Annotated in this window: 109 protein-coding genes and 1 tRNA gene (1 of these 110 running past the window's edge); 56 read left to right on the top strand and 54 right to left on the bottom strand. The window is 71.3% G+C overall.

Translation table 11 applies throughout. The features are described from left to right. From BLR02_RS00535 to hrpB, 3 genes are all read right to left on the bottom strand, one after another. A protein-coding gene (locus BLR02_RS00535) for a winged helix-turn-helix domain-containing protein (protein ID WP_090560447.1) crosses the window boundary here: on the bottom strand, nt 1–430 show its 5' portion. Its footprint begins 251 nt before the window's first position; the window shows 430 of its 681 coding nt (coding positions 1–430); its start codon is at nt 428–430; its stop codon lies off the left edge, out of view. Nucleotides 431–553: 123 nt separating this feature from the next. Continuing rightward, complete coding sequence (locus tag BLR02_RS00530; RefSeq protein WP_090659469.1) at nt 554–1630, bottom strand: trypsin-like peptidase domain-containing protein; 1077 nt, start codon at nt 1628–1630, stop codon at nt 554–556. Between the two features lie 97 nt (nt 1631–1727). Continuing rightward, nucleotides 1728–4202 carry an ATP-dependent helicase HrpB gene (gene hrpB / locus BLR02_RS00525; RefSeq protein WP_090659466.1) on the bottom strand — a complete coding sequence of 825 codons (2475 nt, stop codon included), beginning with the start codon at nt 4200–4202 and terminating at the stop codon, nt 1728–1730. A 306-nt stretch (nt 4203–4508) separates the two neighbouring features. Between hrpB and BLR02_RS00520 the strand changes: the two genes are divergently transcribed. The 14 genes from BLR02_RS00520 to BLR02_RS00455 all read left to right on the top strand — a co-directional run bounded on the left by BLR02_RS00520 (nt 4509) and on the right by BLR02_RS00455 (nt 18042). Further along, nucleotides 4509–4757, top strand: a complete 249-nt coding sequence (locus tag BLR02_RS00520; protein ID WP_090560444.1) for a hypothetical protein — start codon at nt 4509–4511, stop codon at nt 4755–4757. A gap of 59 nt (nt 4758–4816) precedes the next feature. Then, nucleotides 4817–5155 carry a hypothetical protein gene (locus BLR02_RS00515; protein WP_090659463.1) on the top strand — a complete coding sequence of 113 codons (339 nt, stop codon included), beginning with the start codon at nt 4817–4819 and terminating at the stop codon, nt 5153–5155. Between the two features lie 163 nt (nt 5156–5318). Continuing rightward, nucleotides 5319–7370 (top strand): protein-disulfide reductase DsbD family protein, encoded by a 2052-nt coding sequence (locus tag BLR02_RS00510; protein ID WP_090661458.1) that lies wholly within the window; start codon nt 5319–5321, stop codon nt 7368–7370. 83 nt (nt 7371–7453) lie between these two features. Continuing rightward, nucleotides 7454–8044, top strand: a complete 591-nt coding sequence (locus BLR02_RS00505; protein WP_218127831.1) for a PadR family transcriptional regulator — start codon at nt 7454–7456, stop codon at nt 8042–8044. 5 nt (nt 8045–8049) lie between these two features. Then, the gene (locus tag BLR02_RS00500) at nt 8050–8343 is read left to right on the top strand and encodes a DUF2218 domain-containing protein (RefSeq protein WP_090560440.1); all 294 of its coding nucleotides are present in this window, start codon (nt 8050–8052) and stop codon (nt 8341–8343) included. A 76-nt stretch (nt 8344–8419) separates the two neighbouring features. After that, nucleotides 8420–9331 carry a lysophospholipid acyltransferase family protein gene (locus tag BLR02_RS00495; protein WP_090659457.1) on the top strand — a complete coding sequence of 304 codons (912 nt, stop codon included), beginning with the start codon at nt 8420–8422 and terminating at the stop codon, nt 9329–9331. Nucleotides 9332–9579: 248 nt separating this feature from the next. Further along, nucleotides 9580–10983 (top strand): tRNA (N6-isopentenyl adenosine(37)-C2)-methylthiotransferase MiaB, encoded by a 1404-nt coding sequence (gene miaB, locus BLR02_RS00490; protein ID WP_090661454.1) that lies wholly within the window; start codon nt 9580–9582, stop codon nt 10981–10983. A gap of 92 nt (nt 10984–11075) precedes the next feature. Further along, nucleotides 11076–12065 (top strand): PhoH family protein, encoded by a 990-nt coding sequence (locus BLR02_RS00485; RefSeq protein ID WP_245704628.1) that lies wholly within the window; start codon nt 11076–11078, stop codon nt 12063–12065. Nucleotides 12066–12114: 49 nt separating this feature from the next. Further along, nucleotides 12115–12585 carry an rRNA maturation RNase YbeY gene (gene ybeY / locus BLR02_RS00480; RefSeq protein WP_090659455.1) on the top strand — a complete coding sequence of 157 codons (471 nt, stop codon included), beginning with the start codon at nt 12115–12117 and terminating at the stop codon, nt 12583–12585. Further along, nucleotides 12582–13493, top strand: a complete 912-nt coding sequence (locus BLR02_RS00475) for a hemolysin family protein (RefSeq protein WP_090560437.1) — start codon at nt 12582–12584, stop codon at nt 13491–13493. The genes ybeY and BLR02_RS00475 overlap by 4 nt, the downstream gene beginning before the upstream one ends. A 16-nt stretch (nt 13494–13509) precedes the next feature. Beyond that, nucleotides 13510–13950: a hypothetical protein gene (locus BLR02_RS00470; protein WP_090560436.1), complete on the top strand. Its 441-nt coding sequence runs from the start codon at nt 13510–13512 to the stop codon at nt 13948–13950. A gap of 136 nt (nt 13951–14086) precedes the next feature. Beyond that, nucleotides 14087–15610 (top strand): ATPase domain-containing protein, encoded by a 1524-nt coding sequence (locus BLR02_RS00465; RefSeq protein WP_090661451.1) that lies wholly within the window; start codon nt 14087–14089, stop codon nt 15608–15610. After that, nucleotides 15591–17273: an ATP-binding protein gene (locus tag BLR02_RS00460; RefSeq protein WP_090560435.1), complete on the top strand. Its 1683-nt coding sequence runs from the start codon at nt 15591–15593 to the stop codon at nt 17271–17273. The genes BLR02_RS00465 and BLR02_RS00460 overlap by 20 nt, the downstream gene beginning before the upstream one ends. A 31-nt stretch (nt 17274–17304) precedes the next feature. Further along, entirely contained in the window at nt 17305–18042 is a 738-nt protein-coding gene (locus BLR02_RS00455; RefSeq protein WP_090659452.1) for an endonuclease III domain-containing protein, read from the top strand. Here the strand turns inward: BLR02_RS00455 and BLR02_RS00450 are convergent. The 6 genes from BLR02_RS00450 to radA form a co-directional block, all read right to left on the bottom strand. Next, nucleotides 17963–18940 (bottom strand): NAD(P)H-dependent glycerol-3-phosphate dehydrogenase, encoded by a 978-nt coding sequence (locus BLR02_RS00450; RefSeq protein ID WP_090659449.1) that lies wholly within the window; start codon nt 18938–18940, stop codon nt 17963–17965. The two genes, BLR02_RS00455 and BLR02_RS00450, sit on opposite strands and share 80 nt — an antisense overlap. Nucleotides 18941–18944: 4 nt before the next feature. Continuing rightward, nucleotides 18945–19772, bottom strand: coding sequence for a 23S rRNA (adenine(2030)-N(6))-methyltransferase RlmJ (locus BLR02_RS00445; protein WP_090659446.1), 828 nt, complete (start codon nt 19770–19772; stop codon nt 18945–18947). Then, nucleotides 19769–20482, bottom strand: a complete 714-nt coding sequence (locus tag BLR02_RS00440; protein WP_090560431.1) for an SDR family NAD(P)-dependent oxidoreductase — start codon at nt 20480–20482, stop codon at nt 19769–19771. Before BLR02_RS00440 ends, BLR02_RS00445 begins: the two co-directional genes overlap by 4 nt. After that, nucleotides 20482–21963, bottom strand: a complete 1482-nt coding sequence (gene purF / locus BLR02_RS00435) for an amidophosphoribosyltransferase (RefSeq protein WP_090560430.1) — start codon at nt 21961–21963, stop codon at nt 20482–20484. Before purF ends, BLR02_RS00440 begins: the two co-directional genes overlap by 1 nt. 10 nt (nt 21964–21973) lie before the next feature. Further along, on the bottom strand, nt 21974–22534 hold the full coding sequence (locus BLR02_RS00430; RefSeq protein WP_090560429.1) for a CvpA family protein: 561 nt from the start codon (nt 22532–22534) through the stop codon (nt 21974–21976). A 129-nt stretch (nt 22535–22663) separates the two neighbouring features. Next, nucleotides 22664–24076 (bottom strand): DNA repair protein RadA, encoded by a 1413-nt coding sequence (radA, locus tag BLR02_RS00425; protein ID WP_176849308.1) that lies wholly within the window; start codon nt 24074–24076, stop codon nt 22664–22666. A gap of 95 nt (nt 24077–24171) precedes the next feature. Here radA and BLR02_RS00420 point away from each other — a divergent pair, with 95 nt between their 5' ends. Continuing rightward, nucleotides 24172–24744 (top strand): tyrosine phosphatase family protein, encoded by a 573-nt coding sequence (locus tag BLR02_RS00420; protein ID WP_090659440.1) that lies wholly within the window; start codon nt 24172–24174, stop codon nt 24742–24744. Nucleotides 24745–24747: 3 nt separating this feature from the next. Here the strand turns inward: BLR02_RS00420 and BLR02_RS00415 are convergent, their stop codons facing one another. Continuing rightward, nucleotides 24748–25356: a response regulator transcription factor gene (locus BLR02_RS00415; protein WP_090659437.1), complete on the bottom strand. Its 609-nt coding sequence runs from the start codon at nt 25354–25356 to the stop codon at nt 24748–24750. Then, nucleotides 25353–27632, bottom strand: coding sequence for an ATP-binding protein (locus BLR02_RS00410; RefSeq protein ID WP_090659434.1), 2280 nt, complete (start codon nt 27630–27632; stop codon nt 25353–25355). The genes BLR02_RS00415 and BLR02_RS00410 overlap by 4 nt, the downstream gene beginning before the upstream one ends. Before the next feature lie 107 nt (nt 27633–27739). Between BLR02_RS00410 and BLR02_RS00405 the strand changes: the two genes are divergently transcribed. Continuing rightward, complete coding sequence (locus BLR02_RS00405) at nt 27740–27967, top strand: hypothetical protein (protein ID WP_090659431.1); 228 nt, start codon at nt 27740–27742, stop codon at nt 27965–27967. Between the two features lie 29 nt (nt 27968–27996). Here BLR02_RS00405 and fzlA read toward each other — a convergent pair whose 3' ends face one another. Further along, nucleotides 27997–28665 carry an FtsZ-binding protein FzlA gene (gene fzlA / locus BLR02_RS00400; RefSeq protein WP_090659428.1) on the bottom strand — a complete coding sequence of 223 codons (669 nt, stop codon included), beginning with the start codon at nt 28663–28665 and terminating at the stop codon, nt 27997–27999. A gap of 113 nt (nt 28666–28778) precedes the next feature. On the opposite strand from fzlA, the gene BLR02_RS00395 reads away from it, so the two are divergent. Next, entirely contained in the window at nt 28779–29456 is a 678-nt protein-coding gene (locus tag BLR02_RS00395; RefSeq protein WP_090659424.1) for a hypothetical protein, read from the top strand. A 59-nt stretch (nt 29457–29515) separates the two neighbouring features. On the opposite strand, the gene gltB is transcribed toward BLR02_RS00395, so the two are convergent. The 3 genes from gltB to BLR02_RS00380 all read right to left on the bottom strand — a co-directional run bounded on the left by gltB (nt 29516) and on the right by BLR02_RS00380 (nt 36671). Continuing rightward, a complete protein-coding gene (gene gltB, locus BLR02_RS00390; protein ID WP_090659421.1) occupies nt 29516–34048 on the bottom strand; it encodes a glutamate synthase large subunit in 4533 nt (1510 codons plus the stop codon). Between the two features lie 5 nt (nt 34049–34053). After that, on the bottom strand, nt 34054–35496 hold the full coding sequence (locus tag BLR02_RS00385) for an NAD(P)-dependent oxidoreductase (protein ID WP_090659418.1): 1443 nt from the start codon (nt 35494–35496) through the stop codon (nt 34054–34056). A gap of 215 nt (nt 35497–35711) precedes the next feature. Beyond that, the gene (locus BLR02_RS00380) at nt 35712–36671 is read right to left on the bottom strand and encodes a complex I NDUFA9 subunit family protein (protein ID WP_090560419.1); all 960 of its coding nucleotides are present in this window, start codon (nt 36669–36671) and stop codon (nt 35712–35714) included. Nucleotides 36672–36845: 174 nt separating this feature from the next. On the opposite strand from BLR02_RS00380, the gene BLR02_RS00375 reads away from it, so the two are divergent. The 7 genes from BLR02_RS00375 (at nt 36846) to hpf (ending at nt 42558) form a co-directional block, all read left to right on the top strand. Next, nucleotides 36846–36932, top strand: a tRNA-Leu gene (locus BLR02_RS00375). Between the two features lie 92 nt (nt 36933–37024). Beyond that, the gene (locus tag BLR02_RS00370; RefSeq protein WP_090661448.1) at nt 37025–37648 is read left to right on the top strand and encodes a ribonuclease D; all 624 of its coding nucleotides are present in this window, start codon (nt 37025–37027) and stop codon (nt 37646–37648) included. Nucleotides 37649–37832: 184 nt separating this feature from the next. Beyond that, nucleotides 37833–38528, top strand: coding sequence for an LPS export ABC transporter periplasmic protein LptC (lptC, locus tag BLR02_RS00365; RefSeq protein ID WP_245704565.1), 696 nt, complete (start codon nt 37833–37835; stop codon nt 38526–38528). Then, nucleotides 38525–39556: an LptA/OstA family protein gene (locus BLR02_RS00360; protein ID WP_090560418.1), complete on the top strand. Its 1032-nt coding sequence runs from the start codon at nt 38525–38527 to the stop codon at nt 39554–39556. Before lptC ends, BLR02_RS00360 begins: the two co-directional genes overlap by 4 nt. Then, entirely contained in the window at nt 39553–40335 is a 783-nt protein-coding gene (gene lptB / locus BLR02_RS00355; RefSeq protein WP_090560417.1) for an LPS export ABC transporter ATP-binding protein, read from the top strand. The genes BLR02_RS00360 and lptB overlap by 4 nt, the downstream gene beginning before the upstream one ends. Before the next feature lie 50 nt (nt 40336–40385). After that, nucleotides 40386–41870, top strand: coding sequence for an RNA polymerase factor sigma-54 (gene rpoN, locus BLR02_RS00350; RefSeq protein ID WP_090659415.1), 1485 nt, complete (start codon nt 40386–40388; stop codon nt 41868–41870). Nucleotides 41871–41946: 76 nt separating this feature from the next. Beyond that, nucleotides 41947–42558 (top strand): ribosome hibernation-promoting factor, HPF/YfiA family, encoded by a 612-nt coding sequence (hpf, locus tag BLR02_RS00345; RefSeq protein WP_090560415.1) that lies wholly within the window; start codon nt 41947–41949, stop codon nt 42556–42558. A 20-nt stretch (nt 42559–42578) separates the two neighbouring features. Here hpf and BLR02_RS00340 read toward each other — a convergent pair whose 3' ends face one another. The 4 genes from BLR02_RS00340 to BLR02_RS00325 are packed head-to-tail and all read right to left on the bottom strand — an operon-like array spanning nt 42579 to nt 46969. Beyond that, on the bottom strand, nt 42579–44180 hold the full coding sequence (locus BLR02_RS00340) for an acyl-CoA synthetase (protein WP_218127830.1): 1602 nt from the start codon (nt 44178–44180) through the stop codon (nt 42579–42581). 60 nt (nt 44181–44240) lie between these two features. After that, a complete protein-coding gene (locus tag BLR02_RS00335; protein WP_090659412.1) occupies nt 44241–44999 on the bottom strand; it encodes an alpha/beta fold hydrolase in 759 nt (252 codons plus the stop codon). Between the two features lie 13 nt (nt 45000–45012). Further along, the gene (locus BLR02_RS00330) at nt 45013–45915 is read right to left on the bottom strand and encodes a DMT family transporter (protein ID WP_245704564.1); all 903 of its coding nucleotides are present in this window, start codon (nt 45913–45915) and stop codon (nt 45013–45015) included. 46 nt (nt 45916–45961) lie between these two features. After that, on the bottom strand, nt 45962–46969 hold the full coding sequence (locus tag BLR02_RS00325; RefSeq protein WP_090659409.1) for an NAD(P)H-quinone oxidoreductase: 1008 nt from the start codon (nt 46967–46969) through the stop codon (nt 45962–45964). A gap of 138 nt (nt 46970–47107) precedes the next feature. On the opposite strand from BLR02_RS00325, the gene BLR02_RS00320 reads away from it, so the two are divergent. Continuing rightward, the gene (locus BLR02_RS00320; protein ID WP_245704563.1) at nt 47108–48343 is read left to right on the top strand and encodes an ABC transporter substrate-binding protein; all 1236 of its coding nucleotides are present in this window, start codon (nt 47108–47110) and stop codon (nt 48341–48343) included. Here the strand turns inward: BLR02_RS00320 and BLR02_RS00315 are convergent. The 6 genes from BLR02_RS00315 to BLR02_RS00290 form a co-directional block, all read right to left on the bottom strand. Continuing rightward, nucleotides 48340–49308, bottom strand: coding sequence for a Bug family tripartite tricarboxylate transporter substrate binding protein (locus tag BLR02_RS00315; protein WP_090659403.1), 969 nt, complete (start codon nt 49306–49308; stop codon nt 48340–48342). The genes BLR02_RS00320 and BLR02_RS00315 overlap by 4 nt on opposite strands. A gap of 56 nt (nt 49309–49364) precedes the next feature. After that, nucleotides 49365–50429, bottom strand: coding sequence for a sn-glycerol-3-phosphate ABC transporter ATP-binding protein UgpC (gene ugpC, locus BLR02_RS00310; protein ID WP_090659400.1), 1065 nt, complete (start codon nt 50427–50429; stop codon nt 49365–49367). Continuing rightward, nucleotides 50429–51262 carry a sn-glycerol-3-phosphate ABC transporter permease UgpE gene (gene ugpE / locus BLR02_RS00305; RefSeq protein ID WP_090659397.1) on the bottom strand — a complete coding sequence of 278 codons (834 nt, stop codon included), beginning with the start codon at nt 51260–51262 and terminating at the stop codon, nt 50429–50431. Before ugpE ends, ugpC begins: the two co-directional genes overlap by 1 nt. Then, entirely contained in the window at nt 51262–52140 is an 879-nt protein-coding gene (gene ugpA, locus BLR02_RS00300) for a sn-glycerol-3-phosphate ABC transporter permease UgpA (RefSeq protein WP_245704562.1), read from the bottom strand. The genes ugpE and ugpA overlap by 1 nt, the downstream gene beginning before the upstream one ends. Nucleotides 52141–52153: 13 nt before the next feature. After that, nucleotides 52154–53503, bottom strand: a complete 1350-nt coding sequence (gene ugpB, locus BLR02_RS00295; RefSeq protein WP_090659394.1) for a sn-glycerol-3-phosphate ABC transporter substrate-binding protein UgpB — start codon at nt 53501–53503, stop codon at nt 52154–52156. A 116-nt stretch (nt 53504–53619) separates the two neighbouring features. Then, complete coding sequence (locus BLR02_RS00290) at nt 53620–54783, bottom strand: diaminopropionate ammonia-lyase (RefSeq protein ID WP_090659391.1); 1164 nt, start codon at nt 54781–54783, stop codon at nt 53620–53622. Nucleotides 54784–54882: 99 nt separating this feature from the next. Here BLR02_RS00290 and denD point away from each other — a divergent pair, with 99 nt between their 5' ends. Together denD and BLR02_RS00280 are read left to right on the top strand one after the other, a co-directional pair. Continuing rightward, nucleotides 54883–55869: a D-erythronate dehydrogenase gene (denD, locus tag BLR02_RS00285; protein ID WP_090659388.1), complete on the top strand. Its 987-nt coding sequence runs from the start codon at nt 54883–54885 to the stop codon at nt 55867–55869. Nucleotides 55870–55873: 4 nt separating this feature from the next. Next, a complete protein-coding gene (locus tag BLR02_RS00280; protein ID WP_090560404.1) occupies nt 55874–56266 on the top strand; it encodes a RidA family protein in 393 nt (130 codons plus the stop codon). A gap of 51 nt (nt 56267–56317) precedes the next feature. On the opposite strand, the gene BLR02_RS00275 is transcribed toward BLR02_RS00280, so the two are convergent. Then, nucleotides 56318–56761 (bottom strand): acyl-CoA thioesterase, encoded by a 444-nt coding sequence (locus tag BLR02_RS00275; RefSeq protein ID WP_090560403.1) that lies wholly within the window; start codon nt 56759–56761, stop codon nt 56318–56320. A 186-nt stretch (nt 56762–56947) separates the two neighbouring features. On the opposite strand from BLR02_RS00275, the gene BLR02_RS00270 reads away from it, so the two are divergent. From BLR02_RS00270 to BLR02_RS00260, 3 genes are all read left to right on the top strand, one after another. Then, nucleotides 56948–57700, top strand: coding sequence for a GntR family transcriptional regulator (locus tag BLR02_RS00270; RefSeq protein ID WP_143018000.1), 753 nt, complete (start codon nt 56948–56950; stop codon nt 57698–57700). A 70-nt stretch (nt 57701–57770) separates the two neighbouring features. After that, entirely contained in the window at nt 57771–59342 is a 1572-nt protein-coding gene (locus BLR02_RS00265) for a gamma-glutamyltransferase (RefSeq protein ID WP_090659382.1), read from the top strand. Nucleotides 59343–59459: 117 nt separating this feature from the next. Further along, complete coding sequence (locus tag BLR02_RS00260) at nt 59460–60446, top strand: Bug family tripartite tricarboxylate transporter substrate binding protein (protein WP_090659379.1); 987 nt, start codon at nt 59460–59462, stop codon at nt 60444–60446. Here the strand turns inward: BLR02_RS00260 and BLR02_RS00255 are convergent, their stop codons facing one another. Then, nucleotides 60447–61346 carry a polysaccharide deacetylase family protein gene (locus BLR02_RS00255; protein ID WP_090659373.1) on the bottom strand — a complete coding sequence of 300 codons (900 nt, stop codon included), beginning with the start codon at nt 61344–61346 and terminating at the stop codon, nt 60447–60449. An 81-nt stretch (nt 61347–61427) separates the two neighbouring features. Between BLR02_RS00255 and rutA the strand changes: the two genes are divergently transcribed. The 7 genes from rutA (at nt 61428) to BLR02_RS00220 (ending at nt 69849) form a co-directional block, all read left to right on the top strand. Next, nucleotides 61428–62507 (top strand): pyrimidine utilization protein A, encoded by a 1080-nt coding sequence (rutA, locus tag BLR02_RS00250; protein WP_090659370.1) that lies wholly within the window; start codon nt 61428–61430, stop codon nt 62505–62507. 57 nt (nt 62508–62564) lie between these two features. Next, nucleotides 62565–63959, top strand: coding sequence for an amidase (locus BLR02_RS00245; RefSeq protein WP_090659367.1), 1395 nt, complete (start codon nt 62565–62567; stop codon nt 63957–63959). Nucleotides 63960–63995: 36 nt separating this feature from the next. Continuing rightward, nucleotides 63996–64880 carry a fumarylacetoacetate hydrolase family protein gene (locus BLR02_RS00240; RefSeq protein ID WP_090659363.1) on the top strand — a complete coding sequence of 295 codons (885 nt, stop codon included), beginning with the start codon at nt 63996–63998 and terminating at the stop codon, nt 64878–64880. Continuing rightward, nucleotides 64877–65851: a tripartite tricarboxylate transporter substrate binding protein gene (locus tag BLR02_RS00235; RefSeq protein ID WP_090659360.1), complete on the top strand. Its 975-nt coding sequence runs from the start codon at nt 64877–64879 to the stop codon at nt 65849–65851. The genes BLR02_RS00240 and BLR02_RS00235 overlap by 4 nt, the downstream gene beginning before the upstream one ends. 67 nt (nt 65852–65918) lie before the next feature. Continuing rightward, nucleotides 65919–67106: a M20 family metallopeptidase gene (locus tag BLR02_RS00230; protein ID WP_090659357.1), complete on the top strand. Its 1188-nt coding sequence runs from the start codon at nt 65919–65921 to the stop codon at nt 67104–67106. A 72-nt stretch (nt 67107–67178) separates the two neighbouring features. Next, the gene (locus BLR02_RS00225; RefSeq protein ID WP_090659354.1) at nt 67179–67601 is read left to right on the top strand and encodes a tellurite resistance TerB family protein; all 423 of its coding nucleotides are present in this window, start codon (nt 67179–67181) and stop codon (nt 67599–67601) included. Between the two features lie 76 nt (nt 67602–67677). Beyond that, nucleotides 67678–69849 carry a malate synthase G gene (locus BLR02_RS00220; RefSeq protein ID WP_090659351.1) on the top strand — a complete coding sequence of 724 codons (2172 nt, stop codon included), beginning with the start codon at nt 67678–67680 and terminating at the stop codon, nt 69847–69849. Here the strand turns inward: BLR02_RS00220 and BLR02_RS00215 are convergent. The 4 genes from BLR02_RS00215 to BLR02_RS00200 are packed head-to-tail and all read right to left on the bottom strand — an operon-like array spanning nt 69846 to nt 74317. Further along, on the bottom strand, nt 69846–70754 hold the full coding sequence (locus tag BLR02_RS00215) for a DMT family transporter (RefSeq protein WP_245704561.1): 909 nt from the start codon (nt 70752–70754) through the stop codon (nt 69846–69848). The genes BLR02_RS00220 and BLR02_RS00215 overlap by 4 nt on opposite strands. A 10-nt stretch (nt 70755–70764) precedes the next feature. After that, complete coding sequence (locus tag BLR02_RS00210) at nt 70765–72009, bottom strand: M20/M25/M40 family metallo-hydrolase (protein WP_090659348.1); 1245 nt, start codon at nt 72007–72009, stop codon at nt 70765–70767. Continuing rightward, nucleotides 72006–73271: a flavin monoamine oxidase family protein gene (locus BLR02_RS00205; protein WP_176849307.1), complete on the bottom strand. Its 1266-nt coding sequence runs from the start codon at nt 73269–73271 to the stop codon at nt 72006–72008. The genes BLR02_RS00210 and BLR02_RS00205 overlap by 4 nt, the downstream gene beginning before the upstream one ends. Further along, on the bottom strand, nt 73271–74317 hold the full coding sequence (locus BLR02_RS00200; RefSeq protein ID WP_090659342.1) for an MBL fold metallo-hydrolase: 1047 nt from the start codon (nt 74315–74317) through the stop codon (nt 73271–73273). The genes BLR02_RS00205 and BLR02_RS00200 overlap by 1 nt, the downstream gene beginning before the upstream one ends. 108 nt (nt 74318–74425) lie before the next feature. On the opposite strand from BLR02_RS00200, the gene BLR02_RS00195 reads away from it, so the two are divergent. Next, nucleotides 74426–74680: a hypothetical protein gene (locus BLR02_RS00195; protein ID WP_218127829.1), complete on the top strand. Its 255-nt coding sequence runs from the start codon at nt 74426–74428 to the stop codon at nt 74678–74680. Nucleotides 74681–74690: 10 nt separating this feature from the next. Here the strand turns inward: BLR02_RS00195 and BLR02_RS00190 are convergent, their stop codons facing one another. Together BLR02_RS00190 and BLR02_RS00185 are read right to left on the bottom strand one after the other, a co-directional pair. After that, nucleotides 74691–75587: a hydroxymethylglutaryl-CoA lyase gene (locus BLR02_RS00190; RefSeq protein WP_090659339.1), complete on the bottom strand. Its 897-nt coding sequence runs from the start codon at nt 75585–75587 to the stop codon at nt 74691–74693. Then, complete coding sequence (locus BLR02_RS00185) at nt 75584–76771, bottom strand: CaiB/BaiF CoA transferase family protein (protein WP_090659336.1); 1188 nt, start codon at nt 76769–76771, stop codon at nt 75584–75586. Before BLR02_RS00185 ends, BLR02_RS00190 begins: the two co-directional genes overlap by 4 nt. 274 nt (nt 76772–77045) lie before the next feature. On the opposite strand from BLR02_RS00185, the gene BLR02_RS00180 reads away from it, so the two are divergent. Beyond that, the gene (locus BLR02_RS00180) at nt 77046–77237 is read left to right on the top strand and encodes a hypothetical protein (RefSeq protein WP_090560385.1); all 192 of its coding nucleotides are present in this window, start codon (nt 77046–77048) and stop codon (nt 77235–77237) included. Then, nucleotides 77234–78628: an amidase gene (locus BLR02_RS00175; RefSeq protein WP_090659332.1), complete on the top strand. Its 1395-nt coding sequence runs from the start codon at nt 77234–77236 to the stop codon at nt 78626–78628. Before BLR02_RS00180 ends, BLR02_RS00175 begins: the two co-directional genes overlap by 4 nt. Here BLR02_RS00175 and BLR02_RS00170 read toward each other — a convergent pair. After that, on the bottom strand, nt 78625–79419 hold the full coding sequence (locus tag BLR02_RS00170) for an SDR family NAD(P)-dependent oxidoreductase (protein ID WP_090659329.1): 795 nt from the start codon (nt 79417–79419) through the stop codon (nt 78625–78627). The two genes, BLR02_RS00175 and BLR02_RS00170, sit on opposite strands and share 4 nt — an antisense overlap. A gap of 302 nt (nt 79420–79721) precedes the next feature. Between BLR02_RS00170 and BLR02_RS28350 the strand changes: the two genes are divergently transcribed. Genes BLR02_RS28350 through BLR02_RS00150 form a run of 5 tightly spaced genes read left to right on the top strand, consistent with a single transcriptional unit; the run spans nt 79722 to nt 84420 of the window. Then, nucleotides 79722–80024, top strand: coding sequence for a hypothetical protein (locus BLR02_RS28350; RefSeq protein ID WP_245704560.1), 303 nt, complete (start codon nt 79722–79724; stop codon nt 80022–80024). After that, the gene (locus BLR02_RS00165; protein WP_176849305.1) at nt 80021–80833 is read left to right on the top strand and encodes an ABC transporter permease; all 813 of its coding nucleotides are present in this window, start codon (nt 80021–80023) and stop codon (nt 80831–80833) included. Before BLR02_RS28350 ends, BLR02_RS00165 begins: the two co-directional genes overlap by 4 nt. A gap of 3 nt (nt 80834–80836) precedes the next feature. Further along, complete coding sequence (locus tag BLR02_RS00160; protein ID WP_090659323.1) at nt 80837–81484, top strand: ABC transporter ATP-binding protein; 648 nt, start codon at nt 80837–80839, stop codon at nt 81482–81484. After that, complete coding sequence (locus BLR02_RS00155; protein ID WP_090560380.1) at nt 81441–82646, top strand: hypothetical protein; 1206 nt, start codon at nt 81441–81443, stop codon at nt 82644–82646. The genes BLR02_RS00160 and BLR02_RS00155 overlap by 44 nt, the downstream gene beginning before the upstream one ends. Then, entirely contained in the window at nt 82636–84420 is a 1785-nt protein-coding gene (locus tag BLR02_RS00150) for a polysaccharide biosynthesis/export family protein (RefSeq protein WP_090659319.1), read from the top strand. Before BLR02_RS00155 ends, BLR02_RS00150 begins: the two co-directional genes overlap by 11 nt. Before the next feature lie 61 nt (nt 84421–84481). Here BLR02_RS00150 and BLR02_RS00145 read toward each other — a convergent pair whose 3' ends face one another. Both BLR02_RS00145 and BLR02_RS29195 read right to left on the bottom strand, forming a co-directional pair. After that, the gene (locus tag BLR02_RS00145) at nt 84482–86713 is read right to left on the bottom strand and encodes a glycosyltransferase family 4 protein (protein ID WP_090659316.1); all 2232 of its coding nucleotides are present in this window, start codon (nt 86711–86713) and stop codon (nt 84482–84484) included. An 86-nt stretch (nt 86714–86799) separates the two neighbouring features. Then, nucleotides 86800–86940: a hypothetical protein gene (locus tag BLR02_RS29195; protein WP_176849304.1), complete on the bottom strand. Its 141-nt coding sequence runs from the start codon at nt 86938–86940 to the stop codon at nt 86800–86802. 187 nt (nt 86941–87127) lie between these two features. Between BLR02_RS29195 and BLR02_RS00140 the strand changes: the two genes are divergently transcribed. Together BLR02_RS00140 and BLR02_RS00135 are read left to right on the top strand one after the other, a co-directional pair. Beyond that, complete coding sequence (locus BLR02_RS00140; RefSeq protein ID WP_090659313.1) at nt 87128–88510, top strand: glycosyltransferase family 4 protein; 1383 nt, start codon at nt 87128–87130, stop codon at nt 88508–88510. A gap of 155 nt (nt 88511–88665) precedes the next feature. Continuing rightward, a complete protein-coding gene (locus BLR02_RS00135) occupies nt 88666–89115 on the top strand; it encodes a response regulator (protein ID WP_090560376.1) in 450 nt (149 codons plus the stop codon). Between the two features lie 42 nt (nt 89116–89157). Here the strand turns inward: BLR02_RS00135 and BLR02_RS00130 are convergent, their stop codons facing one another. Next, entirely contained in the window at nt 89158–90327 is a 1170-nt protein-coding gene (locus tag BLR02_RS00130) for an E22 family MetX-like putative esterase (protein WP_090659310.1), read from the bottom strand. A gap of 182 nt (nt 90328–90509) precedes the next feature. Here BLR02_RS00130 and BLR02_RS00125 point away from each other — a divergent pair, with 182 nt between their 5' ends. Continuing rightward, nucleotides 90510–92627 carry a sodium-translocating pyrophosphatase gene (locus BLR02_RS00125; RefSeq protein WP_090560374.1) on the top strand — a complete coding sequence of 706 codons (2118 nt, stop codon included), beginning with the start codon at nt 90510–90512 and terminating at the stop codon, nt 92625–92627. Between the two features lie 42 nt (nt 92628–92669). Here BLR02_RS00125 and BLR02_RS00120 read toward each other — a convergent pair whose 3' ends face one another. From BLR02_RS00120 to def, 13 genes are all read right to left on the bottom strand, one after another. Beyond that, nucleotides 92670–92888, bottom strand: coding sequence for a hypothetical protein (locus BLR02_RS00120; RefSeq protein WP_176849302.1), 219 nt, complete (start codon nt 92886–92888; stop codon nt 92670–92672). Between the two features lie 133 nt (nt 92889–93021). After that, on the bottom strand, nt 93022–93192 hold the full coding sequence (locus tag BLR02_RS29190; protein WP_176849301.1) for a hypothetical protein: 171 nt from the start codon (nt 93190–93192) through the stop codon (nt 93022–93024). Between the two features lie 44 nt (nt 93193–93236). Next, complete coding sequence (locus BLR02_RS00115) at nt 93237–93449, bottom strand: hypothetical protein (RefSeq protein ID WP_090560373.1); 213 nt, start codon at nt 93447–93449, stop codon at nt 93237–93239. A 53-nt stretch (nt 93450–93502) separates the two neighbouring features. Then, on the bottom strand, nt 93503–93709 hold the full coding sequence (locus tag BLR02_RS00110; RefSeq protein WP_043337870.1) for a cold-shock protein: 207 nt from the start codon (nt 93707–93709) through the stop codon (nt 93503–93505). 176 nt (nt 93710–93885) lie between these two features. Next, nucleotides 93886–94401, bottom strand: a complete 516-nt coding sequence (locus tag BLR02_RS00105) for a GNAT family N-acetyltransferase (RefSeq protein ID WP_090661432.1) — start codon at nt 94399–94401, stop codon at nt 93886–93888. Between the two features lie 59 nt (nt 94402–94460). Further along, nucleotides 94461–96386 carry an RNA polymerase sigma factor RpoD gene (rpoD, locus tag BLR02_RS00100; RefSeq protein ID WP_090560372.1) on the bottom strand — a complete coding sequence of 642 codons (1926 nt, stop codon included), beginning with the start codon at nt 96384–96386 and terminating at the stop codon, nt 94461–94463. A gap of 65 nt (nt 96387–96451) precedes the next feature. After that, complete coding sequence (dnaG, locus tag BLR02_RS00095; RefSeq protein WP_090659306.1) at nt 96452–98329, bottom strand: DNA primase; 1878 nt, start codon at nt 98327–98329, stop codon at nt 96452–96454. Between the two features lie 16 nt (nt 98330–98345). Continuing rightward, nucleotides 98346–98840, bottom strand: coding sequence for a bacterioferritin (bfr, locus tag BLR02_RS00090; protein ID WP_090560370.1), 495 nt, complete (start codon nt 98838–98840; stop codon nt 98346–98348). An 86-nt stretch (nt 98841–98926) separates the two neighbouring features. Next, nucleotides 98927–99115 (bottom strand): (2Fe-2S)-binding protein, encoded by a 189-nt coding sequence (locus tag BLR02_RS00085; protein ID WP_090560369.1) that lies wholly within the window; start codon nt 99113–99115, stop codon nt 98927–98929. A gap of 11 nt (nt 99116–99126) precedes the next feature. Next, nucleotides 99127–100167, bottom strand: coding sequence for an extracellular solute-binding protein (locus tag BLR02_RS00080; RefSeq protein WP_090659303.1), 1041 nt, complete (start codon nt 100165–100167; stop codon nt 99127–99129). A 139-nt stretch (nt 100168–100306) separates the two neighbouring features. Continuing rightward, a complete protein-coding gene (locus BLR02_RS00075) occupies nt 100307–101095 on the bottom strand; it encodes an HpcH/HpaI aldolase family protein (RefSeq protein ID WP_245704559.1) in 789 nt (262 codons plus the stop codon). A 72-nt stretch (nt 101096–101167) separates the two neighbouring features. Beyond that, entirely contained in the window at nt 101168–101749 is a 582-nt protein-coding gene (locus BLR02_RS00070; RefSeq protein WP_090659299.1) for a COQ9 family protein, read from the bottom strand. Then, a complete protein-coding gene (gene def, locus BLR02_RS00065) occupies nt 101746–102249 on the bottom strand; it encodes a peptide deformylase (RefSeq protein ID WP_090560366.1) in 504 nt (167 codons plus the stop codon). The genes BLR02_RS00070 and def overlap by 4 nt, the downstream gene beginning before the upstream one ends. A 215-nt stretch (nt 102250–102464) precedes the next feature. Here def and rpsU point away from each other — a divergent pair, with 215 nt between their 5' ends. The 5 genes from rpsU (at nt 102465) to BLR02_RS00040 (ending at nt 106230) form a co-directional block, all read left to right on the top strand. Beyond that, complete coding sequence (rpsU, locus tag BLR02_RS00060) at nt 102465–102668, top strand: 30S ribosomal protein S21 (RefSeq protein ID WP_007006360.1); 204 nt, start codon at nt 102465–102467, stop codon at nt 102666–102668. 90 nt (nt 102669–102758) lie between these two features. Further along, complete coding sequence (locus BLR02_RS00055) at nt 102759–103388, top strand: glutathione S-transferase family protein (protein ID WP_218127828.1); 630 nt, start codon at nt 102759–102761, stop codon at nt 103386–103388. Nucleotides 103389–103416: 28 nt separating this feature from the next. After that, a complete protein-coding gene (locus BLR02_RS00050; RefSeq protein WP_090659296.1) occupies nt 103417–104289 on the top strand; it encodes an MBL fold metallo-hydrolase in 873 nt (290 codons plus the stop codon). Between the two features lie 6 nt (nt 104290–104295). Further along, nucleotides 104296–104844: a carboxymuconolactone decarboxylase family protein gene (locus BLR02_RS00045; protein WP_090659293.1), complete on the top strand. Its 549-nt coding sequence runs from the start codon at nt 104296–104298 to the stop codon at nt 104842–104844. A 192-nt stretch (nt 104845–105036) separates the two neighbouring features. Further along, complete coding sequence (locus BLR02_RS00040) at nt 105037–106230, top strand: pyridoxal-phosphate-dependent aminotransferase family protein (RefSeq protein ID WP_090659289.1); 1194 nt, start codon at nt 105037–105039, stop codon at nt 106228–106230. Between the two features lie 59 nt (nt 106231–106289). On the opposite strand, the gene BLR02_RS00035 is transcribed toward BLR02_RS00040, so the two are convergent. Both BLR02_RS00035 and BLR02_RS00030 read right to left on the bottom strand, forming a co-directional pair. Continuing rightward, on the bottom strand, nt 106290–107387 hold the full coding sequence (locus tag BLR02_RS00035) for a mandelate racemase/muconate lactonizing enzyme family protein (protein ID WP_090659286.1): 1098 nt from the start codon (nt 107385–107387) through the stop codon (nt 106290–106292). After that, nucleotides 107384–108607 (bottom strand): MFS transporter, encoded by a 1224-nt coding sequence (locus BLR02_RS00030; protein ID WP_176849300.1) that lies wholly within the window; start codon nt 108605–108607, stop codon nt 107384–107386. Before BLR02_RS00030 ends, BLR02_RS00035 begins: the two co-directional genes overlap by 4 nt. Nucleotides 108608–108896: 289 nt before the next feature. Between BLR02_RS00030 and BLR02_RS00025 the strand changes: the two genes are divergently transcribed. Then, nucleotides 108897–109889: an ATP-grasp fold amidoligase family protein gene (locus tag BLR02_RS00025; RefSeq protein WP_090659280.1), complete on the top strand. Its 993-nt coding sequence runs from the start codon at nt 108897–108899 to the stop codon at nt 109887–109889. A 49-nt stretch (nt 109890–109938) separates the two neighbouring features. On the opposite strand, the gene BLR02_RS00020 is transcribed toward BLR02_RS00025, so the two are convergent. After that, nucleotides 109939–110346: a cupin domain-containing protein gene (locus BLR02_RS00020; protein WP_245704558.1), complete on the bottom strand. Its 408-nt coding sequence runs from the start codon at nt 110344–110346 to the stop codon at nt 109939–109941. 32 nt (nt 110347–110378) lie between these two features. After that, nucleotides 110379–111107, bottom strand: a complete 729-nt coding sequence (gloB, locus tag BLR02_RS00015; RefSeq protein WP_090659275.1) for a hydroxyacylglutathione hydrolase — start codon at nt 111105–111107, stop codon at nt 110379–110381. Nucleotides 111108–111169: 62 nt separating this feature from the next. Here gloB and BLR02_RS00010 point away from each other — a divergent pair, with 62 nt between their 5' ends. Beyond that, nucleotides 111170–111895 carry a class I SAM-dependent methyltransferase gene (locus BLR02_RS00010; protein ID WP_090560358.1) on the top strand — a complete coding sequence of 242 codons (726 nt, stop codon included), beginning with the start codon at nt 111170–111172 and terminating at the stop codon, nt 111893–111895. A 97-nt stretch (nt 111896–111992) separates the two neighbouring features. After that, a partial coding sequence (locus tag BLR02_RS00005; protein WP_143017997.1) for a transposase occupies nt 111993–112232 on the top strand: 240 nt, incomplete at its 3' end.

Below are 112232 nucleotides of genomic sequence, written 5' to 3'. Positions count from 1 at the left end.
TCACGGTGCGGGACAGCAGGTCGAGTTCCAGATCGGCGACGCGCAGCTTGGTGGCCGGGGCATCGACCGAGGGGCGGCGGCCAAGCGCCTCGACGCGGGCCAGCAGCTCGGCGAAGGCGAAGGGCTTGGTCAGGTAGTCGTCGCCGCCGGCCTTGAGGCCCTTCACCCGCTCATCCACCGCCGAGAGGGCGGAGAGGAAGAGGACCGGCGTGCGGTTGCCCTGGCTGCGCAGCGTCTCGACCAGCCGGACGCCGTCGACGCCGCCGGGCAGCATGCGGTCCAGCACCAGCATGTCGAACTGCTCCGAGGCGGCGAGGAAGAGCCCGTCACGGCCATTGGTTGCGTGCTCGACGGTGTGGCCGGCCTCCTGCAGCCCCTTCTTCACGAAGCGGGCGACCTCGGCATCGTCCTCGACCAGCAGAATGCGCATGGCGGCGGGTGTCCTTGTGGGAGCCGGAGCTTAGACCAGACCCGGCCCGGTTTACATTATACGAGCAACATCATTTGCCCGCTTAAACAACAAGCTAGGCAATGTCCCGCAGCCGGCGGGCCTTCAGCCCTGGCCGGGCCGGCGGCCGACCTGGACGGGCATCTCGCGCTCCCGCCCCTCGCGCAGCACGGTGAGGCGGATGGTCTGGCCCGGCGCCACGGCGGCCACGGTGCGGACCAGGGCGCGGGAGGTCTCGACCCGGTCGCCATTGATGGCCACGACAACATCGCCCTGGCGCAGCCCGGCGCGGCCGGCCGGGCTGGTGCGCTCGACGCCGGCGATGAGCACGCCACGGCGGGCCGGGCGGCCATCCTCCGGCACCAGGTCCTGCACCGAGACGCCGAGCCAGCCGCGCTCCACCCGCCCGTCGCGGCGGAGCTGCTCGATCACCGGCCGGGCGAGGTCGGAGGGGGTGGCGAAGCCGATGCCGGCGGAGGCGCCGGAGGGCGAGTAGATGGCGGTGTTGATGCCGATCACCTCGCCCGCCGCGTTGAAGAGCGGGCCGCCGGAATTGCCGGGGTTGATGGCCGCGTCGGTCTGGATGAAGTCGTCGAAGGGGCCGGCGCCGATCTCCCGCCCGCGGGCGGAGACGATGCCGGAGGTGACGGTGCCGCCGAGGCCGAAGGGGTTGCCCGCCGCCAGCACCCAGGAGCCGACGCGGGTGGTGCCCGAGGCCCCCCAGGAGACGGCGGCGAGCGGCTGGGGCGGCTCCACCTTCAGCAGGGCGAGATCGGTCAGCTCGTCCGAGCCGACGATGCGGGCGGTGAGCTCGGTGCCGTCCTGCAGGGCGACGATGACGCGGGTGGCGTTGCCGATGACATGGTTGTTGGTGACGATATAGCCCGCCGGATCGATGACGAAGCCGGAGCCGGCGCCCGCGACTTCCTGCCGGCGGTTGCGCAGCCGGTCGCGGAAATAGCGCTCGAGCGGCGTGCCGCGCAGCTCGGGCGGCAGCTGGGCCACGGTGGTCTCGCCGGTGACGGCGATGTTCACCACGGCTGGCAGGACGCGCTCGGCCAGGTCGGCGAAGTCGGGCAGCAGGCCGCGCTGGGCGCTGGCCGGCCAGGGGGCGGTGGCGCAGCCGGACAGCAGGGCAGCGGCGGCGAGGCCGGCATGGCGGCGCGTCAGCAAGGCGGGCATCGGGGGCGAAATCCTTGGGGGATGGGGCAGGACTCGGTGCAGCCCCGATTCTGGGAAGATGGATGCGATCCTTCAACCTCCGGCGGCAAGGCGGCGGCTATCCGCCGCGTCCGGGGCGCGGTGGGTCGGCCGCGGCGCCGGCCGGATCCTCGGGCCAGTTATGCTTCGGGTAGCGGCCACGCATCTCCTTCCGTACCTCCAGCCAGCCGCCGCGCCAGAAGCCGGCGAGGTCGCCGGTGACGGCGATGGGGCGGCCGGCGGGCGAGAGCAGCGCGACCTGGAGGGGGACGCGGCCTTCGGCGAGCGGCGGCAGCCCGGTCAGGCCGTAGAGGTATTGCGGACGGGCCTCGAGCGTCGGGGTCTCGCCGGTATAGTCGATGGCGGCGCTGCGGCCGGCGGGCAGCGGCAGCCGCGCGGGCAGCGCGGCATCGAGGCGCTGGCGGCGCTCCCAGGGCAGGCCCGCCAGCAGCATGTCGGGCAGGTTCAGCCCGGCGAGGTCGGCGAGGCGGGAGCGGCCCTGGAGATAGGGTGCCAGCCAGTCCTGCACGGTGGCGGCGAGGGCCGCGTCGGAGAGGTCGGGCCAGGCATCGCCCTCGACCGCGCGCATCCAGCGCAGCCGGGCCTGGAGCTGGCGGGCGGCCGGGCTCCAGGGCAGGTCGCGCAGACCACGCTCCGCCACCGCCCCGGCCAGGGCGGCGGCGACGAGCGCGGGGTCCGGGTTGGGCAGCGGCTGCTCCTCCAGCACCAGCGGGCCGAAGCGAAGGCGGCGGCGGGCGAGGACGGCGCCGGCGCGGGCATCGAAGGCCGCCCCCTCCTCGCGACGGAAGCGGTCGGGGAAGCGCCCCTCCAGCACCGCGCGGTCGAGCGGGGCGGCCATGCGGATGCGGGCCTCGGTGCCCTGCAATTCCAGGTCGGCGACCGCGAGCAGCGGGGATTTCGCCAGGGGGTCGGTCGAGGCCAGGCGGGCACCCTGGCCCGAGGCGAGGCGGAAGGCGCCGGCCATGACGCCGCGCATGGCGGCGATGCGGTCGGGGAAGCCGGCGGCGAGCAGCGCACCCGGATCGCCCTCGGGCAGCGCGCTGCCATGCAGGCCGAGGCGGCGGCGATGCAGCGCCCCGGCGCGGCGGATGCGGTGGATGGTCGCGCGATCGGCATTCGGGTGGTCGGCGCCATGCAGCAGGTCGAGGCGCAGGGTGATGTCGCTCGGCACCTCCTTGCCACGGATCGGGTCGCGCTCCTCCAGCAGCGCGGCGAGGTCGGCGGCGAGCGCCCCCTCCCCCTCCCCCTCGGCGGCAGCCAGCATCCGGGCGAGGCGGGGATGGGTGCCGAGGCGTGCCATGCGGCGGCCGGTCGGGGTGATGCGGCCCTCGCCATCCAGCGCGTCGAGGTCGCGGAGCAGGGCGCGGGCGGCGGCCATCGCCCCGGCGGGAGGCGGGTCGAGCCAGGCGAGCTCGGCCGGGTCGGCGCCCCAGGCGGCGAGGTCGAGGGCGAGGCCGGAGAGCTCCTCCTCCAGGATGGCCGGGCGGTCCTGCGGGGCAAGGCCGCGATGCAGCGCCTCCGACCAGAGGCGGATGGCGACACCCGGCGCGGTGCGGCCGGCGCGGCCGGCGCGCTGCTCGGCGGCGGCCTTGCTGATGCGGATGGTGACGAGGCGGGCGAGGCCGGTCGCCGGGTCGAGGCGCGGCGCCCGGCGGAAGCCGCCATCGACGACGATGCGGACGCCGGGGACGGTGAGCGAGGTCTCGGCGATGGAGGTGGCGAGGACGACCTTGCGGCGGGGGCCGGGCGTCAGGGCGCGGTCCTGCTCGGCGGGCGGCATCTCGCCATGCAGGGGGAGCACATCGGCATCCACGCCGGAGAGGCGTTCCTGCGTGCGGCGGATCTCGCCCCAGCCGGGGAGGAAGGCGAGGACGTCGCCGGGATGCTCGCGCAGCGCCGTCCGGATGGCGCCCGCCATCGCCTCCGGCAGGTCGCGCGCGTCGGCGAGGTCGCGCGGGCGGTGCTCGACGGCGACCGGCCAGGCGCGGCCGAGGCTCTCGATCCGGGGCGCATCGCCCATCAGCCCGGCGAAGGCACCACCGTCGAGCGTCGCCGACATCGCCAGCAGCCGCAGCTCCGGGCGGAGGCCGCGCTGGAGGTCGAGGCAGAGGGCGAGCGCCAGGTCGGTATCGAGGTTGCGCTCATGCGCCTCGTCGAACAGCACGCCGGCAACGCCCTCGAGCCCGGGGTCGGATTGCAGGCGGCGGACCAGCAGGCCTTCCGTCACGACCTCGATGCGGGTCGCGGCCGATACGGCGCGGTCGAGCCGGGTCGAGAGGCCGATGGTGCCGCCGGGGGCGGCCTCGCCCAGCAGCTCGGCCATGCGGCGGGCGGCGGCGCGGGCGGCGACGCGGCGCGGCTCGAGCACCAGCAGCTTGCCGCCCCCGGCCCAGGGCTCGTCGCGCAGGATAAGGGGCACGAGCGTGGTCTTGCCGGCGCCGGGCGGGGCGATGAGCAGGGCGTTCGATCCGGCGCGGAGGGCGGCCGTCAGCGCCGGCAGCGCCTCGGCGACGGGGAGGTCGAGGGGAAGCATGGCAGGGGGATAGGGCAAAGCGCCCGGTTTGACACCGTCGCGCGACAATTCACCGGCCCGCGACATGCGGCTGCGACAGGAGGGCGCGAGAACACCTCACCTTTTCGCGCCAGAAGGACCCACGCCGATGACCCTGCCCCGAGTTGCCGTGCGGTGCCGTTCCGGCCTCCCGGCCATGGCCCGGCTGGGTGGCCGGAGCTGATTGAGGCACTTGCAAGACATGACACGCGGGGGTTGCAAAAACCCCTTGCTCGCGCTGCCGTGATCTGTATACCGTATGCCATCGCGCAAATGTGAGGACTGGCCATGCAGACCAAGCTCCCAACCGCCAAGCCACGGCGCCTGCCCGCCGCCACCGCCGACGCCGCCGATAGCCGTCGCCGCTCGCTGAGCGCGATGATCGCCCATAAGCGCCGCTGCCGCGAGGCCGGGGCGCCGGACAGCGCCACCATCGGCCAGATGGTCAATGCCTTCCTCGCCGCCGGCGGCGCCATCACCGCCTGCCCCCCCGCCTATGTCCTGCCGGTGCAGAACGGCGCCGGACGCCAGGGCTGACCTTCAGGGTCGGCCCTATCCCGGGCCGGCTTGCCATCTGCCGACGGATACCGCCCCCCATGTCCGAGATCATCGTCTTCCCCCTCGCCCGCCCCGCCGCCCGGAGCACCGAGGATGTCGTCAAGCTGGCGGACCGGCTGCACAAGATCGAGCGCAGCGAGAGCGGAGACGAGGCGATCATGGACCTGCTGGTGGATGCCGAGCTGGCCGCGCTGGACGCGCTGGCCGCCGCACCCGCCGGCACCCATGCGGATGTGACGCTGAAGCTCGCCACCCTGCTGCGCCGCGTGGAGGCCGAAGGCGAAGGGCTGCTGCCGGATGGCGAGATGGCACTGCTGCGGGGCGCGCTGCGCGACATGCGCCGGCTGGCACGGCGGCTGGAAGCGGCGCGGGCCTGAGAGCTTCCCCGCCACGGGCCTTCCGCGGCGGGGTTGGATTTGAGCGAGGTTTTTCAGCGTGATCCGGGGGCCAGGGCCGCGATGCGTCCCTGGCCCTCTATCTTTGAGGCGCCGCGGGTTTTTGGGGTTGCGGTTCGCGCCGGGCGTCCCGTTCTATCGCGCCATGCGAGTGTTCATTGCCCTGTTGATGCTGCTGCCCCTGCTGGCGGCCCCTGCCCGGTCGGCGGAGAGCGATGCCGTGCGCTCGCCCCGCGCGACCGTGACGCTGGTGGCGGACCGGGTGGCGGTGGCGCCGGGCGAGGCCTTCCATCTTGGCCTGCGGCTGCGCCTGGCGCCGGGCTGGCATACCTATTGGCGCAATGCCGGCGATGCAGGCGCCGCGCCGGAGATCGACCTCACCCTGCCCGAGGGCGCGAGCGCCGGGGGGATCGACTGGCCGGCGCCGCGGCGCATCGCCACCGGCCCGCTGATCAGCTTCGGCTATGAGGACGAGGTGCTGCTGCCGCTGCGGGCCCGGGCGCCGGTGACGGCGGGGCCGGAGGGCCTCGTCATCGAGGCGGAGGCGCGCTGGCTGGTCTGCGCCGATCTCTGCATCCCGGAGGAGGGACGGTTCCGGCTCACCCTGCCGCTGGCTCCGGCGGGCCGGGCCGATGGGGCGCTCGCCGCACTCTTCACCACGGCCGAGGCGGCGCTGCCGCGCCCCTCGCCCTGGGCCGCGCGGGCGGCACTGGCCGGGGCGCGGGGGAGCCTGACGCTGGAGGGCGAGGGCCTCTCGGCGGCTGCGGTGCGGGAGGCGGTGTTCTTCCCCGAGGAGTCCGGGCTGATCGAGAATGCGGCGCCGCAGCCGCTGCGGGCGCGGGATGGCGCGCTGACCCTCGCCCTGGCGCGGCCCGAGGGCGCCCCGGTGCCCGCCGCGCTCGGCGGCGTCGTGGTGCTGGTCGATGCCGCGGGCGTGCGCTCGGCCTATGCCGTCGCGGCGCCGGTCGGGGGCGTGCCGGAGACGGTCTCCACCCTGCCGCTCTGGCAGGTGCTGGGCTCGGCGCTGCTGGGCGGGCTGCTGCTGAACCTCATGCCCTGCGTCTTCCCCATCCTGGCGATGAAGGCGATGGCGCTGGCCCGGCTGTCCGGCGCCGCGCGGGGCGCGGTGCGGGCGCATGCGGCAAGCTACACGGCGGGCGTGCTGCTGAGCTTCCTCGCCCTGGCCGGGCTGCTGATCGGGCTGCGGGGCGCGGGGGTCGCCGCCGGCTGGGGCTTCCAGTTCACCGCGCCCGTCTTCGTCGCCGGCCTCGCCTGGCTGATGCTGGCGGTGGGGCTGAACCTCTCCGGCGTCTATGCGGTCGGCGGGCCGGCAGGGGCCGGGGCGGGGCTGGCGGCGCGGGGCGGGCATGCGGGCAGCTTCTTCACCGGGGCGCTCGCGGTGCTGGTGGCGACGCCCTGCACGGCGCCCTTCATGGCGGCGGCGATCGGCGCCGCGCTCGCCCTGCCGCCCGCCGAGACGCTGCTGGTCTTCGCCGCGCTCGGGCTCGGGCTGGCGGCGCCCTATGCGGTGCTCGGCCTCTTCCCTGGCCTGGCCGGGCGGCTGCCGCGGCCGGGCGGCTGGATGGAGGCGCTGCGGCAGGGCCTGGCCTTCCCGATGTATGGCGCGGCGGCCTGGCTGGCCTGGGTGCTGACGCAGCAGGCCGGGCCGGACGGGCTGCTGGTGCTGCTGGTAGGCGCGGTGCTGATCGGCTTCGCCGCCTGGGCGCTCGGCCTGGCGCAGCGCGGCGGTGGCCGGGTGGGACGGGTGCTGGCCGGTGCGGCGATGATCGGTGCGCTAGCCCTGCTGCCCGGCCTGGCAACGGCGCCGCCGGCGGCGGCGGGCACGGAGGCCTCGGCGGAGGCTTGGTCGGCGGCGCGGGTCGCGGCGCTGCAGGCGGAGGGGCGGCCGGTCTTCGTCAACCTCACCGCCGCCTGGTGCATCACCTGCAAGGTCAATGAGCGGCTGGTGCTGCGAAGCGGCGCGGTGCAGGCCGCCTTCGCCGGGCGGAACCTGGCCTACCTCACCGGCGACTGGACGCAGGGGGATGCGACGATCGGCGCCCTGCTGCGCGAGCATGGGCGGGAGGGCGTGCCGCTCTACCTCGTCTATCCCGCCGGCGGCGGGGCGCCGCAGGTGCTGCCGCAGGTACTGACCGAGGGCATCGTGCTGCGGGCCGTCGAGGCCGCGGCCGGCTGAACCATCGCTGACGGGGCTTGTTCAAGACTGTGTTTCGACATATCTAAGTTTTCGATATGTCGAAACACAGTCGGAGTTTGCCCATGAAATCCCCTTTCAGCGACCGCCATGGCTGGCGCGGCCCCTGCGGCCATCGCCACGCACGGGGCGAGTTCGGGCCGCATGGCGGCCGGCACCATGGCGAGGGGCACCGGCACGGCCGGCCGGGCGGCGGGCGGGGCCACCGGCTGCTCGAGCATGGGGACCTGCGCCTGCTGGTGCTGGCGCTGATCGCCGAGGCGCCGCGCCATGGCTACGACATCATCAAGGCGATCGAGGAGCGCGCGGGCGGCGCCTATACGCCGAGCCCGGGCGTGGTCTACCCGACCCTCACCCTACTGGAGGAGATCGGCCATATCGCCATCAGCAGCGAGGCGGGGCCGCGCAAGCTCTATGCCATCACGCCCGAAGGCCAGGCCTGGCTGGATGCCAACCAGCCGGCCGCCTCGGCGATCCTGGCGCGGCTGTCGGAGCATGGGGCGGAGGGCGGGCTCTCGCCGCAGATCCTGCGCGCCATGGAGAACCTGAAGCTCGCGCTCCGGCTGCGGTTGCGGCGCGGCCGGCTGGAGCAGGCGGAGGTCGCGGCCATCGCCGCCGCGATCGATGCCGCCGCCGTCGCGGTCGAGCAGGCCTGACGCCGATGGCACGGTCCGAAGCCCGCGTGGCGATCGAGAGCCCGGCGCGCTATCTCGGCCAGCTCTGCAAGCATTTCGCCCATCGCCTGCCGGTGACGCAGGAGCCGGGGCATGGCGCCATCGCCTTTCCCATGGGGCTGTGCCTGCTGGAGGCGGAGGGCGGCGTGCTGCTGCTGCGCGCCGAGGCCGAGGATGCGGCGGCGCTGGAGCAGGTGCAGGAGGTGGTGTCGCGGCACCTGATGCGCTTCAGCTTCCGCACGCCGCCGGAGATTGCCTGGGTGGCGCTCGGCGCGGCCTGACGCCCGGCGGATATCATCGAGCCGTCGCGGCGGCGACATTGCGGCGTCACGGAACGCAGGCTATCCGCTGCCTCTTATGGAAGCCGTGGCCCGCGACCCGATCGACGCCCTTCGCCCCCGCCGCCTGCGGCGGAAGAAGCCCCTGCGGTTCAAGAGCGGCCTGCCCGGTGGGCGGCTCTTCGACGTCTTCGACGAGAGGCCGCTGGGCGGGCGCATCCGGGCGGTCCGGCGGATCGTCTCGGTGCTGCTCTGGACGCTGGTCTCGATCCCCGTCCAGGCGGTGCTGATCGCGCTGCCGGGGCGGGGCAAGGTGGTCTTCGCCCGGGTCTACCACGCAGGGCTCTGCTGGCTGATCGGGCTGCGCGTGCAGGTGGTCGGCAAGCCGGCCGAGGCGGGGCCGGTGCTGTTCCTCGCCAACCACTCCTCCTGGCTCGATGTCCTGGTGCTCGGCGCCGTGCTGGAAGGCTGCTTTGTCTCCAAGGCCGAGGTCGGCACCTGGCCGCTGATCCGCACCGTGGCGCGGCTCGGCCGCACCGTCTTCGTCAGCCGCAGCCGCGGGCGGACGAGCAGCGAAGCGGGGGCGATGAGGGCGAGGCTGGCGGCCGGCGACAGCCTGATCCTCTTCCCCGAGGGCACCAGCAGCGACGGCGCGCGGGTCCTGCCCTTCCGCAGCTCGTTCCTGGCGACCGCCGGGGCAGCGCGGCAGGTGCAGCCGGTCTCCCTCGTCTATGACCGGCTGGGCGGGCTGCCGGCCTGCCGGCGGGACCGGCCGCTTTTCGCCTGGTATGGCGACATGGAGATCGGCAGCCATTTCTGGCGCCTGGCCCGCCGCAGCGGCGCGCGGGCGACGGTGGTGCTGCACGAGCCCTTCAGCCCCGACGCCCTGCCGGACCGCAAGGCGATGGCCGCGGCGAGCTGGGCCACCGTCTCGGCCGGCGCCGCGCAGCTGCGGCAGAACCGCCCGGCGGCGCCGCTGGCCACGGTTTGAAGTACCGGCGACCGGCCATGGCGCCCGGCGGCCCCGCGCCGCCCGGCAAGCGACTGTGACCACGGCGCGCTTGACCCCGGCGCCCGGCAAGCCCGACCCTTGGCCCATCATGCGATTCTCGCCCTTCCCCGGGGCGATGCCCCGGCCCCTCGCCGCTTGACCGCGGCACCCCGCCTGCGCATTTGCGCAAGCAGCCCCGGCGCCATGGCGCCGATGGGGTGGCTTTTGCGGTGGGGTTGGGGCTCGGCATGACAGCAAATGGTGCAGCGACACGGCGGCGGCTCTTCCTCCGCACCTGGGGCTGCCAGATGAACGTGTATGACAGCGGCCGCATGGCGGATGTGCTGGCCCCGCTCGGCTATGCGCCGGTGGATGCGCCCGAGGGCGCCGACATGGTCATCCTCAACACCTGCCATATCCGCGAGAAGGCCAGCGAGAAGCTGTTCTCCGAGCTTGGCCGGCTGCGCGAGATGAAGCGGGAGCGGGAGGCGGCCGGCGCCGGGATGGTGCTGGCGGTTGCCGGCTGCGTCGCCCAGGCGGAGGGGGCGGAGATCACCCGCCGCGCCCCCTGGGTCGATATCGTGCTCGGGCCGCAGACCTATCACCGGCTGCCGGAGATGGTGGCGCGGGCCAGCCGCGCGGCCGGTGCGGTCATCGAGACCGAGATGCCGGTCGAGCAGAAATTCGACCACCTGCCCGAAGGCGCGGCCAGCCAGGGCATCACCGCCTTCCTCACCGTGCAGGAAGGCTGCGACAAATTCTGCTCCTTCTGCGTCGTGCCCTATACGCGCGGCGCCGAGTATTCCCGCCCCGCGGCGGCGGTGCTGGCCGAGGCGCGGCGGCTGGTCGCGGCCGGGGCGCGGGAGATCACGCTGCTCGGGCAGAACGTGAACGCCTATCACGGCGAGGGGCCGGGCGGCCGGGTCTGGGGGCTCGGGCGGCTGCTGCGGGCACTGGCCGAGATCCCCGACCTGCTGCGGCTGCGCTACACCACGAGCCACCCCCGCGACATGGATGAGGACCTCATCGCCGCGCACCGGGACGTGCCGGCGCTGATGCCCTACCTCCATCTGCCGGTGCAGTCGGGCAGCGACCGGGTGCTGGCGGCGATGAACCGCGGGCACACGGCCGCCGAATTCCTGGCGGTGGTCGAGCGGCTGCGGGAGGCGCGGCCGGACCTCGCCTTGTCCTCCGACTTCATCACCGGGCATCCGGGCGAGACGGCGGCGGATTTCGCGCAGACCATGGCGCTGGTCGAGCGGGTCGGCTTCGCCGGCGCCTACAGCTTCAAGTATTCGCCCCGGCCCGGGACGCCGGCCGCGGGCGCCCCCCTCCAGGTGCCGGAGGCGGAGAAGGATGCCCGCCTCCAGGCGCTGCAGGCGCTGCTGCGGGAGCAGCAGGAGGCGTTCAACCGCTCCCGCATCGGGCTCACCATGCCGGTGCTGCTCACCGGGCCGGGCCGGCATCCGGGCCAGGTCGCGGGACGCTCGCCCTGGCTGCAGCCGGTGCACCTCCTGGGCCCGGCCGCGCTGATCGGGCGGGAGGTGCCCGTCCGCATCCTCGCCGCCCATCCGAATTCCCTCTCCGGCCTGCTTCTGGCCGAAGACGCCCCATCCCCAAGCCTGCGTGCAGAGGAGCCCGCCCCCGCTTGAACACCGCCCCCATCGTCTTCCGCGCCGGGGAGGCCCGCGGCCCGCGGCCTGCCTCCCTTCCCCCCACCTCGCCGGAGCAGCGGAGCGTCACGCTGCAATTCGACGATAACGCGTTGCTCCCCCTTCTCTACGGGGAACACGACCGCCATCTGGCCCGGATCGAGCAGCGATTGGGTGTCCGGCTCGGCTCGCGCGGGAATCGGCTGACCATCGCCGGTGGTGCGGCGCGGACCGAGGTGGCGGAAGTGGCGTTGCGTGCCCTGTGGCGGCGGCTCGAGAAGGGCCAGCCGGTCGGGACCGCTGAAGTGGAGGCAGCCTTGCGTATGGCCGAAGGGGATGCGGAGGGCGACCCGCGCCTGCCGCTGCAGGACCGGCCGGAGATTCGCACCCGCAAGGGAGCCATCGCGCCGCGCACGCCGGCCCAGGCAGGCTATATCGACCTGCTGGCGCGCCAGGAGATGGTCTTCGGCATCGGCCCGGCCGGCACCGGCAAGACCTACCTGGCCGTGGCCCAGGGCGTGGCGCTGCTGCAGGCCGGACGGGTGGACCGGATCGTGCTCAGCCGTCCGGCGGTGGAGGCGGGGGAGCGGCTCGGCTTCCTGCCGGGCGACCTGAAGGAGAAGGTGGACCCCTATCTCCGCCCGCTCTATGACGCGCTGCATGACATGCTGCCGGCGGAACAGGTGGCGCGCCGCATCACCTCGGGCGAGATCGAGATCGCGCCCCTGGCCTTCATGCGCGGCCGCACCCTGGCGCATTGCTACGCCATCCTCGACGAGGCGCAGAACACCACGCCGGCGCAGATCAAGATGTTCCTGACCCGCATGGGCGAAGGGACGCGGATGGTGATCACCGGCGACCCGACCCAGGTCGATCTGCCGAGCGGTCAAAGAAGCGGGCTGATCGACGCGCTGAACATCCTCGACGGGGTGGACGGCATCGGGGTAGCCCGCTTCGACGAACGCGACGTGGTGCGGCACCCCTTGGTGGCGCGGATCGTCGCGGCTTACGGGCGGGCCGACGGGCAGGCAGGACAGCCTGGCCGGGGGCCGAAGAAGGAACGCGATGGAACCGGACAGTAGTCGTCCCGAAGACGAGACCCTGGAGGATCCCCTCCAATCAGCTTTCGGGATGCAGGACAGGGCCGCACCGGTGGTGCAGGTCGATGTCGTGGTGGAGGACCCGGCCTGGCGCCGGTTCCTGCCACGGGCCGAGGCGCTGGCGCGGCGTGCCGTCGCCGCCGCCCTGGCGGAGAGCGGGGCCGAGGGCCTCGTCACCGTGCTGCTGGCCGATGACCGCATGCTGCGCCGGCTGAACGGCGAGCATCGCGGCAAGGACAAGCCGACCAATGTGCTGAGTTTCCCGGCCGGCGCGCCGGGCCATCTCGGCGACATCGCCCTCGCCCTCGGCGTGGTGCGGCGCGAGGCGGAGGCGGGCGGCAAGGCGCTGGCCGCGCATTTCGCCCATCTCGTCGCCCATGGCGCGCTGCACCTCATCGGCCATGACCACCTGGCCGCCGGCGAGGCGCGACGGATGGAGCGGGCCGAGGCGCGGGCCATGCACCGGATGCGGCTGCCGAATCCCTGGAGGAATGCGGCATGAGCGCCTCCAACGGGAATGGCCAGCAGGGGCGCGACGGCCTGCTCTGGCGGCTGCAGGGGCTGCTGCGGCGGCGCGAGGCGGAGAGCGTCCGCGACCGCATGGAGGAGCTGATCGAGGAGCCGCACCTGCCCCAGGGCGTGACGGAACCCGGCCAGCGCGGCACCGACCTCGATGCGCAGGAACGGGCGCTGCTCGGCAACGTGCTGAAGCTACGCGACAAGACCGCGGGCGACGTGATGCTGCCGCGGGCCGACATCATGGCGATGCCGGAGGACTACACGCTGGAACAGGCCATCAAGCTCATCCAGCGGGACGGGCACAGCCGCTACCCGGTCTTCCGCAAGCAGCTCGACGACATCGTCGGCATGGTCCACATCAAGGACGTCTTCGCCAGCGTCGGCAACGATGCGTCCTTCGACATGAAGGCCATCCTGCGGAAGCCGCTCTTCGTGGTGCCGAGCGTCCCCGTGCTCGACCTGCTGCTGCAGATGCGCCAGGCGCGGATCCACATGGCCCTCGTCGTCGACGAGTATGGCGGCATCGACGGGCTGGTGACGATCGAGGACCTGGTCGAGACCATCGTCGGCGACATCGCCGACGAGCATGACGAGCCCGGCCCGCCGCAGCTGGTGGAGAAGCCCGATGGCACGATCGAGCTGGATGCGCGGACGCCGGTCGAGGTCTTCGAGGCGAAGCTCGGCCCCGTGCTGACCGATGAGGAGCGCGCCTCCGACATCGATACGATGGGTGGCCTCGTCTTCACCCTGGCCGGCCGGGTTCCGGCCAAGGGCGAGCTGGTCTCGCATTCCTCGGGCCTCGAATTCCGCGTGCTCGAGGCCGATCCGCGGCGCATCCGGCGGCTGCGGGTCCGCCGGCCCGGCGCGCAGCAGAAGCAGGCGGCGGAGTAGCACGGAGGGCGGTGCGATGGCGTTCAAGGGCAAGCCGCCGGGGACCGGGTCGGGCGAGATGTCCCGCACCAGCAAGGCGTTGCGGCCAAACATCGCGCTGACCGAGCAGGAGGCGCGCAAGGCCCGCGCGCTCCGCCGCCAGGGCGAGGCGCCGCCTGCCATCGCCGCCAAGCTCGGCCTGCCGCTCGAGGAGGTGGAGAAGGCGCTGCTGCAGATGCGGAGCCCCCGGCCGGAGACGACCCGGGGCACGCTGAACGTGACGCTCGCCGCGCATCGCTTCGTCATGAGCGAGCGGCAGGGCGACGAGCCGCTGTGGCAGACCATGGACCGGCTGCTCGACGAGCTGATCCGCCGCCGGGCGGATGCGGCGAAGCGCGCGGCGGCCCGGCGTGGCGGCCAACCGGTGGATGACTGGCTGCCGGGGCTGGAAGGCCCCGGGCTCGACCGCTCGGGCTGAAGGACTCTTTCGCTGCGGAACCGCTTCCTCGCCCGGGCGTTCCCGTTCAGCGCCCAGGGCGCCGTTGCCGGCCCCCGCCGGCCGCGCGTGATCGGCTGCCTCCCCTTCGGGCGATGAGCCGGATTTGGTGGAGCGGATGACCGATCAGCCTGACAGTGCCGATCCCATGGAGGTTGATCCGCCGCGGGTCTCGACCGGCAGCGCCGGGCTCGACGATATCCTCGGCGGCGGCCTGGATGCCAATCGCCTCTATCTCTGCGAAGGCCGGCCCGGTGCTGGCAAGACCACCCTGGCCATCCAGTTCCTGCTCGAGGGCGTCAGGCAGGGCGAGCGGGTGCTCTATATCACCCTCTCCGAGACCGAGCGCGAATTGCGGCTGGTGGCCAAGCGCCATAGCTGGTCGCTCGACGCCGTCACCGTCTTCGAGCTGGTGCCGCCGGAGGCGAGCCTCGACCCGAACCGGGAGCTGACCGTCTTCCACCCCGCCGAGATCGAGCTGAGCGAGACGACCCAACTCGTCTTCGACCAGGTGCAGGCGCTCGAGCCGGCGCGCATCGTCTTCGACAGCCTGTCGGAGCTGCGGCTGCTGGCGCAGAACTCGCTGCGTTACCGCCGGCAGATCCTGGCGCTGAAGCATTTCTTCACCGGGCGCGATTGCACCGTGCTGATGCTCGACGACATGTCCTCGCAGGCGGACGACCTGCAGCTGCATTCCATCGCCCATGGCGTGGTGACGCTGGAGCAGGTGGCGGTCGATTATGGCGGCGAGCGGCGGCGGCTGCGGGTGCTGAAGATGCGCGGCATGCCCTTCCGCGGCGGCTACCACGACTTCACCATCCGCCGCGGCGGGCTCGAGATCTACCCCCGGCTGATCGCGGCGGAGCACCGTGGGCCGGTGGCGACGGGCGTGGTCAGCGGCGGCCAGCCGGCGCTCGACGCCATGCTCGGCGGCGGGCTCGAGCGGGGGACGAGCGTGCTGCTGCTCGGTCCCGCCGGCGTCGGCAAATCCTCGCTGACGCTGATCTATGCGCTCGCCGCCGCGTCGCGCGGCGAGCATGCGGTGATCTATGCCTTCGACGAGAGCCGGGCCACAGTCCTCGCCCGCGCCACGGCACTGGCGCTGCCGCTGGAGGCGGCGATGCGGGATGGCCTCGTCCGCGTCCAGCAGATCGACCCGGCGGAGCTCTCGCCCGGCGAATTCATCCATCTGGTCCGCACCGCGGTGGAGCAGGACCATGCGCGTGTCATCATCATCGACAGCCTCAACGGCTATCTCAGCGCCATGCCGGATGAGCGCTTCCTGATCCTGCAGATGCATGAGCTGCTGAGCTACCTGAATCAGAGCGGCGTGCTGACGATGCTGGTGCTGGCGCAGCATGGGCTGACCGGCCCGACGCAGACACCGATCGACCTGAGCTATCTCAGCGACTCGGTGCTCATGCTGCGCTACTTCGAATTCGAGGGCACGGTCCGGCGCGCGCTCTCGGTGGCGAAGAAGCGGAGCGGCGCCCATGAGCACTCGATCCGCGAATTCCGCCTGGGGCGGGGCGGCGTCGCCATCGGGCCGCCGCTGCGCGACTTCAGCGGGATCCTCACCGGCACGCCGCTCTACAGCGGCACCAGCGCACCGCTGCTCGACGATGAATCAAGTCCTCGCTGACGTCGCCGCCCCGCGCGTGCTGGTGCTGGCGCCCACCGGGCGGGACGGCACCGCCTCGGCGGACCTGCTGCGGCGGGCAGCGCTCGCCGCCGAGGCCTGCCCCGGCCTGGATGCCCTGCTCGCCGGGCTGGAGCGCGGGGCGGATGCGGTCTTCGTCGCCGAGGAGGCGCTGATCGGCCAGCCGATCGAGCCGTTGCTCGACTGGGTGGAGCGGCAGCCACCCTGGTCCGACATGCCCTTCGTCATCCTCACCAGCCACCGGCAGACGCCGCCGGTCGTCGCCTGGCGCTCGCGCCTCGTCCCGGCGCTGCGGAACGTGTCGCTGCTCGAGCGCCCGGTGCAGGCCATCACCCTCACCAGCACCATGCAGGCGGCGGTCCGTGCCCGGCGGCGGCAATACGAGGTGCGGGCGCATCTCGCCGAGCGCGAGCAGGCGGCGCGCGGGCTCGAGGCGCTGGTCGCTGCCCGCACGCAGGAGCTGGAGGCGGCCAACGCGGCGCTCCGGGCACAGATCGCCGAGCGCGAGCGGATCGAGGAATCGCTGCGCCACGCCCAGAAGATCGAGGCGATCGGCCAGCTCACCGGCGGCGTCGCGCATGACTTCAACAACCTGCTGATGGTGATCTCGGGCGGCCTCGACATGCTTGGGCGGCAGCGGGACCCGCAGCGGCGGAAGGTGCTGATGGATGGCATGCGCCAGGCGGCGAGCCGCGGCGCCGGGCTGACGCGGCAGCTGCTCGCCTTCTCCCGCCGCCAGCCGCTGAAGGCCGAGCCGGTCGATCTCCGCCGCCAGATCGGCGGCATGCGCGAATTGCTGGACCGCAGCCTGCGCGGCGATGTCCATGTGTCGCTCGATTTCGCCGAGGGGCTCTGGCCGGTGGAGGTCGATCCCGGCGAGCTGGAGCTCGTGATGCTCAACCTCGCGGTCAATGCGCGGGATGCGATGCCGGCGGGTGGCACCATCGCCATCCGCGGCGTGAACCGGCCGGCCTTCGATGCCGAGGGGCTGCGCGGCGATTTCGTCGAGCTGTCGGTCGCCGATACCGGCACCGGGATGACGCCGGAGGTGCAGGCCCGCATCTTCGAGCCCTTCTTCACCACCAAGGATATCGGCAAGGGCTCCGGCCTCGGCTTGCCGCAGGTCTATGGCTTCGCCCAGCAATCCGGCGGCACGGTGCGTGTCGAGACCGAGATCGGGCGGGGCACGTGCATCCGCCTGCTGCTGCCGCGCTCCACCCGCGTGCCGACGGCGCTGGAGCGGCATCTGCTGGATCTGCAGGCGGCGCGGCCCACCCATGAACGCCTCGGCCATGTGCTGCTGGTCGAGGATGACGACGAGGTGGCGGCGCTGGTCGGGCAGATGCTGGCCGAGTTGGGCTTCGAGGCGACTCGGGCGGCGAGTGCCGCGGCCGCGCTCGGGGCGCTGGCCGATGGGCGCGACATCGACATCGTCTTCTCCGATGTTATGATGCCGGGCGGGATGAACGGGGTCGATCTGGCGCGCGAGGTGAAGCGGCGCCAGCCCAACCTGCCGGTGGTGCTGACCACCGCCTATTCCGAGGCCGCGAAGCAGCATGCCGAGGCGGAGGGGATCGCCGTGCTCCCCAAGCCCTACCGGCTGGAGGAGCTGGCGTCGACGATGCGGATGGCGCTCGGACGGTAGCACCTGCCGGCCCCGGCCGCGTTGGGGCCGCATGGATGACACCGGCAAGGCCCCCTTCGATATCGATCTCGTCTTCCGCCTGCTGCGGGAGGCGGTGGCGAAGCTGCCCAAGGCGGCGATGTTCGAGCTGCGGGACCGCGGCCATGGAACGCCCTTCGAGCAGCTCGTCGCGGCCCTGATCTCGGCCCGCACCCGGGACGAGGTGAGCCTGCCCGTCTCCGAGCGGCTCTTCGCCGTGGCGCGGACGCCGGAGGCGATGGCGGCGCTGGACGAGGCGCGGCTCATCGGGCTGCTGCATGGCGCCACCTTCCCGGAACCCAAGGCACGGGACATCCTCGCCCTCTCCCGCCATATCGCCGCGGCGGGCGCGGTGCCGGACACGCTCGAGGGGCTGATGGCGCTGCGCGGCGTCGGGCCGAAGATCGCGGCGCTGACGCTCGGCATCGGCTTCGGCAAGGCCGCGATATCGGTCGACATCCATGTGCACCGCATCGTCAACCGCTGGGGCTATGTCGCGGCGGCGACGCCGGAGCGGACGATGCGGGCGCTCGAGGCGGTGCTGCCCGAGCGCTACTGGATCGAGATCAACGAGCGCCTGGTACCCTTCGGCAAGGCGATCTGCACCGGCGAGCGGCCGCGCTGCGGGGGCTGCCTGCTGGTTCGGCAATGCCGGCAGGTGGGGGTGGTGCCTACTCGTCCCGGCGCGGACGGGCCAGCAGCCGCGCCATCGCCTCGGCGACCGTCGCCTCGCCGGCCAGCAGCGCGGTGACGGCGGCGCAGACCGGCAGCTCGACACCGGCGGCGGTGGCACGGGCCAGCAAGGCAGGCGCGGTGGCGGCGCCCTCGGCGACGCTGGTCTTGCCCGCCAGCGCCTCGGCCAGGGTCTGGCCACGGCCGAGGGCAAGGCCGAGGGCGGTGTTGCGGCTGGAGGGGCCGGTCGCCGTCAGGAGCAGGTCGCCGAGGCCGGAGAGGCCGGCGGCGGTCTCCGCCCGCCCGCCAAGGGCGGTGACGAGGCGGGAAAGCTCGGCGAGGCCACGGGTGATGAGGGCGGCGCGGGCATTCTCGCCCAGCCCCGCGCCGATCACCGCGCCGGCGGCGATGGCGATGACATTCTTCGCCGCCCCGCCGACCTGGACGCCGAGCGGGTCGTCGCTGCCATAGAGGCGGAAGCCGGGCGTGGCGAGATGCGCGGCCGCGGATTCGCGCAGCGCGGGGTCGCGGCTGGCGAGCACGGCGGCGGTGGGCAGCCCGGCCGCGACCTCATGGGCGAAATTCGGCCCGGAGAGGATCGCCGCCGGATGGGAGGGGCGGATCTCCTCCAGCAATTCGAGCGGCAGGCGGAGGCTGCCCTGCTCCACTCCCTTGGCGGCGAGGATGAGCGGCGGCAGCGCCTCGGGCAACCGGGCCAGCAGCGGGCGGATATGCTGGGTCGGCACGGCCAGCAGGGCGAAGTCCGCCCCTTCCAGCGCGCCGGCATCCGCGGTGACGGCGATGGCGGGATCGAGCGGCGTGCCGGGCAGGTGGCGGGTGTTCTCGCGTGCTGCCTGCATGGCGGCGGCACGGCCCGGATCGCGCGCCCAGAGCACCACCGCGCAGCCCGCCCGCGCCGCCTGCAAGGCGAGCGCCGTGCCCCAGGCGCCGGCGCCGATGATGGCAATGCGCGGCACCGCCCTATTCCCCGGTGACGCGGGTAACGGCCCAGCCCTCGCCCGGCTCACCCTGGCCGAGGCGGTCCAGCAGCGCTGGGAGGATGGCGGCGGCCTGGTCCTCGAAATGCCAGGGCGGGTTGGCGATGAGCAGGCCGCAGCCGTTCAACCGCTGCGGATCGGTTGGCTCGCGCAGCCAGAGCTCGGCGGCGATGAGGTCGCGGGTACCGGAGTCCTGCAGCGCGGTGTGGAAGGCGCGGACCGGGGCGCGGTGCTTGATCGGGTACCAGCAGGCCTGGATGGCGGCGCGGAAGCGATGGGAGACGAGGGCGATGCCGGCGGCCATGCGATCGAACTCCCCCTCCTGCTCGAAGGGCGGGTCGACCAGGACGAGGCCGCGCCGTTCCGGAAATGGCGTGAGGGCCCGCAGCGCCTCCCACCCGTCCCGCCGGTGGATGGAGACCTGCGCGTCCCGCCGGAAATGGGCACGGAGGGCGGCATGGTCCTCGGGGTGCAGCTCGCAGGCGGCCAGATGGTCCTGCGGCCGCAGCAGGGCACGGGTCAGGGCCGGTGAGCCGGGGTAGCGCGCCGGGGCGCCGGCGGCGCGGACCAGGTCGAGATAGTCGGCCAGCGGGCCATCCTCGATATCGAGCAGGCGCAGGATGCCGCGCTCGGCCTCGCCGGTGCGCCCGGCTTCCGGCGCCGCGAGGTCATAGGTGCCGATGCCCGCATGGGTGTCGAGCACGCGGAAGGGCGCCGGCTTCGCGGCCAGCGCCCGCAGCAGGGCGACCAACAGGGCGTGCTTCATGCAATCGGCGAAATTGCCGGCATGGAAGGCGTGGCGGTAATTCACGCCCGCAGCGCGACGGTGGCCCCATGCCGGGTTTCCTGCGGCTGGCAGAAGGCGGCAATGGCTGGCGCGACATCGGCCGGCTGCGGCAGGCTGGCCGCGTCCTCGCCAGGCATGGCGACGGCCCGGAGGCGGGTGGCGACGGGGCCGGGATCGACGAGGTTGACGCGGAGCGGGGTGCTCTCGACCTCGGCCGCCCAGGAGCGGGCCAGATGCGCCTGCCCGGCCTTGCCGAAGCCGTAGAGGCCCCAATAGGCGCGCGGCGCCTCGGCCACGGAATCGGCGAGGAAGACCGCGCGGCCTGCCGGCGCCGCGCGCAGCGGCGGGTCGCAGGTGCGGATCAGGCGCCAGGTGGCGGTGAGGTTCACCGCGACGGCCTGCTGCCAGTCGGGCGGCATGATATGGGCGACCGGGGTGAGCTTCGAGAGCAGCCCCGCGGCATGGACCAGGATGTCGAGCCGGCCGAAGCGGTGGACGATGGAGGGGCCGAGCATGTCGATCTTCTCGGCATCGCGGGCGAGGTCGAGCGGGAAGAGCGTCGCCTGCCCGCCCGCGCCGCGGATGGCGTCGTCCATCTCCTCGAGCGCACCCTGGGTCCGCGCCGTCAGCACGCAATGCGCGCCGAGCCGGGCGAGTTCCAGCGCCACCGCGGCCCCGATGCCGCGGGAGGCGCCGGTGACGAGGGCGACCGATCCCTCCAGCGGCCGCGTCATCAGCCGACCCGCAGCAGGGAGAGCTGCTGGTCGCTGTTCGCCTGGGCGTCGCTCAGCGGGATGGCGTAGTCGCCGGTGAAGCAGGCATCGCAATAGGCCGGCTTGGCCATGTCGCGGCCCGGCTTGCCGAGGGCGCGGTAGAGGCCGTCGAGCGAGATATAGGCGAGGCTGTCGACACCGATGATCCTCGCCATGCCCTCGAGGTCATGCGTCGCGGCGAGCAGCTTGCCGCGCTCCGGCGTGTCGATGCCGTAGTAGCAGCTATGGGTCGTCGGAGGGGAGGAGATGCGCATATGCACCTCCCGCGCCCCGGCGGCGCGGACCATCTCGACGATCTTCTTGCTGGTGGTGCCGCGGACGATGCTGTCATCGACCAGGATGACGCGCTTGCCCTCCAGCATCGGGCGGTTGGCGCTGTGCTTCAGCTTCACGCCGAGATTGCGGATCTGGTCGGTCGGCTCGATGAAGGTGCGGCCGACATAGTGGTTGCGGATGATGCCGAGCTCGAAGGGGATTCCGCTCTCGACCGAATAGCCCATGGCCGCCGGCACGCCGCTATCGGGCACCGGGACGACCACATCGGCCTCGACGCCGCTCTCGCGGGCGAGCTCGGCGCCGATGCGCTTGCGGGTCTCGTAGACCGGGGTGCCCTCGACCACGCTGTCGGGGCGGGCGAAGTAGATGTACTCGAAGATGCAGAAGCGGTCGGCCTGCTTGCCGAAGGGCTTGATGCTGTGGACGCCCTTGTCGTCGATGATGATGATCTCGCCGGCATCGATGTCGCGGACGAATTCCGCGCCGACGATGTCGAGCGCGCAGGTCTCGCTGCACAGCACCCAGGAGGTCGGCACGCCGTCCGTGCCGCCGAGCCGGCCGAGGACGAGGGGGCGGACGCCGAGCGGGTCCCGCGCGCCGATCAGGGCGCCGTCATGCAGGGCGACGAGGCTGTAGGCGCCCTGCACCTGGCGCAGCGCGTCGATCAGCCGGTCCACCACGGTGGAGTAGAGGCTGATGGCGATGAGGTGGATGAAGACCTCGCTGTCCGTGGTGCTCTGGAACAGGCAGCCGCGGTTCACCAGGCTGCGGCGGAGCGCGAGCGCGTTGGTGAGGTTGCCGTTATGCGCGACGGCGAAGCCGCCGAAGGCGAAATCGGCATAGAGGGGCTGGACGTTGCGCAGCGCCGTCTCGCCGGTCGTGGCGTAGCGGTTGTGCCCGACCGAGGCGCGGCCGCGGAGGGATGCCATGATCTTGGCGTCCGAGAAGGTGTCCCCGACCAGGCCGCGGCCGCGATGGGCGTGGAAGATCCCGCCCTCGTCGAGGCTGACGATGCCGGCGGCCTCCTGCCCGCGATGCTGCAGGGCATGCAGGCCGAGCGCGGTCAGCGCCGCCGCGTCATTGGTGTTCCAGATGCCGAAGACGCCGCATTCCTCATGGAACTTGTCGTCGTCGGGGCCGGCGAGCCGCATGGACTGATCGGTCATCAGGGGGTCCTCACGTCCGGTTGCGGGCAGGCGGCCGCTCGAAGTCTTCCTGCGTGGGCACGGGGCGGGCCGGGGGGGAGGCCACGCGGGGGCGGTAGTCGGGGGGGAGCTGCGCCACGAGCCACTGCGCACCTTCGATCACCAGCGGCAGGGCCCGCGCCTCTCGCACGGGCTCCGGCCAGCGCTCGGTCGCCGGCAGTACCATGCCGCCGAGGATATAGGCGAGCACCACCAGAAAGGCACCCCGGGCGAGGCCGAAAACCAGGCCCAGCGCCCGGTCCGTCCCGCCGAGGACGGAGTTCTGCACCAGCCGGGCGACCTGCGCGATGAGCACCTTCAGCACGATCAGCACGACGAGGAAGACGCCGCCGGCAGCCAGCGCGTCAGCCAGCCATGGGGGATCGACCGTGCCCTGGAGCAGGGGCGCGACCGTCGGGCGCAGCATCAGCGCCAGAGCGGCGGCGCCGATCCAGGCCCCGACGCCCAGCACTTCCTGCACCAGCCCCCGGAGGAAAGCGAGCACGGCCGATACGGCCAGCACCGCCAGGACCACAGCATCGACCCATGTCATCGTGCCGCCGCATATAGCGACGGGGGCTGGGGGTGTCCAACCGCGGCGGAAGCGGGGCAGGACCGCGCCGGGCGCCAGTGTGGCGGAATTGCTGCAATGCACCGCCCAACGCCCTGCCCGGCCCGCACCTTACCCCGCCTTGGCCGGCTCCTTCCGCACCGACCGCCCGGCGAAGGGCGCCACCAGGTCGGCGAGATGGCCGATCTCGGTGAGGCGGAGCCCGTCCGGCGCGCTCGGCGTCCGGCCACCGCGGGCGACGCGGCGCGGCAGGACCGAGGCGGCGAAGCCGAGCTTCTGCGCCTCCCGCAGCCGCGCCTCGGCCTGGGCCACCTGGCGGACCTCGCCGGAGAGGCCGACCTCGCCGAAATAGACCGTCTCCGGGTCGGTCGGCCGGTCGGTCGCGGCGGAGACCAGCGCCGCGGCGACAGCGAGGTCAGCGGCCGGCTCGGCGATGCGGAGGCCGCCCGCGATGTTCAGGTAGACGTCGTTCATGCCGAGGGTGAGGCCGCAGCGCGATTCGAGCACCGCCAGCAGCATCGACAGCCTGCCGCTGTCCCAGCCCACCACCTGCCGGCGCGGGCTGCCGCCGGCCGATGGGGCGAGCAGCGCCTGGACCTCGACCAGCACCGGGCGGGTGCCCTCGATGCCGGCGAAGACCGCCGAGCCGGAGACATTGCCGCGCCGCTCGGCCAGGAACAGGGCGGAGGGGTTCGGCACCTCGACCAGGCCGCGCTCGGTCATCTCGAAGACGCCGATCTCGTCCGTCGCGCCGAAGCGGTTCTTCACCGCGCGGAGGATGCGGAACTGGTGGCCGCGATCGCCCTCGAAGTAGAGCGTGGCATCGACCATGTGCTCCAGCACGCGGGGGCCGGCGAGCGTGCCCTCCTTCGTCACATGGCCGACGAGGATCAGGGCGAAGCCCTGGCTCTTCGCCAGGCGGATCAGCTCGGCGGCGCAGGCGCGGACCTGGGCGACGGTGCCGGGGGCGGAATCGAGGGCGTCGAGCCAGAGGGTCTGGATCGAGTCGATCACCACCAGCTCGGCCTCCCGCTCCTGCTCGAGGCTGGCGACGATGTCGCGCAGCGCCGTGGCCGCGGCGAGCGCCAGCGGCGCCTGCTCGAGGCCGAGCCGCAGCGCGCGGAGCCGGACCTGCTCGATCGCCTCCTCCCCGCTCACATAGAGGGCCCGGTGGCCCCCGGCCGCGATGCGGGCCGCGGCCTGGAGCAGGATGGTCGACTTGCCGATGCCCGGGTCGCCGCCGACCAGCACGGCCGAGGCGGGGACGATGCCGCCGCCCAGCACGCGGTCCAGTTCCGCGAGGCCGGTCGGGATGCGGGGCGGCGGGGCGGAGCTGCCCTGGAGGCCGACGAATTCGACGCGGCGGCCGCCCGCCACCTTGGCGGCCGGGCCGGGGCCGCGCGCCGTCGCCGGGGCTTCCTCCTGCAAGGTGTTCCACTCGCCACAGGCGTCGCAGCGGCCGGCCCATTTCGGATAGACGGCGCCACAGGCCTGGCAGACATAGCGGGCGCGGTCCTTGGCCAAGCAGCATTCCCCATCGGCACGAAACGGGAACATGGGCCAGCGCCGCCCGCCATGCAAGCCTGGACCACGCCTGCGGCGCAGCGCAGGCTGCAGGCATGAGCAGCATCGTCCCCTTCCCCATCCATGTCTGCGGCATCGAGGAGCTGGAGGGCCATTGCGCCACCGGCGTCAGCCATGTGCTCTCGATCCTCGATCCCGACCGGGCGGAGCCGGAGGCCTTCGGCAGCTTCGGCGAGCATGCGCGTCTGGAGCTGCGCTTCCATGACATCATCGAGCCAACAGATGGCCAGGTCGCACCCGGGCCCGAGCATGCGGCGGCGATCCTCGAATTCGGCCGCGGCCTGCTGGCGGAGCCGACCTCTCGGCTGCTGGTGCATTGCCATGTCGGCATCTCCCGCTCGACGGCAGGGATGGCGCTGATCCTGGCCCAGGCGAGGCCGGAGGCGAGCGCCGAGGCCATCCTGCAGGGCGTGCTCGGCATCCGCGAGAAGACCTGGCCGAATCTGCGGCTGCTCGAGCTGGGCGACGCGATGCTCGGGCGTGGCGGCACCCTGCCCCGCGCTGCGGCGGCGATCTACCGCCACCAGCTCGCCATCCGGCCGCATCTGGCCGAGGTGATGCGGAAGGCCGGGCGCGGGCGGGAGGTGGATGCGGCGGAAGCTGCCTGACCCCTACCCGACCAGCCCCGCCATCAGCCCGATCCGCACGGCGGCGGAGAGGCTGCGGACGCCGAGCTTCTCCATCACCCGCGCCCGGTGCACCTCGACGGTGCGGGGGCTGATGCCGAGCTCATGGGCGATGGCCTTGTTCGGCTGCCCGGCGACCAGGGCGACCAGCACCTCCCGCTCCCGCGGCGAGAGCTGGGCGACCTGCCGCACCGCCTCGGCATCCGTCGGCATGGCATGGTCGGCCAGGGCGGTGGCGACGGCGCCGAGGATCGCAGTGTCCTCGTAGGGCTTCTCGATGAAATCGACGGCCCCGGCCTTCATCGCCCGCACCGCCAGCGGGATGTCGCCATGGCCGCTGACCAGCACGACCGGCAACGTGATGCCGCGCCGGCGGAGGGTCTGCACCAGGGTGACGCCATCCATCCCGCCCGGCATGCGGACATCGGCGATGACGCAGCCGGCCTCGGCCGGCAAGGCGGCCAGCAGCGCCTCGGCCGAGGCGAAGCCGCAGGTCTCGTAGCCGGCGGTGCGCAGCAGCAGGCCGAGCGAATCGCGCACCGCCGCATCGTCATCGACGACGGGCACGAGCAGCGGTGTGGCGGGGAGCCTCATGCCTCGGCCGAGGGGGGCGCCAGGGAGGGTACGAGGGGCAGGGACAGGGTGAAGACGGTCCCGGAACTGCCGGCGGCGGCGGCGACGGCGATGCCGCCCCCGCAGGCCTCGGCGATCCGCTGGCAGATGGCCAGCCCCACCCCCATGCCGTCGGGCTTGGTACTGACGAAGGGCTCGAACAGGCGCTCCCGCACCGGGGCGGGCAGGCCGGGCCCGGTGTCGCCGACGGCGAGGTCGATCCACCATCCGCCCTCGGCCATGCGCCGGGTGGCGGTGACGGTCAGCTCCCGCTGCGGCAGCCCGCGCATGGCCTCTATCGCGTTGCGGACCAGGTTGACCAGGACCTGCTGTACCGCGACGCGGTCCACGAGCGCCCCGGCCAGCGCCTCCTCCACCTCGACGCGGAGATGGAGGCCCGCGGTCTCAAGGCCGCCGAGGGCGAGGCGCACCCCCTCCTCCACCACCGCGCTGAGGGGCTCCGGCACGGCGCCGCCATTGCGCCGGGTCATGAAGTCGCGCAGGCGGCGGATGATCTCGCCGGCCCTGAGCGTCTGTTCCGCGGCGCCGCGCAGCGCATCCCGCAGCAGTGGCAGCCGGGGCAGGTCGGGCGTGGCCGCGGCCAGCCGCTCGGCGGCGCGCAGGTAGTTGGTCGCCGCGGTGAGCGGCTGGTTCAGCTCATGCGCGAGGCCGCTCGCCAGGACGGTCGCCGTGGCGCGGCGGCCGAGGCGCTGCATCTCATCCTCCGCCCGGCGCAGCTCGGCCTCGGTCCTGCGCTGCTCGGTGACGTCCTGGATCAGGGTGATGATGCCGGCGACCTTGCCCTGGGCGGGGTCCCGCCAGGGCACCTTGGTCACCATCAGGCAGCGGTCGGTGAAAAGGCGCCCGTTGTACTCCTCGGTGACGGCCCGGCCGGCCCTGAGCGCCGCTGCGTCATGGCGCCGGGCGCGGGCGGCCAGCGCCTCCGGCAACAGGTCATAGACGCGGAGCCCGACCAGCGCCCCGGGCGGCAGGCGGAAGAAGGCATGGGCCGCGGCATTGGCGACGAGGGTCCGGCCATCGAGCCCGACCACCTTCACCATGTCCGGGGTGCCGTCGATCACCGATTGCAGCAGCTCCCGCTCATGGCGGGCGGCGGCGGCCTCGCGCTGCAGGGCGGCATGGGCGGCGGTCAGCGAGTTGGCGAGCAGGGCGAATTCCCGGACGGCCGAGGGCGGCGGCGCGAGGTCCGGCGGCAGGCCGGCGATGATGCCGGCGGCGCGCTCGGTCAGGGCCGCGACCGGGCGCAGGCAACGCCGGGCAAGCATCATCGCCAGGGCGGCGCCGGCGAGCAGGGCGAGGATGGTGCCGAGGATCAGCGGCGCGGTCGGGCCGCGCCAGCCATACTCGTACTCGGCCAGTGGGATGCTCACCAGGACCAGCCATCCCGGCGCATGGATCGGGCGGGCGAAGCCATGGATCTGAGCCACGCCCTGGGGGCCATTGCCGAACAGGATGCCGGATTGGCCCTGGGGTGGCTCGGCCAGGATCCAGCCCGGCAGCCTTTCGCCGACCTCCGGCTGGGCCGAGGCCGAGCGGGCGAGGATGGTGCCGTAATGGTCGACCAGCAGCGCCGAATCATGGCGGCGCGGCAGCTGGCTCTCCAGCAGCCGACCAAGCCGCTCCAGGTCCAGCCCGACGCCGATGGCGGCCGTGACCTGGCCGTCGATCCTGGCCGGGGCGTAGGCGCCGGCGAGCCACCGTCCGGCGAAGGGGCCGAACCAGCCGCGCCCGATCTGCGGCGTGCCCTCGGCGAAGATGCGGGGGACGGCATCGGCCGGGCCCGAATTCGGCGGGGCCGGCGGCAGCGGCACGCCGGGCGGCTGGCGGGAGCTGGCCAGGTTCTCGAGGCGCGGCGGCGGGCCATAGATGAAGACGCCGGTGCCGAGCCGCTCCGCCACCGCGCGCAGCCTCTCGTCGAGGGTCAGGGCCCGGCCATCCGTCGCCATCGCGGCCAGCGCCGCAGCCAGGTTGATGCGGCCATAGAGTTCCGCATCGACTGCCTGCGCCGCGGTCCGGGCGGCGGCTTCCAGCTGCTCACGGAAGGTGCTGCGGTATTCGTCGATCTCCTGCCGGAGCGCGATGGCGATGCTCAGGCAGGCCGGCAGCAAGGCGGCGAGCAGCATTGCGACGAGATGCAGCCGGAAGGAGGTGCTGCGGCGCGGCAGCGGCAGGCTCAGCCCGGCGGCGGACCAGGGGTTGCCGAGGCCGCTACGCTCCTCCGGGCCGATCCGTCCCATGCCACCTCCTCACGACCGCGGAACATATACGCATTTTTCCGAGGTCGCGGTATCGCCAGCTTCGGATCATTCTGGCCTCGAACGAACAGGCCGGGATCCCTGGGGCGATGATGACGGACGAAACGCATGTGCTGGGCGGCAGGAGCCACCTGCCGGAAGGCCCCACGACCGATGCGGTCCTGCGCCTGACGCAGATGAGCAGGGCGGAGGCAGAGGATCTGAACCTGTTCATCGCCCCGGCCCGGCTGGCCCGGTCGCGGCGGATGCTGGCGGCGGGGCTGTTCGCGCCGGGCGCCCAGCCGGCGCCGGATGCCTGCAACGACAACCGGAACTGAGGCGGGCTGGCGAGGCCGCGCCGAAGCGTTCAGAAATCCGGGTCGGAGTAGTGCTCGGGCGGCGCGAGGCCGCTGATCCGGTCGGCGAGGACCCCGCGGAAGCACGGGCGGGACTTCATCCGCGCATACCAGTCGTGTGCCGGCTCGCTGAGCTCCCACTTGACGTCGCCGATATAGTCGAGGGCCGAGAGATGCGCGGCGGCGGCGAAGTCGGCGAGGCTGAGCTGCGAGCCGGCCAGCCAGGCACGGTTCTCGGCCAGGTGGCCGATATAGTCCATGTGCTGCTTCATATGCTGGTAGCCGGCCCGCATGGCCGTCGCATCCGGGTTGCCGCGCCCGAGCAGCCGCTTGGTATGCTTCTCGTAGAGCAGGTTCCGGGTGACCTGATCGTGGAATTTGCCGTCGAACCAGGCGACCAGCCGCCGCACCTCGGCCCGCTCGGCCAGGGTGCGGCCGAGCAGCGGCAGGTCGGGATAGGCCTCGTCCAGGTACTCGCAGATGGCATAGCTGTCGGCGATGACGAGGCCGTTCTCCTCCAGCAGGACCGGCACGGTCCCGGCCGGGTTCATCTGCTCGAATTCCGGCCGCCTCTCCCAGATCCGCTCGATGCGAAGCTCGAAAGGGATGCGCTTTTCCGCCAGGGCCAGGCGTACTTTGCGGCAAAAGGGCGAAAGGGGGATGTGGTACAGGGTTCGCACGGCTCGGCCTTATGGCATCGGCGGTGCGGCGGCGGAAGGCATCCCGCGCGCGATCCTGGCCGGCGGACCCAATTCGGCATCATAATGGGTGCCGTGCCGGGAGGACGGGCGGTATGACCTTGAAGGCTTCCATCGCCGAGCTGGCGGTGTTCCAGCGCCTCAACCAGGCGCGATCGCAGGTGGGGCCGGCGGAAGTGCTCTTCGCCCAGGAGAGCGATATCGGCCCCGAGGATGTGGCGACCTTCAAGGAAGCCACCCGGCGCTACGGTCTTCTCATCGTCATGCGCTGCCCGAAGCGGGGCGCGGTCGCCTTCCAGGGCATCTTCCGCCCCAAGCGCTGGGCGGACGGGCATGACAGCGGGGGCAACACGGTGAAGTCGGGCGAGAGCGGGCTCGGCGTGCATCCCGAGCGGCGCAACATCTTCGTCTCGGACTACGACATGATGAGCCTCTGGACGAAGGCGCAGGAAGGCGGCTACCGCAAGCTCTTCGCCTCCTCCCTCACCCCGGGCGCCAAGCAGGGCGCCTGGCAGCGCGAGGCCATGGATGCGGTGCGGCTGCTGAACACCGGGCTGCAGAGCCGGCTGCAGCACGGGGCGCAGGACGACTTCACCCCGCCGCCGGACCGCAAGCACCCCGGCGTCAAGCCCGACACGCGCTTCGCCGCCTTCCGCGAGGGGCAGGCGAGCTACCTGCCCGACATGGCCGCCTGCCGGGCCTATTACGGCGAATGGGGGCTGTCCTGGCCCTATGACGACGGGGGCAATTTCCTCGGGGCGGCGAAGCCCTGAGGGATGGCGGGGGCGCCACCGGCGCGCCCCCTGCCCTTTGCCCTCTGCCCTCTGGCGGCCTACTCGGCCGCCACCGCCGCGGCATCCTGCATCGGCACCGGCAGGTACTTGGCGTACTCCTTCGGCACCACATGCCAGAAATGGCCGCGCTGCTGGCCCCAGTCGTTGAGCAGGCTGGCGGCGAGGCGGGAGCCGGTCTCGGCCACGTGCCGGCCGATCAGCCGCTGCAGCTCCGCCTCCCAATGGGTGGAGGCGAGGCGGGACCAGAGCAGCGTGTCGGGATTGACCCGCCGCTCGAAGCTGCCATCCGGGTCGTAGACGAAGGCCATGCCGCCGGTGAAGCCGGCACCGAAATTGTCGCCGACCGGGCCGAGGATCACGACCGTGCCGCCGGTCATGTATTCGCAGCCATTGGCGCCGCAGCCCTCGACGACGGACAGCGCGCCGCTGTTGCGGACGGCGAAGCGCTCACCGGCCTGGCCCGCGGCGAAAAGCTCGCCGGCCGTCGCGCCGTAGAGGCAGGTATTGCCGATGATGGTGTTCTCGGCCCAGACCAGCGAGGAGGAGGGCGCGGGGCGAACGACGATGGAAGCGCCGGAGAGGCCCTTGCCCACATAGTCGTTCGCATCGCCCAGCACCTCGAGCTTCAGCCCGCGCACCGCGAAGGCGCCGAGCGACTGGCCGGCCGTGCCGCGCAGCCGCACCGTCAGGTGGCCGGGCTGCAGGCCCGACATGCCGAACTTCCGCACGATCTTGCTGCTGATCTTGGTGCCGATCGCGCGGTGCGTGTTCCGGATGTTGTACTGCAGCTGCATCTTCTCGCCACGCTCGAAGAGCGAGGCGGCGTCGCGGATCATGTCGGCGTCCAGCGTCTCCGGCACCTCGTTGCGGCCCTCGAGGGTGCAGTAGCTGGCATGGCCGCCGGCATCGGCCTGGACCAGCAGCGGGTTCAGGTCGAGGTCGTCGAGATCCTCCGAGCCGCGGCTGACCTGTTTGAGCAGGTCGGTGCGGCCGATGACATCGGTCAGCTTGCGCATGCCGAGCGAGGCGAGGATCTCCCGCACCTCCTCCGCCACGAAGGAGAAGAGGTTGATGACCTTCTCCGGGCTGCCGGCGAATTTCTGCCGCAGGGTCTCGTCCTGGGTGCAGACGCCGACCGGGCAGGTGTTGCTGTGGCACTGCCGGACCATGATGCAGCCCATGGCGACGAGCGAGGCGGTGCCGATGCCGAATTCCTCGGCGCCGAGCATGGCGGCGATGACCACGTCGCGCCCGGTCTTGATGCCGCCATCGGTGCGCAGCTTCACCCGGTGGCGCAGGCGGTTGAGCTGCAGCACCTGGTGCGTCTCGGACAGGCCCATCTCCCAGGGCAGGCCGGCATACTTGATCGAGGAGACCGGCGAGGCGCCGGTGCCGCCGGAATGGCCGGAGACGAGGATGGCATCCGCCTTCGCCTTGGCGACGCCGGCCGCGATGGTGCCGATGCCGCTGCGCGACACCAGCTTCACCGTCACCGTCGCATCCGGGTTGATCTGCTTCAGGTCGTAGATGAGCTGCGCCAGATCCTCGATCGAGTAGATGTCGTGATGCGGCGGCGGCGAGATCAGCGTCACCCCAGGCGTCGCGTGGCGCAGCCTGGCGATGATGCCGCTGACCTTGAAGCCGGGCAGCTGGCCGCCCTCACCGGGCTTGGCGCCCTGCGCGACCTTGATCTCGATCTCGCGGCAGGCGTTCAGGTACTCGGCGGTGACGCCGAAGCGGCCCGAGGCGATCTGCTTGATGGCGCTGTTGGCGTTGTCGCCATTGGCGCGCGGCCGGGCGCGCTCCGGGTCCTCGCCGCCCTCGCCGCTGTCGGACTTGGCGCCGATGCGGTTCATGGCGATGGAGAGCGTCTCATGCGCCTCGGGGCTCAGGGCGCCGAGCGAGATGCCGGGCGCGACGAGGCGCTTGCGGATCTCGGTGATGCTCTCGACCTCCTCGATCGGCACCGCGCTGCGGCCCTCGCTGCGGAAGTCGAGCAGGTCGCGCAGCGCCACCGGCGGCTGCCGGCGCACCGCCTCCGAGTAGCGCTTGAACTTGGTGTAGCTGTCGGTCTCCACCGCATCCTGCAGCGTGTGGATCAGCCCGCCATCGAAGGCATGGCTCTCGCCCCGCAGCCGGCGCTTGTAGAGGCCGCCGACCGGCAGGGTGACGACATCGGCATCCCAGGCGCGCCGGTGCAGCGCCAGCACGCGGCGGGCGATGCCCTGCAGGCCGATGCCGGAGATGCGGCTCGGTACGCCGGGGAAGAAATCCGCCACCAGGGCGCGGGAGAGGCCGATCGCCTCGAAATTCATGCCCCCGCGATAGCTGCTGATGACCGAGATGCCCATCTTGGACATGATCTTCAGCAGGCCCTTGTCCACCGCCTTCTTGTAGTGGGCGACGCAATCCTCGAGCGAGGTATTGCCGAAGAGGCCGCGGCGCTGGCGGTCGGCGATGCTCTCCTGCGCCAGATAGGCATTCACCGTCGTCGCGCCGGCGCCGATCAGCACCGCGACGTAATGCACGTCGAGGCATTCGGCCGAGCGGATGTTCAGGCTGGTGAAGGTCCGCAGCGAGTGCTTGACGAGATGGGTGTGCACCGCGCCCACGGCGAGGATCATCGGGATCGGCGCGCGGTCCGGACCCTGGTGCTCGTCGGTGACGATCACATGGGCGCAGCCGGAGCGCACGCCCTCCTCCGCCTCGCGCCGGATGCGGTCGATGGCGCGGCGCAGCCCGGCCTCGCCCTCAGCGGAGGCGAAGGTGCAGTCCACCTCGCAGGCCGTCCCGCCCATATACTCGCGCATCGCGGCGAATTCGGCGTTCGAGAGGACGGGGCTGTCCAGCATCAGCATGTCGCACTGCGTCGGGTCCTCGTCGAGGATGTTCCCAAGATTGCCGAGCCGAGTCTTGAGCGTCATCACCCGCGTCTCGCGCAGGCTGTCGATCGGCGGGTTGGTGACCTGGCTGAAGGTCTGGCGGAAGTAGTGGTGCAGGCCACGGTACTGGCCCGACAGCACGGCAATGGGCGTGTCGTCACCCATCGAGCCCACGGCCTCGGCGCTGTCCTCGACCATCGGGTGGAGGATGCTCTCGAGCTCCTCCATGGTGTAGCCGACGGCGAGCTGGCGGCGGCGCAGCGCCTCGCCCTGCAGCTTCACCGGCTCGCCGTCGCCGGCGCGGACGATGCCGTCGATCCGGGTGGTGCGCTCGGTCCACCTGCCGAAGGGATGGCGGGCGGAGAGCGTGTCCTTCAGCTCGGCATCGCGGAGGAAGCGGCCCTCCTGCAGGTCAACGCCGATGCACTGGCCGGGGCCGACGCGGCCCTTGGCGACGATCGTATCCTCGGAGACCTTCACCATGCCGGTCTCGGAGCCGACGATCAGCAGCCCGTCCGCCGTCTGGGTGTAGCGCAGCGGGCGGAGGCCGTTGCGATCGAGCCCGGCGATCACCCAGCGGCCATCGGTCGCGGCGATGGCGGCGGGGCCGTCCCAGGGCTCCATCACCGCGTTGCAGTAGAGGAAGAGGTCGCGATGCGCCTGCGGCATGGTGGCGTTGCTGCCGAGGCTCTCGGGGATGAGCATCGACTTCGCCATCGGCGCGTCGCGCCCGCCGCGGACCAGCAGCTCGAAGACGTTGTCGAGCGTCGCCGTGTCGGAGCCGCCGGCCTGCACCACCGGCTTGATGTCCTCGAGATGCGCATCCAGCAGCGGGTGGGAGAGCCGGGTCTCGTGGCTCTTCATCCAGTTGATGTTGCCGTTCAGCGTGTTGATCTCGCCGTTATGGGCCAGCATGCGGAAGGGCTGCGCCAGCTTCCAGGTCGGGAAGGTGTTGGTCGAGTAGCGCTGGTGGTAGATGGCGAAGCGCGAGGTGAAGCGCGCATCCAGCAGGTCCGGGTAGAATTCCGTCAGGTGCTCGGCGAGGAACATGCCCTTGTAGATCAGCGACCGGCAGGAGAGCGAGCAAAGGTAGAGTTCGCTGATCTGGGCCGCGATGGCCTGCTTCTCGATCCGCCGCCGGATGACGTAGAGGTCGCGCTCGAAGATCGCCTCCTCGCGCTGCTCCGGGTCGTAGATCAGGATCTGCTCGATCTCGGGCCGGGTCGCATTCGCCTTCTCGCCGATGCAGCCGATGCTGATCGGCACCTGCCGCCAGGAATAGATGCCGTAGCCGGCCGAGAGGATCTCCGTCTCGACGATCTGGCGGCAGCGCTCCTGCGCGCCGAAATCGGTCTTCGGCAGGAAGACCATGCCGACGCCGATGCGGCCCGGGCGCAGCCGGTCGCCGCCGCGCTGCACGACCTCGCCGAAGAAGTCCTGCGGGATCTCGATATGGATGCCGGCGCCGTCGCCGGTCTTGCCGTCGGCATCCACGGCGCCGCGGTGCCACACGGCCTTCAGCGCGTCGATGCCGGCCTGGACCACCTGGCGGGAGGGCTTGCCGTTGAGCGCGGCGACGAGGCCGACGCCGCAGGCATCATGCTCGGTGGTGTCGATCCATGCCTCGTCGCGCAGGCGGGCGGCGCTGGCCTGGAAGGCGCGGGCGAATTCGGTTCCGGTCTCGCTCATGGCTCTCACTCCGCCGCGGTGGCGAGCGCGGCGCCCGCCTTGGCTGTGACATAGGCCTCGATCTGGTCCGCCGCGTCGCGCCCGTCGCGGATCGCCCAGACGACGAGGGAGGCGCCGCGGACGATGTCGCCGCCGGCAAAGACGCCGGGCAGCGTGGTCATCATCGTGCGGTGGTCGACCTTCACCGTGCCCCAGCGGGTGACGGCGAGGGCCGGCTCGCCGAACATGGCGGGCAGGTCCTCGGCATCGAAGCCGAGCGCCTTGATGGCGAGGTCGCAGGGGACGGTGAACTCGCTGCCGGGAATGGGCGCGACCTGCTGCCGGCCCGTCGTGTCCGGCAGGCCGAGATGCATGCGCGTCGCCCGCACCGCCTCGACCTTGCCATCGCCGATGAAGGCCTCGGGGGCGGCGAGCCAGGTGAACTCCACGCCCTCCTCCTCGGCATTCTTCACCTCGCGCATGGAGCCCGGCATGTTGGCCTTGTCGCGCCGGTAGAGGCAGGTGACCGCGGCCGCACCCTGGCGGATGGCGGTGCGGACGCAATCCATCGCGGTGTCGCCGCCGCCGAGCACGACCACGCGCTTGCCCTTGGCATCGAGCGCGCCGGAGGCGAAGTCGGGCACGCTGTCGCCGAGATTGTCGCGGTTGGAGGCGGTCAGGTAGTCGAGCGCCGGGACGATGCCGGCGAGGCCGCTGCCCGGCGTCTCGATGTCGCGCGCCTTGTAGACGCCTGTCGCGATGAAGACCGCGTCATGCTTCGCGCGCAGCTCGGCAAGGGTGATGTCGGTGCCGATCGCGACATTCAGGTGGAAATGGATGCCGCCTGCCTCGAACTGCTTCCAGCGGCGGAGCACGACCTCCTTCTCCAGCTTGAAGTTCGGGATGCCGTAGATCATCAGCCCGCCGACGCGGTCGTAGCGGTCATAGACATGCACCTGCCAGCCGCGGCTGCGCAGCCGCTCGGCGGTGGCGAGGCCGGCCGGGCCGGCGCCGATGATGCCGATGCTGTGCGACCGCTCCTGCCGCGGGCTCGGCGGCTTCACCCAGCCATTCGCCCAGGCGGTGTCGTTGATGTATTTCTCAACGGCGCCGATGGTGACGGCCTCGAAGCCCTTCTCGATGACGCAATTGCCTTCGCAGAGCCGGTCCTGCGGGCAGATGCGGCCACAGATCTCGGGGAAGGTGTTGGTGGCCGAGTTGACCTCATGCGCCTCCTCCAGCCGCCCCTCCGCCGTCAGCTTCAGCCAGTCCGGGATGTTCTGGTTGAGCGGGCAGTGGATCGAGCAGAAGGGCACGCCGCACTGGCTGCAGCGGCTGGCCTGGGCGGAGGCGGCCTCGGCCGCGAATTCACGGTAGATCTCGCCGAAATCGCTGCGGCGGGCTGCGATGTCACGCTTTTCGGGCTGTGCCTGGGAAAGGCGCACGAATTGCAGCATCCGTTCGGCCATGGCGGCGTCCCCGCTTTCTCGATCAAGGGCGATGCGGGCGCGCGGCGCCGCAGCCGCCTCGGCTGACAACGCGCGCAGCTTTACGGCTCCGCGATATGGGAGGCGAGTCTTTTTTGGCCGTTAGGTCAGTAACTATGACATAAAAATCGCAGCCGGCTTTCGGGAGGAAAGTTTCGCTTAACCCCTCCCGATTCATTTGGTCCGAATTGGACCTTTCAGCCAGCCGGTTGCGGCCGGCGCCCGCCGCCGGTGCGGAAGCGCCGCAGATAGCCCGGCACCACCGCTTCGATCGACTTCGGCGCGATGCCGAGCGCGGCGAGGCCGGGCGCATCGGCGGCCGCCACATTGTCCCGCTGCAGCATGAGCAGCTGGTCCTCGGTCAGCGGCGCGTTCGGCAGGTAACGCCCGAGGGCGACCTGCAGCTTCACCAGCCCTTGCGGCAGATCGACCAGCGGGCGCCGGTGGCCCGTGGTGTCGAGGATGAAGCGCAGCAACTCGCGGAAGGTCAGCACCCGCGGGCCGGCCAGCTCATAGGTCTTGCCGACCGCATCCTCGCGCGTGGCGGCCGCGACCACTGCATCGGCCACGTCGCCGACATAGACGGGCTGGAAGCGGGTGGCGCCGGCGACCACCGGCATGATCGGCAGGAACCGCGCGAGGCTGGCGAATCGGTTGAAGAACTGGTCCTCGGGGCCGAAGACGATCGACGGGCGGAGGATCGTCGCGCCGGGGAAGGCCGCCCGCACGGCCGCCTCGCCTTCCGCCTTGCTCTTGCCGTAGCGGCTCGGGCTGGCCGGGTCGGCGCCGATCGCCGAGACATGCACCAGCCGCTCCACCCCGCCGGCGGCGGCCAGGCGGGCCACCCGGCCGGCGCCCTCGGCCTGCACGCGCGTGAAATCACCCGCCTTCCGCTCGGCCAGGATGCCGACCAGGTTCACCACCAGGTCGGCGCCGGCGACGGCTCGTGCCACGGCGCCGTCATCGTCGAGGCTGGCGGCGAGCGGGACGATCTGGCCCACCATCCCCTGGGTCTGCAGGAACCGCGCCCGCGCCGGGTCCCGGCCCGCGATGCGCACCACCCAGCCCTGTGCCGCCAGCCGCTGGACCACGTAGCGGCCGATGAAGCCTGCCCCCCCAAAGACGGTGGCAACTTGGCGAACGGTGGTCTGACGCATGCGGCGGCGCTCCAGGCTAGGGCGATCTCGGATCGGGTCGGCTATCGGCGGGCGGACCATAGGTCTGCCGCGAAGCCGCGCCAAGCGGGCCGCTGCAAACCCGCTTGACGGCCGGCTCGGCCCCCTCTATCAGCGCGCTCCCGGCGGCGATTTGCCGCTGGCTCCGCAGCCTGTGCCCAGGTGGTGGAATTGGTAGACGCGCTGGCTTCAGGTGCCAGTGACCGCAAGGTCGTGAAGGTTCGAGTCCTTTCCTGGGCACCATTCCCCGCTTCGGGGACCGCGCATTGGGTACGACCCTCTTCTCCCCCCAGCCGGCCGGCCGCGGCGGCGGCACCGCCGCAAGGAAGACCGCCGTGATCCGCCTGCATCGCCACGACCTGCCCGATGGCCTCGATTTCGGCCGGGTGGTCGCGATCGACACCGAGACGATGGGGCTGAACCCGCATCGCGACCGGCTTTGCCTGGTGCAGCTCTCCGCTGGCGACGGCAATGCGGAGCTTGTGCAGATCGTCCCGGAGCGGCTCGGCGGGCGCGGGGCGGACTGCCCCAACCTGAAGCGGCTGCTGGCCGACCCGGCCGTTACCAAGCTCTTCCACTACGCCCGCTTCGACTGCGCCGCGCTCTACCGGAATCTCGGCGTGACCGTGGCCCCGGTGGTCTGCACCAAGGTGGCCGCCAAGCTGGTGCGGACCTTCACCGACCGGCATGGGCTGAAGGATCTCTGCAAGGAGCTGCTCGGGGTCGAGATCTCGAAGCAGCAGCAGAGTTCCGACTGGGGCGCGCCGGAGCTTTCCGCCGAACAGCTCGCCTATGCCGCCTCCGATGTGCTGCATCTGCATGCGCTCTGGGCAAAGCTCGAGGGGCTGTTGCGGCGTGAGGGCAGGATGGAGCTGGCCGAGGCCTGCTTCCGCTTCCTTCCAGCGCGCGGCGCACTCGACCTCCTCGGCTATGGGGATCCCGATATCCTGGCGCATTGAGGCCGGCCGGAGCCTGTCGCCTTCGCAATGATGAGGCGGTTGTCAAGAGCGCCACACATTCCTGGCATGATTCTTGTCCAGACGGAGCGCCGTGCGTTGACCCCTGCGCCCTGCCAGCCCATAGATGCGGCGTGCAGCACCAAGCCACCCCTCCCCTGCCGGCCCTGTGCCAAGCGCGCCCGTGATGGCGGACCGCCCCTCCCCGGCCGCCCCACTGGCGCCGCGCGCCGCCATGCCGGCGGACCGCGCCATGCTGCCGCTGTCGCGCGAGCGCCGGAGCTTCAGCCAGGGGCAGATGGCACGGCGCCGCTTCATGGTGCGCTGGAGCAAGCGGCTGCTGCCCGCCCTCGCCCTTGGATTGCTGGCGGTGGTGGTGTTCTGGCCGGAGATCGAGGGCAATGACGACCGCTCCCGCGTCAGCTTCAGGCGCATGGTGCAACCCCGGGCGGAAGGGTTACGGGTCGTCAATCCGCGCTATCAGGGAGTCGATTCGCTGAACCGCCCCTTCACCGTCACCGCCCGCATTGGCCAGCAGCCGGGCGCCGAGCAGGTGCTCGACCTCGAGGAGCCCCGGGCGGATATCCTCCTCTCCGACGGCGCCTGGGTGTATCTCCAGGCCCATCAGGGGCGCTTCAACCGCGCGGCCAACCATCTCGACCTGAGCGGCGAGGTGACGATCTACCACGACAGCGGCGTGATGATGCTGACCGAGAGCGCAGCGGTGGAGACCGAGGCCGGCACGGCCAGCGGCGATGCGCCGGTGGCGGCACAGGGCAGCTTCGGCACCATCACCTCCGACGGGTTCCGCATCACCGAGCGCGGCGCGGTCGTCGTCTTCACCGGCAATGCCCATGCGGTGCTGGAGGGGCGCCAGCCATGAGGCGCACGTTGCGCGCCGCCCTGCTGGCGCTGCCCCTCACCTTATCCCTGTCGCTCGCCGCGCGGGCGCAGGGGATCGACATGTCCCAGGGCGGGCCGGTCGATGTCACCGCCTCGGACGGCATCGAATGGCGCCAGGCGGAGCAGGTGGTGATCGCCCGCGGCAATGCGCGCGCGATCCGCGGCAATGTCACCGTGTATGCCGACAGGCTGCTCGCCCGCTACCGGCCGCAGGGACGGCCGAATGCCGGGCAGGCCGCGGTGCCGGCCGCATCGGCCGGCAGCCCGGACCAGGCGCTCGGCGGCGGCAGCAACGAGATCTGGCGGCTGGAGGCGGAAGGCAATGTCCGCATCGCCACCGAGACCGACACGGCACGCGGCGACCGCGCCGTCTTCGACATCGACCAGGCGGTGCTGGTGCTCACCGGCCGCAACCTCTCGCTGACCACGGCGCAGCAGGTGATCACCGCCTCGGACAGCCTGGAATACTGGTCGGCCCGCAAGATGGCCGTTGCCCGCGGCAATGCCGTGGTGGTGGACAATGCCGAGGGGCGGCGGATCACCGCCGATACCCTCGTCTCCTACATGCTCGACGGGCCAGGCCAGGGGCAGCCCGCTGCCTCGCCGCCACCGCCGAAGCCTGGCGAGAAGCCGGTGCCCGGCGCCGGCAAGCTCGACCGGGTGGAGGCCTTCGGCAATGTCGAGATCCGCACCCCGACCGATGTGGTCCGCGGCGACCGCGGCGTCTACAGCGCGGCGAGCGGCATGGCCCGGCTGCTCGGCAATGTCCGCATCACCCGGACCGACAACCAGATCAACGGGCAGGAGGCGATCGTGAACCTCCGCACCGGCGTGGCGCGGCTGGTCTCGGCCCCCGGCGCCCGGGTGCAGGGGCTGATCCTGCCGAACCAGAACCAGGAGCAGCCGGGTGGCCAAGGGGGCGGCCAGGGTGGTGGCCAGGGCGCCAGCCCGCCCGCCGGCCGCGGCGCCACACCCCAACCCGCAGCCCCGGAGCGCCGCAGCCGATGAACCAGACGACGCTACCCGAGGGCAATGCCGCACCGGCCCTCCGTGCCATCGAGGGCGAGGGCGGGCTGGTGGCGACCGGCCTCGGCAAGCGCTACCGCAAGCGGCCGGTGGTGCGGAACGTCTCGATCAACCTCAAGCGTGGCGAGGCGGTCGGGCTGCTCGGGCCGAATGGCGCGGGCAAGACGACGACCTTCTACATGATCACCGGCCTCGTCCAGCCGGATGAGGGCCGCGTCGTCATGGACGGGCATGACGTGACGACCCTGCCGATGTACCGCCGCGCCCGGCTCGGCCTCGGCTACCTGCCGCAGGAGGCCTCGATCTTTCGCGGCCTCTCGGTCGAGGACAATATCCGCGCCGCGCTCGAGGTGGTCGAGCCGGTGCGCGACCGGCGGGAGCAGATGCTGGATGCGCTGCTGGCGGAATTCGGCATCGCCCATCTCCGCCGCGCCCCGGCCCTCGCCCTCTCGGGCGGCGAGCGGCGGCGCTGCGAGATCGCCCGCGCACTGGCGACGCATCCGTCCTACATCCTGCTCGACGAGCCGCTGGCCGGCATCGACCCGATCGCCGTCGGCGAGATCCGCGACCTGGTGAAGCACCTGAAGAATCGCGGCATCGGCGTGCTCATCACCGAGCACAATGTGCGCGAGACGCTCGAGATCATCGACCGGGCCTATATCCTCCATGACGGCAAGGTGCTGATGGAGGGGCTGCCGCATGACATCGTCGCCCATGAGGGCGTGCGGCGCGTCTATCTCGGCGAGAGGTTCAGTCTCTAGGGCATGCGGGACATCCTCACCTCGCCCCCTGCAGGCCGGAGAGTCTGAGCATGTCGATGGCGCCGCGCCTCGACCTGCGGCAATCGCAGTCGCTGGTGATGACGCCGCAGCTGCGGCAGGCCATCAAGCTGTTGCAATCCTCCAATCTCGAGGTCACCGCCTTCGTCGAGGAGGAGCTGGAGCGGAACCCGCTGCTGGAGCGGGATGAGCGCGTGCTGCCCGGCCCGGATTCGGGGCATCGGGTGGACACCGCGCCCGCCATGACGGAGGGGCCGGACAGTCATGCCGCCGCCGTGTCCGAGACCCTGCCGAGCGAGGCGGCCGGGCCGCTCGATGCCGAATGGGACAATGTCTATGACGCCGGCGGCGGCTATGAATCGCCCTATGGCCGCGGCGGCCGGGCCGATTTCGGCGAGGACCTGTCGGGCGTCGAGGATCTGGCCGCCGCCGGCCGCAGCCTCCGCGAGCATCTCGGCGAGCAGGTGCGGATCGCCTTCCAGAGCCCACAGGAGCGCCTGATCGCGGCGCAGCTTCTCGCCCTGGTGGACCCGGCCGGCCGGCTCCCGGTCGAGGATGCGCAGATCGCGGCGGTGCTCGGCTGCGAGGAGGCGGCGGTTGCCGCCGTGCGTGGCCGGATGCAACGCTTCGACCCGACCGGGATGTTCTGCCGCAACCTGGCCGAATGCCTTGCCGTGCAGCTCGCCGAGCGCAACCGGCTGGACCCGGCCATGCAGGCGCTGCTCGACCATCTCGACCTGGTGGCGCGGCGGGACCGTGCGGCGCTGATGGCGGTCTGCGGCGTCGATGCCGAGGATCTGGCCGATATGCTGGCCGAGCTCCGCCGGCTGGACCCGAAGCCCGGGGCGAGCTTCGACCACGCCCCTGCCCCGGCCCTGGTGCCGGATGTGCTGATGCGCCGTGCCCCGGATGGCGGCTGGCTGCTGGAGCTCAATCCCGACACGCTGCCGCGGGTGCTGGTCAATCGCGGCTTCCATGCCCGCTGCCAGGTCGGCGCCCGCAACAAGGAGGAGAAGGCCTTCCTCGCCGAGCGGCTGCAGAGCGCCAACTGGCTGCTCAAGAGCCTCGAGCAGCGGGCCAACACGATCCTGAAGGTCGCCAGCGAGATCGTCCGCCGCCAGGACGGCTTCTTCCGCCATGGCGTCGAGTACCTGCGCCCGCTGATCCTGCGCGACGTGGCGGAGGAGGTGCAGATGCACGAGAGCACCGTCTCCCGCGTCACCGCCAACAAGTACATCTCGACGCCGCGCGGCACCTTCGAGCTGAAATACTTCTTCACCACCGCCATCGCCGGGACGATGGGCGGCGAGAGCCACAGCGCCGAGGCGGTGCGGCACCGGATCCGCGGCATGATCGAGGCGGAGGACGCGGAGGCGGTGCTGTCCGACGATGCCATTGTCGAACGGTTGCGCCAGGAAGGCGTGGACATCGCCCGGCGGACCGTGGCCAAATACCGGGAGGCGCTGCGCATCCCATCTTCGGTGCAGCGCAAGCGGGAGAAGGCCGTCCCGGCCTGATCCTGCCGCGGGGCGCATCCCGCGCCCCCGGCGCATGCCGGGCAGCCCTTCCGCACACGGAAGGAGGTCTGTCCACATGCACATCACCGTCGCAGGCAAGCAGGTCGAGACCGGGGAGGCGCTGAAGGCGCATGTCCGGGAAGGGCTGGCGACCATTGCCCGCAAGTATTTCGACCACGCGCTGGAAGCGAACGTCACCTTCCGCCGCGACGCGAAGGGCCGGATGGGGGCCTTCTTCGCCTGCGACATCAACCTGAAGGCCGGCCGCAACCTCTTCATGCGGGGCGAAGGCGCCGGGGTGGATGCCCACAAGGCCTTCGAAATGGCGGCCGAGCATGTGGCCAAGCGCCTTCGCCGCTATCGCCGCCGGGTGAACGACCACGCCCGGAGCATGGCCGAGGACAGGCCGGGCGAAGCGGCGACCCAATACGTGCTGCAGGCCGAGCCGGAGGAGGCGGAGAGCGACGCCGCCGGGGCCGAGGAGGAGGAGGTCCGCGGCGAGCACAGCCCGATCATCGCCGAGCAGCCGACCGACATCGCCCGCCTCACGGTCAGCGAGGCGGTGATGCGGCTCGACCTCACCCAGCAGCCGGTGCTGATGTTCCGCAACAGCGGCTCGGGCGCGCTGGCCGTGGTCTATCGCCGGCCGGATGGCTGCGTCGGCTGGATCGACACCCAGCCCGGCTGAGCCGGGCGCGGTGGTGCGGGTCAGGCAGGGGGCAGCAGGCCGCGCGCCTCCATCTCCGCCCGCACCATCGCCTTGGTGATCTTGCCGTAGCCGGAGCGCGGCAGCGCCTCCCAGACGAAGACGCGGCGCGGCAGCTTGTAGCGGGCGACGCGGCCGTCGAGCCAGGCGAGCAGACCGGCCTCGTCCACCGCCGCGCCGGCGCGGGGGACGATGACGGCAATGCCGATCTCGCCCCAGTGCCGGTCGGGCACGCCGACCACGGCGACCTCGGCGATGCCGGGATATTGCAGGATCACCTCCTCGACCTCGCGCGGATACACGTTGGAGCCGCCGGAGATGTACATGTCGGAGGCGCGGCCGGTGATGGTGAGGAAGCCTTCCGCATCCATGTGGCCGAGGTCGCCGGTGCGGAACCAGCCGTTGCGGAAGGCCTTGGCATTGGCCTCGGGGTTGTTCCAGTAGCCGGCGAAGACGGCAGGGCCGGAGACGCAGATCTCGCCCTGGGCGCCGGGCGGCAGCGCGCCGCCCTGCTCGTCCTGGATCTCGATCTCCATCCCCGTGCGCGCATAGCCGCAGGTGCCGCTGCGGGCATGGGGGCCGTCATCCGGCTCGTGCAGGGCGGGCGGCAGGACGGTGATGTTGCCGGTCACCTCGCCCAGGCCGAAATACTGCACGAGGACGCGGCCCAGCTTGCGGAGGGCGTGCTTCTGGTCCTCGCGGTACATCGGCGCGCCGGCATAGATGACATGGCGCAGCGAGGCATGGTCATGCGCATCGACCGCCGGATGCTCGACCAGCATCTTCAGGATGGTGGGCACGGTGAACATGTTGCTGACCCGGTGGGCCTCGACCAGGCGCCAGGCCTCGGCGGCATCGAAGCGCTCGCCGGGCATCAGGATGCTGGCGGCGCCGCGCGCCACCTGGGTCAGCCAATGGATGCCGGCGCCATGGGAGAGCGGCGCGACGACGAGCGAGGCATCCGCCTCCGTCGTGCCGGGCAGCAGGTCGGCGAGATGGTTGGTGATGACGAAACCCATCTGGCCATGCGTCAGCACCGCCGCCTTGGGCCGGCCGGTGGTGCCGGAGGTGAAGAAGAACCAGCAGGGCTCGTCATACTCGACCGTGGCGACGGGACTCGGCCGCCCCTGCCCCGCCGCGATCAGCCCCTCATGCGTCGCCTGGCCGAAGCCGGCCTCGCCGATGCTGGCCAGCAGGCGCAGATCGGGCAGCACGGCGGCCACGGCGGCGGCATGGCCGGGAAAGACGGACTGGCAGAGGAAGGCGCGGGCGCCGGAGGCCTCGGCGAGGAAGGCCACCTCCTCCGGCACCAGCCGGACATTGGTCGGCACCCAGACGGCGCCGAGGCGGAAGGCGGCGAACATCGTCTCCAGCAGCTCGTTGCCGTTCCGCGCATGGACGAGGATGCGGTCGCCCTTGCCGATGCCATGGGCGGTGAGCGAAGCCGCCAGCGCCGCGCAGCGCCCCTCGAATTCGCGCCAGCTCCAGCGCCTGTCGCCCCAGGCGATCGCCAGGTGGTCCGGCAGGCGCCGGGCGGTCTGGGCCAGGAAGCCGGCCAGGTTCATCACCCGGCGGGAGACGGGCAGGCCGGTCATCTGGTTCATGGTGGTGCGGGCTCCCTCGGACCGTCCCAGCATACCGCCGGACGGCCTGGCAGGGAGGTCTCAGTCGAGGAAGGGATCGACCAGCCCGAGGAAGCCGGACGGGTTCTCGGCATGCACCCAATGGCCGACGCCGGGCACCGTGGCGAAGCGCGCGGCCGGGAACAGCGCCTGGAAGCGCGGGTGGGACTCGGGCCGGATATAGCCCGAGCGCTCGCCGTTGATGACGAGGGTCTGTCCCTCATAGCGGCCCGGCAGCTCGGGGAAGGACTCGATCACCGGCATCGCCGCGCCGATCTCGGCGAGGCCGAGGCGCCAGCTCGGCGGGTCGTCCTGCATGCGGAGATTCTGCACGAGGAAGGCGCGGATACTCGCCTCCGGGATGGCCGCGGCGAGGGCGGCATCCGCATCGCGCCGCGTCAGGCCCGACTGCAGCGGGACCGCCTGCATCGCCTCGACATAGGCACGCAGCGCCGGCGGATAGGTGACCGGCGCGATATCGACGACGACAAGGCGGGAGACGTGCTGCGGCGCCGTCAACGCCAGGGCCATCGCCACCTTGCCGCCCATCGAATGGCCGATGACCGCGGCCGGTGCCGCGCCCATGGCCTGCATCGTCTCCGCCACATCCTGGGCCATCGCCGGATAGTCCATCGCGGCGGCGCGGCGGGAGGCGCCGTGGTTGCGGAGGTCGAGGGCGAGGACGCGGTGCCGTGCCGACAGGTGCCGCTGCACCGCCCCCCAGTTCTGCGCCGCGCCGAACAGCCCGTGCAGCAGGATCACGGGCGGCCCGTCGCCTGCTTCCACCAGATTGAGGCGCATCCGCCCTCCTTCCCTAGCCTCTTGCGGCCAATACCACGCTGACCGCGATCAGTCCGCCACCGGCCAGCACATCCCATCCCAGCGCCTCGCCCAGCCAGAGGTTCGAAATAAGGACGCCGAGCGCCGGTACGACGAGGAAGCCGACCGAGGCCAGGATGCCGGAGAGGCGCCGCCCCGCCTCGATGGTGGACCAGGTGCCGATCGGCGCGGCGACGGCGCCGACGAAGGCGGCATGGGGCCAGGAGGGACCCTCGATGCCACCCCCCGGCTCCCGCAGCAGGGCGAGCGGCAGGACCAGCAGCGTCGCCACGCCGAAGCACCAGGGCAGGAGGTCGAGCACCGGCCGGCGCGGCGGCAGGCGGCGCGTGACGAGGATGGCGATGCTCCAGGCGAGGCTGGAGGCCAGCAGCATGGCATAGCCCGGCAGCGCGTCGAGCGAGCCGGCCGCGCCCAGCATCGTCCAGGGCTGCATCAGGATGCCGACGCCCACAAGGCCGACCGCCGCCGCCAGCCATTGCATCCGCGAGACACGCTCGCCCAGCACCCAGACCGAGAGCGGGATCAGCCAGAAGACGGTGACATTGGTGAGGATCGCCATGCGCCCGGCGGGCACCCAGGACAGGGCGATATGGGTCAGTGCGAAGAAGCCGCCGAGCTGCAGCAGGCCGATCGCCAGGATGCAGGGCCAGTCGCCCCGCACCGGCCAGCGCAGCCGCCCAAGCGCCGCCAGCAGCAGCGCCGTCACCGCCCCCGCCATGACGCAGCGGTTCAGCGCGAACCAGAGCGGCGTCGCATGGGCGAGCGCCACCTTGGTGATCGGCCAGACCCCGCCGAACAGCACCACCGAGACGGCGAGGTAGCGAAGCCCCTGCAGCCGGGTCGCCATGGGCGGCGCGGGGTTGGCGGCGGCGCTCACCGCCCGCCCCGCCATGGCCGGCCCCCGGCGGGGCCCAGGAGCCTGCTCAATCGGCGACCTTCAGCATGATCTTGCCGATATGCGTGCTGCTCTCCATCAGCGCATGCGCCGCGGCGGCCTCGGCCAGCGGGAAGACCTTGTGGATCGGCGGCGCCACCTTGCCGGCATCCAGCATCGGCCAGACCTTCTCGCGCAGCGCCGCGGCGATCTCCGCCTTCTGCGCCGTGGTGCGCGGCCGCATGGTGCTGCCGGTGACGGTGAGGCGCCGGGTCATGATCGGGCGCAGGTCGGCCTTCGGCACCTCGAATCCGCCGAGGAAGGCGATAATGACGAGGCGCCCATCCATGGCGAGGCACTTCAGGTTCCGGTTGAAGTAGTCGGCGCCCACCATGTCGAGCACGACATTGGCGAGCTTGCCGCCCGTCGCGCGCTTCACCTCCTCGACGAAATCCTGGGCGCGGTAGTCGATGGCATGGTCGGCGCCGAGGTCGAAGCAGGCCTTGCACTTCTCCGCGCTGCCGGCGGTGGCGATCACCGTCGCGCCGAAGGCCTTGGCAAGCTGGATGGCGGTGACGCCGATGCCGCTGCTGCCGCCATGGACCAGCACCGTCTCGCCGGCGGCCAGCCGGCCATGGCCGAAGAGGTTCGCCCAGACGGTGAAGAAGGTCTCCGGCAGGGCGGCGGCGCGGATGGCGTCGAACCCCCGCGGCCAGGGCAGGCACTGGCTGGCGGGGGCGGTGCAGTACTCGGCATAGGCGCCGCCATTGGTCAGGGCGCAGACCCGGTCCCCCACCTTCCAGGCGGAGACCTCGGCGCCGGTGGCGACCACCTCGCCGGCGGCCTCGAGGCCGATCAGCGGGCTGGCGCCGGGCGGTGGCGGGTAGCTGCCCTGGCGCTGGGCGACATCCGGGCGGTTGACGCCGGTCGCCAGGACGCGGATCAGCACCTCATCCGCCTTCGGCTGCGGCACCGGGGCGGATGCGGGGACGAGCACCTCGGGCGGGCCGCCATCGCCATGGGTGATCGCGGTCATCGACTGGGGCAAGGTGGCCATGGCGGTCTCTCCCGGAGTTGCCGCGAGGTTTCCGCGCGGCATGGCGCGGCGTCAAGCGGGCGCTCCGCCAAGGGAGGCCTTGCCAGGATAGCGGGGCATGCGATGAATCGCCCGCGCGCCTGCCGCGAGAGGATGTTGATGCCGAGGATCGCCCGTCGCCCGCTGCTTGGCGGCCTCGCCGCCCTCGCCGCGCCGCGGCCGGGATGGGCGCAGGGCGCGCCGCCCGCCAATGAGCTCCGGCTCGGCGCCCTGTTCCCCCTCACCGGCAGCCTGGCCCTGCTCGGCGATGAGAGCTTCCGCGGGCTGGAACTGGCGGCGGAGGAACGCAACGCGGCCGGCGGGCTGCTGGCACGGCCGATCCGGCTGGTGAAGGGAGATGCCGCCGGTGCGGACCAGGCCGTGTCCGAGCTGCGCCGCCTGCAGGGGGTGGAGAAGGTGGCGGCCTGCTTCGGCACCTGTGCCTCGCATCTCGGCTTCGCTGCGAGCCAGGCGGCGGAGCTGCTTGGCTTCCCCTATTTCGAGCTTGGCGCCATTGCCGACACCATCACCGAGCGCGGCTTCCGCACCCTGTTCCGGCTCTGCCCTCGCGCCAGCGATTTCGCCCGCGATTCGGTGGCCGTCATCCCGGATGCGCTGGCCGCCGCCTGGTCCACGCCGCCCGAGGTGCTGCGCATCGCCATCCTGCATGAGGAAGGCACCTACGGCCAGGCGGTGAGCGGCGCGCAGGAGGCGCAGTTGAAGGCGCGCGGGCTGAACCAAGTGGAGCGCATCGCCTATCCGGCGCGCAGCGTCGATCTCTCGCCCCTGCTGCAGCGGCTGCGTGCGGTCGGCGCCGATGTGGTGCTGCACACAGGCTACCAGAACGACATCGTGCTGTTCTATCGCGGCATGAAGGAGGCGGGGTGGCGGCCGCGCATGGTGATCGGCGCCGGCGCAGGCTACAGCCTGACGGATACGGCGCGCTCGATCGGCCCCGAATTCGACGGCACGCTGGATGTGGACTTCCCGCAATTCGCGGTGAACGAGGCGCTGGCGCCAGGCGCCCAGGGCTTCGCCGAGCTGTACAAGCGGCGCTATGGCAGCGACCCGCGCTCCGGCCATTCGCTGGCGAATTACGTCGGCGCGCGGCTGGTGCTGGATGCGGTGCAGCGCGCCGCCGGGCTCGAGCGCGACAAGCTGCGCGCGGCGCTGCTGGCGACCGATGTGGCGGAGGGGACGACGCCCAATGGCTGGGGCGCCCGCTTCGACGAGAAGGGCCAGAACCTCCGCGCCCGCCCCTTTCTCGCGCAGTGGCAGGGCGGCAAGCTGGTGACCGTGGCTCCGGCCGAGGCGGCGGTGGCGCCGCTCCGGCCGGTGATGAGCGCCCCCGGCTAATCCACCTTGATGCCGGCGTCCTTGATGATCGCCTCCCATTTGGCGATCTCCTCGGCGAGCCAGCGCGTCGCGGTCTCGGGCGTGCTGTCGCTCCTGAGCGTCATGGTGAGGTCGGTGAGGCGGCGCTGCACGCTCTCCTCCGCCGCAGCCTTGTTGAAGGCGGCGTTGATCGCCTGCACGACGGGCGCCGGCGTGCCGGCAGGCGCGAAGACCATGTGCCAGGTATAGCTCTCGGCATTGGCGACGCCGCCCTCGGCGAAGGTCGGGATGTCCGGCGCCTGGGGCAGACGCTGGGCCGAGGAGATGCCGATGGCGCGGGCATCGCCGCGGCTGGCATAGGTCAGGCCGCCGGCCGCGACATCCATGAACATCGCAAGCCGGCCCGAGAGCAGGTCCGGCATGCCCGCGGCCGAGCCGCGATAGGGGATGTGGTTGACCCGGAGGTTGCCGGCGCGCTTCAGCAGCAGCTCCGTCGCCAGGTGCACGGCGCCGCCGATGCCGCTGCTGCCGTAGTCGTACTCGCCGGGCTTGGCGCGGAAGAGTGCGACCAGCTCCTGCATGGTCTTCGCCGGAAGGGCGTTGTTGACCAGCAGGATCATCGGGATGACGCCGAGCAGGGCGACCGGCTGGAAATCCGCCACCGGGTCGAAGGGCAGGCGCGGGAAGAGCGGGCGCAGCACCGAATGGGCGATGGTGCTGTAGAGCAGCGTGTGGCCATCCTTCGGCGCGCTGGCCACCGCCTCCGTCCCGACGACGACGCCGGCGCCCGTGCGGTTCTCGACGACGACGCGCTGCGGCAGCTGCTTCGACACCTCCTCGGCGAAGAGGCGCGCCGGGATGTCGGTCGGGCCGCCGGCCGCGAAGGGCACGATCAGGCGGATCGGCTGGTTCGGCCAAGCCGGTTGTGCCCGCGCCGCGGCGGCAGGCAGGATGGTGGCGGCGGCGAGCAGGCTGCGGCGATGCATGGATGAAACCCCCGTTGGGCTTTGCTGCCCTTGGGGGTCATCTTGGCCCCGGCAGGCTAGGGGTCAAGCCGCTTGCCGGTGCCGCCATCGAAGACGTGCAGCGCCTCGGCGGGGAAGGCGACCGGCAGGCTGGACTGGCCCGGCGCGGGTCCGCCGAGCTTCACCACCAGCGCCTCGCCGCCCGGCAGCCGGCCATGCAGCACGGTCTCGGAGCCGAGCGGCTCGACGAGGTCGAGCGGCAGGTCGAGGCCGCCCTCCGCCACCGCCACATGCTCCGGCCGGATGCCGATGGTGAGCGGCATGCCCTCCCCGCCCGCGCGCGGGCCATCGGCGAAGCGCAGCACCGGCCCGGCCTTCAGCGCGACGGCATGGCCGCCCTCGGCGAGGGTGCCATCGAGGAAATTCATCGCCGGGCTGCCGATGAAGCCGGCCACATAGGTATCGGCCGGCCGCGCCCAGATCTCCATCGGCGTCGCGATCTGCGCGGCATGGCCGGCATGCATCACCACCAGCCGGTCGCCGAGCGTCATCGCCTCGATCTGGTCATGGGTGACGAAGAGCGAGGTGACGCCGAGGCGGCGCTGCAGCCGGCGGATCTCGGCGCGCATCTGCACGCGCAGCTTGGCATCGAGGTTGGAGAGCGGCTCATCGAAGAGGAAGAGCTTCGGCTCCCGCACGATGGCGCGGCCCATGGCGACGCGCTGGCGCTGCCCGCCCGAGAGCTGGCGCGGCCGGCGCGTCAGCAGCGCCTCGATGCCGAGCAGCCCGGCCGCCTCGGCGACGCGGCGGGTGATCTCCGCGCGAGGCAGGCCACGGATCTTGAGGCCATAGGCCATGTTCTGCTCGACCGTCATATGCGGGTAGAGCGCGTAATTCTGGAAGACCATGGCGATGTCGCGCTCGGCCGGCTCCAGCGCCGCCACCTCGCGCCCGGCGATGCGGATGCTGCCCGAGGTCGCGGTCTCGAGCCCGGCCACGATGCGCAGCAGGGTGGACTTGCCGCAACCCGAGGCGCCGACGATGACGATCATCTCGCCATCCTCGACCGCGAGGTTGATGCCGTGCAGCACATGGGTGGCGCCGAAGGACTTCGTGACGCCGGTGACGTCGAGGCTCGCCATTACTTCTCGGTCTCCGTCAGGCCCTTCAGGAACCAGCGTTGCATGAACACCACCACGGCGACGGGCGGCAGCAGCGCCAGCACCGCCATGGCCATGATGACGTTCCATTCGTTCTGCGCGTCGCCGGTGCCGATCATCTTGGCCAGGCCGACGACGATGGTCTCGAGGCTGCGGTCGTTCACCACCAGCAGCGGCCAGAGATACTGGTTCCAGCCATAGATGAAGAGGATGACGAAGAGCGCCGCGATGTTGGTCACCGAGAGCGGCAGCAGGATGTCGCGGAAGAAGCGCATCGGGCCGGCGCCGTCCATCTTCGCCGCCTCGACATACTCGTCCGGGATGGTGAGGAAGAACTGGCGGAACAGCAGCGTCGCCGTCGCCGAGGCGATCAGCGGGATGGTCAGCCCGGCCATGGAGTTGAACAGGTCCATGCTGACGATCACCTGGTAGGTCGGGATGATCCGCACCTCCACCGGCAGCATCAGCGTCATGAAAATGGTCCAGAAGGCGATCATCCGCCCGGGGAAGCGGAAGAACACCACCGCGAAGGCCGAGAGCAGGGAGATGACGATCTTCCCGACGGCGATGCTGAGCGCCATGATGGTGCTGTTGAGCAGCATCCGCGAGGCCGGCGTCACCGTGAAGCGGCCGGAGCCGCCGCTCACCCAGGCGGCACTGTAATTCTCGGCCGCATGCGTCCCCGGCAGCAGCGGCACGTCGCCACGGCCGATGGTCGAGGCGTCATGCGTCGAGCCGATCAGGGTGATGTAGATCGGCGCCGCGAAGACCAGCACGCCGATCAGCAGCCAGAGATGCGGCCAGTATCGCCGCATCAGTAATGCACCTTGCGCTCGATGAAGCGGAATTGCACCGCCGTCAGCGCGATGACGAGGACCATGAGGATCACCGACTGGGCGGAGGAGCTGCCCAGGTTCACGTTCTGCACGCCCTCGACATAGACCTTGTAGATCAGCGTCTCCGTCGCCTTGCCCGGCCCGCCGCCGGTCAGCGCATGGATGACGCCGAAGGTGTCGAAGAAGGCGTAGACGAGGTTGACGACGAGCAGGAAGAAGGCGGTCGGCGAGAGCAGCGGCAGGATGATGGTCCAGAAGCGCCGCACCGGCTTCGCCCCGTCGATCGCCGCCGCCTCCAGCACCGCGCGCGGGATGGATTGCAGCCCGGCGAGGAAGAAGATGAAATTGTAGCTTACCTGCTTCCAGGCCGCCGCGACGATCACCAGCAGCATCGCCTGGTTGCCGTTCAGCTTGTAGTCCCAGGCGAGGCCCGCCTGGTTCAGCGCCCGCCCGACCAGCCCGATCGAGGGGTGGAAGAGAAACAGCCAGAGCACGGCGGCGACGGCCGGCGCCACCGCATAGGGCCAGATCAGCAGGGTGCGGTAGAGGTTGGCCCCGCGGATCGACTTGTCCGCCTGCACCGCGAGGAAGAGCGCGGTGCCCATCGCGAGCACCGCGACCGAGGTCGAGAAGAGCAGCGTGTTCCAGGCCGCGCCGCGCCATTCCGGCTCCGCCAGGACCTCGGCGAAATTGCGGAGGCCGACGAATTCCGACCGGGTGCCCCAGGGATCCTCCTGCAGCAGGGACTGCCAGATGGCGGCCCCCGCCGGCCAGAGGAAGAAGATGGCGGTGATGACGAGCTGCGGCGCGAGCAGCAGCAGCGGCAGCGCCGTGCCCTTGAAGATGGTCTTGCGCACGGCGCGTTCCTGATCAGCCGCGGTTCTGCCGCTCGAAATTCCGCAGCACGGCATTGCCGCGCTGGACGACGGCATCCATCGCCTGCTGGCCGTTCTGCTGGCCCTGGAAGGACTTCTCCATCTCCTCCTGGACGATGTTGCGGATCTCGACATAGCCGCCGAGGCGGATGCCCCGGGTGTTCGGCGTCATCTCCCCGCCCCGCAGCAGCTGCTCGATCGGCACGTCGGAGCCGGGGTTCTTCTCGTAGAAGCCGGCAGACTTCGCCACCTGGTAGCTGGCGCGGCGGACCGGGACATAGCCGGTCTCCATATGCCACTTGGCGTCGATCTCGGGGTTGCTGAGATAGCGGTAGAACTCCGCCACGCCCTTCCATTCCGCGGCGTTGCGCCCGCCCTGCGGGCCACGGTTCAGCGCCCAGAAGCTGGCGCCACCGATGATGCTGTTGTGCGGCGCCCCGGCGACGTCGCCGTAATAGGGCAGCATGGCCGTGCCCCACTCGAAGCGCGCCTCGCGCGTGATGCGGGAGCGGAGGCCGGAGGAGGCCATGGCGATGCTGACCTCGCCGGCGGGGAAGAGCGCGTCCGGCGCATTGTCCCGCCCGCCATACTTGAACAGCCCGTCCCGCTGCCAGGCGATCAGGTTGTTCATGTGGCGCACCATCAGCGGGTTGTTCACCTGCATGGTGGCGCCGAGCCCGTCGAAGCCGTTGCCGAGGCTGGCCAGCGGGACGTTGTGGATGGCCGAGACCTGCTCCACCTGGATCCAGGCGGGCCAGGAGGTGGTCATCGGGCTGGCGATGCCGGCGGCCTTCAGCTTCTTGAGGGCCTCGGCCACCTCCTCCCAGGTCTTGGGCGGCGCCTCGGGGTTCAGCCCGGCCCGCTTGAAGTGGTCCTTGTTGTACCACATCACGGCGGTGGAGCTGTTGAACGGCATGCTCATCTGCCGCCCGTCCGAGGCCTGGTAGTAGCCGCGCACCGCCGGCAGGTAGTCGTTGAAGTCGATGGTGACGCCCGCCTCCGACAGCAGCTCGTGCACCGGCTTCACCGCGCGGCCGGCCGCCATCATCGTGCCGGTGCCGACCTCGAACATCTGCACCACATGCGGCGCGGCATTGGCGCGGAAGGCGGCGATCGCCGCCACCATCGTCTCCGGATAGGAGCCGCGGAAGGAGGGCACCACCTTCACCCCCGCCTGGGAGGCGTTGAAGCCGGCCACGATCTGCTCGAGCTGGCCGCCGAGCGGCTGCGGCAGGCCGTGCCAGAACTGGATCTCGACCGGCGCCTGGGCGGCGGCGGGGCGGCTGCGCGTGGCGGCAATGGCCGCGGCGGCCAGGCTGGCCTGGGCCAGGAAACGGCGCCTCATGGCGTGACTTCTCCCAATCGATCTCGTTACCGGGGCCGCGAGGTAGCGGCGCCAGGTTGCGGCTCCGTGCCAGTCCTGTGACAGATAGATGAAGCTCGTGTGGCGCGGCAAGCCAACTAGGCGGTCAGCTTTGCGTAGAGCTCCGGGTCGGTCGCGCCCTCGGTCCCGAAGAGGAGGATGCGGCTCTCGGCACCCAGGCCGAGCGCGGACCGCGAGAAGGGCTCCCGCGCCGCCAGCAGCATCCCGGCCAGGCCGGCGACGGCGCTCTCCCCGGCCACCAGCTTCGGCTGGCGCCGGGCCAGCAGCCGCATGGCATCGACGGCGCTGGCATCGGGGATGGACATGAAGGCGAAGCCGGCCCGCTCCAGCTCCTGCCAGGCGAGCAGGCTCGGCTCGCCGCAGGCGAGGCCGGCCATCAGCGTATCGAGATCGCCCTCGATGGAGGTGGCCTCCCCCGCCTCGGCGCTGGCCATCAGGCAGGCCGCCCGCTCCGGCTCGACCACGATGATGCGCGGGCCGTCGAGCCCGTAGCGGGCGCGCATCTGCACCGAGACGGCCGCCGCCAGCCCGCCGACGCCGCCCTGGATGAAGACATGGGTGGGCGGCGCGGGGATCGACTCGGCGGCCTCCTCGGCCATCAGCCGGTAGCCCTGCATCACGTCGCGCGGCACCTCGGTATAGCCGGCATAGGAGGTGTCGGAGACGACGAACCAGCCCCGGTCGTTGGCCTCGCGCTGGGCGGCGCGGACGGCATCGTCATAGGTGCCCGGCACCACGCGGATCTCGGCGCCATAGGCGGCGATGGCGTCGCGCCGCCCCTGGCTCACCCCCTCATGCACGAAGATCACGCAGCGGGCGCCGAACCGCCCCGCCCCCCAGGCAACGCTCCGCCCATGGTTGCCATCGGTCGCGCAGGTGACGGTGATGGCGCCCGTGGCCTCCTTATAGGTGCCGGTGGTGAGCTCGGCCCCGGTCGCCGCATTGGCCACGCCCCGCCGGGCGAGCTCCGCCTGCAGCAGCCGCATCACGGCATAGGCCCCGCCCAGCGCCTTGAAGCTGCCGAGGCCGAAGCGCCCGCCCTCGTCCTTCCAATGCACGGCGGCCACGCGGGCGGCCCGCGCCACCTCCTCCAGCGGCACCAGCGGCGTCGGGGCATAGCCCTCCCAGCCGGTGATCTCCTCACGGGCGCGGCGGAAGCCGCCTTCCGGCAGCACGACCACGCCCGGCGTGCCGACATGGCGGTTGAGGATGAGGCGGAAGGGGCGGTTCGGGATGCTCATGGCCGGCGTTATCGCGCGGCCCCACGCGGCCCGCTACTGGCCGCTTGCACCCGCCGGTCGGCGGCGCGACATCTTCGCGGGCACAAACGGGAGAGCGCCATGCAGATCACGATCCTGGGCGGGGGCGGGTTCCTCGGCCGCAAGCTGGCGGCACGGCTGGCGCAGGACGGGGCGCTCGGCGACGAGGCGATCACCGGCCTCACCCTCTTCGACCTGCAGGCGCCGCCGGCGATGGAGGCGCCCTTCCCCGTCCGCTGCCTCGGCGGCGACGTGGCGGATCCGGCGCAGGTCGCCGCCGCCATCCCGGCGGGGACGCGGGTGGTGGTGCATCTCGCCGCCGTCGTCTCCGCCCAGGCCGAGGCGGATTACGACCTCGGCCTCAAGGTGAACCTGCACGGCACGCTGGCGGTGATCGAGGCCTGCCGGCGCCTGTCCGCCGCGCCGCGGGTGGTCTTCACATCCTCCGTCGCCAGCTTCGGCGGCGGGCAGGAGGCGCGGCTGGAGGATGACGCGCGGCAGGTGCCCGGCAACAGCTATGGCGCCGAGAAGGCGGCGGCCGAGCTGCTGCTGCAGGATGCCTCGCGGCGCGGCATGCTCGATGCCGTCAGCATCCGCCTGCCGACGGTGATCGTCCGGCCGGGCCGGCCGAACAAGGCGGCCTCCTCCTTCGTCTCGGCCATCCTGCGCGAGCCGCTGCTCGGCCTCTCGACCGAGCTGCCGGTGCCGGAGGAATTCGCCGTCTGGATCTGCTCGCCGCGCCGCGCCATCGACTGGTTCCTGCATGCGATGACGATGGACACCGCGCCGCTCGGCCCCGACCGCGGCATCAACCCGCCGGGGCGGAGCGCGACCGTCGGGCTGATGCTGAGCGCGCTCGAAAGCGTCGCCGGCCCGGAGGCGCGGGCCCTGGTGAAGCATGCGCCGGACCCGGCGATCGAGGCGATCGTCGGCGGCTGGCCGGCCAGCTTCACCGCCGAGCGGGCGCGGCGCCTGCTCGGCTTCTCCGAGCAGGAATCGCTCGAGGAGATCATCCAGGGATTCATCGAGGACGACCTGGCGGCGACCCGCGCCGAGCGGGGCCTGTAGCCCAGTGCTGGAGATCGCCCGCTTCCTTCTGCCGGATGCGCCGGAGCGCGTCGCCCCCTTCAGCCATGCGGTGCGGGCCGGCGATTTCCTCTTCGTCACCGGGCAGATGCCGACCCTGCCCGGCGGCGGCCACCGCATGGTCGAGGGTGGGATCGAGGCGCAGACACGGCAGGTGATCGGGAACCTCAGGACCGTGCTCGCCGGCTGCGGCGCCGCCTGGGAGCGGACGGTCTTCGCCCGCGTCTACCTCACCGAATTCGCCCGGGACTATGCGGCGATGAACGCGATCTGGGAGGCGAGCTTCCCGCCGGGCGGGCTGCCGGGGCGGACCTGCGTCGGCGTCACCGGGCTCGCCGTCGGCGCGCTGGTCGAGATCGACCTGGTGGTGGCGATGTAGTGTCCCGCCCCGTCCGCCGGGCGCCGCCTGCGGATGGCAGGGATGGGGTGGCTATTCCTCCGTCGCGCCCTGCGCCAGCAGCGCGGCGCGCATGGCGGGCGGGATCGGCACCTTCTCGCCGCTGCCATGGCGGACCAGCACCAGCACCGCGCGGCAGGTGAAGACGAGGCCACCCTTCCAGATCGCATAGTCATGCGTCAGGCTGCTGCGGCGGAGCGTCCCCGGCCGCATCGTCACCGCCACCTCGTCGTCGAAGGCGAGCGGGCGGAGGTAGCGCACCTCCATCTGCCCCACGACCGGCCCCGGCTCACCGATGGCGAATCGGCCACCGAGCGAGAGCCAGTGCGAGACCCGGAGGTCCTCGCAGAGGGTGAGATAGGCCGTGTTGTTGGCATGGGCGTACTGATCGCATTCGGACCAGCGGATTCGGTGGCGCCGGGTGACGGCCCAGCCCCCCTCGATCCCGAATTCGGCTCCATCCACGGCATCCGGCATGGCGTTTCCCCCTCTCGGGCAGCCTGGCACAGCGGCGCGCGAGGGGGGAGATGTTGACAGCCTGTCGTATTCGGTAATAATTCGGAATAAATCACCCGTTTTGCGACAATCAATCCGTGATCGATCTTCCCAAACCAACAGGTTGAATTTAAACTTCAGTTCTTCGCGATCATACGGGGATCACACGTGGCAGTTCCGGACCACCGGCCGCGGCAAGACGCGCCGGACAGCTTGGTCATCGCCCTGGTAGAACCCCGGCGCCTCTTGCCCGTCCAGCCGCGCACCATGGTCGAGCAGGCGGCGGAGTCCATCGTCGCCGCCGCCGCCCGCGGCCTGTTCCTTCCCGGCGACCGCCTCGTCGAGGCGGAGATCGCCCGCGACCTCGGCATCAGCCGCGTCCCGGTGCGGGAGGCGCTCCGCCTGCTGGAGAGCCAGGGCATCGTCGTCAGCACGCCCTACAAGGGCATGCGGCTGATGCAGGTGACGAATGCCGGCGTCGCCGCGCTGATGCGCGTCCGCCTCGCGCTGGAATCCCTGGCGATACGCGAGGCGCTGCGCCAGCCAGGCCCCGCCGCGCGCTTCGCCGCGCTCGAAGCCGCGGCCCTCGGCTATGACCAGGCCTGCCGGCTCGACGACCCGGCCCTCATCGTGCTCGCCGATGGCGAGTTCCATGCCGAGCTCTGCCGCCTCTCCGGCAATGCCCCGCTGCTCGCGCTGTGGCAGGGCCTCGCCCGCCAGCTGGCGGTGATCTGGGGCCTGGCGCGCCAGACCGCACCCAGCGAGGCGCCCGCTGCCGGACACCAGCAGATCATCGCCGCCCTCGCCGCCGGGGACGAGGCGGATGCGCTCGCCGCGCTCGAGGCCCATATGGACTGGCACCTCGACTTCGATTTCGAGGCGGTGGTCGCGGAACGCCGCAAGCCGCCGGCCGGCCTGTAGAGCATCGGGGGTTGCCGGGGCGCCGCGTCGGCAGGACGATGCGACGAAGCCGATCCCCGGAGTACCCCCCATGACGGATGCCTACCGCCTTCCCGAGCACGTCACCCAGAACTGGTCCCTGCACAAGCCGGCGGCGCGGGGCGCGGGCGGGATGGTCGTCTCCCAGGTGAAGGTGGCGGCCGAGGCCGGCGCGGCGATGCTGGAGGCGGGCGGCACCGCGGCCGATGCCGCCGTCGCCACCGCCTTCGCCCTCGCCACGCTGGAGCCCTGGAACAGCGGCCTCGGCGGCATCGGCTTCGCGCAGGTGATGAAGCCCGGCATGGCGCCGGCCGAGACCATCGATTTCGGCCCGGTGGCGCCGGCGGGGCTCGATGCCTCGGCCTTCCCGCTGACCGGGCGGATGAAGCAGGACCTCTTCTCCTGGCCGGAGGTGGAGGGCGACCGCAACATCCACGGCCCGCTCTCCTTCGTCATCCCCTCCTCCGTCGCCGGCTATGCGCTGCTGCATGAGCGGCACGGGCGGCTGCCGATCCGCGAGGTGCTGGCACCGGCCGTCGCCCTGGCCCGGCGCGGCCTGCCGGCCGACTGGTACACCACGCTGAAGGTGGCAAGCTCGGCCAGCGTGCTGCGCCTCTATCCCGAAAGCGCACGCATCTACCTGCCAAACGGCCTGCCGCCGACGACGCCCTACCAGGGCGCGCCGGGCTTCTTCCCCCTCGGCAACCTGCCGGCGACGCTGGAGCGGCTGCAGCAGGCCGGGCTGCGCGACTTCTACGAGGGCGAGGTCGCGGCGCAGATGGCCGCCGATATCCGCGAGATGGGCGGCGTGCTCTCGGCCGCCGACCTTGCCGGCTGCCGGGCGCGGGTGCTGCCCGCCGTCGCGGTGCCGTGGCGCGGCAGGACGCTGATGCTCTCGAACGGCCTCACCGCCGCGCCCACCATGCGCCGGGTGCTGGAGCTGATGGCCGATGTGCCGCTCGGCGCCGAACCCTCCGCCGCCTGGTATGGCAGCTTCGCCCGCGCCATGCAGGCCGCCTATGCCGAGCGCCTCGCCGGCCTCGGCGATGCCGAGCCGGAGGGCGCCGATACCTGCACCACCCACCTCACCGCCTGCGACAAAGACGGCATGATGGTGGCGATGACCACCACCCTGCTCTCCTCCATGGGCAGCCGCGTCGTCCTGCCGCGCTCCGGCGTGCTGATGAACAACGGCGTCATGTGGTTCGACCCGCAGCCGGGCACGCCCAATGCCATCGCCCCGGGCAAGCGGCCGCTGACCAACATGTCGCCCGTCATCCTCGCCGCGGGCGACCAGCCGCAGATCGCCATGGGCGCCTCGGGCGGCCGGCGCATCCTGGCCGCCGTGCTGCAGCTGCTCTCCTTCGTCGCCGAATTCGGCATGGACCCGGAGGCGGCGGCCCACCATCCGCGCATCGACGTCTCCGGCCCGGAGGGCGTCACCGCCGACCGCCGCCTTTCGCCCGAGGTGCTGGCCGCGCTGCCCGGCACGCCGATCGTCGTCGAGCATGCCGTGCTGCCGCTGAACTTCGCCTGCCCCAACCTGATCCAGCGCGGGCCGGCCGGCGAGGTCACCGGCATCAGCGACGCGCTGACGCCTTGGAGCGGCGCCGTCGCGGCCTGATCCGGCACGCCGCTTGCTCCCGTCCGGCCAGGACGGGGGCATGTGGCCGCGCCGCGGGTTACCGCTGCGTCATCTTGAGGCAAGCAGCCCTGCCCCTGCCGCAAAGGAGCGCAGAGCATGCAACGCCGACATCTTCTGGCCGCCGCCGGCCTCGCCGCCCCCACCATCCTCCCCCGCATCGGCCAGGCGCAGGGGAATGGCTGGCCGAACCGGGGCTCCATCCGCCTGGTCGCGCAATTCCCCCCGGGCGGGCTGGTCGATACCATCTCGCGCCTGATCGCGCCGCCCCTTGCCCAGGCGCTCGGCCAGACCGTCGTCGTGGAGAACAGGGCGGGCGCCGGCGGGGTGATCGGCACGGATTTCGTCGCCAAGGCACCGGCCGATGGCTACACCCTGCTCGTCAGCCATGCCTCGGTGCATGTCTTCTCCACCGCGACGCTGCCCACCCTGCCCTTCAACCCGGTCAGTGACTTCACCCATCTCGGCATGCTGGTGGAGGCGCCGAACGTGTTGCTGGTGAAGGCCAGCTCGCCCTACAGGACGCTGGCCGACTATCTCGAGGCCGCGCGGCGGGTGCCGGTGCGCTACGGCTCCTCCGGCATCGGCTCGGCGCCGCATCTGCTCGGCGTCATGCTCGGCGCGGAGGCCGGGGCGCGCAACCTCGACCACGTCCCCTATCGCGGCAGCGCCCCGGCGATGCAGGACCTGATGGCCGGCAACATCGAGAGCATGATCGACCCGATCACCACCAATGTCGCCATGCTGAAGGACGGCACGCTGCGCTGCCTCGGCGTGTCCGCGCCGCGGCGCCTGGCGCAGCTGCCGGACATCCCGACCTTCGCCGAGCAGGGCTTCGGCAAGCTGACCTCGAGCCAGTGGCTCGGCCTCTCGGCGCCGAAGGGCCTGCCGCAGCCGATCGCTGAGCGGGTGACGGCGCTGATCCCGCAGCTGCTGGAGACGCCCGTGCTCCGCGCCCGCTGCGAGGAGCTGGTGACGCTGCCGCGCAACCCGCCGCCGCTCGGCGCGGATTTCGTGACGCTGATACGGGAGGACATCGCCGTCTGGACCAGCATCGCCCGCCAGTTCAACATCGTGGCGAGCTGATCAGCCGCCCGCCTGGTCCCTGACATGGCGCGCCACCTCCTCATGGGTGGCGAACCAGACATCGCCCTTGGCCCGCATATGCTGGACCAGCCGGTCCAGCAGGCCGATGCGGCTGCGATGGCCGATGACATGCGGGTGCATGGTCAGCAGGAACATCCCGCCCTCGGCATGGGCGCCGTCGAATTCGGCGCGGAAGATCTCCTCCACCGCCGAGGGCGCGGTGTAGGGGCGCAGCGCGCTGAAGCGGACGAAGTTGAAATAGGGCGCGTCGTCGCGGATCCATTCGGGCGGCAGCTCGACGATGCCGGTCGGATTGCCGTGGTCGAGCAGCTCATAGGGGTCGTCATCGGCCATCAGGCTGCTGTCGTAGAGCAGGCCGAGCTCGCGGATGATGGCCAGCGTATCCGTCGAGAAATCCCAGCTGGCGGTGCGGATGCCGACGGGCCGGCGGCCGGAGAGGGTCTCCAGCACATCCGCCGCACGGAAGGTCAGCTCGCGCTCCACGCCCGGCGGCAGGGCGGTGTTCGCCTCATGGATCCAGGAATGGATGCCGATCTCATGGCCCTCATCGGCCACGGCGCGGATCTCGCCCGGGTGCAGCAGGGCGGCGACAGCGGGGTAGAAGAAGCTGGCGCGGAGGCCGTGGCGGGCGAGCAGCGCGCGGATGCGCGGCACGCCCTGGCGGTTGCCGTACTGCCCCTGGCTGATGCGCATCGGGCTGCTGTCGGCGTCGCGCAGCGGGATCGTCTCGTGGTCGGCATCGAAGGAGAGGGTGACGCAGCAGCGCGCACCGCCTGGCCAGGACCGCGGCGCCAGGCTGCGCCCGGCGCGGGCATTGCCGACGAGATGACGCCAGTGCGGCTCGGACCATTCCCAGGGCTTCTCGGTCTGCGTGGTCATCGGCGGATCTCCTTGCGGGCCGGCACATCCTGGCATGAGGATTGCTGACTGACGGACGGCTTACCGGACAGGGTCGCAACAATGCATATCGGCGTCTTCATCCCGATCAACAACAATGGCTGGCTGATCTCGGCCACCTCGCCGCAATACATGCCGAGCTTCGAGCTCAACAAGCGCGTGGTGCAGATGGCCGAGGGCTACGGCCTCGACTTCGCGCTCTCGATGATCAAGCTGCATGGCTTCGGCGGGAAGACCGAATTCTGGGACCATGGGCTCGAGAGCTTCACCCTCATGGCGGGCCTCGCCTCGGTGACCTCGAAGATCCGCCTCTATGCCTCGACCGCCGTGCTGACCATCCCGCCCGCCATCGTCGCCCGCATGGCGACCACCATCGACAGCATCTCGGGCGGGCGCTTCGGGGTGAACATCGTCTCCGGCTGGCACAAGGTCGAGTACAGCCAGATGGGGATGTGGCCGGGCGATGCCTATTTCGGCAAGCGCTACGACTACAGCACCGAATACGTCCAGATCATGAAGCAGCTCTGGGAGACCGGGACCAGCGACCTCAAGGGCGAATTCTTCCAGATGGACGAGTGCAAGATGAGCCCGCCGCCCTCGGTGCCGATCAAGCTGGTGGCCGCCGGGCAGAGCGACCGCGGCATGGAGTTCGCCGCGCAGTATTGCGACTTCAACTTCGCCCTCGGCGAGGGCGTGAACGAGCCGCAGAAATGCATCGACGTGCCGCGCCGCATGCTGGCGGCGGCGGCGAAGACGGGGCGTGATGTCGGCTCCTACATCCTCTACATGGTCATCGCCGACGAGACGGACGAGGCGGCGATGGCCAAGTGGGACCTCTACAACCAGGGCGCCGACCGCGAGGCGCTGGCCCATCTGCTCGGCCATGCGGCGCAGGACGTGAACACCGAGGCGACCTCCATGGCGGCTGCCATCCAGCGCTCCCCCTCGCCGATCAATTTCAACATGGGCACGCTCGTCGGCTCCTATGCCAGCATCGCGCGGATGCTGGACGAGGCGGCGGCGATGCCGGGGGTGAAGGGCATCATGCTGACCTTCGACGACTTCCTGGTGGGGATGGAGAATTTCGGCACCCGCATCCAGCCGCTGATGCAGTGCCGCAGCCATGTGAGGCTGGCCGCTTAGCGGGCTTCCGGCCAGCCCCGGGCGGGTCCAGACTGGCGGACCCGCCCGAGGTGACGCATGACCGAGACCGACCCCGCCCTGATGTCCGCCGAGACCCTGCTGGCGCTCTATGCCCGGCGGGCCCTCTCGCCGGTCGAGGCGCTGAAGGCGGTGATGGAGCGGGTGGCCCGCTACAACCCCTGGGTCAACGCCTTCGCCACCCTGAACCCCCGCGCCCTGCAGGCGGCGGGGGAGAGCGAGGCACGCTGGGCGGCCGGCCGGCCGATCGGCCTGCTCGACGGCATCCCGTCCACGGTGAAGGACCTGCTGAACCTCACCGGCTTCCCCACGCGGCGCGGCAGCAAGACCACCGATGCCACGCCCGCCACCGAGGATTCGCCATCGGTGATGGGGCTGAAGCAGGCGGGCGCCGTCATCCTCGGCAAGACCACCACCACCGAATTCGGCTGGAAGTCGCCTGGTGACTGCCCGCTGCACGGCATCACCCGCAATCCCTGGAACCGGGAGCGGACCGTGGGCGGCTCCTCCTCCGGGGCCGGGGCGGCGGGGGCGGCCTGTTTCGGGCCGCTGCATATCGGCACCGATGCCGGCGGCTCCATCCGCATCCCGGCCGCCTTCTGCGGGCTGGTCGGGCTGAAGCCGAGCTTCGGCCGGGTGCCGCAATGGCCGCTCGGCGCCTTCGCCAATGTCGCCTGCGCCGGGCCGATGACGCGGACGGTGCGCGATGCGGCTCTGATGCTCTCCGCCATGGCGCGGCACGACCTGCGCGACCCCTTCTGCCTGCCGGACGAGCCGCGGGACTGGCGCCAGGGCATCGAGTCCGGCGTCACCGGCCTGCGCATCGGCCTGGTGCGCCGCCTCGGCTTCGACGCGCCGCTCGATGCGGATGGGGAGGCGGCGCTGGCCGGCGCGGCCCGGATGCTGGAGGAGCAGGGCGCCATCGTGGAGGAGGCCGATCCCGGCCTGCCGGACACCCGCGCCATCTTCGGCCGGGTCTGGGGCGTCGCGCTGGCGCGGCTGGTCTCGACCATCCCGGAGGAGCGGCGCGGCCTGCTGGATGCCGGGCTGGCCGAGGTCGCCGAACGGGAGGGCGGCATGAGCGCGGTCGATTTCCTCGGCGCCGAGGCCCTGCGGATCGAGGCGGCGCATGCGGCGGCGCGCTTCCACCAGCGCTACGACCTGATGCTCTGCCCGACCACGCCGAGCGCGGCCTTCGCGGCCGACCAGCCGACCATCCGCCCGGCCGAGGCGCTGTGGCGCGACTGGGCGCCCTGGACCTTCGCCTTCAACCTGACCCGCCAGCCGGCGATCAGCCTGCCGATCGCCCTCGACGAGCATGGCATGCCGCGGGCGGTGCAGCTCGTGGCCGCGCTCTACCGCGACGACCTCGTGCTGCGCGGGGCGCGGGCGCTGGAGCAGGCGGCGGCCATTCCCCTGGCCGAGCCGGGCTGATTCTGCTTCACCGGAGACCAGATCGGAGGACAGGGCATGCGGTTGGTGACCTATAAGCGGCGCGGCTGGGCGGGCGGCAAGGTGGGCGCGCTCCGGGCGGATGGCGCGGTGCTCGACCTCTCGGCCGCGGATGCGCAGGTCTCCTGGGACAACATGCCGGCGCTGATCGCCGGCGGCCAGGGCATGCTGAAACGCGCCCGCGCCGCGGCCGAGGCGGCGCCGGTGGTGGAGGATGCGATCCTGCTGGCGCCGATCCCCCGGCCGCTGAAGAACATCTTCTGCGTCGGCAAGAACTACCACGAGCATGCCAAGGAATTCGCCGGCTCCGGCTTCGACGCCACGGCGAAGGAGGTGGTGCCGGAGGCGCCCGTCGTCTTCAGCAAGCCGCCTACTGCGGTCAGCGGGCCGGGCGACACCATCCCCGCCTTTCTCGACCCGACCGGATCGACCGACTACGAGGGCGAGCTGGCGGTCGTCATCGGCAAGGCCGGGCGCGGCATCAAGGCGGCCGACTGGGCGCAGCACGTCTTCGGCTACACCATCGTCAACGACGTCACCGCGCGGACGCTGCAGCACAAGCACCGGCAGTGGATCCTCGGCAAGGGCATCGACGGCTTCTGCCCGATGGGCCCCGCAATCCTCACCGCCGACGAGGTGCCGGACCCGCGCGCGCTGCGGCTGACCACCCATGTGAACGGCGAGAAGCGCCAGGACGCGCCCGTCGCCGACCTGATCTTCGACATCCCGACCCTGATCGAGACCATCAGCGCCGGCATCACGCTGGAGCCGGGCGACATCATCGCAACCGGCACCCCGGCCGGCGTCGGCATCGGCTTCCAGCCGCCGCGCTTCCTGAAGGCGGGCGACGTGGTCCGCATCGAGGTCACGGGGATCGGCGTGCTGGAGAACCCGGTCGGATGAGGCGCCGGGCGGTGCTGGCGGCCGGGCTGGCGTTGCCCCCGGCCGTGGCCGCGCCCGCCCGGGCACAGGACTTCCCCGGCCGCGCCGTCACCATGGTCGTCGCCTTCCCGCCCGGCGGGCAGGCGGATGTGGTCGCCCGGCCGGTCGCGGCGGCGCTGGAGCGGCGCTGGCGCCAGCCGGTGCCGGTGGCGAACCGCCCCGGCGCGGCGGGCGAGATCGGCAATGCCTTCGTCGCCCGCGCCGCGCCGGACGGCACAACGCTGCTGATGGCGCTCTCCTCCCTCGCCATCCTGCCCGAGGCGGCGCGCCTGCTCGGCCGGCCCCCGGCCTATGAGCTGGACCAGCTCGCCCCCATCGCCCTCTTCACCGCCGACCCGACCCTGCTGGTGGTGCCGGCCGCCTCGCCCTGGCGGACGCTGGAGGAGTTCATCGCCGATGCAAAGGCCCGCCCGGGGCAGATCAGCTACTCCTCCTCGGGCAATTACTCGGCGCTGCATGTGCCGATGGCGATGCTGACCACGGCCGCCGGGCTCGACATGCTGCATGTCCCCTTCCAGGGCGGCGGGCCGGCGCTGACGGCGCTGCTCGGCGGCCAGGTCCAGGCGCTGGCCAGCGGGCCGGGCCCGGTCGCGCCGCATCTGCGCGAGGGGCGGCTGCGGGCACTCGCCGGCTGGGGCGCCCGCCGCCTGCCGGACTGGCCGGAGGTGCCGACGCTGATCGAGCGCGGCTTCCCCGAGGCGGAGTACTATATCTGGGCCGGCGTCTTCGCCCCGGCCGGCACCCCGCCCCCGCTGCGGGAGGCGCTGCGCGCCGCCATGGCCGCCGTCGCGGCCGAGCCGGAGACGGGCCGGGCGCTCGCCGCCGGCGGCAACACGCTCGACTACCGCGACGGCGCCGCCTTCGAGGAGTTCCTCCGCCTCGACAGCGCCCGGCTGATCCGCGCCGTGCGGCGCATCGGGCGGGTGGAATAGCAGCCCGGCGCTTGCCCCGCCCGCGCCCCGGTGATGCAATCGCCGGCACCCATCCGATGAGGCCATCATGACCGCCAACAGCCCCGAATCCGCCATCACCACCTGGCTCGCCACGCAGGAGGGGGCGATGCTGCGGGTGCTGGAGGCCATGGTGAACACCGATGGCGGCAGCTACGACAAGCCGGGCGTCGATGCGGTCGGCCGCATCGTGCAGGATTTCATGGCCGAGCGCGGCATACCCGTCGAGGTCATCCCCCAGGCGCAATATGGCGACTGCCTCAAGGCCCGGGTCGCGGGCGGCGAGGCGCTGTCCTCGGGCAACGAGAAGCAGCAGATCGTGCTGATGGGCCACCGCGACACGGTCTTCCCCAAGGGCGAGCCGGCCCGCCGCCCCTTCCGCATCGAGAACGGCATCGCCACCGGCCCCGGCGTCGCCGACATGAAGGCCGGCCTCGTGATGAACATGTTCGTCCTCGCCGCCTTCCAGCAATTCGGCGGGGCGCCCGGGCCGCTGCTCGGCCTCTTCACGGGCGACGAGGAGATCGGCAGCCCGGAGGGCCGCGCGGTGATCGAGGCGACGGCGCGCGAGGCACGGGTCGTCTTCAACTCCGAGCCCGGCCGGCCCGGTGGCGGCGTCGTCACCGGCCGCAAGGGCGGCGTCTTCTCCGTCTTCGACATCGAGGGCAAGGCGGCCCATTCCGGCGGCAATTTCGAGGCCGGCATCAGCGCCATCGGCGAGCTGGCGGCGAAGGTCACGGCGCTGCACGCGCTGACCGATCTCGGGCGCGGCATCACCGTGAATGTCGGCCTGGTCTCCGGCGGGCAGAGCGTGAACACCGTCGCCCCCTGGGCCCAGGGCCAGATCGACCTGCGCTACCGGGAGCCGGCCGACCGCGACGAGGTGATGGCGAGGATCCACGCCATCATCGAGCGGTCCTATGTGCCCGGCACCCGCGCCCGGCTCGCCATCCGCGGCGAATTCCTGCCCCTCACCCAGAGCGCGGCGGCGGCGAAGCTGTTCGACATGTACCGCTCGGCGGCGGGCGAGAGCGGGCTCTCCGTCACCGGCGAGTTCAGCGGCGGCTGCGCCGATAGCGGCTTCACCGCGGCCGTCGGGGCGCCGACCATCTGCGCCGTCGGGCCGGTGGGCGGCAAGGCGCACAGCCCGGAGGAGTATCTGGAGGTGGCGAGCCTCGTGCCCCGCGCCCAGGCCATGGCGCGCGCCATCCTCCGGCTCGACCGCGCCGGGCTGTAATCTTTCCGCAAGATGACAGCCTCTCCATACTAGGCTATGCCCCGGGCGCCTCAACCGTCCGGGAGCGAACCGATGTTCGGCATGTTCAAGTCGCAATCCGCGGCCTTCGACCTCAACCCGCGGAATTGCCTCGCCGTCTCGCTGATCTACTGCATGGCATCCGATGGCGAGATGGATGAGGAGGAGGTCGGCCACCTCCTCTCCGTGCTCGGCCGCGGCGCCACCCGGCAGCAGCTCGAGGCCGCGCTGCGCTATGCCCGCACCGTGCGGCCGGAGCAGTTCCTGGCCGATGCCACGCCGCGGCTGCGGCCCGACCAGCGCCTCTGCATCCTGCTCAACATGATCGACAGCGCCATGAGCGATGGCGAGGCGGAGCAGGGCGAGCAGGACCTGGTCCGCCGCTTCAGCGAGGCCTGGGGCCTGTCGGAGGAGGCGCTGATGCCGCATTTCCGCACCCTCGTCGCCAAGAACCAGCGCACGGTCCTCGACGCGTGAGGTGGGGGGCGCGGCAGCGCCCCTTTGCGGCCCGCCCGGTTTCGCCTAGTTAACCCGTTGAATCAGGGAGGCCAGCATGGCGGATCGGGTCGAGGTTGCGGGTCTCAGCGTCGTACGCGCGCTGCACGACTTCATGGAGCAGGAGGCCCTGCCGGGCACCGGGGTGACGCCGGAGCGGTTCTGGACCTCCTATGCCGCCATCCTGCGCGACCTCGCCCCGCGCAACGCGGCCTTGCTGGCCAAGCGGGATGAGATCCAGGCGAAGATCGATGCCTGGCACCGCGACCATCCGGCGCGGCCCGTGGACCTCGCCGCCTATACCGCTTTCCTCCAGGAGATCGGCTACCTCGTGCCCCAGGGCCCGGCCTTCCAGGTCGGCACCACCAATGTCGATGCGGAATTCGGCCATGTCGCCGGGCCGCAGCTCGTCGTGCCCGTCTCCAACGCCCGCTACGCGCTGAATGCGGCCAATGCCCGCTGGGGCAGCCTCTATGACGCGCTCTACGGCACCGACGCCATCCCGGAGGAGGGCGGGGCCGAGCGCGGCCGCGGCTACAACCCGAAGCGGGGCGAGCGGGTCATCGCCTTCGCCCGCCAGACCCTCGACCGCATTGCCCCGCTCGCCGGCGGCGTCTCCCACGCCGAGGCCAAGGGCTACGCCATCACCGCCGGAGCGCTCGCGGTCACGCTGAAGGATGGCCGGGCCATCGGCCTCGCCCAGCCCGGACAGTGCATCGGCTATCTGGGCGAGCCGGCCGCGCCCTCCGCCATCCTCTTTGTCCATCATGGCCTGCATGCCGAGCTGGTGATCGACCACGACCACCCGATCGGCAAGGACGACCCGGCCGGCGTCGCCGACCTCGTGCTGGAATCCGCCGTCACCACCATCGTCGACTGCGAGGACAGCGTCGCCACGGTGGATGCCGAGGACAAGGTGCTGGTTTACCGCAACTGGCTCGGCCTGATGAACGGCTCGCTCGAGGCGAGCTTCGAGAAGGGCGGCAAGACCCTCGTCCGCAAGCTGAATGCCGACCGCACCTTCCTCAAGCCCTCGGGCGGCGCCGTCACGCTGCATGGCCGCTCGGTGATGCTGGTGCGCAATGTCGGCCACCACATGATGACCGATGTGGTCACGCTCGATGGCGCCGAGACGCCGGAGACGATCCTCGATGCCATGTGCACCGTGGCCGTCGCGCTGCATGACCTGCGCGGCCAGGGCCGCGGCCGCAACAGCCGCGCCGGCAGCGTCTACATCGTGAAGCCGAAGATGCACGGGCCGGAGGAAGTGGCCTGGGCGAACGAGCTGTTCGGGCGGGTCGAGGACGCCTTCGGCCTGCCGCGGGCGACGCTGAAGATGGGCATCATGGACGAGGAGCGCCGCACCACGGTGAACCTCATGGAGTGCATCCGCGCTGCGAAGGACCGCGTCGCCTTCATCAACACCGGCTTCCTCGACCGCACCGGCGACGAGATCCACACCTCCATGGCTGCCGGCGCCATGCTGCGCAAGAACGACATGCGCGGCACGCCCTGGATCAAGGCCTATGAGGACTGGAACGTCGATGTCGGCCTTGCCTGCGGGCTGCGCGGCCGCGCGCAGATCGGCAAGGGCATGTGGGCCGCGCCCGACGCGATGGCCGAGATGCTGAAGCAGAAGGTCGGCCATCCGAAGGCCGGCGCCAACACCGCCTGGGTCCCCTCCCCCACCGCCGCGACGCTGCACGCGCTGCACTACCATGAGGTCGATGTCGCGGCCCGGCAGGAGGAGCTGGCGCAGGGCGGCCGCCGGGCGAAGCTCGAGGACATCCTGACCATCCCGCTCGCCACCGACACCAACTGGCCCGCCGATGCGGTGCAGGCGGAGCTCGACAACAACGCCCAGGGCATCCTCGGCTATGTCGTCCGCTGGATCGACCAGGGCGTCGGCTGCTCCAAGGTGCCGGACATCAACAATGTCGGGCTGATGGAGGACCGCGCCACGCTGCGGATCAGCGCCCAGCACATCGCCAATTGGCTGAAGCACGGCATCGCCACCGAGGCGCAGGTGATGGAGACGCTGAAGCGCATGGCGAAGGTGGTGGATGGCCAGAATGCCGGCGACCCGCTCTACACGCCGATGGCGCCGGACTTCAACGGCGTGGCCTTCAAGGCGGCCTGCGACCTGATCTTCCAGGGCGCGACCCAGCCCAATGGCTATACCGAGTTCATCCTGACCGCCCGCCGCCGCGAGGCGAAGGCAGCGGCTTAAACAGGTTTCGCGCGGCGGGCCTCCCGCCGCGCGATCCAGCTGGTGCTGGCGAAGATGATGAGGCCGCCGATCCAGGTCGCGGTCCCCGGCACGTCGCCCCAGATGGCGAGGCCGAAGAGCGAGGCCCAGACCAGCTCGAGGAATTTGATCGGCTGGGTCACCGACATGTCGGCCAGCTTGAAGGCGCGTGTCAGGCAGATATGCCCGGCCGTGCCGATGGCGCCGCAGAAGGCGAAGGCCGCCCACTGCCCCGGGCTCGGCCATTCCCAGTTCGGCAGGGCGAAGGGCAGGCTGAACAGCGCCACGGTGAGGGATTGCCAGACGACGATGACATGCGGCGCATCCCTCCGCGTCAGCGCCTTGGTGATCAGGAAGGAGGCGGCGAAGAGCGGCGACGAGGCCAGCATGATGAGGCTGTAGGGCCCGGCCCCGCCGGAGAGGTTGGGCGAGACCACCACCAGCACGCCGCAGAAGCCGATCAGCGCCGCCAGCCAGCGCGCCGGCACCATCGCCTCCTTCAGGAAGAACACGGCGCCCAGCATGATGAAGAGCGGCGTGGTGAAGCCGAGCGCCGTCATGTCGGCCAGCGGCACATGCGGCACCGCGATGAACCAGAGCAGCAGGCCGGAGGTATGCACCGCCCCACGCCAGAGCTGCCCGGCCATGGCGGCCGGCCGATAGGCCGCCCAGCCCGCGCGCCAGATGAAGGGCAGCATCACCAGCACGCCGAAGCTGTAGCGCAGGAAGCCGGTGAGGAAGGGGTCGAGCTGCTGCGCCAGCAGCCGCAGCGTGCCGTTGAGCAGGATGAAGAGCACGCCCGAGGCGAGCATCCAGAGGATGGCCCGCGCGGTGTCGCCCATCGCGGCGATGCGGGGCAGCGCGAGGCTCAGGCGGCCCGGGCTCACGCGGCCGGGCTCACGCGGCGAGGAAGTCGAGCGCGGTCAGCGCATGGACGCGGGCCACCTGCACCAGCTCCTCCACCAGCACGTATTCGTCGGCGCCGCCCATGTTGTGCGGCGTCGGGCCATAGACGATGGTCGGCAGCCCCGCCATGCGGAACCAGCGCGCATCCGATCCGCCGACGCGCATGTTGACGGCGCAGGGCGCGCCCAGCACCTCCGCGGCCGCCGCGGCGGCCCGCCGCACCAGCTCATGGCCGGGGTCCGTATGGTTCGGCTCGAAGCGCCGCAGCACCCGCCAGGCGATACCCTCGCGCCCGTCCAGCGCCGCGGCGAGCGCCGCCTCGACCGTGGCGCAGCCGACGCCGACCGGCAGGCGGATATCGGCGCCGGCCCGGGCGCTGGCGGGGACGAGGTTGGTCGAGGTCCCGCCCTCGATGCGGCCGATATTGACAGTGACGCTGCCCAGCACCTCCGCCTCGCCCGCGCCGGAGAGCGGCTCCGAGACGGGCCGGGCCGCGGCGATGGCGGCGGTCACGGCGGGCGGCGCCTCCGGCCGCAGCGCGCGCAGCCCGCGCACCGCATCCAGCGCCGCGCAGAGCCGGTCGAGCGCATTCACGCCGAGATGCACATGCGCCCCATGACTGGCGCGCCCCTCCGCCTCGATCTCGATCCAGAGGAAGCCCTTCTCGCCGAAGCGCAGCACGCGCGGGCTGCCGGCATCGCCGATGATGACGGCATCGCCCGTGGCATGCGGCAGGCTGTCCATCAGCCATTTCGTACCCAGCGGCCCCATGGATTCCTCGTCGCCGGCCAGCGTCAGCACCGCCTCGCCGCGCCAGAGACCTGGATGCGCGCCCAGCAGGGCCAGCGCCGCGATGGACGCCGCGATGCCGCCCTTCATATCGGCCGTGCCGCGCCCGTAGAGCCGCCCCTCGCGCATCTCGCCGCCGAGCGGCGGCACCGTCCAGGGCAGCGCCTCGTTCACCGGATAGGTGTCGAGATGGCCGTTGAAGACGAGGCGGCGGCCCGGCGCATGGCCCCGCACCCGGGCGACGAGGTTGGTCACCAGATCCGAGGTCGGATGCAGCGTGACCTCGGCCGAGGGCACCGCCTCGCGGATCAGCCCGGCGGCGGCCTCGGCCACGGCGCGGGTGTCGCCGGGCGGGTTGGGGGATGGGATGGCGACCAGGGCCCGGGTCAGGGCGATGACGCGGTCCTCGCAGGCGGCGGCCTGTTTGGCGAATGCGGTACGGCTCATCCGGGAAGCGTAGCGGATAAAGCCTCGGCTGCCGCCATGCCGCTCGCCCAGGCGCCGCCCACCGTGCCGGCATAGCGGGTATGGCAGGCCTCCCCGGCGAAGCGGATGCGGCCATCGGCGAGGCGCGCCCCGGCCAGCACCGCCCGCGCCCCGGCCGCGCCGACCAGGGCATAGGTATAGGCGCCCTGGAACAGCGGGTTCTCGCCCCAATCCGTGGCGACGGCCGGGTGCGGGAAGGCCCGCGCCACCGCGGCGGCGCCGAAATACCGGGCGAGGTCGGCGCGGGCGAAGGCCTCCGCCGCCGCCGGCCCCTCGCGGGCCAGCGCCCAGGCCGCCTCGCCGCCGAGGAAGCCGACCGCATGGTCCCGGCCGAAGGGCGCGACCAGCCAGGACATCGGGTGGTCCCCCGCTCCCTCGAGCCGCCGCCCCAGCCGGGCGAAGGGCCCGAGGCCGAGCCCTTCTCCGCCCCGAAGGGCGATCTTCGACAGCAGGGCGAGCGGCAGGCCGGCGATGGCCGCCTCCACCTCCGCCGGCAGGCCGGGCTCGAAGCGGAGGCCGCCCGCCGCCAGCACGCCGGTCGAGACGGTGACGATGCAGCCGCGGGCGCGCAGCGTGCCGCCCGGCCCCTCCAACGTGATCGCGCCATCGGCCCGGATGCGATGCACCGGCGCGCCGAGGCGGACCGGCAGCCCCTCCGCCAGCCGCGCGACCAGCGTGCCGTACCCCTCGGCGATCTGCGGCGTCTCGCCATCGAGGCCGGTATCGATGTAGTCGCGCAGGCTGTTCTTCCAGGGCTCCACGCCGCAGATGGTGGTGCCGAGCCAGTGGGAGGCCGTGGCGTCCCAGTACCCGCCATGCGGCACCGCCTCGGCGATGGAGACATCGGGGCCGCCCTGCGCCGCGCGGGCCTCGGCAGCCTCCTCCCAGGCATCGCAGGCCGCGTCATGCGCCGCCTTCTCGGCGGGCGTCGCGTGGCGGTCGCCGATGAGGAGGATCTCGCGCCGCCGCCGCTCGCCCTCGCGCAGGGTGAAGCCGAGGCGGCGGGCGACCGGCGTCAGCGGGTTGTGCTCGGCGACATGCAGCCAGGAGGCGCCATGGTCGAAAGGCGCGCCGAGGCTGGCGCTCTCGGTATAGGCCCGGCCGCCGACGCGCATGCCGGCCTCCAGCACCAGGCAGCTGCGGCCGAGCGCCGCCAGCCGCGTCGCCGCGCCAAGACCGGCGGCGCCGGCGCCGACCACGGCGATATCGATGTCGAAGGGCATCAGACGATCCTGAAGCGGCATACCTCTCCAGGCTCGACGCGCAGCCGGCCCTGGCGTTCCAGCCGGCGGAGATGGGCCAGCGTCTCGCCCACGGTGAAGCCGATCTGCCCCATCTCCTGCGCCGCGCGGGGGAAGAGGATCTGCGCCGCCTCATAGGCGGTCAGCGGCTCGCGGCATCCCTCGGCCAGCGTGTCCAGCCGCTCCGCATGATGGGCGGCCAGCATGTCGAGGCGGCGGTGCAGCGTGCGGAAGGGCTCGCCATGGCTCGGCAGCACCAGCGTATCCTCCGGCAGGCTGCGGAAGCGGTCGTTGCTGGCGAGGAAGTCGCCGAGCGGGTCGGCCTCCGGCTCGCCCGGATGCAGGCCGATATAGGGCGAGATGCGCGGCAGGATCTGGTCCGCCGAGATCAGCACCCCGCGCTCCGCGCTGTAGAGCGTCGCCATGTCGGGCGCATGGCCGGCCCCGGTCGTCACCCGCCACTCGCCGCCGCCGATGGTCACGGCACGCCCATCCTTCAGCGCATGGAAGCTGCGCGGCAGCTCGCCCACCGCGCGCTGGTAGAGTGCCCCGCGGCCCTCGACGAAGGTGAGGAATTCGGGCGGGCAGCCGGCCTGGGCATAATGCTCGATCTGCTGCGCCATCATGTCCGGGCCGCTGTCGTACCAGAGGGCGCGGGCCATCAGCCATTCGATGCGGGTCATCATCGGCAGGATGCCGAAGCGCTCGCAGAGCCAGCCGGCGAGGCCGATATGGTCCGGGTGGAAATGGGTGACGAGCAGTGCCGTCAGCGGCCTGCCGCCGAGCGCCGGCTGGGCCAGCACCTCGTCCCAATGCGCGCGGGTGGTACGGCTGGCGATGGCGGTGTCGATGGCGAGCCAGCCGCCCTGGTGCTCGAGGAACCAGATATTCACATGGCCCGGGGCGAAGGGCAGCGGCATGCGGGCTCGCAGCAGGCCGGGCTGGATGGTCCGCACCTCGCCGGGCGGCGGCGCCTCGGGCGCCAGCGGCGCCGGGACGTAGGGCGGGGGGTTCGTCTGATCCGGCATCCTGCTCCTCCGTCGGAGGGAAAGGATAGGTCCCTACCGACCGGCTTGTCGATGCGGCCGCCACGCGCCGCTTGCATGGGGGCTGCGCGCGGCCGCTATCCTGACCTGGTGACGACAAGGGGAGTGCGGCGGATGACGTCGGAGACCTTCATCCTGCTCAGCGGCAGCCTGACCTTCGGCGTGCCGATCGTCCTCGCCATCCGGGAGCTGCGCGGGCTGCGGCGCGGCGGCGGCGGGCACAGCGAGCCGGCGGCGCCTCGCCCGGCGCCCCGGCCACGGGGCGGCAGCGGCCGGCCCCTGCCCGACTGCCTGATCCCGAAGCCGCGGCCGGCACGGCCCCCGCGGGTGCGGGAGCTGGCCTAGCTCCTCCGGCTCAGGCAGCCCTGCGCGCGGCGGGCACGCGCCGCATGGCGCCGCCCGGCACCGCGCCGGGGATGGCGGCCGCCATGTCGGCCGCCACCAGCAGCCGGTCCCAGGCCACGCCCGTCTCGACGCCCATCCGGCCGAACATCCAGGCGACATCCTCCATCGCCACATTCCCGGTCGCCCCCGGCGCGAAGGGGCAGCCGCCAATGCCGCCCGAGGCCGCATCGAAGACCCGGACGCCCGCCTCATAGGCGGCGATGACATTCGCCACGCCCATCCCGTAGGTGTCATGCCCGTGGAAGGCGAAGCGCCGGCCCCAGGCCTCGATGGCACGGCTGAAGATGCGCCGCACCTGGTCCGGCGCCGCGTTGCCGGTGGTGTCGCAGATCGCGATCTCCATCTCCGGGTCGAGCGCCACCACCTGCTCCACCAGGTCGAGCGCCGCCTGCTCCGGCACCACCCCCTCGAAGGGGCAGTGGAAGGCACAGGAGAGGTTGAAGCGGATCGGCGTGCCCTGCGGCGCCTCGCGCACGATGGCGGCGAGATCGGCCAGGCTCTCCGCCCGGCTGCGGTTCAGGTTCGCCTTGTTGTGGCTCTCGGTGACCGACATGAAGAGGCCGAGCCGATCGGCCCCGGCCGCCATCGCCGCCTCGAAGCCCCGCCGGTTCGGCACCAGCACGGTGCATTCCAGCCCCTCGAGCTGCTTGGCGAATTGCAGCACGGCACCGGTATCGGCCATCTGCGGGATGGCCCGGGGTGAGACGAAGCTGCCCACCTCCATCCGCCGCAGCCCGGCCTCGTAGCAGGCCTTCACCAGGGCGATCTTGGTCTCGGTCGGCACGAAGGTGCCGATGGATTGCAGCCCGTCCCGTGGAGCAACCTCCGACAGCGCGATCCCGGTCATCCCTCACCCTCCTTCAACAATTCCTCGAAGACATGCCGGTTGTGCGCCCCGGCGGCGGGGCCCGTCCAGCGCACCATGTCGCGCGGCGCGACGCCGTCGAAGCGGAAGGGCGCCGCCGGGTGCAGCACGCGGCCGAGCAGCGGGTCCTCGACCGGCATCACCATATCACGCGCCCGGAAATGCGGGTCCTCGGCGCAGTCCCGCATGTCGTAGAGGCGGGAGCAGGGCACCTCGGCCCGTTCCAGCACCGCCTCGGCCTCGGCCGCCGGCAGGGTGCGCGTCCAGTCGGCGATCATCGCATCCAGCTCGGCGACATGCTCGCAGCGCAGCCCGTTGGTGGCGAAGCGCGGGTCGGCCGCGGCCTCGGGCCGGCCGATCGCCGCCATCAGCCGGCGGAAGATAAGGTCCGAATTGCCGGCGATGCAGAGCCACTTCCCATCGGCGCAAGGGTAGGTGTTGGTCGGCGCCGCCGTCTTGATCGCGGCGCCCTGCGGCTGCCGCACCCAACCGAACAGCCCGTATTCCGGCAGCATCCCCTCCATCAGCGAGAAGACGCTGCTGACGAGGTCCACGTCGATGACGCGGCCGCGCGCCTCGGGGTTGCCCTTCACCTGCCAACAGGCGGAGACCAGCCCCATCGCCGCATACATCCCGGCCAGGTCGTCGCTGATGGAGACGCCGCAGCGCGGTGGCGGCAGGTCCGCCTGGCCGGGATTGGCGGTGAGGTGGCGAAGCCCGCCCATCGCCTCGCCGATCGCCCCGAAGGCCGGCTTGTCCCGATAGGGCCCGTCCTGCCCGTAGCCGCTGATGCGGGCGATGATGAGGCGCGGATTGACCGCATGCAGCGCGTCGGGGCCGAGCCCATAGCGCTCGAGCTGGCCGGGGCGGAAATTCTCGACCAGCCCATCCGCCCGCCGCACCAGCTGGCGGAGCCTGTCCTTGTCCGCCTCCTTCTTCAGGTCGAGCGTGACCGAGAGCTTGTTGCGGCCGTGCACGCTGAACCAGACGGCATGGCCCTCGACGGTCGAGCCCCAGCCGCGCACGGGGTCGCCCTCCGGCGGCTCCACCTTGATGACCTCGGCCCCGAGATCGGCCAGCAGGCGCGTGGCGAAGGGCGCCGCGATGTAATGCCCGAGCTCGACGATGCGGAGCCCGGCGAGCGGCAGGCCTTGTGGCGACGGCATGGTTCCTCCCCCGGCGACGCTCCTGCCTGCATAGACCGCGCCCGGCGCCGACAAAAGCCGCGATGAGGGAAACGAAATTTTCATCCCGCCTGCTCATCATGCGCCGAAGGCCAGCGATGGCCGTTTGCGCCGCAACGTCCTGCTTCCCCCCGATGACGGCAGGCGTCCTCCCCTCCCGGCGGCGCATCGACTTCGGGGGCGGCACCCGCGAGGGTTCCGCCCCCGCTTCTTTTGCGCCACCATCGCCGCAGCGCAGCATGAGGGGATGCAGGGGATGGCCGAAGACGCCGCAACCTTGGCGAAAGCCGCCGGACTCGATCGCGCCTGGCAGGACCACCGTGCCGATGTCGAGGAGGCGATCGCGCTTGCCGCCCGCTTCCGGGGCGGCTTCACCCGCCCCGCCAGCCCCGCCGCCGAGCCGATGCCGCCCTACCGCGCGCCGGTGAAGCCCGTGGTGACACCATGAGCGCGCCGCACGCCCTGCCGCTGGCCGAGGCCGCGGCGCTCATCGCCGCCCGCCGCCTCTCTCCGGTCGAGTTGCTGCAATCCTGCCTCGACCGCATCGCCGCGGTCGAGCCACGCCTGAACGCCATCATCCGCCTCGTCGCCGAGGAGGCGATGGCGGATGCGCGGGCGGCCGAGGCCGAAATCGCGCGCGGCGGCCCGCGCAGCCCGATGCACGGCATCCCGGTCGGGCTGAAGGACATCATCGACCTCGCCGGCCACCCGACCACCTGCCACTCGAAGCTGCAGATCGACCGCGTCGCCGCCGGGGATTCGCATGCCACCGCCCGCCTCCGCGCAGCAGGCGCCATCTTCCCGGCGAAGCTGGCGACGCATGAATTCGCCATCGGCGGCCCGGCCTTCGACCTGCCCTTCCCGCCCGCGCGCAACCCGTGGAACACCGCGCACCATCCCGGCGGCTCCTCCTCCGGCTCCGGCACGGCGGTCGCGGCGCGGATGCTGCCGGCCGCGCTCGGCACGGATACCGGTGGCTCGGTCCGCCACCCGGCCAGCCATTGCGGCCTGGTCGGGCTGAAGCCGACCTATGGCCTCGTCTCCCGCCGCGGCGTCTTCCCGCTCTCCTTCACCCTCGACCATGTCGGGCCGATGACGCGCACGGTGCGCGACAACGCCCTGCTGCTGAACGCCATCGCCGGCTACGACCCGGCCGATCCGGGCAGCGCCGCCCGGCCGGCGGAGGACTACACCCGCGACCTGCATCTCGGCCTCCGCGGCCTCCGCATCGGCTTCGTCCGCCACTTCCACGAGCATGACCAGCCGGCGACGCCGGAGATGGGCGCCGCGCTCGAGGCCGCCGCCAGCCTGCTCGCCGCCGAGGGGGCGAAGGTCACCACGGTGATCCTGCCCCCGCTCGGCGAGTTCGCCGGCGTCAACCGCACCATCATGCTGCCCGAGGCGACGGCCATCCACGAGGCCTGGCTGCGCGAGCGGCCCGGCGACTACGCCCATATCACCCGCCGCCGCCTGCTGCCGGGGATGTTCGTCACCGGCGCCGACTACGTCCAGGCCCAGCGCCGGCGCCGCGAACTGGTCGGTGCGGTGGAGGCGGCCTTCGCCGAGGTCGACCTGCTGCTCTGCGCCAGCTCGATGGACCCCGCCTGCCGCATCGACGACGCGGCGGAGGTGGAGCGCACCTATCCCCGCCAGGCCCGCACGCCCTTCAACGTCACCGGCCACCCGGCCATCAGCGTGATGTGCGGCATCAGCCGCGAGGCGGGCCTGCCGCTCGGGATGCAGCTCGTCGCCCCCGGCTTCCAGGAGGCCCTGCTATACCGCGCCGCCGCCGCCTATGAGCGCGCCGCCCCGTGGCGGGAGATGGCGCCGCCGATCTAGCCCTCCGGCGCGATGCGGAAGCGGAAGCGCCGGACCAGAAGGTCGGCCAGCGGCGCCGGCAGCAGGGCAAGCCCGCGCAGCGCGGCGCCGAGGGTCCAGGGCATCACCGCCCGGCCCTCGCCGCGCAGCAGGGCCCGCACCAGCCGCGCCGCGACCGCCTCCACGGGCAGCTCGAACGGGTGCCCACCCAGGAAGCGGGCCGACATGGCGCTGCGGAAGAAGCCCGGCGCCACCACCGTCACCCGCAGCCCCGCCGGCCCATGCGCCGCCCGCAGCGCCTCGCCATAGGCCCAGAGCCCCGCCTTGCTCGCCGAATAGGCCGGGCTGTCGGGCAGGCCGCAGAAGCCGGCGACCGAGCCGACAATCAGGACCGAGCCCCGCCCCCGCGCCAGCATGGCCGGCAGCACCGGCTCGATGAGATTGACCGCGCCGAGCAGGTTGACCGCGATCTGGGCACTCGCCGCGGCATGCCCTTCCGGCTGGCCGTCCGGCCCGGTGCCGCCATTGATGCCCGCATTGGCGATCACCGCCTCGATCGGCGCCGCCGCATCCCATCCGGCGAGGCAGACGGCCATCGCCGCCGCATCCCGCACATCGAGCCGGGCCGTCGCCACGCTCGCGCCCTGGCTCCGGCAATCGGCCGCCGTCGCCTCCAGCCCTGCCCCGCTGCGGGCGATCAACCCCAGCCGGCGCCCGGGTGCCGCCAGTCGCCGCGCCACCGCGGCACCAAGTCCGCGCGACGCGCCGGTGATGACGATATGGGCCAGGCTTGCCTCTCTGGCCGCGACCATTATAATGATATCATAACGAATCGATCCGGCAGGTTGTGGCACGACGGGCGGCCTCGGTCGCGTCGTCGCCGGCCATGTCTTTGGTTAAGGCTTCGTTTACGGAGCCGGCGGTAGAAGGGCGCTCACGGCAAGCCTGTCAGCGGCGATCAAGCTTGTCACTGGCTCGTGTTTTGGTAAACTTTTCGGGGGAGCCATTGATCGTGATGGATTGCACTTCTGGCGCTGATGGTTCCATGCGGTCCCGCATGGCCGGGCTTGTCCTCGCGGCGCTGGGAGCGATCTCACTCGGTGGTTGCGCCGGAATGACCACGCCCGGGGCCTCGGCGCCCGTCATGCCGGCCGCGGTTGCCGCCCAGCCGACGGACCCGGTCGTCGCCTTCGCCGCCAATGCCCAGCCGGGCAGCGAGACCATGCTGGCGCTGCCGGGCAGCGGGACGACCCGCCTCCGCCTGCTGCGCGCCTACAATGCCGCAAGCGGCCGCGAATGCCGCGAGGTGCTGGTCGGCGGCGGCACGGGCGAGCGCGCCCGCCTGGTGTGCGGCGCCGAAGGCCAGTGGGCCGAGGCGCGTCCCCTGCTGCGTGGCGGGGGGCTGCAACGGCCGTGAGCGGCGCGGTCCTGCCCGCGCGGCCCCACCGTCGCAACAGCCTGGGCAGCGTGGTCGCCTGCCAGCGCCGCGTCATCGGGGCGCTGCTGCTGCGTGAGCTCGGCACGCGCTTCGGGCGGGACAATCTCGGCTATCTCTGGCTCTTCCTCGAACCGGCGATGCTTGGCGGCGCGATCGGCGGCCTGCACTACTTCGTCGCGCATGGCATGCCGGGCGGGCTGAACCCCTTCGAATTCTGGGTGATCGCCTACATCCCCTTCTATGTCCTGCGCGGCGTGCTGAACCGCGCCCCCGTCGCCATCCCGGCCAACCAGTCGCTGCTCTACCACCGCCACGTCACCGTGCTCGACATCCTCATGGCGCGGAACCTGCTGGAAGGCGCGGCGACGCTTGGCGCCATGATCGTCTTCCTGATCTTCTTCGGCATCGTCTTCGGCCACTGGCCGACCGACCCCTTCAAGATGCTGTTCGGCATGGCGCTGATGCTGCTGCTGGCGCATGGCATCTCGCTGCTGATCTCGGCCGGCGCGATCTATACCGAGCTCTTCGACCGGCTCGTCCATCTCGTCACCTATCTGGCCCTGCCGCTCACCGGTGCCTTCTGGATGGTGTTCTGGCTGCCCTATGAGATGCAGAAGGCGGCGCTCTGGATCCCCAGCGTGCATATCTTCGAGCTCATCCGGGACGGGCATTTCGGCACCTCCGTGCCGACGCATTACGATATCGGCTATGTCCTGACCTGGATCGCCGTGCTCAACCTGCTCGGCATGGCCGCCATCCGCCGCGCCCGGCGCGACATCGTGCTCTAGGCGATGATCCGCCTCCGCAACCTGCACAAGAGCTACAAGACCCATCTCGGGCCGCGCCCGGTGCTGCGCGGCATCGATGCGGTGTTCCGCCCCGGCGAGAAGGTCGGCATCCTCGGCCGCAATGGCGCCGGCAAGACGACGCTGCTGCGCCTCATCGCCGGCGTCGAGCATCCGACCAGCGGCGCGATCGACCGGCAGATGAGCGTCTCCTGGCCGCTCGGCTTCGCCGGCGCGATGCATTACAGCATCACCGGCGCCGACAATGCCCGCTTCATCGCCCGCATCTACGACAAGCCGATTCAGGAGACGGTCGACTTCGTCGAGGATTTCTCCGAGCTCGGCGAGTATTTCCGCCTGCCGGTCCGCACCTACTCCTCCGGCATGATCATGCGGCTCGGCTTCGCCCTGTCGCTCGCGGTCGATTTCGAATGCTACCTGGTCGATGAGGTGATCGCCGTCGGCGACACCCGCTTCGGCGAACGCTGCCGCAAGGCACTCGCCGAACGCCAGGAGAGGAGCGCCCTGCTCCTCGTCTCCCACCAGGCGGAAACGGTGCGGAATTTCTGCACCACGGCCGCGGTTCTCAACGATGGTAGGCTGACCCGATATGACGATCTGGACGAGGCGATCGCCGTCTACCAAGCTGTCTGAGGCCGCGGATGCGCTGGACTCGGCCGGCTGGTCGGGGCCCGTCGCCGCCCCTTCGGCCGGCGCAAGGCTGCGGCGCTTCGCCAGGCGGCACTCCTATGCGCTGACCGTGCTCCTGCCCACCCTCCTGGCGGGTGCCTACCTGGTCGGCGTGGCCACGCCTCAATTCGACTCCGAGGCGCGCTACCTCATCCGTGGCCGCTCCGCCCCCTCCATGCCGGCGGGCGGCCTCGGCGACATCATGTCCGGCGGCGGCATCCGCCCCTCGCAGGACGATGCGATGGGCATCCGCGACTACCTCGAATCCCATGACGCCGTCGCCGCGCTGCGCCGCAAGGTGCCGCTGGTCGATATCTTCCGCCGCCCCGAGGCCGACCCCATCGCCCGGCTCTGGTGGGAGGAGCCGAATGCCGAGCGCCTGCTCGACTATTTCCGCCGCATGGTCACGGTCGAATACGACACCACCAGCGGCATCACCGCGCTCCGTGTCCGCAGCTTCCGTCCCGACGATTCCCAGTCCATCGCCCAGGCGCTGCTCGACCTCTCGGAAGGCATGGTGAACCGGCTGAACGAGCGGATGCAGCAGGACAGCCTCCGCGTTGCGCGCGAGGAGCTGACCCGCGCCGAGGCGCGGCTGACCGCCGCGCAACTCGGCATGAGCCAGTTCCGCGAGCGCGAGCGCGCGGTGGACCCGACGCGCTCCGCCGCCGTCGCGGCCGAGACCATCGGCAAGCTCGACTCCGCCCTCGCCCAGGCCCGCGCCGAGCTCGGCGAGGCGCAACGCTTCGCCCGCGGCGACACCCCGCGCATCACCCAGCTCCGCAATCGCGTCGAGGCCCTGAACGCCCAGGCCAGGGAGGAGCGCGAGCGCATCAGCATCGGCGAGGCAGGCCTCTCCCAGCAGGTCGGCGAGTATGAGCGGCTGAACCTGGAGCGGGAGCTGGCGCGCGGCCAGCTCGCCTCCGCCACCGCCTCGCTCGAGAAGGCGCGGGTCGATGCCCAGCGCCAGCAGCTTTTCCTCCTCCGCGTGGTCGAACCCAACCTCGCGGAATACGCCCGTTATCCGAAGGCGACCCTTACCGTGCTCTATCTTTTCCTGTCTCTCTCCGTCGCCTATGGCCTCGCCTGGCTGCTGATCGCCGGGATGCGTGAACATGCGGCCTGATCCCATGCGGCATGGCCTTCTCGCCGCGGCGCTGCTGCTCTCGCTGCCTGCCGCGGCACAGACCCCGCTGCAGGCCTGGCAGTCGAGCCAGCAGCAGCAATTGCTGAACCAGTCCACCGCCGGCCTCGCGGCACAGAACCGCGCCGGCATGGTGGCGCCCAGCACCGGCGTGGTGCAGACGCTGCCGAATCTCCTCCGCTCGGAACGCATCGTCTCCCGCCCCGGCGAGGTGACGGAATCGGAGGGCGGGCCGGTCGCCATCGGGCCGCTCGGCGATGGCCAGCGCGCGGCCGGCGTCACCGCCGTCTTCGGCGCCAGCCTCTTCACCCGTGAGGCGACCGCCGTCTCCGACGCGCCCAACCCGAACTACGTCATCGTCCCTGGCGACCGCGTCTCGCTCCGCGTCTGGGGCGCAGTCGAGGCGGAGGCGATGGGCGTGGTCGACCCCTCGGGCAACCTCTTCCTGCCGAATATCGGCCCGATCCGCATCGCCGGCACCCGCGCCGGCGACCTGCAGCGTGTGGTCGAGACCGAGGTGCAGAAGGTCTATACCAGCCAGGTGCAGGTCTATGCCGTGCTGCTCTCGACCCAGCGCATCGGCGTCTTCGTCACCGGCTTCGTCCGCACCCCGGGCCGCTTCGGCGGCTCGGCGGCGGATAGCGTGATCGACTTCCTGGTGCGGGCCGGCGGCGTCGATCCGGGCCGCGGCTCCTACCGCGAGATCGCCATCCAGCGCGGCGGCCGCACCGTCGCGAATGTCGACCTCTACCGCTTCCTGACGCAGGGCACCCTGCCGCAGGTCCGCCTGCAGGAGGGCGATACGCTCGTCGTCGCCCGCCAGCGGGCCGTGGTCGGCGCCGATGGGGCGGTCCGCAACAACTACCTCTTCGAGGTGCCGGGCCGGGCGATGACGGGGCGGGAGCTGATCGACTATGCCCGCCCCCTCCCCTCCGCCACCAATGCCGTGGTGCGCGGCACGCGGGGCGGCCAGCCCTTCTCCCGCTACGCGACGCTGACCGAGCTGGCCGGGCTGGCCCTGGCCGATCAGGACACCGTCACCTTCATCACCGACAGCCCGGCCCGCACCGTGCGCGTCACCGTCGAGGGCAGCCGCATCGGCCCCTCGGTGCTGGTCGCCGAGCGCGACACGCAGCTCTGCCAGCTGCTCGACCACATCGCGGTGGACCCGGTGCTCGCCGATACCCGCTCGGTCTTCCTGCTGCGCCCCTCCGTCGCGCAGCAGCAGCGCCGGGCCATCGACGAGGCGCTGGACCGGCTGGAGCGGCAGCTCTTCCTCGCCGTATCGCCGACGACCGGCGTCGCCGCCATCCGGGCGAGCGAGGCCAACCTCGTCTCCTCCTACATCCAGCGCGCACGGCGCACCCAGCCGGAAGGCCGCGTCGTCGTCTCCGACCGCGACGGCCGCTGCGCGCCGGTGCGGCTGGAGGATGGCGATGTCGTCGTCATCCCGGAGCGCTCGCAGATGGTGCTGGTCGCCGGCGAGGTCAGCGCCCCGCGGGCGGTGATCTGGCGGCCGGAGATGAGGCTGGCGGATTACGTCCGCAGCGCCGGCGGCTTCTCTGCCCGCGGCAACGAAAACTCGATCATGATCCGCCGCGCCAGCGGCGAGCTGGTGCTGGAGCCGCAGGAGGCGCCGCGGCCGGGCGATGAGCTCATCGTCCTGCCCCGGCTCGACCCGAAGGCCTTCCAGATCGGCAGCGACCTGCTCGGCCTGCTCTACCAGATCGCCGTCTCGACCCGGATCTTCCTGTAGCACCGGACCGTCGCACATCTCCCGGGCTCAGCGCCCGGGAGGCTTCAGGCCTTGTCGAGGCTCAGGCCTCGACCATCCTCGGCAGTGCCAGCCTCTCGAGATAGTCCAGCCGCGCCGCCAGGTCGTCGCGCCGGCAGGCCATCAGGCTGCGCAGGCCGATGCCCACCTGCCGGTCGGGCGTGCCGTCCCGGCCCGGCAGCATCACGCCCAGATCTGTTTCGATCTCGACCTCGACCTCCCCGCCCATGCCGAGCTCGACCTCCAGCATGCAGAAGAGCGCCTCGCCCGCCCCGGCCTCGATGCTGCGGAAGCGGCCCGGGGCCGCGCCCCGCAGCCCGGCGCGGATGCGGAAGCTCACCGGCTCCGGCGGGCCGAGCATCTCGAGATAGAGGCGCAGCCGCCCCGCCTCGCCCTGCGGCGCCAGCGGCAGGCGCAGCAGGCTCTGGCCCGGGCAGGTCCAGACGCCCCACTCCTCCAGCCGGCTCCAGCCCTCGCCGTCCCGCAGCACATCGGCGATGCCCATGGCGAGGCCCGGCTCCGGCCCCGGCAGCAGGCGCAGCGGATGCACCGTCCCGAGCTCGATCCGCAGCCGCTCGCGCGGTGCCGGCAGGCGCAGCCGCCCGGCCTCGCGCACGGCATGCCGGATATCGGCCGCCAGCGCTGCCCAGGGCCGCGGCGGCGGCGCCGCGGCGATCACCGCCTCCTGCGCAGCGCGGAAGCCGGGCTCGAAGATCAGCCGCTCCAGCTTCGCCACGAGATCGGGCTCGCTCTGCGGGATGAAATAGACCGCGCTGTCCTGCCCGGCCTCGCGCAGCGAGGAGTGGTCGGGCACCAGCGGCACCTTGCCCGCCGCCAGGCTCTCCGTCACCGGCAGGCCCCAGCCCTCGTAGAAGCTGTTGTAGAGGGTGAAGAGGCAACCCCGGTACAGCGCGCCCAGCTCGGTGTCCGGCACGCCATGCAGCAGGTGCACCTTGGCCCGCAGCGCCGCCGAGTTGCGGTGCAGCTGCAGCGCTGCCTCGGCCAGCCAGCCCTGCTTGCCGACGCAGACGAGGTCCGGCACCGCCTCCGCCCCATGCCGGCGCAGCAGGCTCAGCCAGGCATTGAAGGCCAACAGATGGTTCTTGCGGGATTCGATGGTGCCGACGAAGAGCACATAGGGCCGGCCCGAGCGCAGCATCGGCGGCAGCGCCGCGGTCCCTGCGGGCGGGTCGGCCGCGTTCAGCGGCACGGTGAAGCAGGGCAGGTCGAGCCCCGGCAGCAGGCGGTTCAGGGCGCGCCGGAAATCCGCCCGGGTGCAGTCCGAATTGGTCAGCACCGCATCGGCATGCAGGCAGACCGAGGCGAACCAGCGGGCGAACTCATCCACCAGCGCGCTCGAGCAGTGTTCCGGCACCAGCAGCGGGATGCAGTCATGGATGAAGGGGATGTAGCGCAGCCCGGAACGGGCCTGCGCCTGCCGGACCAGCCGCAGGTAATCCGGGATCCACCAGGAGGTGCCGAGATTGACGAGGCTGCAGCCCGGCGGGAAATCGAGCGGCGCCCCATCCCGCAGCGCCTCCTCCACGGCCTGCAGCGCCCCGCGCCAGGCGGCGTCCTCGATCGAGCTGCCCTCGCGCGACAGCAGGGCCAGCCGCAGGAAGAGCGCCGGCGGCACCGGCTTCCACTGCCCCGCGGCGGCACAGAAGCCAGCGATCGCCACGCCCTCGGCATCGGCCGCGTCCAGGGCCTCGCGGATGATGTTGAGCTGCACCCGCTGGATTCCGGTCGGGGCCCGGTTGTGGCGGAAGTAGTCGAGCAGATCCGAGGCATCGAAGACGACGGACCCGACGCCGGTCTGCCAGGACGCCTCCGCCGGCACCGGCAGCGGTGGCGGCTCCGCCGCCATCAGCCCGGCGCTGGCGGGCCCGGCATGCAGGGCCAGAAACTCGCCGCGCGCCGCGTCATTCGCCGGATCGAGGGTCAGCGCGCGGGCATATTCCTCGACGGCCTCCTCCTGCCGGCCAAGCAGCTTCAGCGCATGGCCGATCTGGAGGTGGATGTCGGAGTCATGGGGGCATTGGCGCTCCGCCTCGCGATAGGCGAGCAGCGCGGCATGCGGGTCTCCGGCTTCCTTCAGGCAGTGGCCGTACTGGACCCGGATGCCCCAATCCCTCGGGCGGAGGCGCAGGAAGGCGGCATAGCCCTCGGCGGCGGCGTTCCAGTCCCGGTTGTCCCGCAGGGCATCGGCACGGGCGAGCAACTCAGCCGGATCGGCCGCGGCGTCGGCATCACCGCCCCACGTCATCATATCCATCCGATGGCTCCTACCGGTCGGTCGGTTCAGCAGGCGGACAGCCGCATGCCGGACCGCGCCCGGTATCCCCTATCGGCGCCTTGCGCTCAAGCAAATGCGAGCAGCAGTATCAGAACCGGAGAAACCAGCAGCAGGATGGCGCTCGCGCGCAACAGGAGCACGGCAAAATCCACCATGCCAGCAGCGGCGATGCTCCGCAGCGGGAGGACGACTTCCGCGGCCGTCAAGTCTGCAACCCTTCCGGATGACCGTGCCACGTCAGGCTCCCGAACCATTATGGCGATAAAGCACCCCGCTTCATCGCCTTATCGAGATATCCGGGAAATATGACGGCTTTGGAAACGCTATAGCGCCTCGCATGGTTCAAATTTTTGTGCTCATGGAACACGCCATACCGCATCGGACAGTGCCAGCATGACCGCGAAGTCCCGGCCCCGCATCTTCCTCGATGGCTACAACCTCGCCCTCGGCCAGGGCACCGGGGTCGCAACCTATGCGCGCAACCTCAGCCTTGGCATCGGCGCAATCGGGGCCGAGGTGGGCGTGCTCTACGGCACCCGTGCCGCACCCTCCACCAACCCGCTGATCCGCGAGATCGCCTTCTTCGACGAGCGGGTGGGCAACCCGCCGGCATGGCTCGTCGCCCTGCGCCGGGCCAAGCGGATGCTGCGCGCGCCCTTCGGCGAGCTCGCCGTTCCGGTGCCCATCACCGGGCAGGTCATCGCCACCACCTTCCGCGACCGGCTGCCGCATTTCGATGAGATCTGGAACACCCAGGACCTGTTCCAGCAGGCCCATGCGCATTTCCGCATCTTCGGTCGGGAGCTTCGGGTGACCATCCCGGATCGCCCCCAGCTCATGCACTGGACCTATCCGCTGCCGCTCCGCGCCATCGGCGCGCGCAACATCTACACCCTGCACGACCTGGTGCCGCTGCGCCTGCCCTACACCACCCTCGACAACAAGCGCCGCTACTACCGGCTGAACCGCCGCCTCGGCCAGCGCGCCGACCATATCGTCACCGTCTCCGAGGCCTCGAAGCGGGATATCGTCTCGCTGCTCGGCGTGCCGGAGGACCGGGTGACGAACACCTACCAGGCCGTCGATATCCCCCGGAAATTCTCCGACGTGCCGATGCCGGACGTCGCCGCCGAGGTGGCCGGCAGCTTCGGCCTCCAGGCCGGCGGCTACTGGCTCTTCTTCGGCGCCATCGAGCCCAAGAAGAATGTCGGGCGGATGATCCAGGCCTTCCTCGCCAGCGGGGTCGAGGGGCCGCTCGTCATCGTCGGCAAGAAGGCCTGGAAGTCGGAGGAGGAGCTCCGGCTGATGTTCGACGACCATATCCGTTACCTGGTGCAGGAGGGGATGACGCTCCGCACCCGGCACAAGATCATCCTGCTCGACTATGCCCCCTTCCGCCTGCTGGTGAACCTCATCCGCGGCGCACGGGCGGTGCTCTTCCCCTCGCTCTATGAGGGCTTCGGCCTGCCGGCGCTCGAATCGATGCTGCTCGGCACGCCGGTGATCACCTCCAACACCGCCTCCATGCCGGAGGTAGTGGGCGATGCGGCGCTGACGATCGACCCCTACGACATCACCGCCCTCGTCCAGGCGATCCAGGCCATGGACCGCGACGAGATGCTGCGGGCCCGCCTCGCCCATGCCGGCCCGCAGCGGGCGGCGCTGTTCAGCGCCGAGCGATACGCGGCCCGGCTCGCCAGCCTCTATGAGCGGCTCGGCGTCCCAACCGCCGCGGGAGACAGGGCCGAGGCGGGTAGGCTTCGCCTGGCGGTGTGAAGCGGCTAAGTCGTGGGTCCATCACATCGCTCAGGATATCGCCCTGCTCAAGGGAACTTGAAACCGCATCGGCGATCGCTCGGCTAAACCGTCAGTAGGCGCTGCAAACGATCCTCCACCACCGGGGATGCAGGCGCCGACGAGACGAGGCGGCGATGGATCAGGCGCTGAGAACAGGCAACGGCATTCGCGTTCTGGTAGCCGAGGATGAACCCTTGGCCGCGATGGTCGTCGAGGACGTGCTCACCGAGCTCGGCTATGAGGTCCTGCTGGCCTCCGATGGGGTCGAAGCCTTGCACCTGGCCGAGCGTCACGCCTTCGACGTGCTGGTGACCGACCTCGCCATGCCCCGCATGACCGGCTGGGACCTGATTCCCCGCCTGCGCCTCCAGCGCCCCGACCTGCCCGTGGTCGTCATGACCGGCTTCCTGCCACCGAACGGGCGGGAGCTGCTGATCTCCACCCAGGGCGGACCCCTTGGCCTGGTGCTGAAACCCTTCGAGATCCGCCACCTGGTGACCGCGATCGAGAAGGTCACCGGCCAGCAGCAGGCCGAGGTCCGCCCGACCCAGAATCAGGCCGCGGCCCTGCTGTCGATGTACTGAGCAGCCCTGCGGCCCGGCGATGCCGCCGGGCCGCACAGGGCCTCATTGGGCGAGGAAAGCCCGGATCCGGTCGCCGACCGGCGCCATGGCGGCAACGCCGTTCAGATGGCCAAGCGGCCCCGCCAGCTCCGCCGTCTCCACCTGCTTGCCCGTCCCCTTCAGCGTCTCGACCATCTCCCGCACGCCCTCGGCGAGGAAGACCCGGTCGGTCGGGGCCGAGACCACCAGCCAGCGCGCCGGCCCGCCCGACAGCGCCGCGGCGAAGCTCGGATACTCGTTGAGGAAGAGCTGGTTGGCCCGGACCATGTAGAGGAAGGAATTGGCATCCGAGGTGCGCGCCCGCGCCGCCGCCGCATCGTCGAGCCAGCGCTCGATCGCGAAGCGGTCGCCGATCCGCCGGGCCGGGTCCTGCCCTTCCGGCACCCCCCGGTCATACTGCTTCGCCCAGAGCCGGTCCCGCGCATGCAGGGTGACGATCTTCCAGGCCTCCGCCAGCCCACGCAGCGGCGCCTCGCGCCCCTGGCCATAGTAATTGCCTTCGGCCCAGTTCGGGTCGAGCCGGATGGGCGCCTCCCAGACATCGAGCCAGCCCTGCATCCAGGCATCGATATCGGCCGCGATCACCGGCATGACGCGCTCGATGAAGCCGGGATAGGCCGCCGCCCATTCGATGCTCTGCAGCCCGCCATTGGAGGGCCCCGCGACCATCGCCAGCCGCTTCACGCCCAGGCTGTCGAGCAACCGCTTCTGGCTCTCGACGAAGTCACGCATCGAGACAACGGGAAAGGTCAGGGCATAGGGCCGGCCGGTATCCGGGTTGATGCTGGCAGGCCCCGTGGTGACGGTCGCCGAATCCGGTACGTTGACATTGACCAGCGTGTCGGCCGAGACGACGAAATACCTGTCGGTGTCGATCGGCTTGCCGGGGCCGATGATGGCATCCCAGTAGCCGGCCGGGCCATTCGCCGAGAGCCGGCCGAAGGCATGGCTGTTGCCGCTGAAGAAATGGCAGATGAGGATGGCGTTCGTCCCCTCCGCGTTCAGCCGGCCCATCGTCTGGTAGCCGATGCGCAGATTGCCGATCGTGGCGCCGCCGCGAGTCTGGTAGGCGCCACCCTCGAAGACCCGCTTCTCCAGCACGTCCTGCGCCATCGCCGGCCCCATCCACAGGCCAAGCGCCAAAGCCAGCGCCGGCCATCCACGCCGAATCATCCTCGTCTCCCCCAAAGCAAGCTTCGGCCCATGGTGGCGGCGCGGCTTGCGGCCGGCAAGCTCACAACCGCTGATATGGCAGCGGAATACAACAGGGATACCGTTGCGCCGCTACCGCTGCCCGCCTAGCCTTCCACACCAGCGCCCCTCGAAGGGCGCGGATAAAGGGGGGCTACCGTCTGATGACAGTGACCTTGTTGCTCGTGATCCTGTTGGGTGCGCTGTCCATCGCCTATGGCGTGGTGACGGCGCGGCAGGTGATGGCGCTCGATGCCGGCACCGCCCGCATGCAGGAGATTGCCCAGGCAATTCAGGAAGGCGCGCAGGCCTATCTGCGGCGCCAGTACACCACCATCGGCATCGTCGGCGTCGTGCTCTTCGTGATGATCATGCTCTGGCTCGGCATCGGGGTCGCGGTCGGGTTCCTCATCGGTGCGGTGCTGTCGGGGCTGGCCGGCTTCATCGGCATGAACGTCTCCGTGCGGGCCAATGTCCGCACCGCCCAGGCCTCCAGCACATCGCTGGCGGCCGGGCTCGATGTCGCCTTCAAGTCGGGTGCCATCACCGGCATGCTGGTCGCGGGCCTCGCCCTGCTCGGCGTCGCCGTCTACTTCTTCATCCTGGTCGTGCTCGTCGGCCATGCGCCGAACAGCCGCCCGGTGATTGACGCGCTCGTCGCGCTCGGCTTCGGTGCCTCCCTCATCTCCATCTTCGCCCGCCTCGGCGGCGGCATCTTCACCAAGGGCGCCGATGTCGGCGGCGACATGGTCGGCAAGGTCGAGGCCGGCATCCCGGAGGACGACCCCCGCAACCCCGCCACCATCGCCGACAATGTGGGCGACAATGTCGGCGACTGTGCCGGCATGGCGGCCGACCTGTTCGAGACCTATGCGGTCACCATGGTGGCGACGATGGTGCTCGCCGCCATCGCCTTCCCGGCCGATACGCTCGCGCTCGGCATGCTCTACCCGCTGGCCATCGGCGCGGTCTGCGTCGTCACCTCCATCGCCGGCACCTACTTCGTCAAGCTGCCGGCCAACAACTCGATCATGGGGGCGATGTACCGGGGCTTCATCGTCACCGGCATCCTCTCCCTCGTGGCGCTGCTGCCGCTGACCTACCTGATCTTCGGCACGGGCACGCTGACCGTCGCCGGGGCGAGTTTCACCGCCTTCTCGCTCTTCCTCTGCGGCCTGGTGGGCCTCGCCGTCACCGGCCTCATCATCGTGGTGACGGAGTACTACACCGGCACCGACTACCGCCCGGTCAAGGCCATCGCCGAAAGCTCCGTCACCGGCCACGGCACCAACGTCATCCGCGGCCTCGCCGTCAGCATGGAGAGCACGGCGATCCCGGCGCTCATCATCATCGCCGGCGTGCTGTTTAGCTACAACCTGGCGGGCCTCTACGGCATCGCCATCGCGGTGACGACGATGCTGGCGCTGGCCGGCATGGTGGTGGCCCTCGATGCCTTCGGCCCGGTGACCGACAATGCCGGCGGCATCGCCGAGATGGCCGGCCTGCCGAAGGAGATCCGCGTGACGACGGATGCGCTGGACGCCGTCGGCAACACCACCAAGGCGGTCACCAAGGGCTATGCGATCGGCTCCGCCGGCCTCGGCGCCCTGGTGCTCTTCGCCGCCTATACCCAGGACCTCGCCTATTTCTCGGCGAATGCGGACACATTCCCCTACTTCGCCGGGATCGGCACGCTGACCTTCAGCCTGACCAGCCCCTATGTGGTGATGGGCCTGCTCTTCGGCGGGGCGCTGCCCTTCCTCTTCGGCGGCATGGCGATGACGGCGGTCGGCCGCGCCGCCATGTCGGTGGTCGAGGAGGTGCGCCGCCAGTTCAAGGAGAAGCCGGGCATCATGGCGGGGACGGAGCGGCCCGATTACGGCCGCGCCGTCGACATCCTCACCAAGGCGGCGATCAAGGAGATGATCATCCCCTCGCTGCTGCCGGTGCTCTCGCCGCTGGTCTGCTATTTCGGCGTCCAGGCGATCGCCGGGAAGGCGGCGGGCTTCGAGGCGCTGGGCGCCATGCTGCTCGGCGTCATCGTCACCGGCTTCTTCGTCGCCGTCTCGATGACGACCGGTGGCGGCGCCTGGGACAATGCGAAGAAATACATCGAGGAAGGCCATCATGGCGGCAAGGGCTCGGACGCCCACAAGGCCGCGGTGACCGGCGATACCGTGGGCGACCCCTACAAGGACACCGCCGGCCCGGCGGTGAACCCGATGATCAAGATCACCAACATCGTGGCACTTCTGCTGCTGGCGATCCTCGCCCACAGCTGAAACGGAAAGGGCCGGCGGATCGCTCCGCCGGCCCTGGCTGATCTACCGTCCGGCCCGGGCCAGCGAGAGGATCGCCCGCTGCGGCTTGCCGGACGCTTCCGCGATCCGCCTGTCCTGCGTCTCGATCTCGGTCCGCGCCGGGTCGTCGCCATCGAGGCCGCCCAGCAATTCGGTCGGCACCTTGCGGTTGGAGGCACGGCTGCCATCCGCATAGGCAACATCGAACAACACGTATTTTCCATCATCGCGGCGCTTGGCCATGATCCGCTCCTCATGCCGCTGCAGCGGCTTCCAGGACACGACCATCCTGCGTCGGAACGCCGATCAAGCCCTGGCCTGGTGATGTGACGCGCGGTTCACGCCTCCGGTCGTTCCAACCTCCGGCGCCCGCGCCCTACTTGTCCTGCTCTGCAGGCTCATCCTCGGGCGGCAGGCCCTGGGCCTCCCGCTCCGACTTGCGGCGTGCGACGGCTTCCTCGCGCTCGCGCTGCTTGGCTTCCTGCTTCGCCTGCTTGCCGCGATTCACCTCGGCCCGCTGCTGGCCGTAATTCGGTCTGCGCGCCATCGGCGACTCCTGGGGATATAGCCCGGCCACGGCCGGGATTGGAATTAGCTGAAGACGGAGGGCGGACCCCCGCGCAGCTGGCTTTCCAGCACCACGCGCTCATGCCCGTCCTGCTGATGCTTCACCCGATATTCCCGATCATTCGCCGGGCCGGGGAGCTGCCGCACCACGGTGTAGAGGCCGCGGGGCACGTTGCCGTCGAAACGGCCGGCAATAAATTCGACGTTTTGGCCGATGGTATAGAGATGCGTCGCCATGCTGGCCTCCTTCCATCGCAAAAAAGAGGCGGGCCGAAGCCCGCCCCAGTCGCTCAGTCGAGCTTCAGGTTGCAAGCGGAGAGCTTGCCCTGCTGGCCGCGCTGCACATCGAAGCTGAGGCGCTGGCCGTCCTGCAGGCCCTGGAGGCCGGAGCGCTGGACATCGGAGATGTGGACGAAAACGTCAGCGGTGCCGTCCTCGGGCTGGATGAAGCCGTAGCCCTTGGTCGCGTTGAACCACTTAACAGTGCCGGTAGACATGCGGGGAATCCCATCATGCAAGGGTGCCGCCCCACGCCATCGCGGGACGGGCCAATCTGCCTTTGAGGGACGGAAACCAGGCTCGGCACCCCGAAGGGAGCAAACGAAACAGGCCGAACCAGACGGGTTGACGCCTAAGATATGGCCCTATCCCGCCGCCAATGCAATGGGCAGGCTCAGCCGATCCGCAGGCGCGACGGGATGGGCAGGCCGAGATGCAGCGGCACGTTCCAGACCTCCCGCACCGTCCGCAACCGGGTGAAGCCGGTGGCGAGGTAGTTGGGCAGCGCCCGGGGGTGGTCCGCCGTGCAGGTATTCACCGTGAGCGCCCGCGTGCCCTGTTCCCAGGCCTCGGCCACCGCCTGGCCGAGGAAGGCGCGGCCAAGCCCGGCGCCGATGGCATGCGGCATCAGCCCGAAATAGGAGAGGTTCACCAGCGGCCGGTTGCGCCGGTCGAGCTCGTAGAAACCCGCCGGCTCGCCATCCTTGTAGAGCACATGGATGGTGACCCCCGGGTCGGCCAGCACCCGGCCGAGCTCGGCATCGGTCAGGGTCCGCCGCAGCCACCACACATAGTCATGGCCGACCGTGTCATAGAGATAGCGGTAGAAGCCGATGGTGCAGCGCCGCGCCTCCGTCACCTTCACCCCCGGCGGCAGCGCCGGGGGCGGATCGGCGGGGCGCCGGTCCATCCGCAGGAAGGTGACATCGACGGCGACAGCCGCCGTCCGCTCCGCCGCGATGCTCACGGCTAGTTATCGAGGAAGCTGCGAAGCTTCCGCGACCGGCTCGGGTGCTTCAGCTTCCGGAGCGCCTTCGCCTCGATCTGCCGGATGCGCTCGCGTGTCACGTTGAACTGCTGGCCGACCTCTTCCAGCGTGTGGTCGGTGTTCATGCCGATGCCGAAGCGCATGCGCAGTACGCGCTCCTCGCGGGGCGTCAGGCTGCTCAGCACCCGCGTCGTCGCCTCACGCAGGTTGGACTGGATGGCGGCATCCAGCGGGATGATCGCCGCCTTGTCCTCGATGAAGTCGCCGAGATGGCTGTCCTCCTCGTCGCCGATCGGCGTCTCGAGGCTGATCGGCTCCTTGGCGATCTTCAGCACCTTCCGCACCTTCTCGAGCGGCATGCCGAGCTTCTCCGCCAGCTCCTCCGGCGTCGGCTCCCGGCCGATCTCGTGCAGCATCTGCCGCGAGGTCCGTACCAGCTTGTTGATCGTCTCGATCATATGGACCGGGATGCGGATCGTCCGCGCCTGGTCGGCGATCGAGCGGGTGATGGCCTGCCGGATCCACCAGGTGGCATAGGTGCTGAACTTGTAGCCGCGGCGGTACTCGAACTTATCGACCGCCTTCATCAGCCCGATATTCCCCTCCTGGATCAGGTCGAGGAATTGCAGGCCGCGATTGGTGTATTTCTTGGCGATGGAGATCACCAGGCGCAGGTTGGCCTCGATCATCTCCTTCTTCGCCTGGGTCATGTCCCGCTCGCCGCGCGAGACGGTGGCATAGACCCGGCGGAATTCCGCGATGGGCAGGTTGGTGTCGTTGGCGATGGCGCCCATCTGCGCGCGCACCGCCTCCACATCGTCCCGCGAGCGGAGGATGAAGGCCTTCCAGGGCTTGCCCGAGAGCTTGGCCAGCCGGTCGAACCAGGCAGGGTCGAGCTCCGAGCCGCGCCAGTTCTGCAGGAATTCCTCCCGCTTCACCTTGGCGCTCTCGGCCAGCCGCAGCACCTGGCCCTCGAGGCTGGTGAGCTTGCGGTTGATGGTCTTCAGCTGCTCGACCAGTTCCTCGATCCGGTTGTTGTGCAGGTGCACCTTCTGCACCAGCGCCACCAGCTCCTGCCGGGTCTTCTCATAGGTCTTCTCGGAGCGGCTCTGCAGCTCCTCGCCCGCCGTATAGGCCTCCATGCGCTTCAGCTGCAGCTTCTGCAGCCTGGCATAGCCCTGCTCGATCGCCTCGAAGGCGGCCAGCGCCTCCGGCTTGAGCTTCTCCTCGAGGGCGGAAAGCGACAGGCCGAGCCCCTCACCCTCCTCGCCTTCCTCGAATTCCTCATCCGGGTCGGGCGGTGCCGCGCCTTCCGGGCTGTCGGCGGCCGCGGTCGCCTCGAGGTCGATCACGTCGCGCAGCAGCATGCGCCCGCCGCGGACGGCGTCGTGCCAGGCGATGATGGCCTTGAAGGTCTGCGGGCTCTCGCAAAGCCCGCCGATCATCATGTCGCGCCCGGCCTCGATGCGCTTGGCGATCGCGATCTCGCCCTCGCGGGACAGCAGCTCGACGCTGCCCATCTCGCGCAGGTACATCCGGACGGGGTCGTCGGTACGGCCGAGGCTTTCCTCGTCGACGTTGCCGCCGCCCTCCTCGTCCTCCTTCTCCTCCTTGTCCTCGGTGGCAGGCTTGGCGACGGCGCTGGCCTCGCCATCCTCGCTCTCCTCGGACTCCACCACATTGATGCCGATCTCGCTCAGCATCGCCATGGTGTCCTCGATCATCTCCGAGGAGACCTGATCGGAGGGCAGCGCGGCATTCAACTCGTCATAGGTGACGTAACCGCGCTCCTTGCCGCGGGCGATCAGCTTCTTGACCGCGGCCGTCATGGTGTCGAGCAGCACGCCCTCCACCACCTCGTCGCGCGTCTCGACCGTATCCGTACCACCTGCGGCCTTGCTCGCCATGCCTGCGCTCCATGCCTGCGACGGGCGACCCGGCCAGCGGATCACCCGTGCAAATGCCCTATCTACTATATGGTACCCGACTCTGCCGGTTCATCGGCCTCGCCACGGCGCAGCGCATCCAGCGCTTTGTTCAGGCTGATGAGACGCTGCTGCGCGATGGGATCATTGGTTTCGACCAGCATCCTCTCCGCCTCGGCCCGGTCCTCGATCAGCTCTGCCTCACCCCGCAGCAATCCAAAGAAGTGCCACCAGGCCTCCAGGGCGTCCTTCGGCTGGGCCTCGGGATCGGCAGCCTGACAGAGCCCCTGCTTCCTGGTCGCCCAGGACACAACCGACTCCCAGCCCGTTTCCCGCAGGTGGTCCATCAGGCTCGTCAAGTCAAGGTGATCAGCGGTCGGGAGCCATGCCAGCAATGCATCCCGCAACCGCGCGCAGTCTCCCTGTGGCAGGTCGAGCACGGCCAGCGCCTCCTCCACCTCGGGCAGCAGGGACGGATGGCGGATCAGGATCGCCAGAAGGTTGCGGGTGCGTTCCAGGCGGATCGCCTCATGGTCGATGGCGGCGCGCTGCAGGCCGGGAATGCTGACGAGCTCGCCAGGCCGGCCCCGTCGGTCGCGGGACGGCCTCGGCCCATAAGCCGCCCCGCCTGCCGGTTTCTGGGCCGGCCGGGCGCCACCCCGGCTACTCTCGAAAAACCGGTCGAGCCAGCTCCGCCGGTACTCGCCGGCCAGTATCTTGTCCGGGATGCTCTTGGCCGCCGCCTCCAGCCGGTTGCGGAAGGCTGCCCGCTGCTCCGGCGTCGCGGGCGGCGACGTCCCGGCCAGCAGGTCGTAGAGCGCGACCGAGAGCGGCTTCGCCTCGGCCAGCACGGCCTCGAAGGCAGCCGGCCCGCCTCTCGCCACCAGCGTATCCGGGTCCTCGCCGCCGGTGAGCGCCGCAAGCCTGAGGCTCCGATCCGGCGCCAGCAACGGCAGCGCCACCTCCGCCGCCTTGGCCGCTGCCTTGGCCCCCGCCGCATCGCCGTCGAAGCAGAGCACCGGCTCGGGCGAGACCTGCCACAGCGCCTCCAGCTGCTCGGCGGTCAGGGCGGTGCCGAGCGGTGCCACCGCCCCGCCGAACCCCGCCTGATGGAGCGCGATGACATCCATATAGCCCTCGGCCACCACCACCGGCGCGCCGCGGAAGGCCCCCTCCCGCGCCAGGTCGAGCCCGTAGAGACTGCGCCGCTTGGAGAAGAGCTCCGTCTCCGGCCCGTTGACGTATTTCGGCTGCCCGTCGCCGAGGATGCGCCCGCCGAAGCTGATGGTCCGCCCCCGCCGGTCGCGGATCGGGAAGATCACCCGGTTGAAGAACATATCGACCAGCCCCGCCTCGGGCCGGTCCGGGTCGCGCGGCTTCATCAGCCCGGCGGCGACGAGCTGCTCGGGCGTGATCCCCTCGCCCTTGAGGTCGGCAGCCAGCGCCCCCCTGCCCTCGCCCGACCAGCCAAGGCCGAAGCGCGCGATGGTCGCCTCCGTCAGCCCGCGCTGGCGCAGGTAGTCGAGCGCCGCACGCCCCTCGGGCAGCATCAGCCTTCGGCGGAACGCCGCCTCGGCCGCCGCGCAGACGCCATAGAGGTCGCGCGCCCGCCGCTCCCGCTCCGCGGCCTGGGGCGTCGCCTTCGGCACCTCCAGCCCCGCCTCGCCGGCAAGGCGCTCGACGGCCTCGGGGAAGCTGGCGCCCTCGGCGCGCATCAGGAAGGTGATCGCATCCCCATGCGCGCCGCAGCCGAAGCAGTGGAAATGGTCGTCATAGACGTAGAAGGAGGGTGTCTTCTCGTTGTGGAAGGGGCAGCACCCCTTCCACTGCCGCCCGTTCCGCGCGAGGCGCGTCTTGCGGCCGATCAGGCCCGGCAGCGGCGTCCGGGCCCGCAGCTCCTCGAGGAAGGCGGGCGGGAGGGCCATCGGCCGGGCGCTGCGGTCAGTCCGCCTCGTGCTGGTCCGGGGCGGCGGCGCTGTTGAGCAGGATGTAGCGCTCGATGCCGATCAGCTTGATCAGGTCGAACTGGCGGTCGAGGAAGTCCACATGCTCCTCCTCGTTCGCCAGGATCTTCAGGAGCAGGTCGCGGGAGACGAAGTCGCGGACGCTCTCGGCATAGGCGATGCCCTCGCGCAGGTCGCCGGTCGCCTTCTCCTCGATGGCGAGGTCGGCGCGGAGGATCTCCTCCACCGTCTGCCCGACCAGCACCTGGTTCAGCCGCTGCAGGTTGGGAAGGCCGCCGAGGAAGAGGATGCGCTCGATCAGCCAGTCGGCGTGGTGCATCTCCTCGATCGATTCCTTGTACTCGTGCGCGCCGAGCTTGGTCACGCCCCAATGGCGGAGGATCCGTGCGTGCAGGAAGTACTGGTTGATCGCGGTCAGCTCGTTGGTGAGCTGGGTGTTCAGATGCTCGATGACCTTGGGGTCGGCCTTCATGGCGGCTCCGGCACGAAAGGGCGCCAGGGGCCATGGGCTCCTGGCGCGCGCTGAGGATGGGCCGACTTGTATAGCAGAACGCGCCGTCAGGAAGCCCGGCTTTGCGCTGGCGGCGCGGCGAGGTCGCGGATCATGCTGAGTATCATTCGCGTACACGTCCCGCACTGCGCCTTGCAGGCGCAATGGGCATAGACGTCGCGCGGCTTGCTGGCGCCCTTCTCGACCGCCTCGGTCACCTGCTTGTCGGAGAGCGCGTTGCAGAGGCAGAGGATCATCGCCGCCTCCCTCAGCGCCAGCCGGCGCGCTGCATGATCTGCAGCGCCTGCGTGGCATTCGCATTCGTCCGCTCGGCATCGACCGGCTCGGGCCGGAAGCTGCCCATGGCGCGCAGCGCCGGGTGCAGCGGCGCGTCGGCGACGGCCGGATACTCCATGTTGCCGAGGGCGAAGCGCTCCTGCGCCGGGCCGCTCGTCAGGTATTCGAGGAAGCGCACCGCCGCCTCGCGGTTCGGCGCCGTCTTCACCAGCCCGGCGCCCGAGATGTTCACATGCGTGCCGCGGTCGCCCGGCGCCTGGTTCGGGAAGATGACGCCGATGCGGGAGAACAGCGCCCGGTCCTCGGCGCGCTCGGAGGCACCGATCGCCGCCAGGTAGTAGGTGTTGGCGATGGCGAGCCCGCACTGCCCGGCCGGGATGGCGCGGAACTGGTCGCGGTCGCCGCCCTGCGGCGGACGCGCGAGGTTGGCGGCGAAGCCCTTGGCCCACTCCTCCGTCCGCTCCGGCCCGTTGGCGGCCAGGATCGAGGCGCCGAGGCTCGTATTGTAGGGATGGCTGGCGGCACGGACGCAGATCTGCCCGCGGAAGCGCGGATCGGCCAGGTCCTCGTAACGCGCCAGACCCTCGGGCGTGCCGCGCTCCTTGTCATACATGATGACGCGGGCGCGGGTGGAGACGGCGAACCACAGGCCCTGCCCGTCGCGCAGCGCTGCCGGGATGCGCTGCTCGATCACCGGCGAGCGCAGCGGCTGCAGGATGCCGGAGGAGGCCGCCCGTGCCAGCCGCGCCGCATCCACGGTGATGAAGACATCGGCCGGGCTGTTCGCGCCCTCATTGCGGATGCGCTCGATCAGCTGGTCGGCATCGCCCTCGATCAGCCGCACCCGGATGCCCGTCTCCTTCGAGAAGGCCTCATAGAGGGCGCGGTCGCTGTCGTAGTGGCGCGAGGAATAGAGGTTGACCTCATTGGCCGAGGCGGCCGGGCCGGACCATGCCGCGAGGCAGGCAGAGGCGGCGAGGGCAAGCAGGCGTCGCGTGGGGCGAACAGGCATGCGGACGTCTTCTCCGGACTGGCGGCCCGTTGATAATGGAAGTGAGAACCATTCGCAAGTCACTTCCGGGGCCGCTTCAGGCAGATTGGCGGCCCGCAGGCCGCCCCGCCTTGATCCCGCGCAATCCGGGCTGGAAGGGTTACGGGCTGGCTAGGCCGCGCAGGAAGCTGCTGCGCCCGCCTGCCGCCGCCATCAGCATGGTGTGGTCGGAGCCGGCGAGGACGAAGCGCGCCCCGAGGCGGATATAGGCCGCCGCCCAGGTCTCGTCGTAGACGCCGCCCATGCCGAGCACCTTGCCGGCCGAGGCACAGGCCGCCGCCACCTTGCCATAGGCCGCCTGCACGTCCGGATGGCCGATCTGGCCCGCGATGCCCATGGAGGCCGTCAGGTCGGAGGTGCCGATCAGCAGCACGTCCACCCCCGGCACCGCGGCGATGGCCCCGGCATTCTCCACCGCTTCCGGCGTCTCGATCATGCAGGCCACCAGGATCTCCCGGTTCAGCTCGGCCTGCGCCTCGGCGACGGGCGGCGGCTGGAACCCATAGGCGAAGGGCGGCCCGCCCCAGCTCCGGGTGCCGAGCGGCGGGAAGCGGAAGGCGGCCGCCACCGCCCGCGCCTCCTCGGCGGTATCGACATGCGGCACGACGACGCCCATGGCGCCGTTGTCGAGCGCCCGCGTCCCCTCAAAGAGCGCATCCTTGCAGCAGCGGACGATGGGGGTGATCCCCTGCCCGAGCGCGGCGAGGGCGATCTGCGTCGCCTCCTGCACGCTCATCGCGCCATGCTCCATGTCGATGAAGAGCCAGTCATAGCCGGTGGCCGCGGCGATCATCCCGACCGCGCTCCCGCGCAGGTGGTGCACCCCGAAGCCGAGCGAGACCTCGCCCGCCGCGAGCCGCCGCCTGACGTGATTCGGCACGATGGGCATGGCGCCCTCCCCCTTTATCCGTTGGGGGAAGCGCACCATGCCCCGCGCCCAGGGTCAATCAGCTGCGGTCGATCAGGCCGCCCGGCGCCGCAGCTTGCCGAGGCGCGCCACATCGGCGAGGCGCCGGTCGAGGAAATCGAGCGCATCCTCCACGCCCGGCTCGTCGTCCCGCATCCAGTAGGCGAGCGTCGCGCCATAGACGCCGGCCAGCGTCGCCCGCCGCGTGTACCAGGAGAAATCGGCCGAGCTGTCGCCCGCCGCATACCAGATCGCGTTCACCGTCTGCGCCGTGGTGCGGAAGGCGGCCGGCGTGTTCCAGGGCAGCGCCAGCAGGCTGAGCGCCCGCCGCAGCGCCTGCTTGTGCGGCGCGACGGCCAGCAGCCGCAGCTCCACCAGCCGGCGGATGCGCGCCGGCACCCGCAGCGTGGCGATGTCCTCCGCCGCCGCGGCCGCCTCCATCTCGCGGTTGGAGAGGTCGATCCAATGGGCGACGGCCCCTACCGGCCCGGTCGGGAAATGGCTCTCGGCCAGGGCCGGGTCCTCGCCGATGGCGGCCAGCCCGGCGCGGATCGTGGCCCAATTCCAGCCCTGCCCGGCCGCGATGGGCAGCATGGCCCGCAGCGCCCGGTCGCGGATCTCGGACCGCTCGGTCATCGCGCCGGGCTCCCCGCGGCGCGGGCCAGCTCCTCGGTGAAGCCGAAGAGGGAATGGTCGGTCATGCGCATGGGGTAGAGGACTCCGTCCAGATGGTCCGTCTCGTGTTGCATCACCCGCGCGGTCATCGCCTCCGCCTCGCCTTCCACCGGGTTGCCCTCGGCATCCAGCCCGCGATAGCGGATCCGCCGCGGCCGCTCCACCGAGCCGCGCAGGCCGGGGATGGAGAGGCAGCCCTCCCAGGCGGTCTCCAGCTCCTCTCCCAGCGGCTCCAGCTCAGGGTTCACCAGGGCGGAGACCCCGGTCGGGCCGCGCCAGACGAAGAGCCGCAGCGGCACATGCACCTGCGGCGCCGCCAGGCCGATTCCCGAGGCATCGAGCATCGTCTCCGCCATGTCGGCGATCAGCCGGCGGATCTCGGGATGGGTCGGGTCGTCCACCGGCTCCGCCGCACGCAGCAGCACCGGGTGGCCCATGCGGGCGATCTTCAGTATGGCCAAGGCAAACCTCCCTCCGGGAACCCAGGGCCGATTTGGGGGCGGAAGGCCCGGAGCGGGAGGGGGCTTCCCGCACCAGCCCTTCCCATGCTAGGGAATCACCCCTCCGCATCAGGGTGGGGATGGCGAAGGTGGCCCGGTTCGTCCGAGCCGCCTGCAACCGCGCCCCCTGAGCGGCGATTCCTGTTTCCCCGTCAAGCCCATGGAGGCAAGGCCGCGTGCAAGTCGTCGTTCGTGACAACAACATCGATCAGGCGCTGAAGGCGCTCAAGAAGAAGCTTCAGCGCGAGGGTGTGTTCCGCGAGATGAAGCTGCGCCGCCACTACGAGAAGCCCTCCGAGCGCCGCGCCCGCGAGGCCGCCGAGGCCGTCCGTCGCGCCCGCAAGGTGGAGCGCAAGCGCCTGGAGCGCGAAGGCTTCTAAGCCTACCAGGCCCGGCCTTGCGCCGGGCCCTGGCTTGCATCCGCGGCGCGGCAAGGCACACTCCCCTCAAAGTACGAGGGGGAGATATCCATGCCGCCACCGCAGGCCACCATGCAGTTGCATTGGTCGAGCCGCTCTCCCTTCGTCCGCAAGGTCATGGTCTGCGCCCATGAGCGCGGATTGGACGCGCAGATCGAGCGCATCCCGACCGTCGTCGCGCTGACGAGGACCGACCGCTCCCTCCTGCCGCGCAACCCGCTCGGGCGCATCCCGACGCTGGTGCTGCCCGATGGCGGCATCCTCTTCGACTCCATCACCATCTGCGAATACCTGGATGGGCTGGGCAATGCCCCGCGCCTCTTCCCCGCCCCGGGCCCGGGGCGGATCGACGCCATGCAGCGCCATGCGCTCGGCACCGGCTTCATGGAGATGCTGCTGCTCTGGCGCGGCGAGTCCCTGCGGACCAGCCCCGACCCCGCCATCATCGAGGGCTTCGAGTTGAAGCGTGCCGCGGTTCTGCCCGCGCTGGACGCGCTGGTGCCCCGTCTGGAGGCCACCCCCTACGATATCGGCCATGTCGCGATCGGCTGCAGCCTCGCCTATCTCGACTTCCGCTGGCCGGAATTCGGCTGGCGCAAGGCGCATCCGGCCCTCGCCGCCTGGCAGGCCGGCTTCGAGGCGCGCCCGGCCGTCCGCGCCACCGCCCATATCGACGCCTGAGGGAACACCACACAGGGAACGCCCCATCATGCAGAGCCTCCGCATCGGCGACGTCACCATCACCAGCATCATCGAGCGCGACGGCCCCTGGCGCCGGCCCGAGGACATGTTCCCGGCCTATGAGCCGGAGCGCGGCCGGGCCTTCCTCGCGGGCATGGACCCGGTCGTCTTCGACCAGGCCAGCGGCCGCATGGTCATCACCTACCAGACCTTCGTGGTCCGCACACCGAAGCACACCATCCTGGTCGATACCTGCACCGGCGAGGACAAGGGCTTCCCGCCGCCGATGGACTTCCCGAAGGCGCCCTGGCTGGAGGGCTTCCGCGCCGAGGGGCTGCGCTTCGAGGATATCGACTACGTCTTCTGCACCCATCTCCATATCGACCATTGCGGCTGGAACACGCGGCTGGTGAACGGGCGCTGGGTGCCGACCTTCCCGCGAGCCAAATACGTCTTCCACCGGGGCGAGTACGCCGCCTGGGAGGAGGCCACCGCCCGCGGCGCCAACCCGCCCGGCAACGTCTGGCGCTACAATTGCGAGCCCGTGGTCGCCGCCGGCCAGGCGCTGCTCGTCGATGACGACTTCGCCCTCGACGACTGCATCCACCTCTCGCCCTCGCCGGGCCACTCGCCTTGCCATTGCTGCATCAACATCACCTCGGGCGGCCAGCGCGCCGTCGTCACCGGGGACCTGATGCACCACGCCCTGCAGATCCGCGAACCCGCCTGGTCCACCATCTTCGACTGGAATGCGGAGCAGGGCATCGCCTCCCGCCGCCGCTTCCTCGCCGAGGTGGCTGAGACCCCGACCGTCGTGCTGCCCATCCACTTCCCCGGCCGCACCGCCGGCCGCGTCACGGCGGCGGCGGATGGCTTCCATTACCGCTTCCTGGAAGGCTGAACCGCCATGGCCCGCCTGCCCTATCTCGAAAAATCCGATCTCGCCCCCGAGGACCAGCCGCTGCTGGCCCGCGACATCAACCTGCACAAGATCCTGGTCCACAACCCCGCCGCCGCCCGCGCCTTCGGCGCCCTCGGCGGCTATCTCCGCCACGGCACCACCCTCGATGCCCGGCTGCGCGAATTGGCGATCCTGCAGGTGGGCTGGCTCGCCCGCTCACCCTACGAGTGGTCGCACCACATCAAGATCGGCCATGATTTCGGCGTTACCGATGCCGATATCGCGGCCCTCATCCAGGAGAGCCGTGGCGAGGCCTCGGCGCTCGAGCCGCTGGCGCGGCTGGTGCTGCAGGCCGCGCGCGAGGTGCATGACGGGCCGGGCATCGCCCCCGCCACCTTCGCCGCGCTGCAACAGCAGCTCGACCCGGCCAGCCTGACCGACCTCGTCCTCACCGCCAGCTTCTACTGTGCCGTGGTGCGCGTGCTCGCCTCCTTCGAGATGGATGTGGAGGAGAGCTACATGCCCTATCTCCGGCAATTCCCGCTGCCCGCGTAACCGGCCAGGCGCCGCAACGAGGCCGGTTGCACCTCGGCCCGCCGCGGCCTCGACGGCACCGGCCCGTTGCATCGCCCGGCGAGGGCCGGCCAGCCTGCCCGTCCTCGGGCGCCCCATGCTCTTACCCCTGGGCAACCGCCCACAGGCATGGGATGACCGCATGACAAAAACCCTTGGGGGAATCAGGACGCCATGAGCGCCACGCAGCCCGCCCGGAAGCCCCGCGGCCGCCAGTTCTTCGCCAATCCCGGCCCGACCAATATCCCGGATTCCGTGCTGCTGGCCGGTGCCCACCAGACCGTCGACTTCAACGACCCGACCTTCATCGAGGTCTACGAGGCCTGCATCGCCGGGCTGAAGCGCGTGCTGAAGACGCAGCAGAACATCTTCCTCTACACCGGCTCCGGCCATGCCGCCTGGGAAGCCTGCCTCGTCAACCTGCTCTCGCCCGGCGACACGGTGCTGATCGTCGAAAGCGGCTACTTCTCCGAATCCTGGGCGAAGATGGCAGGGGACCTCGGCATCGAGGTGCAGACCGTCGCCGCCGACTGGCGCCATGGCGCCGACCCGGCCGCGGTGCAGGCGGCGCTGGCCGCCGACCGCGAGCACCGCATCAAGGCCGTCTGCGTCGTCCACAACGAGACGGCAACCGGCATGACGCTGCCGGTGCAGGAGATCCGCGCCGCCATCGACGCCGCCGGCCACCCGGCGCTGCTGCTGGCCGACACCATCTCCTCGCTCGGCTCGCTCGATTTCCGCATGGATGAATGGGGCGTCGATGCCGCGGTCGGCGGCAGCCAGAAGGGGCTGATGCTCCATACGGGGATGAGCTTCAACGGCGTCTCCGACAAGGCGATGGAGGCCCACAAGACCTCGCGCCTGCCGAAGCACTACTTCAACTGGACCAACATGCTGGCGCGGCCGCACAAGAGCTTCGTCGGCACCGTGCCCGTCAGCTTCTTCTTCGCGCTGCAGGAGAGCCTCCGCCTGATCGAGCAGGAGGAGGGCCTCGAGAACGTCTTCGCCCGCCACAGCCGCCTGGCACGGGCCGTGCGGGCTGCGGTGCAGCACTGGTCGGGCAATAACGGGCCGCAGCTCTTCTGCACCAACCCGGCCCGCTACTCCGACAGCGTGACGGCGATCCTGATGCCGGAAGGCTTCAATGCCGACGACCTGCGCGGCGTGGCGCTGAAGCGCTTCAACGTCTCGCTCGGCGGCGGCCTCGGCCCGCTCGGCGGCAAGGTCTTCCGCATCGGCCATCTCGGCGACCTGAACGAGCCGATGATCCTCGGCACGCTCTCGACCGTCGAGCTGGCGATGAAGGTCGCGGGCGTGCCGCACACGCCGGGCGGCGTGGATGCGGCGATCGCCACCCTCGCGGCCTGATCCGGCCACCCCGGGCCTGGGCACCGCGCCCAGGCCCCTTTCCGTCATACGGCCTGCGCTCAGGCCAGGGCGAAGTCGAGCAGCACCTCCGGCTTGAAGGCAAGGCCATGCCCGGGCGTCTCCGGCGCATGGATCATGCCCGCCTCGATCCGCGGATGCTCCACCCAGAGATCGTCGAGCAGCCCCATCTGCTCCGCCCAGGCCGCATTCGGGATGCTGGCCAGCAGATGCACGTTCAGCTCCGGGAAGAGATGCGGCGCGATCGTCATGCCCCAGGTCTCGGCGACGGTGGCGATCTTGCGGAGTTCGGTCAGCCCTCCACGCATCGGGTCGGGCTGCAGGATCGGCAGCCGCGGGTTCTGCAGGAAGGGCTTGAGGTCCGCTCGGCCGAAATGCGTCTCGCCCCCCACCACGCGCGTCGTCAGCGCCTCGGCGCAGCGCAGATAGCCGGCATAGTCATCCGGCAGCACCGGCTCCTCGATCCAGTAGGGGTCGTAATCCTGGAAGGCACGGCCCGCGATGATCGCCTGGTCGGCGGTCCAGCCCATGTTGATGTCGATCATGATCTCGACATCGGGCCCGACCGTGTCGCGCACCAGGCGGAGGTTCCGCACATCCTGCCGCCAGTCGCCGATATGCGCCGCCTGCATCTTGATGGCCTTGTAGCCGGCATCGGCGAAATGCCCGGCCTTCGCCGCCATCCCCTCGCCCAGCGCGCCGCGGAAGCAGCCGCTGCCATAGACGGGGATCTCGCTCCGCACATGGCCCCAGAGCCGGTGCAGCGGCAGCCCCGCCGACTTGCCGAGGATGTCCCAGAGCGCGATGTCGATGGCCGACTGCGCCATCATCGTCACGCCGCCCCGGCCGCCGGTCACCGTCATCCGCCAGAGATCCTGCCAGATCCCCTCCACCTCGGTCGCGCTGCGGCCGATGACCTGCGGTGCCATCGCCTCCTCGATGCAGCAGGCGATGGTGCGCTGCAGCGGCAGGGTCAGCAGGTGCAGGTAGCCCATGCCGGTGATGCCGGAGGCCGTCTCCAGCTCCACCACCACCAGCTCGCGCATCGGGCCGAGTGCATGGCCTTTCATCCAGGGGTCGTTGGCCCAGGGCATCCGCAGCAGCGTGGTGCGCACGGCGCGGATCGTCAGGTCGTTCATGGTGGCGTCTCTCCCTCGATCTGGCGCCAGAGCCTGCGCGTGAGCAGCAGCGCCAGCAACCCCTCCGCCCCGCTGAGCGCGGCCGCCGCCGGCGCGCCGATCGCATCCGCCAGCAGGCCGATATGGACGAAGCCCACCGGCCCGATCCCGATGCAGACCGAGAGCAGGCCGAGCACGCGGCTGCGCAGCTCGACCGGGGCCAGCCGGTAGACCAGCGTCGCCTGCATGATGCTGAAGCCGGCCTGGCCGAAGCCGGTCAGCAGCAGCGCCACCCCGGCCGCCCAAGGATGCGGCGAGAGCGCGAAGAGGATCTGCATGGCGAAGTACATCGTCACCCCGGCGAGGTAGCAGCGCGCATAGCGCGACGGCCCCACCCAGGCCGCGACCGCCAGCGCGCCGAGGAAGGCGCCGACGCCGTCCATGCTCGCCAGCACCCCCACCCCCTCCGGCCCGAGCCCCAGGTGATGCTGCGCCACCACCGGGATCAGGCTGGTGAAGGGCCAGCCGAAGATGTTGAAGATGACGGTGACGGCCAGCGTCGCCATCAGGCGCGGGTCGGCCCGCACCGCGACCAGCCCCTCGCGGATGCGCGCGGCGACGCCGATGCCGTTCTCGGCGCGCACCCCGCTGCGGTAGCGCAGGCGCAGCATCGCCCAGACCGCCAGCAGGTAGAGCCCGACCGAGACGAAGAAGGTGCCCTCGATCCCGACCGCGGCGAAGATCAGCCCGGAGAGGGTCGGCCCGAGCATGCGGCTGGCATTGTTGCTGCCGACATCGGCGGACATGGCCATGCCCATCCGCGCCGCGCCCGCCACCTCGCCCACCATCACGCGCCGCACCGGGTTGTCAGCCGCCCAGGAGAGCCCGTTGATGAAGCTCGCCACGGCGAGGTGCCAGACCGCGAGCATGTCCCAATGCGCCAGCAGCGCCAGCGCCAGCGAGGTCAGCAGGCTGACGAGCACGATGCCGAGCAGCGCCGTCCAGGCCTCCACCCGCTCGGCCAGTGCCCCGAGCACGGCACCGAACAGCCCCATCGGCAGGACGCGCAGCATGCCGATCATGGTGACGAGGAAGGCGGAACCGGTGGCCTGCCAGACGAAGAGGCCGACGGCCAGCGTCTCCAGCCAGCGCACCAGGAAGATGACGACCCCGACCAGCCAGAGCCGGCGGAAATCCGGCATGGCGAAGAGTCGCGGCGGGGCAGCCGCGCATGCGGTCACGCTGATGGTTTCCTCCCGGACCTTTCGCGCATGGTGGCCCGAAGGCGCCGCGATGGCCAGCCGCAAGCCGGGCGACAGCATCGGGCCCGGACCAGGCGGGACATCCCCTGGCCCGCCGGGGCTCGCAGCGCCCGCGGGACGCGTTGGAACATGCAGCCCGGTGTTCGGAGAACCAGTCTCAAGACCCGTCGTTGGTATCGGACCTTGGGTCTCGCCGGCCGCTGGACGCCGGCGGTTCCCGGAAACCGGGCGATGAAAACCGGGCGATGGCGTGACTGGGGAGGCAAGAATGCGCGTCGACTTACCCGGCAGTGGCCGAGGCTGGATGGCCCGGCCCTGGCGTCGGCTCCTGCGTGCCACCGCCGACAGGGTTACCTGGCTCGACAGGATCCGCAACGAGCGCCGCCTGCGCCGCCAGATGCAGGACGCCTTGGGCTATGCCCCCGATCTCCGCCATCCCAGGACCTTCAACGAACGGATCGCCCGGAAAATCCTGGACGACAGGAACCCGCTGATCCCGCTCACCCTGGACAAGGTCGCGGTGCGGGACTGGGTCGCCGGCCGCATTGGGGAGGCGTTCCTCGTCCCGCTGTTCGGCGTCTGGGAGCGGGCACGGGACATCCCGTGGGACGACCTGCCCTCCCGCTTCGTGGCGAAGACCAATCACGGCTGCGCCTACAACATCCTCGTCAGCGACAAGGCCAGCCAGGACCGCGAGGCCGTCATCCGCCAGCTCGATGCCTGGATGGCCGAGAACTACTACGATTGCGCACGGGAATGGGGCTACCGCTCGATCCCGAGGCGCATCCTCGTCGAGGAATTCCTGCGCGGCAGGCAGGGCGGGGTGCCGGAGGACTACAAGCTCTTCGTCTTCGGCGGCCAACCCCGGCTGCTGAAGGTCATCCACGGCCGGTTCACTCCGGAGGAGCGGCATTTCTACTACGACCCGCAGACCTTCCAGCCGCTCGACATCGGCTGCTTCCGCCCCGCCGACTATCCCGGCGATGCCGGCCCGCCCCCCGAGGCCCGTCAGCTCCACGACCTGGCGGCCCGGCTGGGGGCGCCCTTCGACGCCGTGCGGGTGGATTTCTACCTCATCGACGGGCGCCCGCTCTTCGGCGAGCTGACGCACTACACCGGGGCGGCCTCCCTCTCGCTCGGCTCCTACGAGAAGGACCTCGAGGTCGGCGAGATGTGGGCCGAGGCGCTGCGGCTGAAGGGCAAGGCCGGGGCGGCCCGCCGCCGATGGCCTGGCCGTGCGGGCCAGCCGGCGCCGGGCTGAGCCACGCGGCCCGGCGGCGCTGCCGGGCGGGGCGGCCGGCGCCGGAGCCTCACCCGCCCGGCGCCCAGCCCTCCGGCGCCATCTCGAAGCCGGCGAAGTCGAAGGCGGGGCTGACCGTGCAGCCGACCAGCGTCCAGGCGCCGAGGCTCCGCGCCGCCTGCCAGCACCCCTTCGGCACCAGCGCGAAGAACTGCTCACCCGGGCCCAGATCCGGCCCGAGCCTCACCTCCTGGGCCCGCCGCCCATCTGCCGACAGCCCGAGCGCCAGCGCCGCCCCGGCATGCCAGTGCCATCCCTCGGCCGCATCGACGCGGTGCCAGTGGCTCCGCTCACCGGCGGCGAGCAGGTAGAGGATCGCCGTCCCCGCCCCGCGCCCGCCACCGGGCGGGGCGTCGCGCCAGGTCTCCCGGTAATGCCCGCCCTCCGGATGCGGGTGGAGGCCGAGCGCGGCGATCACCGCCGCCGCCTCCAGGCCCCCATCACGCAGGTTCAGCGGAAATTGTCCTTCGCGGTGCGAATTTCGGCCAGCCGCACCACGTCGCCCGCGCGGAGGAAGGGATTCTCCTCCCGCTCCTGCCCGATGGTCGTCGGCACCGTCGCCTGGCCCGCGGCGCGCTGGGCCTTCACCTCCTCCGCCCTCGCCTGCAGCATGGCGTTCTCCGGCTCCACGGTGAGGGCGAAGCGGGCATTGCTCTCGGTATATTCATGCCCGCAACAGACCAGCGTCGCCACCGGCAGGGCCGCGAGGGCCTGCAGCGAATGGAACATCTGCTCGGCCGTCCCCTCCAGCAGCCGGCCGCAGCCGAGCGAGAACAGGGTGTCGCCGCAGAGCAGCACGGCGCCCTCCGGGAAATGGAAGGCGACATGGCCGACCGTATGGCCCGGCGTGTCGATCACCACCCCCTCGGTGGCGCCGATGCTCACCCGCTCGCCAGGCTTCAGCGCCTGGTCGAGCTTCGGCAGCCGGTGCGCATCCGCCGCCGCGCCGACCACGCGGGCGCCGAACCGGGCCCGCACCGCCTCGACGCCGTCGATATGGTCGCCATGGTGGTGGGTCAGCAGGATCAGGTCGCAGCGCCCACCCGCCGCCTCCAGCGCGGCGATCGCCGGCCCCGCCTCGCCGGGGTCGCAGACCGCCACCGTCCCGGTCGCCGCATCGCGCAGCATCCAGGCGTAATTATCGGAGAGGCAGGGGATGGCGGTGACCGAGACCGGCATGGCGGAGATCTCCTTGACGCTGCCCCGTGAACTCCGGGGGCGATCCGTCCTATATCCCTCCCATGCGCCATGAGGTCCACGGGCTGCGGGATTTCTATGCCACCCAGGCGGGGCTGGTCGCCGCGCGCCTGCTGCGCGAGAGGATGCGCCAGATCTGGCCGCGCCTGCCCGGCGGCACGGCGGTGCTCGGCCTTGGCTATGCCAGCCCCTTCCTCCGCCTCTGGCAGCGGAACGGCGCCCGCTGCGTCAGCCTGGTGCCGCCGCATCTGCCGCATTGGCGCTGGCCGCGCGGCGCCCGCAGCCGCACCGCCATCGGCGAGGGCGAGGCGCTGCCCTTCCCCGACCTGTTCTTCGACCGCATCCTGATCGTCCACGGCCTCGAACATGCCGAGAATGGCCGCCGCCTGCTGCGGGAGGCCTGGCGGGTGCTGAAGGATGACGGCCGCCTGCTGGTGGTGGCGCCCAACCGCCTCGGCCTCTGGGCGCATCTCGAACGCACCCCCTTCGGCCACGGCGAACCCTTCTCCACCGGCCAGCTCGAACGCCTGCTGCGTCGCCAGCTCTTCGCCGTGACGCGGCGGGAGGCGGCGCTCTTCATCCCGCCCTTCCGCACCCGCCTGCTGCTGCGCGGCGCGGGTGCCTGGGACCGCCTCGGCAACCGCCTCTGCCCCGGCTTCGGCGGGGTGACGCTGATGGAGGCGACCAAGGACTTCTCCGAACTCATCCCCGCCGGGGCGGTGCCGGCCAATGCCCGGCGCCGCCGCATCGTGATGGCGGAATCCGCCTAGGGTCTGTGACCGGACTGTCTGACTAACCGATCTGGCTCCGATCTGGTCTCTGGCCGCGCCACCTTGGAAGGTCTTGAGGCTTTCAAGGAACGCGGCCATGACCAGGACAAGCCTGGACGACGCCCAATGGGTGTCGCTGATGCTGGTGATGCAGCAAATCCCCCTTGTCTGGAAGCGTGATGACGTGGCACTGCGCCGCTTCGTTGAGGCGGCGCTCTGGATTTGCCGAACCGGCGCGCCGTGGCGCGACCTGCCAGACGGGTTGGGTCTCTGGTCGAGCGTCTATCACCGCTGGCGGCGTTGGTGTCTGCGCGGCTGGTGGGAGGTGATCTTCCAG

The sequence above is a fragment of the Belnapia rosea genome (genome assembly GCF_900101615.1).
GTDB lineage: Bacteria > Pseudomonadota > Alphaproteobacteria > Acetobacterales > Acetobacteraceae > Belnapia > Belnapia rosea.
This window is presented reverse-complemented; position numbering and strand designations above follow the sequence as displayed.

Coding starts and splice junctions, on each gene's coding strand:
- BLR02_RS00530 (WP_090659469.1), bottom strand. CDS start 1,630: ATGCCCGCCTTGCTGACGCGCCGCCATGCCGGCCTCGCCGCCGCTGCC.
- hrpB (WP_090659466.1), bottom strand. CDS start 4,202: ATGCTTCCCCTCGACCTCCCCGTCGCCGAGGCGCTGCCGGCGCTGACG.
- BLR02_RS00520 (WP_090560444.1), top strand. CDS start 4,509: ATGCAGACCAAGCTCCCAACCGCCAAGCCACGGCGCCTGCCCGCCGCC.
- BLR02_RS00515 (WP_090659463.1), top strand. CDS start 4,817: ATGTCCGAGATCATCGTCTTCCCCCTCGCCCGCCCCGCCGCCCGGAGC.
- BLR02_RS00510 (WP_090661458.1), top strand. CDS start 5,319: ATGCGAGTGTTCATTGCCCTGTTGATGCTGCTGCCCCTGCTGGCGGCC.
- BLR02_RS00505 (WP_218127831.1), top strand. CDS start 7,454: ATGAAATCCCCTTTCAGCGACCGCCATGGCTGGCGCGGCCCCTGCGGC.
- BLR02_RS00500 (WP_090560440.1), top strand. CDS start 8,050: ATGGCACGGTCCGAAGCCCGCGTGGCGATCGAGAGCCCGGCGCGCTAT.
- BLR02_RS00495 (WP_090659457.1), top strand. CDS start 8,420: ATGGAAGCCGTGGCCCGCGACCCGATCGACGCCCTTCGCCCCCGCCGC.
- miaB (WP_090661454.1), top strand. CDS start 9,580: ATGACAGCAAATGGTGCAGCGACACGGCGGCGGCTCTTCCTCCGCACC.
- ybeY (WP_090659455.1), top strand. CDS start 12,115: ATGCAGGACAGGGCCGCACCGGTGGTGCAGGTCGATGTCGTGGTGGAG.
- BLR02_RS00475 (WP_090560437.1), top strand. CDS start 12,582: ATGAGCGCCTCCAACGGGAATGGCCAGCAGGGGCGCGACGGCCTGCTC.
- BLR02_RS00470 (WP_090560436.1), top strand. CDS start 13,510: ATGGCGTTCAAGGGCAAGCCGCCGGGGACCGGGTCGGGCGAGATGTCC.
- BLR02_RS00465 (WP_090661451.1), top strand. CDS start 14,087: ATGACCGATCAGCCTGACAGTGCCGATCCCATGGAGGTTGATCCGCCG.
- BLR02_RS00460 (WP_090560435.1), top strand. CDS start 15,591: ATGAATCAAGTCCTCGCTGACGTCGCCGCCCCGCGCGTGCTGGTGCTG.
- BLR02_RS00455 (WP_090659452.1), top strand. CDS start 17,305: ATGGATGACACCGGCAAGGCCCCCTTCGATATCGATCTCGTCTTCCGC.
- BLR02_RS00440 (WP_090560431.1), bottom strand. CDS start 20,482: ATGACGCGGCCGCTGGAGGGATCGGTCGCCCTCGTCACCGGCGCCTCC.
- purF (WP_090560430.1), bottom strand. CDS start 21,963: ATGACCGATCAGTCCATGCGGCTCGCCGGCCCCGACGACGACAAGTTC.
- BLR02_RS00430 (WP_090560429.1), bottom strand. CDS start 22,534: ATGACATGGGTCGATGCTGTGGTCCTGGCGGTGCTGGCCGTATCGGCC.
- BLR02_RS00420 (WP_090659440.1), top strand. CDS start 24,172: ATGAGCAGCATCGTCCCCTTCCCCATCCATGTCTGCGGCATCGAGGAG.
- BLR02_RS00415 (WP_090659437.1), bottom strand. CDS start 25,356: ATGAGGCTCCCCGCCACACCGCTGCTCGTGCCCGTCGTCGATGACGAT.
- BLR02_RS00410 (WP_090659434.1), bottom strand. CDS start 27,632: ATGGGACGGATCGGCCCGGAGGAGCGTAGCGGCCTCGGCAACCCCTGG.
- BLR02_RS00405 (WP_090659431.1), top strand. CDS start 27,740: ATGATGACGGACGAAACGCATGTGCTGGGCGGCAGGAGCCACCTGCCG.
- BLR02_RS00395 (WP_090659424.1), top strand. CDS start 28,779: ATGACCTTGAAGGCTTCCATCGCCGAGCTGGCGGTGTTCCAGCGCCTC.
- gltB (WP_090659421.1), bottom strand. CDS start 34,048: ATGAGCGAGACCGGAACCGAATTCGCCCGCGCCTTCCAGGCCAGCGCC.
- BLR02_RS00385 (WP_090659418.1), bottom strand. CDS start 35,496: ATGGCCGAACGGATGCTGCAATTCGTGCGCCTTTCCCAGGCACAGCCC.
- BLR02_RS00380 (WP_090560419.1), bottom strand. CDS start 36,671: ATGCGTCAGACCACCGTTCGCCAAGTTGCCACCGTCTTTGGGGGGGCA.
- lptC (WP_245704565.1), top strand. CDS start 37,833: ATGGCGGACCGCCCCTCCCCGGCCGCCCCACTGGCGCCGCGCGCCGCC.
- BLR02_RS00360 (WP_090560418.1), top strand. CDS start 38,525: ATGAGGCGCACGTTGCGCGCCGCCCTGCTGGCGCTGCCCCTCACCTTA.
- lptB (WP_090560417.1), top strand. CDS start 39,553: ATGAACCAGACGACGCTACCCGAGGGCAATGCCGCACCGGCCCTCCGT.
- rpoN (WP_090659415.1), top strand. CDS start 40,386: ATGTCGATGGCGCCGCGCCTCGACCTGCGGCAATCGCAGTCGCTGGTG.
- hpf (WP_090560415.1), top strand. CDS start 41,947: ATGCACATCACCGTCGCAGGCAAGCAGGTCGAGACCGGGGAGGCGCTG.
- BLR02_RS00340 (WP_218127830.1), bottom strand. CDS start 44,180: ATGAACCAGATGACCGGCCTGCCCGTCTCCCGCCGGGTGATGAACCTG.
- BLR02_RS00335 (WP_090659412.1), bottom strand. CDS start 44,999: ATGCGCCTCAATCTGGTGGAAGCAGGCGACGGGCCGCCCGTGATCCTG.
- BLR02_RS00325 (WP_090659409.1), bottom strand. CDS start 46,969: ATGGCCACCTTGCCCCAGTCGATGACCGCGATCACCCATGGCGATGGC.
- BLR02_RS00320 (WP_245704563.1), top strand. CDS start 47,108: ATGCCGAGGATCGCCCGTCGCCCGCTGCTTGGCGGCCTCGCCGCCCTC.
- BLR02_RS00315 (WP_090659403.1), bottom strand. CDS start 49,308: ATGCATCGCCGCAGCCTGCTCGCCGCCGCCACCATCCTGCCTGCCGCC.
- ugpC (WP_090659400.1), bottom strand. CDS start 50,429: ATGGCGAGCCTCGACGTCACCGGCGTCACGAAGTCCTTCGGCGCCACC.
- ugpE (WP_090659397.1), bottom strand. CDS start 51,262: ATGCGGCGATACTGGCCGCATCTCTGGCTGCTGATCGGCGTGCTGGTC.
- ugpB (WP_090659394.1), bottom strand. CDS start 53,503: ATGAGGCGCCGTTTCCTGGCCCAGGCCAGCCTGGCCGCCGCGGCCATT.
- BLR02_RS00290 (WP_090659391.1), bottom strand. CDS start 54,783: ATGAGCATCCCGAACCGCCCCTTCCGCCTCATCCTCAACCGCCATGTC.
- denD (WP_090659388.1), top strand. CDS start 54,883: ATGCAGATCACGATCCTGGGCGGGGGCGGGTTCCTCGGCCGCAAGCTG.
- BLR02_RS00275 (WP_090560403.1), bottom strand. CDS start 56,761: ATGCCGGATGCCGTGGATGGAGCCGAATTCGGGATCGAGGGGGGCTGG.
- BLR02_RS00265 (WP_090659382.1), top strand. CDS start 57,771: ATGACGGATGCCTACCGCCTTCCCGAGCACGTCACCCAGAACTGGTCC.
- BLR02_RS00260 (WP_090659379.1), top strand. CDS start 59,460: ATGCAACGCCGACATCTTCTGGCCGCCGCCGGCCTCGCCGCCCCCACC.
- BLR02_RS00255 (WP_090659373.1), bottom strand. CDS start 61,346: ATGACCACGCAGACCGAGAAGCCCTGGGAATGGTCCGAGCCGCACTGG.
- rutA (WP_090659370.1), top strand. CDS start 61,428: ATGCATATCGGCGTCTTCATCCCGATCAACAACAATGGCTGGCTGATC.
- BLR02_RS00245 (WP_090659367.1), top strand. CDS start 62,565: ATGACCGAGACCGACCCCGCCCTGATGTCCGCCGAGACCCTGCTGGCG.
- BLR02_RS00240 (WP_090659363.1), top strand. CDS start 63,996: ATGCGGTTGGTGACCTATAAGCGGCGCGGCTGGGCGGGCGGCAAGGTG.
- BLR02_RS00235 (WP_090659360.1), top strand. CDS start 64,877: ATGAGGCGCCGGGCGGTGCTGGCGGCCGGGCTGGCGTTGCCCCCGGCC.
- BLR02_RS00230 (WP_090659357.1), top strand. CDS start 65,919: ATGACCGCCAACAGCCCCGAATCCGCCATCACCACCTGGCTCGCCACG.
- BLR02_RS00225 (WP_090659354.1), top strand. CDS start 67,179: ATGTTCGGCATGTTCAAGTCGCAATCCGCGGCCTTCGACCTCAACCCG.
- BLR02_RS00220 (WP_090659351.1), top strand. CDS start 67,678: ATGGCGGATCGGGTCGAGGTTGCGGGTCTCAGCGTCGTACGCGCGCTG.
- BLR02_RS00210 (WP_090659348.1), bottom strand. CDS start 72,009: ATGAGCCGTACCGCATTCGCCAAACAGGCCGCCGCCTGCGAGGACCGC.
- BLR02_RS00205 (WP_176849307.1), bottom strand. CDS start 73,271: ATGCCCTTCGACATCGATATCGCCGTGGTCGGCGCCGGCGCCGCCGGT.
- BLR02_RS00200 (WP_090659342.1), bottom strand. CDS start 74,317: ATGCCGGATCAGACGAACCCCCCGCCCTACGTCCCGGCGCCGCTGGCG.
- BLR02_RS00190 (WP_090659339.1), bottom strand. CDS start 75,587: ATGACCGGGATCGCGCTGTCGGAGGTTGCTCCACGGGACGGGCTGCAA.
- BLR02_RS00185 (WP_090659336.1), bottom strand. CDS start 76,771: ATGCCGTCGCCACAAGGCCTGCCGCTCGCCGGGCTCCGCATCGTCGAG.
- BLR02_RS00180 (WP_090560385.1), top strand. CDS start 77,046: ATGGCCGAAGACGCCGCAACCTTGGCGAAAGCCGCCGGACTCGATCGC.
- BLR02_RS00175 (WP_090659332.1), top strand. CDS start 77,234: ATGAGCGCGCCGCACGCCCTGCCGCTGGCCGAGGCCGCGGCGCTCATC.
- BLR02_RS00170 (WP_090659329.1), bottom strand. CDS start 79,419: ATGGTCGCGGCCAGAGAGGCAAGCCTGGCCCATATCGTCATCACCGGC.
- BLR02_RS28350 (WP_245704560.1), top strand. CDS start 79,722: ATGACCACGCCCGGGGCCTCGGCGCCCGTCATGCCGGCCGCGGTTGCC.
- BLR02_RS00160 (WP_090659323.1), top strand. CDS start 80,837: ATGATCCGCCTCCGCAACCTGCACAAGAGCTACAAGACCCATCTCGGG.
- BLR02_RS00155 (WP_090560380.1), top strand. CDS start 81,441: ATGACGATCTGGACGAGGCGATCGCCGTCTACCAAGCTGTCTGAGGCC.
- BLR02_RS00150 (WP_090659319.1), top strand. CDS start 82,636: ATGCGGCCTGATCCCATGCGGCATGGCCTTCTCGCCGCGGCGCTGCTG.
- BLR02_RS00145 (WP_090659316.1), bottom strand. CDS start 86,713: ATGGATATGATGACGTGGGGCGGTGATGCCGACGCCGCGGCCGATCCG.
- BLR02_RS00140 (WP_090659313.1), top strand. CDS start 87,128: ATGACCGCGAAGTCCCGGCCCCGCATCTTCCTCGATGGCTACAACCTC.
- BLR02_RS00135 (WP_090560376.1), top strand. CDS start 88,666: ATGGATCAGGCGCTGAGAACAGGCAACGGCATTCGCGTTCTGGTAGCC.
- BLR02_RS00130 (WP_090659310.1), bottom strand. CDS start 90,327: ATGATTCGGCGTGGATGGCCGGCGCTGGCTTTGGCGCTTGGCCTGTGG.
- BLR02_RS00125 (WP_090560374.1), top strand. CDS start 90,510: ATGACAGTGACCTTGTTGCTCGTGATCCTGTTGGGTGCGCTGTCCATC.
- BLR02_RS00120 (WP_176849302.1), bottom strand. CDS start 92,888: ATGGCCAAGCGCCGCGATGATGGAAAATACGTGTTGTTCGATGTTGCC.
- BLR02_RS29190 (WP_176849301.1), bottom strand. CDS start 93,192: ATGGCGCGCAGACCGAATTACGGCCAGCAGCGGGCCGAGGTGAATCGC.
- BLR02_RS00115 (WP_090560373.1), bottom strand. CDS start 93,449: ATGGCGACGCATCTCTATACCATCGGCCAAAACGTCGAATTTATTGCC.
- BLR02_RS00110 (WP_043337870.1), bottom strand. CDS start 93,709: ATGTCTACCGGCACTGTTAAGTGGTTCAACGCGACCAAGGGCTACGGC.
- BLR02_RS00105 (WP_090661432.1), bottom strand. CDS start 94,401: ATGGACCGGCGCCCCGCCGATCCGCCCCCGGCGCTGCCGCCGGGGGTG.
- rpoD (WP_090560372.1), bottom strand. CDS start 96,386: ATGGCGAGCAAGGCCGCAGGTGGTACGGATACGGTCGAGACGCGCGAC.
- dnaG (WP_090659306.1), bottom strand. CDS start 98,329: ATGGCCCTCCCGCCCGCCTTCCTCGAGGAGCTGCGGGCCCGGACGCCG.
- bfr (WP_090560370.1), bottom strand. CDS start 98,840: ATGAAGGCCGACCCCAAGGTCATCGAGCATCTGAACACCCAGCTCACC.
- BLR02_RS00085 (WP_090560369.1), bottom strand. CDS start 99,115: ATGATCCTCTGCCTCTGCAACGCGCTCTCCGACAAGCAGGTGACCGAG.
- BLR02_RS00080 (WP_090659303.1), bottom strand. CDS start 100,167: ATGCCTGTTCGCCCCACGCGACGCCTGCTTGCCCTCGCCGCCTCTGCC.
- BLR02_RS00075 (WP_245704559.1), bottom strand. CDS start 101,095: ATGCCCATCGTGCCGAATCACGTCAGGCGGCGGCTCGCGGCGGGCGAG.
- BLR02_RS00070 (WP_090659299.1), bottom strand. CDS start 101,749: ATGACCGAGCGGTCCGAGATCCGCGACCGGGCGCTGCGGGCCATGCTG.
- BLR02_RS00055 (WP_218127828.1), top strand. CDS start 102,759: ATGCCGCCACCGCAGGCCACCATGCAGTTGCATTGGTCGAGCCGCTCT.
- BLR02_RS00050 (WP_090659296.1), top strand. CDS start 103,417: ATGCAGAGCCTCCGCATCGGCGACGTCACCATCACCAGCATCATCGAG.
- BLR02_RS00045 (WP_090659293.1), top strand. CDS start 104,296: ATGGCCCGCCTGCCCTATCTCGAAAAATCCGATCTCGCCCCCGAGGAC.
- BLR02_RS00040 (WP_090659289.1), top strand. CDS start 105,037: ATGAGCGCCACGCAGCCCGCCCGGAAGCCCCGCGGCCGCCAGTTCTTC.
- BLR02_RS00035 (WP_090659286.1), bottom strand. CDS start 107,387: ATGAACGACCTGACGATCCGCGCCGTGCGCACCACGCTGCTGCGGATG.
- BLR02_RS00025 (WP_090659280.1), top strand. CDS start 108,897: ATGCGCGTCGACTTACCCGGCAGTGGCCGAGGCTGGATGGCCCGGCCC.
- gloB (WP_090659275.1), bottom strand. CDS start 111,107: ATGCCGGTCTCGGTCACCGCCATCCCCTGCCTCTCCGATAATTACGCC.
- BLR02_RS00010 (WP_090560358.1), top strand. CDS start 111,170: ATGCGCCATGAGGTCCACGGGCTGCGGGATTTCTATGCCACCCAGGCG.